We start from the raw sequence: 115,343 nt of genomic DNA, 5'->3' as shown, positions 1-115,343 counted from the left end.
GAGCGGGCATAGGCATTGAAGGAGAACCCTTCTTCCCCACTGGCCTGACGCTCGACGGCCGCCAGACGCTCTTCGAAGTCCTCGGTCTGCGCGGTTACGCGCGCGGGTTGATCAGCCTCACTCGACTGGCGCTGAACGGCCATCGCGCGCTCTGCCTCGGCGGCGCGACTCTCAGCCGCTCTGGCCCGTTGTTCGGCGTCATCGATACGCTGTTCCAGCTCTGCGAGCCGCGCCTCGATATCGCCTGTCCCGTCGGCATTGGCGAGTCCACTGGTACTCATGACCGCTATGGCAACGGCCATGACAAGTGGGGTCTTGAGCGGGTGCTGAGGGGGAGTTGTCATGCTGAAGAGAGCCTTTGTTGTTGTTGACGAATCACTCGCTTGGCGATGATCAGCGAAGCGGCGCCCGAATCATTGGCGTTGGCGTTGGAGGGATCACCACATTCACTTAATCGTTTAAGACCCTAGTGGCAATCCAGCGCTCCAGACACACGACTTATGTCGAAATTCGACCAAAGGGGAGCTATCACCGCGTAAAACTTCCATTTCTGGCGACATATCGGTGACAGCAAGACCAAAGTTCAGGTTGCGGATATCGACGCCAATCGCTTGACTGTGACCACGCCTTAATCGATTAAGAAGCCACTATCAGACGACGTTGTGACTCTCCCCCACCCAGCCGTCCGATGCGGGCCAAACAACAACAAGTGACGAGGATCCACCATGCAACGCAAGACGCTAATCGCCTCAAGCTTCGCCCTGCTGGGAGCGGCCACCACCGCCCCTGCCATGGGCGCGGACCTGACCATCTCCTGCGGTGCGGTCGGGGCCGAACTGGAACTCTGTGAACAGGGCGTCGCTGCCTGGGAAAACAAGACCGGCCATGAGGTCGATATCGTCTCCACGCCCAATTCCTCGACGGAACGCCTCTCGCTCTACCAGCAGATTCTGTCGGCCCAGTCCGGTGACATCGACGTCTTGCAGATCGATGTGGTCTGGCCGGGCCTACTCGGCAATCACCTGCTTGATCTGCACCAGACGCTCGGCGAAAAGGCAGCGCAGGGCCACTTCAAGACCATCATCGACAACAATACGGTCGATGGCCGCCTGGTGGCCATGCCCTGGTTCACGGATGCCGGGGTGCTCTACTACCGCAAGGACCTGCTGGAGAAGTACGGGTTCGCACCACCCGAGACATGGCAGGAGCTGACAGAGACCGCTACGCGGATCCAGACCAAGGAACGCGAAGCCGGCAGCGAGAAGATGTGGGGTTACGTCTTCCAGGGGCGTGCCTATGAGGGCCTGACCTGCAATGCGCTGGAATGGGTCGCCAGCAACAACGGTGGCGCCATTGTCGATGCCGATGGCGAGATCACCGTCGACAACCCCAATACGGCCTCCGCTCTCGACCTGGCCGCCAGCTGGATCGGCGAGATCACCCCGCAAGGGGCGCTCAATTATTCCGAGGAAGAAGCCCGCGGCATCTTCCAGTCCGGCAACGCCGTCTTCATGCGCAACTGGCCCTACGCCTGGTCGCTGACCCAGAGCGATGACAGCAAGGTGGCTGGCAAGGTCGGGGTGGTCAAGCTGCCCCACGGCGCCGAGGGAGAAAGCGCGGCGGCGCTGGGCGGCTGGAATCTGGCGGTCTCGAAGTACAGCGAGAACCCCGAGCTCGCCTCACAGCTGGTGGCCTTTCTCACCGGTGAGTCCGAGCAGAAACGCCGGGCCATCCAGGCCGCCTACAACCCGACCCTCACGGCGCTGTATCAGGACGAAGAGGTGCTCACCACCGTGCCCTTCTTCGGCACGCTCTACGACACCTTCACCAATGCCGTGGCACGTCCGTCTGCCGTCACCGGTGACAACTACGGCCAGGTCAGTAACGCCTTCTTCAATGCGACCCACAGTGTGCTGAGCGGCGAGCAGAGCGGCGCCCAGGCCGTGGCTCAGCTGAAGGGCGAGCTGGCTCGCATAAAACGTCGTCGCTGGTAACCCGGGAGGTTTCGCATGACAACCACGCTCAATGAGTCAGTGCCGACAGACACGCCCTCGGCCAGGACCCGCAAACGCGGCACCAAGGTCAGACGCCAGCGGGTACGTGCGGCCTGGACCTATCTCGCGCCGATGCTGGTCGCGCTGGCCCTGGTGGCCGGCTGGCCACTGCTGAGAACCTTCTACCTCAGCCTGACCGATGCCTCGCTCTCGGACACGACCGGCGCCGCCTTCATCGGCTTTGAAAACTATCTAGTGAAGGACGACGGCGTCTGGTACGGCCTGCTGACTGACCCGGTGTGGTGGAACTCCGTCTGGAACACCGTCTATTTCAGCGTCATTTCGGTGTCGCTGGAAGTCGTCTTCGGCATCATCGTGGCCCTGCTGCTCAACGCCGAATTCAAGGGGCGCATGCTGGTCCGCGCCGCGGTGCTCATCCCCTGGGCCATCCCGACCATCGTCTCCGCCAAGATGTGGGCCTGGATGCTCAATGACCAGTTCGGAATCATCAACCACCTGTTGATGGGGCTGGGGCTGATCGATGCGCCACTGGCCTGGACGGCGGATGCCGATCTCTCTATGTGGGCCGTGATCATGGTCGATGTGTGGAAGACCATCCCGTTCGTGGCACTGCTGGTACTCGCCGCGCTGCAGATGCTGCCCAAGGATTGCTATGAAGCCGCCGAGGTCGATGGCATCCACCCGGTGAAGGTGTTCTTCCGTGTCACCCTGCCATTGATCACCCCGGCCCTGCTGGTCGCCGTGATCTTCCGTCTTCTCGATGCACTGCGCGTCTTCGACGTCATCTATGTGCTGACCTCCAACTCGTCCAGCACCATGACCATGTCGATCTACGCCCGCCAGCAACTGGTGGAGTTCCAGGACGTGGGCTACGGCAGTGCCGCCTCCACGATGCTGTTCCTGATCATCGCGCTGGCCGTCGTGGTCTACCTCTACCTTGGCCGCCGCCAACTGGGAGTGGATAAATGAATCAGCCTCCGATGAATCGCTACCAGATGACCCGACTCGCCAAGCTGGTCGGCAAATGGGCCTTGATCGCCATCATCATCGTCTATGCCGTGTTCCCCTTCTATTACGCGGTCATCACCTCACTGAAACCGTCCAGTGAGCTGTTCGAGGTCAACTACTGGCTGACCTCACTGGACTTCAGCAATTACGCCCAAATCTTTGCGCAGAAGAGTTTCCTGCAGGCGATCGGCAACTCGATCCTGATCGCCTTGAGCGTCGTGTTGATCGCCTTGCTGCTGGGCATCACCGCCTCCTATGCGCTGGGACGCGTGCGCTTTCGCGGCCGCTCCACCGTGATGCTGATCATCCTCGGGGTCTCGATGTTCCCTCAGGTCGCGGTGCTGTCAGGGCTGTTCGAGGTGATTCGCAGCCTGAATCTCTACAACAACCCCGGTGGCCTGATCCTCAGTTACACCATCTTCACCCTGCCCTTCACTGTCTGGGTGCTGACGACCTTCATGCGTCAGCTGCCCATGGAACTGGAAGAGGCCGCGATCATGGACGGCGCCACGCCGTGGGAGACCATCACCAAGGTCTTCCTGCCCCTGATGTGGCCGGCCATGGCCACCACCGGGTTGCTCGCCTTCATCGCGGCCTGGAACGAGTTCCTGTTCGCCTTGACCTTCACGCTGACCGACAGCGAGCGCACCGTGCCGGTCGCCATCGCCCTGATCTCCGGCGGCAGCCAGCATGAGCTCCCCTGGGGCCCCATCATGGCCGCCTCCGTCACCGTCACCATACCGCTGGTCATCCTGGTGATGATCTTCCAACGCCGCATCGTATCCGGCCTGACCGCCGGCGCCGTCAAAGGATAATCTACATGTCATTGCTCGAAGCCCAAATGCAGACCTCCTCCAACTGGTGGCGTGGTGGCGTCATCTACCAGATCTACCCGCGCAGCTTCCTGGACAGCAACGGCGACGGGATCGGGGATCTGCCGGGCATCACCGCCAGACTCGATTACGTGGCCTCGCTGGGCGTGGATGGCATCTGGCTGTCACCCTTCTTCACCTCTCCGATGCTCGACTTCGGGTATGACATCAGCGATTACCGTGATGTCGACCCGATGTTCGGCACCCTGGAGGACTTCAAGGTACTGCTGGAGCGCGCTCACTCGCTCAATCTCAAGGTCATGATCGACCAGGTCATCAGCCACACCTCCGACCAGCATCCCTGGTTCCAGCAAAGCCGTCAGGACCGTACGAATGACAAGGCCGACTGGTTCGTGTGGGCAGACCCCAAGCCCGACGGCACGCCGCCCAACAACTGGCTGTCGATCTTCGGCGGCTCGGCCTGGACCTTCGATTCGCGCCGCCAGCAGTATTACCTGCATAACTTCCTGACCAGCCAGCCCGACGTGAACTTCCATCACCCGGAGGCCCGTCAGGCTCAGCTCGACAACATGCGCTTCTGGCTGGAGCTGGGCGTCGATGGCTTCCGTCTGGATACCGTCAACTTCTACTTCCATGATCAGGCCCTGCGCGACAATCCGCCGGTACCGGCGGGCGAGGCCAAGACACTGGGCGCGCCGGATTCCAACCCCTATACCTGGCAGCGACACGTCTATGACCTGAGCCGTCCGGAAAACCTCGACTTCCTGAAAGACCTGCGCGCCCTGATGGATGAATACCCGGGCACCACCACAGTGGGCGAAATCGGTGATGACAAGCCGCTGGAGCGCATGGCGGAGTACACCGCCGGGGGCGACAAGCTGCACATGGCCTACGGGTTTGATTTGCTCAATGCCCCGCACTCCGCAGGGTATCTGCGAGAAGTCATCGAGCGCTTCCTGCGCCTGGCCGGTGATGCCTGGCCATGCTGGGCTTTGTCGAACCACGACGTCGTGCGCAGCGCTACACGCTGGGGTGCCGACGAAGACCCGGTGGCCTATCCCAAGGTCGCCTTGGCCATGGTGTTGTCACTGCGCGGCAGCGTCTGCCTCTACCAGGGTGAGGAGCTGGGCCTGCCGGAAGCCGAGGTGCCCTTCGAGCGCATCCAGGACCCCTACGGCAAGGTGCTGTGGCCGGAATTCAAGGGCCGCGACGGTTGCCGGACTCCCATGCCCTGGCGTCAGACGGCCCGGGGGGATTTCTCGAGTGTCGAGCCCTGGCTGCCGGTCGATGAACGCCACCTGCCGCTGGCCGTGGCCAATCAGGAAGACGACGCCAACTCGGTATTGCATGCCACACGCACCCTGCTGAATTTCCGCCGCCAACACCCGGTCCTGCGCGAGGGGAACATTGAACTGGTGGACGTGGGTGACGAGCTGCTGGGCTTTCAGCGCGAACACGATGGCCAGCGCATGCTGTGTCTCTTCAACCTGACCGGCACCGAACGGACCACCGCACTCCCGCAAGCCTACGCAGGCGGCGCGCGCCTTCTCGAGGGCACGGGCTTCACTGCCGAACTGGACGAGGCTCAGCCCCAAGCAGCGCGCCTGGTACTGCCGGCCTATCAGGCTGCCTTCCTGGCACTCGACTAACCTTCTTTCGAAAGCCGGTGCCGAGCACCGGCTGGGAGTCGCAAGATGACAAGCGTAACCCTCTCCAAGATCAACAAGACCTTCGGCAGCACGCACATCATCAAGGACCTGGACCTGAAGATCGGCAGCGGAGAATTCGTGGTCTTCGTCGGGCCGTCAGGCTGTGGCAAGTCGACCTTGCTACGCCTGATCGCCGGGCTGGAATCGATCACCGAAGGTGAGATGCATATCGCCGGCGATCTGGTCAATGACCTCCCCCCGCGTGAGCGCGGCGTGGGCATGGTCTTCCAGTCCTATGCGCTCTACCCGCACATGACGGTGTACGAGAACATGGCCTTCGGCCTCAAGCTTGCCAAGACCGACAAGGAAAGCGTCGAACAACGCGTGATGGAAACAGCGCGCATTCTCCAGCTCGAGGAGTTGCTGAATCGCAAGCCCAAGGCGCTCTCCGGTGGCCAGCGCCAGCGCGTCGCCATGGGGCGCGCCATGGCGCGTGAGCCCAAGATTCTGTTGTTCGACGAGCCGCTCTCCAATCTGGATGCCTCGCTGCGCGTCCAGATGCGCAACGAGATTGCCCGCCTGCACCACCGCCTTGGCTCCACCATGGTCTACGTCACCCACGACCAGGTCGAAGCCATGACGCTGGCCGACAAGATCGTGGTGCTGCGTGATGGGCGTATCGAGCAGGTCGGCAGCCCCCAGACGCTCTATCAGGCGCCGGCGACCCGCTTCGTGGCCGGCTTCATCGGCTCCCCGACCATGAACTTCCTGCCGGCAGAGCTGCTGCGAAGCGAGAGCAATGGCTGTCGCATCTCGACGCCCGGGATCGGGGAACTGGATCTGCCTCGTGATGCCGGCGACGAACGCACCGGCAGCCGCCTGACGCTGGGGATTCGTCCCGAACACCTCTGCCTGGAAGAGGCCCGTGGCGACAACGCCTTCGAGATCGTCAACGTCGAGTACCTGGGCAACGAAGTCTATGTCTATCTGGATCCGAAAGACGGCGACAGCCTGCTGATCCACCGCAGTGAAGCCCCAAGTCAGTGGAAGATCGGCCAACGCGTCGCGCTGGTGCCGGACCTGGAGCACGTGCATCTCTTCGACAGCCAGGATCGCGCGCTGAGCCTGACCCAGCAACGCCAGGCAGCCTGACGCTCAGGACCTGTTCTGCAGGGCTTTTCCTCGAGGACCTGGCAGCCAGGACTGACTATCCAGCGCCTGCTCATAGCGCCTCAGGCCAACCGCTTCATTCTCCGCAAGGACCGCACGGGCGGGCGCCATGGCTCCCGCCCAGGAGACTCGCATGTCCACGATTCGAGATACCCAGGTGCCGGCCCACGATTGGTGGCGCGGCGCCGTCATCTATCAGATCTACCCGCGCAGCTTTCAGGACAGCAATGGCGATGGCATCGGTGATCTGCCGGGCATCCTCGAGCGCCTGGATTACATCGCCTCGCTGAATGTCGATGCGATCTGGCTATCTCCCTTCTTTACCTCGCCCATGAAGGACTTCGGCTATGACATCAGCGACTATCGCGATGTCGACCCGATGTTCGGCACCCTGGAGGACTTCGACCGTCTGGTCGAGGCAGCGCATGCGCGCGGCCTGAAAGTCATCATCGATCAGGTGCTATCACACACCTCCGACGAGCACCCGTGGTTCGAGGAAAGCCGCCAGAGCCGCGATAACCCGCGCGCGGACTGGTATGTCTGGGCAGACCCCAGACCCGATGGCGCACCGCCCACCAACTGGCAATCGATCTTCGGGGGCTCCGCGTGGCAATGGGACACTCGCCGCTGCCAATACTACCTGCACAACTTCCTGATCGAGCAGCCGGACCTCAACTTCCATCATCCCGAGGTCGTGACGGCCATTCTTGAAGAGGTGCGATTCTGGCTGGAGCGGGGGGTGGATGGTTTCCGCCTGGACGCCATCAACTTCTGCACACATGGTGAGCTAAAGGATAACCCGCCGCGGCGTGAGATCGCCGAGGGCTTCATTGGCGTGCGCCCGGACAACCCCTACGGCTATCAACAACATCTTCACGACAAGACCCAACCCGAGAACCTCGCCGTTCTCGAGCGGTTGCGGAGTCTGCTCGATGAGTCCCCCGGCACCACCAGCGTGGGCGAGGTCGGCGACGATGACTCCTTGCGCGTGATGGCCGAGTACACCCGGGGCGACCAGCGGCTGCACATGGCCTATTCCTTCGATCTACTGACCGAGAACGCCTCACCCGACCACCTCCAGACGACCCTACAGACGATGGAAGCGCAGATCGGGGACGGCTGGCCATGCTGGGCACTGGGGAACCACGATGTCACACGCCTGGCAACGCGCTGGGACGCCGAAGCCTCGCCGGCGCGCCTGCGCCTCTATCTCGCCTTCCTGCTGACCCAGCGCGGCAGCGTCTGCCTGTATCAGGGCGAAGAACTGGGGCTGAGTGAAGCCCAGCTACGCCATGACCAGCTAGTGGACCCCGCCGGCATCACCTTCTGGCCACGCTACAAGGGACGCGACGGCTGCCGGACGCCCATGCCGTGGCAGGCCGGTGAGTCACATGCGGGCTTCTCTCGCGTGTCTCCCTGGTTGCCGGTTCCCGACTTCCATCATGCCTTGGCCGTCGACCATCAGGAACACGACCCGGCATCACTGTTGAATGCCAGCCGGGAGCTGCTCGCCTTCCGCCGCCGTCACCCCGCTCTCAGCCGAGGGGAGATCCAATTCCACTCGCTGCATGAGGAAGTCATCTGCTTCACGCGTCTCTCAGACGGCGAGTCGTTGCTGGTCGCGCTCAACTTCTCTGCACAGGCCCTGACTCTGGAGACCGCCTGGCGAGCGGAAGCCCTCGAGGATGCCCCCGGCATGATCAATGGTCACTGGCAGGCAGGTCGCCTGACGCTGCCGCCCCACGGCGTTGCCATCGCGCGCTGTGTTGGCGAGGCGCACTGAATCTCCCGCTTGCCGATCACGCAACTCACAAGGAGGTCATGATGACCCTGTCTCAACTCGATCCTCACGCTCGCCTCGACTGGTGGCGTGGTGCCACGATCTATCAGATCTACCCCCGCAGTTTCATGGATGCCAACGGCGACGGCATCGGCGACCTGGCCGGCATCATCGAGCGCCTACCCCATGTGGCCAGTCTCGGCGTGGATGCCATCTGGCTGTCCCCCTTCTTCACCTCGCCGATGAAGGATTTCGGCTATGACGTCGCGGACTATCGGGATGTCGACCCGATGTTCGGCCACCTGGAGGATTTCAAGCACCTGGTCTCGCAAGCCCACCAGCTGGGGTTGCGCGTGATCATCGACCAGGTGCTGTCTCACAGCTCCGATCAACACGTCTGGTTCCAGCAAAGCCGTCAGGACCGCCACAATGCCAAGGCCGACTGGTATGTCTGGGCCGACCCGCTTCCGGATGGCAACCCGCCCAACAACTGGATGGCGGCCTTCAGTGGTCGCGCCTGGACCTTCGATGCCAAGCGCCGCCAGTACTATCTGCACAACTTCCTGGCCAGTCAGCCGGATCTGAATTTCCATCATCCCGAGGTGCGCCAGGCGCAGCTGGACAACCTGCGCTTCTGGCTGGATCTGGGGGTGGACGGCTTCCGCTTCGACGTCGTCAATTACTACTTCCATGACCGCGCCTTGACCGACAACCCGGCGATGGCGCGCGAAGGCGTCAACCCAGGCAACCCGCAGAGCTATCAGCGGATGCAGCACAATATCGAACAACCGGAGAATCTGGCGTATCTGGAGCGCATCCGCGACCTGCTCGATGAGTACCCGGGCACCACCAGTGTCGGCGAGATCGCCGGCAATGACCCTCTCCCGACCATGGCTGCCTACACCGCCGGCCAACGCCGCCTGCACATGGCCTACACCTTTGACCTGCTCAACAGTGATGGCGATGCCCGTGCGCTGTACGACGTGCTGACGCGCTTTGCCGAGCAAGGCGAAGACACCTGGCCTTGCTGGGCCCTGTCCAATCATGACGTGGAACGCAGTGCGACCAGCTGGGGAGAATCGCGCGCCCTGCTCGCCCTGACGGTGTTGTGTTCGCTGCGTGGCAGCCTGTGCCTCTATCAGGGAGAAGAACTGGGGCTTCCCGAAGCGGAGCTGGCCTTCGAGGACCTGCAGGACCCCTTCGGCATCAACCTGTGGCCCGAGATCAAGGGCCGCGATGGCTGTCGCACGCCGATGGTCTGGGATGACAGCCTGAACGGTGGGTTCAGCCGCTGCGCGTCGAAGTCCGGCGTTGAGGCCACGCCTTGGTTACCGGTCTCCCCACGCCAGTTGCCATTGTCGGTGGCGCAGCAGGAAAACCGTAATGACAGCTTCCTGTCGCGAGCACGTCGCCTGCTGCGCTATCGCGGCACCAGCCAGGTGCTGCGCGAGGGTGATCAGACCCTGATTGCCCCCGAGCGGCTCCCGGACGACGTCTTCGCCAGCCTGCGTCAACATGGAGCGCAACGCCTGCTGTGTCTGTCACACCTCGGGACAGGCGATACGCCGAGCGTGATCGACCCGAGTCAACTGGCGCCAAACATCACCACCTGGACCACCCTCGAGATCGCCGGTGTCACGGCGACACACGCCTCTCACCACCCCCTGTCGCTGATGCCAGGTAGCGCCATGTGGCTCGCCCTCAACTGACGTCTGGCAGATTCGATGCTTCATGGGATGCTCGGTGGATGACGGTCATCCCGGACGCCGCAACAACAATCACAATGATGGAGTCGCACGCCATGCCTTCTGTTATCAGCACCCCACGCCAACGGATGCTCACGACCCTCAAGGGTAGCGCCGGTGCCCTGTTGTTGAGCGGGGCCTCATTGACGGCCCCCCTCGCACTGGCCACCGAGGTCACGATTGCCTGTGGCCCCGGTGGAGATTCCGACATGTGTCCGGAGCTCGCCCAGCAATGGGCCGAGCAGTCCGGCAATCGTGTCAATGTGATCTCCACTCCCAACGACACCACCGAGAAGCTCTCGCTGTATCAGCAGCTGCTGAGCAGCGGTTCCAGTGATATCGACGTGCTGATCGTCGACATGGCGTGGCCAGGGCTGCTCGACGATCACCTGGTCGACCTTTCCCGTTATCTGCCCGACGACGCCACCGAGGGCTTCTTCCCCGCGCTGGTCGACAACGGCACCGTAGCGGGACGTCTGGTGGCCATGCCCTGGTACACCGACGCAGGCGTGCTCTATTACCGCAAGGACCTGCTGGAAAAATACGACCAGCAGGTGCCGGAGACCTGGCAGCAACTCACCGAGACGGCGCGCACGATCCAGGCGGCGGAACGCGACGCCGGCAATGCCGATTTCTGGGGATACAGCTTCCAGGGGCGCGCCTACGAGGGGCTGACCTGCAACGCACTGGAGTGGGTCGCAAGCCAGGACGGCGGCACCCTGGTGGATGATGCCGGTAAGGTCACCATCGACAATTCGCGCGCCGCCGAGGCACTCGACCTCGCCGCCTCCTGGATCGGCAGCATCGCCCCGGAAGGCGCGCTGAATCATACCGAGGAGGAGTCACGTGGGCTGTTCCAGTCGGGTAATGCGCTGTTCCTGCGTAACTGGCCCTATGTCTGGAAGCTCAGCCAGGCCGAGGGCAGTCCGGTGGCAGGCAAGGTCGGCATGGCGCCCCTCCCGCATGGCCCGCAGGGCGAGTCACGCGCGACCCTGGGCGGTTGGAATCTTGCGGTATCACGCTACTCGGAGCACCCCCAGGCCGCTGCGGAACTGGTCGCCTACATCACCGCTGCTCCGCAGCAGAAGGCCCACACCATGAAGATGGGGCGCAACCCCACCATCGAACACCTTTATCAGGATGACGAGGTGCTGGCGAGCAACCCCTCGATGGGCGAGCTCTATGAGGCGCTCAGAACCGGCGTCGCGCGCCCGGCCTCGGTGACAGGCGATGCCTACGCACGCGTCTCCAATGCCTTCTTCAACCGCACCCATCAGGTGCTGTCGGGCGAGGAAACCGGTGCTCAGGCGGTGGAAGCGCTCGGGAGAGAACTCACCCGCATCGGACGCCGCGGCTGGTAACGCCCACGACCTCACCCCGCCAGGCCTTGCGCCTGCAGGCTGATGACGTCCGGAAGGTCTCGCGCAAAGACGCGAGGCCTTTCCGGCGCTCTAGCATGCCCGTGCCCCCTGCCGCCTCGACAACAAGGATCGTGCAATGACATCTACCCAACTCCATCGCCATGTCGCACACGACTGGTGGCGCGGCGCAACGCTCTATCAGATCTATCCGCGCAGCTTCATGGACGCCAATGGCGATGGTGTCGGCGATATTGCCGGCATCATCCAACGTCTGGACTACCTCGCGACCCTGGGGGTGGACGCCATCTGGGTCTCCCCCATCTTCACCTCGCCCATGCAGGACTTCGGCTATGACGTCTCGGACTACCGTGACATCGATCCCCTGTTCGGCACTCTGGAGGACTTCTCGCGGCTCGTCGCCCGCGCACATGAGCTCGGGCTGGGCGTCATCATTGATCAGGTGCTGTCACACAGTTCCGATCAGCATGCGTGGTTCCGGGAAAGTCGCCAATCCCGGGACAATGCCAAGGCTGACTGGTATGTCTGGGCAGACCCACGCCCAGACGGCGGTGCGCCCAACAACTGGTTAGCCGCCTTCGGTGGCCCGGCCTGGACCTTCGATTCACGACGCTGCCAGTATTATCTGCACAACTTCCTCGCCAGCCAGCCGGACCTCAACTTCCATCATCCCGAGGTGCGTCAGGCACAGCTCGACAATCTGCGCTTCTGGCTGGAGCTGGGCGTCGACGGGTTCCGCTTCGACACCGCCAACTTCTACTTTCATGACCAAGCGCTGACGGACAATCCGCCGTCCTCGTACGACTACCGTAGCCGCGGGCATCCCCGCAGCTATCAGCTACTGAAACACAATGCGGATCAGCCAGAGAATCTCGACTATCTGGAAGAGATTCGTGCCCTGCTGGAGGAATACCCCGGCGCCACCAGCGTCGCCGAGGTCGGGGGCAGCGACCCGCTTCCCGCCATGGCAGCCTACACCGCGGGCCAGCACCGCCTGCATATGGCCTACACCTTCGACCTGCTCAACAGCACGGGCGATGCCGTGGACTTGCACGCCGTTCTGGCACGCTTTGCCGAGCATGGCGAAGACGCCTGGCCGTGCTGGGCATTGTCCAATCATGATGTTCCGCGCAGTGCCAGTCGCTGGGGGAGCGCACGCGCCTTGCTGGCACTGACGGTACTCTGCTCATTGCGGGGCAGCCTCTGCCTCTACCAGGGAGAAGAGCTTGGATTCGAGGAAGCCGAGCTGAGCTACGCCGAGTTGCAGGACCCCTTCGGAATCGCGCTCTGGCCCGAGGTCAAGGGGCGCGATGGATGCCGCACACCCATGGTGTGGGAGCCTCATCGCCATGGTGGCTTCTGCGCCGACTCCCTGTCGCCCTGGCTTCCCGTCCATGCACCTCATCAGTCACAGGCGGTCTCGCTGCAACAAGCGGCGCCCGAGAGCCTACTGAATCGCGTTCGCAAGCTGCTGGAACTGCGTCGCGAGAATGCGACGCTAAAGATGGGGCAACAGACGCTCATCTCCCCGTCCGTGCTGCCGAAGGGTGTCTTTGGTGTGATACGTCACACTCCTCACCAGCAGATGGTGTGCCTGGCCAATCTGGAACACGAGGCAGGTCACGCCCCGGAACACGACAACGCCCCCGTTATGCTCGATCTGCCTACCCTGATGGGCTCGCGAATGCCTCATGGCCAGCATCATGACCCGATAGGGGTCGTCTCGTTGCCCGGCATGGCCACGCCCTCGCTTGAAGCAGGCCAATTGAGCCTGGCGCCGGGGATGGCAGCCTGGCTGGTCGTGCCAGCCGATACCTCTCAAGTGCAGGACCGCTAGCAGGCATTGCCCGGCTGGACGCCTGGTGCCAGTTGGCCGCTCGGCCGGCCAACTCCGTCACTTTCTGGGCATTTCTGGTACGCGGCGATATGCTATCTCTGCGCTTAATCGTTCAAGCTTTTCATGTTCAGGAACCCGACGCCTGTGTCATCGCCTCGCCGCATCACTCTCAAGGAGCTAGCCGCAGAACTCGGCGTCTCCACCGCCAGCGTCTCCAACGCCTTCAACCGCCCCGACCAGCTCTCTCCAGCATTGCGCGAGCGGGTGCTCGAGGAGGCCAAACGCCTTGGCTACCGTGGCCCGGACGCCAAGGCGCGCAGTCTGCGCACGGGGCGTTCACGGATCATCGCCGTGGTACTCGCGGAAACGCTGACCTACAGCCTCAAGGACGCCGTCGCCAGCGAACTGCTGTCGGGCATCGCGGAAGTGCTGGATGCTCACGGCCATACCCTACTGCTGCTTTCAGGCCGCCAGAATGCCTCCCAGGCACCCGGATCTTCCAGCATTGCCGATGGCTTCATCGTCTACGGGCTGATGGCCAGCATGGCGCTGGTGGAAGAACTCCAAAGCGCGGGTCACAAGCCTATCGTGGCAGTCGACTTCGATCTGGGCGATCACCCCGCCATCCATGTGGATGATGAGCCCGCCTGCTACGCCATCGCGCAACATGCCTTGCAGACACCCGCCAGTCGTATCGGTATCGTCAACCTGCGCCTGACCGACACGCCCTGCAATGGCCCCATCACCGATGCCCATACGCTGCTTCCGGCCGGCCGTACCATTACTCGCTCGCGTCTAGCGGGGTTTCATCGCGCCCTGGCAGAGCGAGAGGTGTCTTTGCAAGACGTCGCGATGTGGAACATCGAGGAAAACACCTATGAGGTCTGCGCGCCGGTGCTGGCAGAGATACTCGACCTGCCGGCCAGCGAACGGCCAGACCTCCTGCTGTGCATGTCAGACCGTATTGCTCTGACCGCCGTGACCCTGGCCGAACAACGTGGCATCCGAATTCCCGAGGATCTGCGTATCACCGGCTTCGATGGCATCGAGGAAGGACAATATCGGTCACCGCGCCTGACCACCGTCCATCAGGACAGTACCGAAAAAGGCCGCCTTGCCGCGCGAATGATTCTGGGGCTGGAGCCCGCGTCATCACACCGGCTCTCGACACAGCTGATCCAGGGCGAGACCTGTCCGTAAACATTATTGAGTAGTTGCGGGGAGCCGAGCTTGAATTTTCTACGTAAATTGTAGTGGCGCAGTGAATCTGTAGTGGTCAAGTATTTTTGGCCACCGCGCTTTGAGCTTTCCAGTAGTTCTTTTCTGCCAGGTTCGGCGGTAACCCATCGTTATGCTTGTGCGGCCTGAGGCTACTAAAGTCACCGACCATATAATCACTGACAGATCGCTTCGCCACAGCAATATCGGGATAGCCGATCTCTGGTAATCATTCCGTTTTCAGGATTTTGAAGAAGCGCTCTGTTGGGGCATTGTCCCAGCAATTTCCGCGGCCACTGAGACTCAGCGTCATTCCATTCGGTAGCGCAAAAACATCAGATCTTGCCCAGCAACAGCGAACTTCCTTAATAGGATATCCACTGCCACTGGGCAAGATCAGGTGGCCAGATTCACTATCCCACTACACCACAGCTCTCCTCTCGCCTCGTGGTGCGCTCTCCACCCCGCCAATGCTCCTTACAAAGGGAGCTGTATCGTAATTGAAGAAAGATTTCATCACGCCATCGCCTCAGCGTGGTGAGAGCCGTTTACCTTCCCCTGGAACCACAGCGCCCCCAGCGCCAGCATCGCCAAGCCACTGCCGGCCAGCGGTGTCACCCCCAGCGCCTGCTGTGCGACCAGTGCACTCCCCACGGCGGAGCCGGCCGAGATGCCGATGTTGAACGACGAGATGTTGAGCGCCGAGGCGAAGGCCACCGCCCGCGGCCGATGCTGCTCGGCCGTGGCCAGCATGCCGGACTGAAAGACCGGCGACAGCCCGAAGGCCAAAGCGCCCCACACCGCCAGCCAAACCGGCATCAACCACCTAGCCTCGCCCCAGGCGTGGATGATCGCCAGGATCGCCGCCAGTCCAACCAGTAGCCAGGCGGCCGTGCGCCGCCAGCCGATGGCGCCGACCAGCCGCCCGCCCATCAGGTTGCCGACGAGCGTGGCGCCACCGAAGACCACCAGCAGGCCACTGGCGGCCGCCGTGGAGAAGCCCGTCTGATCGGTCAGCCAGGCGCTGATGTAGGTGAACAGCGGGAAGGTCGCCCCGAAACCCAACGCCGTTAGCGTCATGGTCAACACGATGACCGGATGCCCAAGGACCGACAGCTGCTCCCCCCAGCTCCCCGTCGGCTGAGCCGCCAGCGAGGTCGGGACCCAACGCCACAGCGCGATGAGCGCGATGGCCGCCAGGGCCAGAATCGCCACGAAAGGCATTCGCCACCCCATGCCGTTCCCCAGCAGGCTGCCGATTGGCACGCCCACGACCATGGCCAGCGTCAGCCCCGAGAACATCAGCGCAATGGCACTGCCGGATCGCCCCTCCGGCGCCAGCCGACTGGCCACGGTGGCCCCCAAGGCGAACAGGGCACCATGCGCCACGGCGGTGGTGACACGACCGAGCATCAGGCTGGTGAAGTCCTGGGCGACGACCGACAACAGGTTGCCAATCACGAAGAGCGTCATCAGCCCCGTCAGCACCCGACGCGGCGCAAAGCGGGACAGCGTCAGCATGAGCAGCGGCGTACCGATCGCCAGGGCCAGGGCGTAGCCACTCACCAGCGCACCGGCACGATCCTGAGTGACGCCCAGATCGGAGGCGATCGCGGGCAGCACCCCGACCACGATGAACTCCGCCATGCCGATGGCAAAGGCGGCGACCGCCAATGCCAGGACGGCAGGATGCTGGCCGCGCATCATGCCGCCTCCCGGGCCATCAGGCGCGGCCCCAGCTGGGCAAGGGTCTCATCCAGTTCGACGGTCGCGCCGGCCACACCGACCGCCCCGACCACGCTCTGTTGTGCATCGCGCAGTACCACGCCGCCCCCGAAGCTGATCAGGCCTCCGTTGGTGTTCTCCAGGGTATAGATCGCCTCCCCCGGGGCGGCGATCTGGCCCAGCTGGGCACTGTCAGTCTGGAACAGCGACGCCGTGCGCGCCTTCTTGATCGCGACGTCGATACTGCCGGGGACCGCGCCATCCATACGTTCGAAGGCGACCTGAAGGCCGCTGGCATCCACGATGGCCAGCGAGACGGCGAATCCCTCATCGGCGGCGGCTTGGCGGATACCGGCGATGATGTGGTGGGCATCGTCAAGATGCATGTCATTCTCCTCAAGAATCTGGTCAAGATCAGCGCCGTCGGCGACGACGCGATGAGGAGCATGCCGATGCCGCGCAGGCAGGCATAGGGGGAGCGGCGGATGCCGACCAACATTCGACAATGTCGAACGGCGGGACGGACAGGAGAATCAGCGCGCCAGTAGCTGCTTCGCCAATCGACTCAGCCGCGACTGCGACCAGCGCGAGGCCGGCCCTGCCATGCCCAGTGCCGCCACGCAGTCGCCCCGCTGCCGCAAGGGGATCGCCAGACAGCAAAGACCCGCCTCGACGTCCTCGAGATCCAGCGCGAAGCCGCGGGCGCTGACCTCCCGAAGCTGGGCCTCCTGCACATCGCTCAGGGGGCCATTGCGCCTGACCTGGCGCAGCAGGCCATCATCGTTGGCCAGGAAGACATGGCCTATCGCCGAATGACGCAGCGATTCCCGGCGCCCTCGAGGACTCTGGACACGACGCGGCTGCCGACCCTCCACGGCCTCAAGATACAGGTACTCCTGGCTACCGCAGGGAGTGGCCAGATAGACGGTCTCATCACTCAGCGCCGCAGCCTCGTCCAGCAGCGCGCGGTAGTGTTGACGGAGCTGCTCGCGCTCCTGTGCCAGAGGCTCGGCCAGCTCATCAAGTCGCAACCCGAGCCAGTAACCCTCGGACAGGCGACGCACGTAGCCCAGCGCCACCAGGGTATCCAGCAGCCCATGAACGGTAGTCTTGCTCAGGCCCGCCTCGGCACTGAGGCTCGCCAATGTCAGTGGCTTATCTGCGTGACGTAGCGCCTCCAGCAGCAGGAAGCTGCGTGATACCGACTGAATCATCCTGGTCACGAGCATGCCTCATCGTTTCGTTGGCGCCACTTCATAGGGTCTCCCAGAGGCCGCGGTATTCACCTCGTGATTCTGTACATGGTGCTTTCATGCCGTCACTCCTCCACGACATCGTCCGGTAAGGACTCGCTCCATTCGCGCAGCTCATCGAGCACCTTGATGGCCGTCTCCCCCAGCGGCGTGATCGCATATTCCACGATCACCGGGGACGTCTCGCGCACGTGGCGGGAGATCAATCCCTTCGCCTCGAGGAAGCGCAGTCGCTCGGTGATCATCTTCTTGCTGGCACCGCCCACCATCCGGGCCAGGTCGTTGAACCTTACCGGCCCGTCCTTGATGTGCCACAGCAAGGACCCCGTCCACTTGCCTCCGAGCACGCGCATGCCCTTCTCGATGGCGCAGGGTTCCATGCAGGGCGCCGCGACCCGGCGCCGGCCTTTCGGATCTTCCGTCACAAACGCCTCCAATCGCACATCTCCTGTCGTGTCTGCCTAGAGCCAAGGGGCTCTGGACTTGCAACCGCTCGTCGATTCCCGAGTTCCCCCGGGAGATGCCACCTCAGGGCAAGCATGGTCAGTCCCGCGAAGAATAAGGTTACTAAAAGTATACTAGTTGTTTTTGGTTACCCATCGCGTCATCTTAACGCCTGCAGAGCTTGTTGATCCACTACTCGTTGCCCGTCGTGGCGGAGGATTTCATGCGTAAGGTATTGATCATCAACGGACACCAGCCCTATCCGTTTGCCAAGGGCGCGCTCAACGACAGCCTCGTCGAACGCGCGCGCTCCTGGCTTGACGACCAGGGACACGAGGTGCGCGTCAGTCGCATCGCAGAAGGTTATGACGTCGAGGAAGCGATCGCCGATCACCAGTGGGCCGATGTCGTAATCATGCAGTTCCCGATCAACTGGATGATGGTGCCCTGGTCTTTCAAGAAGTATATGGATGAGGTCTATACCGCCGGCATGGATGGCCGCTTCTGCAACGGCGACGGCCGCACCGCCGAGAAGCCAAAGGAGAACTACGGCCTGGGCGGCACCCTCACCGGTACTGAGTACATGCTCAGCATCACGCTCAACGCACCGGCAGAAGCCTTTGATGATCCCGACGAACGCTTCTTTGCTGGCAAGTCACTGAATGATCTGGTCGCGCCCGTGCATCTGAACGCACGCTTCTTCGACATGAGCCCACTCCCCACTTTTGGGGCCTTCGACGTGATGAAGAACCCGGATATTGCCAGTGACCTAGAGCGCTTCGAGGCTCATCTTGAGGATGTTTTTGGTTGAGCTATCCGCCACTTTAAGGAAATCACCTGATGACAACATCTCAATGGCCTGGCGCTGGGCGCCCGGTGCCGCTGGCCGACCAAGCCTCTCCAGAGTTCTATCGCGAGCTCGTCAATACCGGTGAGACAAGGCTGGTACACATGACCATGGCCCCCGGGGCCGCCGATGCGCCTCATCGCCATCCGGAGGAGATCGTCTACTTCCTCTCCGCCGGGCGCCTGCGCATCGCACTGGAAAGCGGCGATGTCGTGGAGCGTGACGTGGTGGCAGGCGACGTCATGCACAACGAGGCCTGGGCGCACCAAGTGACCAACGTCGGCGCGACTTCCGTCGAGGCCATCATTTTCGAGCGCCTGGATCGCGACGATCTGGCGTAATCCCACTTATTTCGAGGAGAGAGACGATGAAGACCATTCTGATGACAGGGGCCGGCAGCGGCCTGGCGGAAGGGGCAGCACTGGCACTGGCGCAACAAGGACACCGAGTGATTGCCACGGTAGAAATCTGGCCTCAGGTATCGGCCTTGAAGGAAAAGGCGCAGCAGCAGGATGTTGACCTGGAAGTCGAGAAACTCGACATCACCGATGCCCAGAATCGCGAAAGCATCTTTTCGCGCTACGGCGCCGAGGTGGATGTTGTGGTGGCTAATGCGGCGATCGGCGAGACCGGCCCCATCGCCGAGATTCCCGTGGCGCGAGTGCGCAAGGTCTTCGAGACGAACGTCTTCTCGACGCTGGAGTTCGTGCAGCCTTACGCCAAGGCCTTCGCCGACCGCGGCCAGGGCAAGATCGTGCTGGTATCGTCCATCGCCGGCTTCACCACCTTCCCCTACCTCGCGCCCTATGTCGCGTCCAAGCATGCCTTGGAAGGCATTTCTCAGCTCCTGCATGAAGAGCTGGCACCGTTGGGCGTGAAGGTCGCCACCATCAACCCGGGCCCCTTCCGCACCGGCTTCAACGACCGCATGTACGACACCCTCGACCAGTGGTACGACCCAGAAACACACTTCACCCCCGAGGCGCCGATCCGCGAGACCCAGCAGCTGTTCGCCGGGGACGATCTGCAGCTCGACCCCTCCTCCATGATCGATGAGATGGTGCGCCTCATCCCGCTGGACGAGCATGCCTTCCGCAACGTGCATCCCGCACGATTCGAGGAAGACGTGAAGCGCTACCAGGAGAGCCTCTGGGACCGTCAGATGTGACCGTCCACAGGCAACCGGCCATGCGCGCCGGGCCCGATGCAAGAGGATACCGGGCCCGACGCGCACCGCCCTTCATCGCGTCACCCCCATGAGGATGTTCCCCATGTCACAGCCTGATATTCACCTGTACACCGCCGCCACCATGAACGGCTACAAGCCGGTCATCTTTCTCGAGGAAGCGGAGGTGCCCTACGAGCTGACCTTCATCGACTTCGGCAAGAAGGAGCAGAAGGCGCCCGACTATCTCAAGCTCAATCCCAACGGGCGCATTCCCACCATCGTCGACCGGGGCAACGACGACTTCGCCGTGTTCGAGAGCGGCGCCATCCTCTGGTACCTGGCCGAGAAGTACGACCGCTTCCTGCCCAGAGAGGCCAAGGCCCGCAGCGAAACGCTGCAGTGGCTGATGTTCCAGATGGGCGGCATCGGCCCGATGATGGGGCAGGCCATGTACTTCCAGCGCATCGCCGCCCCCAACGGCCAGCAGGAACCCTTCTCCATCACGCGTTACGTGGAAGAATCCCGTCGCCTGCTGGAGGTCCTGAACACCCGCCTGGAAGGCCGCGAGTGGCTGGCGGGGGATCAGTACACCATCGCCGACATGGCGACCTACCCCTGGGCCCGCGCCTACGTCTGGGCCAAGGTGTCGATCGAGGGTCTCGACCACCTGAAGGCCTGGTTCGAGCGGCTCGATGCGCGCCCCCAGACCCAGAAGGCCTTGACCATCCCGAAGGCACAGCCCGCCTTCTGGGGTGACGCGGACGACAGCGATTTTCTACGTGAGAACGCCGCTCGTTTTGCCAGCGACGTTGCAAAATGAGTGACACTGGGAGGCATAAATATCTGACCATCAAAGCGATCATGGCCGCCAAGTGACCTTAGAGGACGTGACAGGTATCATCCCCAGCCCGTTCATCGCAGCCGAGGGAGGTTTCCATGCCGATCCTGCACAGCATCATTCACCGTATCGACAAGGGCAATAGCGAGACGCCGGCCCAGCTGGTGCCTGCCGCCACCGCCCTGCCGGCATCCGATGCACTGGAGGATCTGGTATCCGGGCTCAATGATGCCTACCACGGCAAGGCCAAGAACTGGGGCCGTTTCAATGAAGACGCGCCTGCTGCCTTCCCCACGGAACTGGCGGCCTTCCTCGCAGGTGATAGCGATTTCGCGAGCCTGACCCAGACACTTGCCGGTCGACTCATACCGTTGATCGATGACAATCTCCCAACAGGCGGCCATCTGCTGGTGGTGGATCACCAGCAGGGCGAGACGCGCCACCTGTTCATGGCGTTGCTGCACCATCGTGATGGCTTCGCGATCGACGAGTCCCTCGCGGTGACGCCTGCCCGTCAGCTCAACCTGACCCAGATGTCATTGGCCGCGCGACTGGACATCAGTCAGTGGCAAGGCAGTTCGACCTCTCACCCCTATCTGTCCTGGGCGCGCGATCGTGGACGTACCAAGCTCGCCGAGGCCTTCGCCGAAACGCTGGGTGCACAGGAGCAGCGGGATGCCGGTCAGGAAACCCGCACCCTGCTGAAGGCCTTCAGCGACTATGTCGAGAAGGAAGACATGGCCGAGGAAGCCAGCCGGCAGAAGACCGACACCCTGGTCGATTACGCCACCGACCAGGCCAAGCTCGGCGAGCCAATCACGCTGGATCAGCTGTCTGAGCTGATCGATGAAGAGCACCCGCAGGCCTTCTACGACCACATTCGCAACAGTGACTACGGGCTGTCACCGGAAATCCCGCCGGACAAGAAGACGCTCAACCAGTTCAAGCGCTTCACCGGGCGCGCCGCGGGCGTCTCGATCAGCTTTGACTCGCACCTGCTGGGCGACTCGGTGGAATACGATGAAGCGAGTGACCGTCTGATCATCAAACAGGTTCCGACAGGGCTGCGCGATCAGCTCAAGCAACGCTGAAGCCTCTGATCAGACAACCTCGCCTGATGTATATTTATCAGACACACGAGGGCCAGGCAGATGCCTGGCCCTCGTGTGTCTGACAAGAAACTGAAGTGGTCCAATTGGAGCGGACACCCCGATAAGCCTCATAATAGAAGCGATGGAGGTGTTCATGACCAAGAAGACTCGACGTCGGTATTCCGATGAATTCAAAGCAGACGTCGGTATTCCGATGAATTCAAAGCAGACGTCGGTATTCCGATGAATTCAAGGCCGATGCGGTGAGCCTGGTGAGCGATCAGGGATATCCCGTATCCGAGGCAGCTCGGCGCCTGGGAGTGGACCGTAGCTTGTTGGACCGTTGGTGCCGCAAGCAACGTCAACAGACTTCAGGCGCCTCGAGCCAACACGCGGATGATCGCGACGACGAGATCAAGATGCTCCGCGAAGAGGTTCGTAAGCTTCAGATTGAAAAGGATATTTTAAAAAAGGCGGCGACCTTCTTCGCCAAAGAATCGAGCTGAGATTTCAGTTCATCGAACCGGAGAAGGCCGCCTATCCAGTGGCCTTGCTGTGTCGGGTCATGCAGGTCAGCCGGAGTGGTTTCTATGACTGGCGACGGCGTGGCCCAGATGATCATCGCCAGGCCCTTCACCGTGAGGTCAGAGAGATCCACCGCCGGAAGTGAGGCAGCTACGGCAGCCGCCGCATCGCCAAAGAGCAGTAACGTCGTGGCTACGAGGTTGGCCGTTACCAGGCCCGGAGTCTGATGCGGGAAGCCGGCGTAGAAGTAAAGCAGCGGCGCCGCTGGCGTCATACGACCGACAGTGAGCACAGTCTTCCGGTGGCGCCCAACCTGCTCAACCGTCAGTTTTTTGTGTCGGCGCCGAACCGGGCCTGGCACCCTCGCTACAACGACGACCCGCTGCATCAGTGGGTCGTGAGCCAGCTCATGAATGTGACTGGCTGATGTCCCGCCAAGCCAGGCGTGAGCCACGCAAAAAAGCGCCCGGCAATATTGCCGAGCGCCTTGTGGCTTCATAGAGAGAAATCAGTCAGCGTTGATCGGTCGATTTCGTTCCACCATGCTGACGGAAATTGCCAGGAAGAGAATGTCCTTCACCAGGAAGAAGTTGGCGATCAGTACGCCATCCGTGACCTTCCAGACATCAGGAGTCGTGAACAGGAAACTCAAAGTGGAGAGGAAGATGACGCTGCCGGCAATCCCTGCATAGTAGCCCACTTGGCGATACTTCAGACCGACGATCATGGCGATCGCCACCAGGATTTCTGACAGCCCGACCAGATTGGACACCATCTGAACTGACATCACGTCATACAGCCAACTCATGGCAAAGTGATTGGCCACCAACGGCTCGATCAATCCCGCCTCTGTGGGCGTGAACTTGTAGATCCCCAGCCACAGGAGCAGGAGCACCACCCCAAATACACCGATGTAATAACCATAACGCCCTTGAGTCACTGCCTGGGAACCCTGCTGCATGCTGATATCTCCGATTGCATCACTTCGTTGGGGAAGTCGATTGAGTATTCCGACAAGGCTGTCAGGTCAGCGTGTTGCATGTGCTGTTTTCATGACATCTTGCGTTCGATGCAGGGAGATACGGGCATGTCTTGCAGTCGGATGCAGCAATATTGGATTTTCGCCTTTTCTTTCTATCAGAGGCCATCGGGCACCTTCTAGGCACACCCGTGTGCTTGACCACAGAGCCATTCACGACGCCGGGATGGAAGGTATTCGGCAGCTGAGCCCGGCTTCTTCCAGCAACCATTCCCGGAATGCCTGTACCTTGGCGACATGAGTGACCTCGGGTCGGTGAATCACGTAATAGGCTAGAGAGGAGGCACACATCACCTCATCAAACAGTCTGACCAGACGCCCCGAGACAATGTCATCGTGCACCATGACTCCACGTGCCAGCGCAATGCCCTGACCATCGATCGCGGCCTGCAGCACTGCGGCAGAGTTGTTGATCTGCAGACCGCGCGATGAATCGGCATCCGTAAGACCCGCCTTCCTGAACCAGCCACCCCACGAAGGAAAGCCGTCATAGCCTTCCATGGACAAGTCGTGAATCAGTGTTTCCTCCAGCAGGGCTGCGGGTGTCTTCAAGCGCTCGGGGTCACGCAGCAGCTGGGGCGAGCAGACCGGATAGACCTCTTCGTGCATCAGCTCCTGAGCCACCACGCCCCTCCACTTGCCTGGCCCGTAGCGTACCCCGATATCCACCCGCTCCCGTGAGAAATCGACCGGCTTGTGGTTGGTATCCAGATGCACATCGATGTCCGGCCACGCCGCCTGAAACCGATGCAGGCGTGGCAACAGCCATTTGGCGGCAAAGGCGGGGCTGACCGTCACCGTCAGCACGCTACGCCGAGTGCCATCCTTGAGGCGCTCCACCCCGAGTGACAATTTCTCGAATCCGGCACGGATATCCGGCAGTGCCTGCTCTGCAAGCTCCGTCGGGACAAGGCGTGTCTTGCCGCTGTTGGCACGATGAAAGAGCGAGTCACCCAGCCACTCCTCCAATCCCCGCACAAGTTGGCCGACAGCGGCAGGGGTCACGTGCAGTTCCTCTGCCGCAGCGGCAAAGCTCTTGTGGCGGGCGCTCGCTTCGAAGGCACGCAAGGCATTCAGATGATTGGGCGATGTCATGGCGATAAAGTTTTTCTTTCCCTACTGCCTAGTTAATCTCGTTTGTTGAATGTTCAGTCAGCTTCCAGAATACGCCGCATAGACGGATCGTGACAGCTCATAGGTGTCTGTCCTGCCCTGCTCATGCCATGGCGCTCGAGTGTGATGACCGCCAGACATTGAAAAAGGTTTTCTTCCCTCTCTCGCCCTCGTGGAGATGCCCTACATGCGCCTCAATGCCGACTTTTCACAACGTGCCAGCATTACACCGGACCATTACCAGTGGGTGCCGTCTCCCCAGGGAGGGGTCGAGCGCATGATGCTGGACCGTATCGGGGAGGAGAAGGCACGGGCCACCAGCCTGGTCCGATATGCACCAGACTCCCACTTTTCAGCGCATGAGCATCCACAAGGCGAAGAGATTCTCGTGCTGTCCGGCACCTTCACCGAAGATGGCGTGCGGGATTTCCCTGCTGGCTGGTACCTGCGTAACCCGCCAGACTCGCGCCACACCCCCAGCAGCACCGACGGCTGCGTGATCTTCGTCAAGCTGCGACAGATGCCGCCCGAGGAGCATGAGGCGGTACGCATCAACACTCGAGACCCGGCCAACTGGCGTGAGCAGGATGGCCGCGAGATCTGCTCACTGTATACCAGTGCCACCGAGCAGGTGAGCCTGCAGCGCCTGACGCCACATGCCGAGCTTCCGCTGTTGGTCAATACTGGCGGTGCCGAACTGCTGGTGCTGGAGGGTTGCCTGCATCCAGGGCACGGGTCCTGCCCTGCCGGTAGTTGGCTGCGCTTGCCCGCCAGCGAACCGCTGGCGCTCTCCGCCGGCGCAGAGGGAGCGACCTTCTACCTCAAGACGGGGCATCTGATCGCTCTGGAGGATGAATGAACACACCTTCGCCGCCCGTTGCCATTATCGGGGCTGGTCTCTCAGGTCTCTATGCCGCATGGCAACTGGAGCAGCATGGCATTCATGACTATCGGGTGTTCGAAGCCCAGCACGTCATGGGAGGCCGTATCGCTTCCGCAGTGCCGTCCCTTGCCGAGACAGAGGCACAGCACCGCCTGGACCTGGGGCCTACCTGGTTCTGGCCGGAGCATCAGCGCGAAATGGCGCAACTGATGCAGACACTGGGCCTGGAATGCTTTGCACAACATGTGACGGGCGACAGCCTCCTCGAGCGCGCCACGGACAAGAGCCCACTGCGCACCGCTGGCATCAGGGATTCGCTGACCGCCATGCGTGTGGTGGGAGGAATGGAGGCGCTGATCGAGCGACTGCGACGCGATATCCCTGCGGACAAGATACTGACTGGGCAGGTTGTCCGTCATCTCGAGCGCTTGCCAGACGGGATTGCGCTGAGTGCCGAGGATGACAACGGGCAACGCATGAGCTGCGAAGTGGAGCAGGTCTTGTTGGCTATTCCGCCACGTCAGGCACTCCAGCTTATCCAGTTCACGCCGGCATTGCCGAGCGCACTGACGGCACAGTGGCAGCAGACCGCGACCTGGATGGCGCCCCACGCCAAGTATCTCGCGGTCTACGATCGTCCTTTCTGGCGCGAGGCCGGCTTGTCCGGCGCCGCACGCAGCGCACGTGGCCCGATGGTGGAGATTCACGATGCCAGTCCAATGGAAGGGTTGGGGGCACCCTTCGGGTTCGTGGGAGTCCCGGCAGATCACCGACGTCAGATCACGCCGGACGCATTACGCCAGCACTGCCGCGCACAGCTGGAGCGTCTGTTCGGCGCTGAGGCGGCACATCCGCGGCAGGAATACCTCAAGGACTGGGCAACCTCACCCTTCATCGCGAGCCCGGCAGACCTGGAAGACGTGGCATCCCATGTCTCGGTGCCGTTGCTGGAGGCCAATGAAGGCCCTTGGCAGCAACGTCTGTTCGGTATCGCCAGTGAATGGTCACCGCGATTCCCGGGTCACCTTGCGGGCGCCCTCGATGCCGCCACCCGAGGTGTCGAGCGGATGCTAAGCGCACGCTAGACAGAAGGCAGAGAGATAACCAGACACCCGCATCGACAGACATTGAGCACGACCCACTCACTTTTCCCACTCGTCACTTCGACGAAGACACACAAGGATCCCCATGACTACCGTATTTTCCCCCGAGACACTGAACGCTCTATGGACCTGCTTCGTGATGGCCCTGGCAGCCAGCAGCATCGCGATCTCGATCACCCAAGGTGAACTGTTCGCGCCCTTGCGTCAGTACGCACAACGCTTTGGCCACATGACCGGCCACCTCTTCCAATGCTTCTTCTGCATCAGCCACTGGGTGGTCTTCGCTGGCATGGTGTTCTATCACCCGACCCTGACGAATAGCGGCTTCGTGCTGGTGGACTGGATCCTGGCTGGTTTCTTCACCTTGACGCTCTCCACCCTGGTAAGCGGCCTGCTGTTCAAGGTGCTGCTGACCGGCATGGCGAAGAAAGTACGCGACAAGGAAGTAAAGGAAATCTTCGCGGCCAAATGACCTCAGCCATCTCGAGCCACGGGCTGTAACACCACCCTTCCAGCACGTCATCGCAGTCTTGAGTGTAGTGACAGCCCAGAAGCAGATGGCCGACCGCTCTTCCCTCTTCGCTGGCCCCCAGACAACGTTGCTTGCCGGGGGCCAGTGTCGTTGACCGACGCTCTCGCTCCAAGTCGTTTCCTGCTGGAGCACCAGGTATCGACACCGACGAAAACGAGACGACAGGGACCATATCGACGCTCATCGGGAATTACTTCATAATCGCAACGCAGATGATAATGAGATGCAACCTGTCCCGCATCGAACACAGCCGTGCGGGCGACAACGCGCCCGATGAATTTTCCTTACCCTCCCAGCGAGTCACACATGAAGCCTCTGCTTTCCATGACAGCCGGCGGCCTGCTATTGGCCTCCAGCTTCGGCGCTGTCGCCGATGAGATCACTCTGACAGATGTTGCCGGCCGGCAAGTTACCCTCGACGCCCCGGTCGAGCGCATGATCCTGGGCGAGGGTCGCCAGGTCTACCTGTTGGGCGCGCTGGAGCCCGAGTCTCCCTTCGACAAGGTGGTCGGCTGGCGTGAAGACTTCTCTCAAGCCGACCCGGACAACTACGCCCACTATGCCAAGCGCTTCCCCGAACTCGAGAAGATTCCGACCTTCGGTGGTTTCAAGGATGGCACCTTCGATGTCGAGCAGGCAGCAGCCCTGAAGCCAGATGTGGTGCTGATGAATCTGGAAGCCCGTCAGGCAACCGAGGACGCGGCCTATGACGACAAGCTGGCACAGCTGGACATCCCGATCGTCTACGTCGACTTCCGTGAGGATCCACTCGCGAACACCACGCCGTCGATGCGCCTGATGGGCCAGTTGCTGGGCAAGGAAGACAAAGCCGAAGCGTTCATCGCCTACACCGAAGCGCAGATGGCTCGCGTCACCGATGTCATCGCGAAGCAGGACCCACAGCGCCCTGACGTCTTCATCGATCGCGCCGGCGGTTACTCCGACGACTGCTGCATGAGCTTCGGGCCGGGCAACTTCGGCGAATACGTTGATCTGGCCGGCGGCCACAACATTGCCGAAGGCATCATTCCCTCTACCTTCGGCACCCTGAATCCCGAGCAGATCATCGCCGCCAACCCTGAGCATGTCGTCGTGACAGGGGGAAGCTGGGACGCCTATGTCCCGGGCGGCAAATGGGTCGGTGTCGGTCCGGGGGCTGATCAGGATCTCGCTCGCGAAAAGCTCCAGGCCCTGACTCAGCGCACCGCCATGACAGGCATTCAAGCCGTCGACGACGCCAACTTCCACGCCATCTGGCATCAGTTCTACAACAGCCCCTACTACTTCGTGGCGGTTCAGAAGATGGCCAAGTGGTTCCACCCGGAGCTGTTTGCCGATCTTGACCCGGAAGCCACCATGCAGGAACTGCACGAACGCTTCCTGCCCGTGGACTACGCACCTGGCTACTGGGTATCGCTGAAAGATGAATGATGTCACCTCTTCCGCTCCCCTCTCGCAAGGGGGGAGCCACTACCGCGCCTCGGTGGTCAAACGACAACTGATTCTGGTGTCACTGGGCGTGGCACTGTTCCTGAGTCTGTGTCTGGATCTGTCGCTCGGTCCGGCACGCTTCCCGCTCGATGAGGTCATCGCGGCATTGATCTCACCAGACTCCGTCAGTGATCAGGTGCGGGTCATCCTGTGGGAAATTCGCATGCCCGTCGCCCTGATGGCGCTGGTGGTCGGTGCCAGCCTGTCGGTGGCCGGTGCCCAGATGCAGACCATCCTGAGCAATCCCCTGGCCAGTCCCTTCACCCTGGGCATCTCGGCCGGGGCCAGCTTCGGTGCCGCGCTGGCACTGGCCTTTGGCGTCGCGATCATTCCCGCCGCCATCGATTATGTGGTCCCCATCAATGCCTTCGTCATGGCCATGATCACGGCCTTCTTCATCCACGCCTTGAGCATGAAGCGTGGCGTGACGATCGAGACCATCGTGCTGCTCGGCATTGCCATGGTCTTCATCTTCAATTCGTTGATGGCCCTGATCCAGTTCTTCGCCAGCCAACAGGCCGTGGCCGCCGTGGTCTTCTGGACCATGGGCAGCCTGACCAAGGCCACCTGGCCCAAGTTCTGGGTCTCGCTCGGCGTTCTGGCGATCGTGCTGCCGCTGCTGGCACGTCATGGCTGGGCACTGACGGCCATGCGTCTGGGAGATACCAAGGCGGAAAGCATGGGCGTCAAACCCAAGGCGCTGCGCCTGGAAGTGCTGGTATTGGTCTCGCTACTGGCTGCCATCGCCGTCGCCTTCGTCGGCACCATCGGCTTCATCGGTCTGGTCGGTCCGCATATCGCACGCCTGCTGCTGGGGGAAGATCAACGCTTCTTCGTGCCCGGCTCTGCCCTGTGCGGGGCGTTGATTCTCTCGATCGGCTCGGTGCTGTCGAAGATCATCCTGCCGGGCACGGTGATCCCGATCGGCATCATCACCTCACTGGTCGGCATTCCCTTCTTCCTGTTTCTCATCCTGCGACAGAAGTCATCCTCATGGTAACGCTCACGCTTGATCGCTTGTCCGCTCACTATGGTCGCCGCCAGATTCTGGCGGAGGTCACGACGCCCTGCTTCGAAGGGGGCCAGGTGGTGGCCTTGCTGGGGCCCAACGCCGCCGGCAAGTCGACCTTGTTCCGGCGCATCCTCGGGTTGATCGACGGCGGTGGAGAGGCACGCGTCGAGGGCGCGACTCGCCAGCGCCCCATCGGCTACATGCCACAGGACACCGGCGTCAATGCCGTGCTGACGGTCTATGAATCGGTACTTCTGGCGCGCATGCAGGGCCGCAGCCTGAAGGTTCAGCCTGAGGACATGGCAGAGGTAGAGCGTGCGCTGGACGATCTGGGAATCAGTGCGCTGGGCGAGCGGGACATCAGTGATCTGAGTGGAGGCCAGCGCCAATTGGTGGGGGCCGCCCAAGCGCTGGTGCAGTCACCCGAGATTCTGCTGCTGGATGAGCCAACCTCCGCACTGGATCTGCATCGCCAGCTGCAGCTGTTGACCATTCTGCGCCGCCTCGCCCGCGAGCGAGGCATGCTGATCATTGCCGCCTTGCACGACCTGGGCCAGGCATTGCGCTTCACGGACCAGGCCATGCTGCTTCAGAACGGCCGCCTCATCGCCAGCGGCCCGACCGCTGAGGTGGTCACCCCGGAGCGACTGCGTGAGGTCTATCGTGTGGCTGCCCGCATCGAGCCCTGCTCCCAGGGGCAGCCACAGCTCATCGTCGAAGAGGCCATCTGATCTGACGCCCTTCGAAGGCGGCCAGCCCTGCTCCTGCCAGCATCAGGGGCAGGGCAAACAGGAAGCCACTCGAGATGGGGGCATGGAAGATCAGCAGGTCCGCCAGAATCGGCCAGAGCAACGCGACATACTCGAAGGGTGCCAGGCGGGACGCCTCAGCGTAGCGCAATGCCAGTGTCATGCAGATATGCGCGGCACCCCCGAACAATCCCGACAGCACCAACAGCCCCAGCGCCTCCCGGGAAAGCGGCGCCCATCCCATCGGTAGCGTCGCCAGGCCTGCCAAGGCCGAGACCAGAATGAAATAGAAGGCGATCGCTCCGGCCGTCTCGGTACGCGAGATACGCCTCACCGTCAGCAACGCGCCAGTCGTCAGCAGTGCCGAGAGTACCCCCAGCACGTAGCCGGTCACATTGCCGGTACTGCTCTCGAGGTTCAGCGACGGCAGAATCAGCACCAATACTCCCGCCAAGGCCAGCCCCAGCGCCAACGCCCGTTGCCGACTGAACCGCTCCCCCAGCAAGACCACACCACCCACGGCCATCATGACCGGCGTCAGCTGTGCCAGCAGCGTCGCCTCCGAGATGGGCAGCAAGGCCACCGCCGCAAAGGAGGCAAACATCGCGGCCGCACCGAATCCGGAGCGCAGCAGATGCCCGCCCGGTCGACGGGTCGCCAGACCACGCGGGAACTCCTTGCGCCACATCATGAAGATCATGATCGGAATCAAGGCAAAGGCCGAACGAAAGAACACCGTCTGCCCCACTTCCACCGTCTCGCTGACCGCCTTCACACACACCATCATGCCGGTGAACAACACACCGGACAGCAATCTGAGAACAATTCCGGCCAAGGGCCGATCCACCAACTCCGTCATGACTATCGATTCGCTACGCGGCTGAAAGAAAGGCAGCATTCTCCCGATTCCCTCGACGGAATGCCATGGCAACGTGTCACGCCAGAGGCGAATTTTCACGATATTGAGGCCAACTTCGAATAGACCCCTCTTTTCCCGATGGGTGATATTTACGACCTCTCTTTCATCTGCTAGATTTGGTTTATCGAGGCAAAATCCTCGGTCGGGTTTGGCGACTCGAATAGCAAAAGGCGCACAAGCGCCCAGACCATGGTTGGCGCTTTTTTTGTGCCTGCCATGCGTTATGGCGGTCGTGCGTGGGAGACCTCCGGGTCTGCCGGTTTCCTTTTGCGCCGGTTCGCCAACCCGCGTACGGCCGCCCCCATCACTGTTTGGCGACAGCGGGAGCGGCTCCAATAGCAAAAGGAGCTTCAACCATGGTCATCCAGACTACGGCATCTCCGCGTAGCCCCGATCTACCCACCCCCTATGGCGGCTATCCCGATCCCCCTTCCCAAGACTGTCGCGCACGTATCGCTTGCGACTGCAGCGAGGTGCTGTCATGACCTCGAATTCTTCTCACACCACACCAACACCCTCATCTACTCCTCTTGCGCCCTCTGCTACGGGCAAGGCAATAGCCGAGTCTTCCCAGACGCCTGAGACTTCGGTGTCACACGACTCATCATCTACCATCACCTCAGAGAGCCAGCGTCGCTCTCCTCCCCCTCACACCTCGAGCACTCCCACATTCCAGGATTCCTCGACTGCCGCAGCTTATCGGCGAGGACAGTTGATCAAACAGCACTTCCAGCAGTGGCTGAAAGCCTTGAAGGATAAACCAACTCATTTCACGAAAGTCAGCTGCCGCAACGAGCTGATGAAACATCCAGAGTTGGCGGGCTATAAACCCATTATTGTCCTGCAGCGAGTCGGTGACCTGATCGATCGCCTGGTCATTGATGGTCACGTTGTGCAATCCGACACCATCGGCAAGCGTCGCCGCGTCTATCAACTCATCGATAGCACTTCGGAGCGCTCACCGGATATCCCACTGCCGAGCTATCGACAGGATCTTGCCACGTCGAAAACCGATAGCACATCGCATCTACCGCTCGATGCAGCACTGCAGGAACAACGTCGAGCCTTGAAAAAATCCATGCGGGCCGCGAGCGCGGAAGCCGAGCACCTCTATCAATTGGCAAAGGACTATCCGGAGGCGAAACCCGACATCGCTCCACTCCAGGAGGATGCAATTCAGCGCGCCTGCGAACTCCAGGGACAACTGGCTGCCGTGCTGGCGCTCTCTGCAAAACGCCATGCTGGAGGTGCCTCATGACGCCGCGTCAGATCAATCGATTACTGCCCTCTCTGACAAGCCCGACACTCAGAGCCTGGCAAGCGCGTTGTATTGAGACAGCGCTTCAACGGCTTTCGGATCAGCAGCCCCATTTCCTGTGCCAGGCCACCCCGGGTGCGGGCAAGATGCTGATGGCCGCCGTCCTGGCTGAGGAGCTGATTCTCAACGGGAGCATTGATCACGTCATCTATCTCGGCCCCACCTCTGCCGTGGTGGAGCGTGCACGCGAGACGTTTTCGCAAATTCTGGGGCGGCCCATGCAGGGCAGGCTGGGGGACATCGGTATCGCGCTGACCTATCAAGCGCTCAGCTTCCGCCTGGAGGACCTCAAGCAACTCTGTCGCCAAGGGCGTGTCCTGCTGGTCTGGGACGAAAGCCACCATGCCGCCGGCGCGACAGCATGCGCCGCAAAAAACGCCTACACCAGTTCGGCAGCCACCGGCGCCAATCAATGGGGGTTGGCACTCTTGGCATTGGAGCGCGATGTACGCTTTACGCTCGCCTTGTCAGGCACTCCTTGGCGCACTGATGGCAGCTGCCTTCCGATGCTGCGTTATATGGCACCGAGCCATGAAGCCGCCTCAGCGTCCGAGCCATCGGTGCCAACCCTGCCATCGGCCGACAATGACCGCCTCGCGCTGATCCCAGACTTCACTTATCCCCTGCGTGATGCCATCCAGGATGATGTCTGCCGTACTCCCCAGATCTATTTGATAGATAACAACGACATACGTCTGGTGGCAGAACAGCAGGCGCAGCGCGAGACACTGTATTACCAAAGTATCCCGGCCTTGCTGCGTCACCCAGCGGTGCATTACGCCGCCTTGCTGCGTCACCCCGGGCCTCAGCAGCATTTGCTGGACGTCAGCTGCCAACGCTTGCGACAGCTTCAGGAGAAAGACCCGAGCGCCGCAGGATTGGTGGTGGCATCCAACATTTCTCATGCAGAAGACATCGCTGATTGTCTGAAACAGATGGGACAGACGGTGTGCCTGGTAACCAGCCAGACAGAAGGAGCGCACGCACGACTTGAGGCGTTTCGCTACGGTCATACTTCGTGGATTGTCTCCGTCAACATGGTCAGTGAAGGGATCGACATTCCCCGCTTGCAGGTATGTTGCTATCTCAGCCACGTCAGGACCGAACAGTATTTTCGCCAAGTGCTAGGCCGGATCATACGGCGTCGACATGCACAGGATGATGCGTGCTATTTCTATGCCCTCAACGAAAGCACGTTACGACACTACGCCTATCGACTGTTTGACGACTTGCCCGACGAACATGCTGCGATCCAACTGGATTCCTTCTCCTCCCCGACACTACCCGCCCCGATCGTCTCTCCAGCCACTAATTCGATAGCCTCCAACGACCCCGGCACGAGCGGAGAACACCCCACGATTGACATGCATGGCGCGCCACATGCTCAGGCCCCCATGAGTGAGTGTGTGAGCTTCTCAGAGGGAGTACGAGAGATCACTCTTGATCTGGCAAATGATGTGGCGTTCTCCAACGCCTTCTTGGCGCGCCTGGTATCGCTCTGATTACGGGAGGCGGCTCGGCAGCCACGCCCGCGCGACTACCAGATGATTTCACTTTTTTATAGCCTAACCCTAAGCATAACATCTACAAATAGCATGCTTACCAGTGGGATTGCTCGAACAACCTTGCATATGCGTGACTCTCAACTCTCCATGCTTTCTAGGGCATGCATTTCGGGTTGGCTGATTTACGAAGGGTGATAGCGTGAAATTCGATGGCCACCTCACAGCGCATATCGGCCCTCATTCCAACTTTTCGACATCGATGGAGATCCCTTATGGTGTCCAGACCACCGACAGGCATCCACCCGCCTCAAAGACGGAGGCATCAGGCAATGCAAGTGATCCCCTATCAGGGAAACCAGGACTCTCTGCCGGGACTTTGCCTGACGGTCTCGGCACGAAAGCTGATCATGGCAAGCCTTGCACCGAGTACCATCCGAGCCTTCCAAAGCGACATACGGATGTTTCTCAGACGTGGCGGCACCCTCCCCAGCACCGACACGGAGATTGCCAACTACCTCACCCGGTGTTTCGAGGACGGTTATAAACCGAATACGCTCAAGCGACAGCTGTGCTCGTTACGGCGTTGGCACCTTGTCATGAATTGCCCCACCCTGGGCAATGAGCAAATGATCAAGGGGGTCATGCGCGGCTGTGCACGCCTCAATGAAGTGCCGGTGAAACGTGCACCAGCTTTGATGCGAGACGATCTGCATCAGCTGCTGAATAGCCTGGATTTGAGCGAGTTGCGAGATCTGCGCGACGCCGCCATGTTCTGCCTGACGTTCTATGGAGCATTTCGTTACAGCGAAGTCCTCAACCTTCGTGTCGAGCACCTCACATGGGATACACGAGGCGTGTTGGTCAGGCTCTCCCGCAGCAAGACCAATCAAGAAGGACGACATGAAGTCAAAGCCATTCACCATGCGGATACCTCGCTCCCCTACTGCCCCGTCAATCTCCTGTATCGCTGGCTGGAAGCCGCCCATATCCAGAGAGGTGCGGTATTTCGCAGCGTCTCGCTGGGCGGCAGGCCAGGAGGCTCGAAACTCTCTCGAACTGCTTTTCAGAATGCGTTGATCAGGGGGCTTGAGCGGTCAAACCTGGCTTCACGCGGATTCAGCACACATAGCATGCGTGCTGGCCTGATCACTGAAGCTCATCTGCGGGGGAAGAGCCTGGAGCAGATACAACGCGTGACAGGTCACAGACATCTCAGCACCTTGACGGAGTACATTCGGGTCGCAGACCCCTTCGAAAACAGCGCCAACGACTTTTGATAAACATGAGCAATGCATTACCGTTCAATAATCGATGAATTGACCAAAGCAATCGCTCAAGAACTCGTAATACAAAATATCTACCAAGTTTGACGTCAAAAAGCCCTAATGCTCTCGAAACGGTCGATTTTGACGGTTAAAAGATACCTTAGATTCTTGCCACTTGAGTTATGCTATTAGTACACACTGATTCAGCTTGGATATATCAGGAGGCGGCACTCCCAGAAATATCGTCCTACAGGTCGGGTGTATTGCTCGACTGATCATCACGACTCAAAGTTACTCGCGTTTGCTGGACATGAACTCGACGAATGATTCTCTCATACGTCTCGCCCCCCCTTTGCCTATCGTTGGAGTCATCAATATGCCAGATGCTACCTATACACCGTCACTAGTGAAAATCAGCGCTGACAAGACGCTTGTCATCCATCAGCGAGTACTCGAGGTGGACACCGCCGAGCTTATGAACGAGGAGCATCCTTTTCGACCAACGGTCGCGACAGAGAACCTGCCCCTAGCGCCTGTCCGCTTCCGCAGCAACGTTCAGTCGACTCACACTTCCGAGGAGTTCGTGAATTTTCATGTCATCAATGCCATCGTATCCACACATAAAGTGCCCGTCTCACAAAGTGTATTTTGCATCGAGATCGATATCGGCAGACTCAACGAAGATGAAGTCCAGGTGCTGAGATTCTATTACCAGGTGCTACAGCCTCTGCTCGAGCTTGGCTGGGAATGGATCAATATCCACAACCTACATACCACTGGCGATATCAGAATTAACGAAAAGAAGTTATGGAACACTATACTCAGAAACTTCATTAATGATGAAAGATTACAACACGCATGGAGCAATGTAGTCACTCAACAAAACTTGCCAATAACACGCAAGCAAATCTCATCAATTTTCAGGCATCGTTATTCTGATGACTCGATCAGGAAATTTATGAACGAAATAAATAAAAATACAAATACTCACCAAAGCGGTGTATCTGAAGATAGGAATACGGCACACGCTGCTACTGCTTCTGAAAAAAATAATAAAAACGCTTATAGTAAACGAAAAGATAATAGGAAGCAGCAACCAGATATCAATAAGAAAAGCAACGCTAAAGAAAAAAGCAAGCACTCGAATAACAAGGAGGAAACCGACTCGAATCCGCAAATGGGACTTGCACTTTAAAATTCGCTTGACTGATTAACAGGAGGCTCTCGCGTGAGTGAACACCAACTACCTGACCAAATATTGGCTAATTACGACCTCAATGCGATCGGGTCCCGCTGGCCCCTTATACCGGAGTGGCTCAAGGGAAGCCTCCCTCCCTTGATTGCCTCAGAATATCGCCTCAGCGCTCGACTCTTTGCCAACGATTACTCGATGCCAGACCTTGTGTCCCAAGTAGAGGAGTTCCTAGGAAGCGAATTTTTTATGGAGGACGAGACACATCGAAATCATAGAATGTCTCACTGCCTTCATTATACGGTAAATTACCGATTTAAGTCGCTCACTGATCCTCGCGTAAGCAGTATCCGAAAGCTGCTTAGACTGATTTTCGGTCAGCCTTATCATACTGTGACACGTGGCTCTGCCATAAAATACTACACCCAGATACTTGAACTTAGAAAGACGCTCAAACGGCTACTTGACTGGGGTGACCTGGATGATATTCACAACAGCTTTCCCAGACCCATTTCCCCTACCCTGGGAGAGCAGTTAGTTCCTCCTCCCGAACATTTTTCCGATGCTGATTTGAAGCTGCTCGAACAGTTTCTTCATGCCTATGATACAGCAACGGACCGCTCATCGGAGCATCCCAATCATCTGCGCAATAAGAAAGCGACAGGTGCTTTGCTTAACGAAATTTATCAGCCGAGCAAGCTCACTCGTAGCCCGATAAGAAAACAGCATAGAGCTCGCAACGAGAATCAAAAAAGACGCCAGCATGTCGATACCATTCTTCGTGATTCGCCACTTTGGGCCAGTGACAAATCTCACAAAATCCATGCTGAATATACCGACTATCGCTCCCTTGACAGGTCAATCCAAGCTCTTGACCATGCCTTAATAGAGGATGATGAAGAGCTCACGGATGGCAATGAACATCAGAATGAATCATCATCTAATGACCTAATCCAAAGCAGCATCTCACCCATCGACCCAGTGAAAGAGCTATTCCATAACACGCTGCTTTCACAAGGCGATCAGGCGCTTCACCTTGAACGCGTTCAGCTCTTGCAACAGGCCCGCAGTCTCAAGACATCTGCAGACATCAGCCTACGCCCACAAGAAGAGGTTCTAGCAGCTTTACGTACCTTCCAACCACCGAAAGATGAGGAATTTCTCATAGAATCTGAGAGTGTCATTGCAAACCGACAAGCCTTGGCATTTCTTAGCATTCTACTTTGCAGTGGAATAGCACCTGAGCGCTTGCTGCAGACGACGGTAATCTCCCGATCCCCCAAGCTGCCCCTCAATAGCGACAGCAATCGTGAGTGGATCATCTGCCAGACGCTGGATCAAATTCCCAGCTGGTCACCGGAGGAGGGGCTACTCCACTACTCTGTCAACAAGGCACCTACCGAAACCATCATCACGTTGCCATTGCCCAACGCTCTCAATCAGTCACTCATGGCCGAAAAGGTATGGCTCCCCGGCGCCCAGCCTTTCAAAGCACTGAAATCACTGATCGAGAAAAGACTCAATCGCTGGGGGGATAATCGCCCGGGAAGTACCCTGACGTTGAGGCGCATGTCCGCCAGTCATCATCATTGGGTGGTGCCTGCCTGTGAAGATGAAGTGATCGCGACCTGGTTGCGAGGCGAGCTCCCGCTCTCACTCTCTGCCCCGGCAACGTATCGAACGATACCTCTGCACAAGATTCAGAAGGCTTTTCTCGCGGCTCAAGCTGCGCTTGGCCTATTTCCCTTGTTAGAAGAAGACTGTCGTACACCTCGCGAAGATCACACCGTGGGATCCACAAAAGCCCAGGAGCCGAGCTATTTCAAACGTCCGCTTCATTTGCTGACGCAACTTACCAAGAACCACGCCATGCTGGTTACCTCATTGATTACCGCACAAGGGAATCGTAGTAGCGACTTACGGTCAGTCGGCGAAGCCATTGCCCGGCAAGGTCAGATACTGGGAGCGCTGACCTTACTTGCATGGCAGCTCTGCACCTTGGCTCGCCCAATTGGATCCAAAACCCAATGTGAGCAGCTGGAAAATACGCTCTGGCTACGCGACAAGGATTCGGCTCGGGCACAGGAAAGCCGCCAAATTCCACTTGTCCCCGCCCTTGGCGCATTGCTCCGGCTTCAGCATGAGTGGCGGGAGGAATGGCAACGATGGTGGAAACGCCAGGGTGGTAAGGGAGATTTTCTTGGGGATGAGCAAATCGCCTACCCCGTTCAATGGAAGTTCAATGCTTCGACAATGATGTTGTCGCAGCAATGCATGCAGCATGCTGACTGGCGGCAGTGGCTCAAGGATCTTCCAACATTCATGCCTTCGCCTCTGGCAACTGAATTGAGCCAGTGGGGCCGCCAGCCTTCCAATATCACGCGCCACAGTATGATCACCGCGCTCCAATCGCGACTTTCTCACGCTGAATTTAGCGCGCTCGCTGGACACACCACTCAGGGACATTCACTCCAATCCCCGTCCAGTGATCGGAACCTGATTCAATCGGCGACACGAAGCGCACTAACCGATATCGCCAGACTATGCGGCTTGACACCGGATCTGCTTCACAGAGACGACCTCCCATGGCCCATTCAGCACGCCGGACCAACCATTCAAGGAGATAGAGGATGAGCGCTGTTACCACCATTGATCTTCGGAAGAAAACCGATGTACCTGCCCAGGCCACGCACCAAGAGCTTACAACTCCGAAGCTGTCTCCGATCGAGCTTTCGAAAACACTGGGTAGGATATTCCGTCGCTGGGATGATCCAGATCATCGCCTTTTCTCCTCCTCTGAAGAGCTCAGACATTTCCGCAAGAATGTCGCGCGCTACGCCTGGCGACGGCATAAGAAAAAGGTAACCAGAGCACAGGCTAGAGCGCAAAGTGCGCCTTCCACCAAGCCGTCTCGCGCTCGTCACAATGCCACACGCTTGAACCAGCGAGATGTACAAGCCTTGATTCGCAACGCCATCCAGCTTGCCAAGGAAACTGGACTTGACTTCAGCTCCCGAAAGGTCACCAAGGAAGTCGCGCTTGTACTGACTCATCTCAACCGAGAGCCTGACTTCGAGGCTACGATTCCGACCAGTATCAAACGCCCGGTCAGACCTTCATCCGCGGCTACCTCATCACGAGATATCAAGGTTCAGCAACGGGTGCTGGATTCGGTACGCGCCCTGCAGCGCATTCCCGCCAACCAATGTACGCCAGAGCAGTCTCTTCTCTTCCTGGCCTTGAGCATGGGTACCCTGCTGGGGATGGAGGAAGAAGTGATTCGCCATACTCTGCTGAACTTGAGCTCAGAGCATCTGCCACGCCTGAACACCAAGCGCGGTCCCCACCATTGGTTCATCGGCTGCCTGCCAGGGTTACCTCGAACACATCCAGCCCATTACCGGCTAAAAATCCCGAATCATCTCAGGAGGCTACTCAGGGCTTGCCGTCAGTCCCCTGCCCCATCATCAGCCCCCTCCTCTCAGCGAGCAGATGTATGGTGGTTCTCCTCGGATGCTACGCTAGATCTGAACAGTCCATTGGAAGCGCGAGCTGCCCATCTGAATCAGCTCTTGGTCACCGGTCTGTCACAGCTGCTAGATAGCCAGGCACCACGCAGGACTGGTTCCTCCGCTTCGCTGAAGAATGTCCGATCATTGCTTCGTCATGCCTTCCGGTGCACGACATTGTTGGGCCCTGCGCCCCTCTGGTCACAGCTGCTTCGGCGCTACCCCCTACCAGTGTGTAGCTGGCGTTCTCCTTGGCAGCATGACGAAAGCCTCCTTTTATCGGCGGCCCCCCTCCCTACCTCCGGTACGTCGAGCGCTTCTGGAGCCATGGATGTCTCTGAACCGGAAGACATCGAGACCGATCTTCACACCCCTGAACTCCTTATGGGAGGAGGCGACAGGAGCAACGAATCGTCACCATCTACCTCTCCCCGATACCGGCAGGATCAACTATCAACGGACTGGTATGTGAAAGCAGGCAACCAACTATATGCGTATATCACCGAACTGGAGCATGAAGGTCTGATACCCCCCAGAGGGAAATCCGCGATTCAGCGGCATGACGCCATTACGTCTCGCTACGCGAAGAAGCTGATACACATGCTGGGCGAAGACAGCTACCCACTCTGGATACTGCTATGGCTGTCTTATCAATCGAGCACTCAAGGCAACAAAGCCAGCACGCTCAGGACTTACCTGAGTCGTCTGACGCCCACCTCCATGATGATGTTGCCCGATATCCCATGGTTGGCTCTCTGGGATGGAGAACTGATGGAGGCAATCAGCGAGCAGCTACCCATTCAGAAAGGCTGGGACACTTCGACGTCCCACAACTTCTTCCAGACGTTCAATCAGTTCATCAGCTTCTGCCAAGGCAACGATCGATTAACGGGTATTCCCCCCGTGCAGGGTGAGGGAGGTCGCTTCATCAGTACATTGCGTACACATCTGATCATGCCGCACGAGGCGGAACATCTGACCCGGGCACTCTCCCGAAGACGTAGTGGATTGCGGCGCAGCTGGCTGATCGCCTTCCTCCTTGGCTACTACGGGGGCCTGCGAGCTGGAGAAGTCATGGCATTGACACTGCATGACGTCATCATCAATCAGCCAGGAGATGACGGCCCCACCTACTGTTACGTAGAAATCCATGCTGGGAAGACCGCAAATGCTCGGCGCAGCGTTCCTCTTCATCTTCTGATATCCCCAGAGTTGATGACGCTGGTGAGAGAGTGGATTGATAGACGCCGAGAGTCCTTTGCTGGCCAGCAGCGTTTGAAGAACATTGCCTTGCTGGGGCCAGAAAGCTCTCCGCTGGGCTATTCAAGAGAGAGCCTGCTGACCCCGCTCATGGCATGGGCCCGGCAGTCTCTCCGCGGTGCTCTCACACCCGGATTGGAGCTGGAGGACATCCACTTCGACTTTCATCTCTTGAGGCACAATGCAATCTCGTGGCTCGTACTGCGCCTCTACAGCGACGACTACCCTCAGCTTCTGGATCGCCTTTCCTCCGCCTGCCGAGGACATTGGTCCTTCACTCCTGTAGCACTGGCGAACTGCCGCCGAGCGGTCTTCGACGTACTGGAAAAAGATGCCAAGGCACGAGGTCACCGTCTCGAGTTACTCGCCAAGTTGATCGGGCACCGCAACTCTCAAACACTGACACATCACTACACGCACGTGCTGGGTGAGATACATGGTGAGGTACTTCTGGAGCTGATGAAGCGACGCTGAAGGCGAAGGCCGCATACTCGCATACTGGCTGTCGCCTATCGAAGCCAAAGCGCAGGTGGTCGGCGGGCTAGAGATAGCCCAACCTCGATGCATCACCCTCCATCACTTGCGGTGTTGCACTCAGAGTCCGCCTGCGCCATCTCACGCCCGGCGGTCGGGATGAATCAGGAGGTGCAGTGGGCCGTCCGAGTCTGTACACACGGATGGAGCATAAGCAGTTCATGCGTGGTGCGATGATCTCCTCGATATTTTGACAGCCTGATCGCCCTCAATTGTCCTGAAAGGGAATAATCAAAGCGCTTACAGCCTATACTAACCATTATCCCTGCAGGGAAAATTTATGGATAACTTCGCTATGTCTGGCTAATTATCCCTATAGGGATAATTTCCTGAATTAATAGAATAATTGCCGCACTGGCTCCATAAATCCGTGGCATCACACCGCCTGGGTCGCTCGGCACTCCGGATAGGCCGAGCATCCCCAGAATTGCTGGCCCTCACGCACACCGGATTTGACAGTGCGCAGCACCATCCGGCTGCCGCATTTCGGGCATTCACGTCTGGTCTTTGGAGCATTGCGCTGCTTGAGGTGCTGTACATGGGTACGCTGCGTCGCCAGAGTCGGCGCCAGTCGTCCCGTCAGTAGCGCCTCATGCATGGCCTCGACCTGCGCCTCGCTGAAGACGGGGGTTTTGAACGACTGTACGAAGGAAACGAAGTCAGACCCGCGCGTCACGTTGGCTGGCATCTCACCCTTGAGCCTGGCGCTGCCTACGAAGACGATCACCGAATGCAGATGCTCGGGAGTCACGCCAAGCGTCGTCTCCAGTGCCTTGAGATGCTTGTAGTTCTGACGTAGCGGGTTCTGGAAGCTGAACGACTGGCGAGGAAACTGCTGGGTCCAGTTCGCCTCGTGCTCACTGCCGAAGATCCAGCCTTTCATGTTCTTGGTTTCCAACACGAAGCAGCCGAAACGCGACAGCAGCACATGATCGATCTGGGTGGTGCCGCTCTCGGTCTTGAGGGTGACATTGTGCAAGGCCCGATAGCCCTGCTTGCCGAGTCGGCGCGCCATCCAGCGCACTCGCCACTCGCCGATGCGGCCTTTCATGCGGGGGGACTTGAGGTAACGACTGATGCAGGAGGCCAGCACGAGGCATAGCAGTACACCCATCACTGGCGCAACGTTCGAAGGGACAACCACTGTCTTGACTCCTGGTGCAGCCTGTACGGAAAGGAATCAAGCGAGGTGATTCGTCCAACCGGAGTACTGAGTCTTGATAAGGGAAAGGAAATGCTGCACCGCGCCCGATGGAGAAGCGCGGTGCAGCAAGCTGCCGAATTCTAACTATCCGGCGAACGCCAAGCTACTGTTCTCTATCGGTTTATCTCTGAAGCAGAGCACGATGGGACCTTGTGCATCGACGAGAGAATCACGTTGGCCGCGAGTCATTCATCTGGATCACTTTACTTCCAATGTGACCTTGTCAGTATCGAACGCCAATCGCCCGGCGATCGCCTGCATCTCCTCGATGGGCTGGTCGTAACTCCAGGCGATATCAGGAAGATCGGGCAAGGAGTAATAGGTGCTATCGCCCTTGAAGGGACAATGGGTGACGGTGTGAGAGACCGAGAGCTTCGCCATCGCCACTTCGGCGCGAGGCAGGTAGAGCCTCGGTGGATAGCCCTTCTCGCGCAATTCCAGCGCGTTGCCGGTGTCAGCGATCACTGTCTCACCGACCAGGATTCGCACCCACGAGGATAGCGGGTGCAGCGTGATACGCGGTTCGAGGTGGTCGGCCATGAACACTCCTTTACGGGCTGAAAGATAGAAGCGGCAGAAGGATGTGCCTAAGGGCGCGTTCTGAAAGGGTCAGCCCATCAGGCCCCACCGTCCCTGGCGAGACGGAAGCCGGAGAACGCCCAGCGCGCCTCGGGCGGGAAGAAGTTGCGATAGGTCGCGCGGATGTGGTCGGCCGACGTGGCACAGCAGCCTCCGCGAAGCACCATCTGACCGGACATGAACTTGCCGTTGTACTCGCCCAGGCTGCCCGGCAACTTGCGAAACCCCGGATACGGACGATAGGCGCTGCCCGTCCACTCCCAGACATCGCCGAACATCTGACCCGGCGTGCCTTCGGCTCTCGCGGCCGCGACTGGCTGCAGATGATCCTGATCGACGAAGTTACCCGTGAGGGGAACATCCTGGGCCACCGTTTCCCACTCCGCCTCGGTCGGTAGGCGAGCCCCCGCCCACTGCGCATAGGCGTCGGCCTCGAAGAAGCTGACATGGCAGACCGGCGCGCTCAGATCCACTGGCACCAGGCCGCCCAGGGTGTAGTGATGCCAGACGCCATCGCGTTCGACCCAATAAAGCGGTGCCCGCCAACCCTCGGCCTTGACCGTCGCCCAGCCATCCGCCAGCCAGTGCTCGGGAGTGGCATATCCGCCGTCCTGCATAAAGGCGAGAAACTCGCCATTGGTCACCGGACGATCCGCCATCTGGAACGCTTCGACGAACTGACGGTGGCGGCCCATCTCATTGTCGTAGGCGAAGCCGCCTCTAGAGGCATCATGGCCGATCTCGCGAATCCCGGCTGGATAGTCCAGCCACCCCAGCGGCGGCACCTCCTGCGCAGGGGCTGGTGCCAAGCCTGGCGCCAGATCATCCCGATAGGCCGGACACAGCGGGTTCTGCGCCAGGATGTGCTTGATGTCCATCAACAACAGCTCCTGATGCTGCTGCTCATGCGGTAGGCCCAATTCCAGACGGCGTAGAATCTCCGGCAGATGTTCCTGGGGTGGATTCTCCAGCAAGGCCTGCATGGCCTGATCGACGTATGCCCGATAGCGATAGACGTCGTCGACGGTCGGGCGCGAAAGCGTGCCACGCTCAGCTCGCGGGAACGGGACGCCATGGGTCTCGTAGTAGGAATTGAAGAGGTGATCGTAGGCGGGATCGAGCGTCTGATAGCCGGACTGAAACGGCTTCAGAATGAAAGCTTCGAAGAACCAGGTGACATGGGCGATGTGCCACTTGGGGGGACTGACATCCGCCATGCTCTGCACCATGTAGTCTTCCTTGTGCAGCGGCGCACAGATCGCCTCGGTGGCGGCTCGTACCCGCTGGTAGGCGCGTAACCACTCCTTGGCATGCAGGCTATCGGGTCTTTCGATGACGGTGTCATGGGCAGATGACATGATGGCTTCCTTTGCGAGTCTGGTTCTCTCCATGAAACGTGATCGGACAGGGTCGGGTGGCCAGCATTACTGACGCGCCTGCCCTGTCCTGTCAGCGCTTGTCCGGAATGATGTTTCCACCCTATCACTCGTGCGGCTGATGCCAACTTTGCATGGAGCTCTGTCCTTTGATCTGAACAGTAAGCTGCACATAAAGCTGCCTCTTATGCTGCCCTTGGTCTGCACTCCGCCCTGAGGAATATGCAGCGCCGGATTGCTTGCCTGAGAGCGCCTACCTCAGTTCTGCATCGGGATGTTCTCTTCCCAGCGAAAGCCGATACCGCCACCCTGCCACACCCCATGCTCCAGCGGACTGGGGCCATGGATATCCACCTGCAGCGGTAGACCGAAACCTGGCGCCAGATCCTGGGTGCCGCGCACAGTACTGCGATGCATGATGCGCAGGCCTTGTTCTTCCGCGGGCAAGTGAGCACCGGGCGCAGCGCGATGAGCCACCGCCAGGTTATCGATGAAGACGCAGTCGTTTTCCTGATACTCGAAGTCGAGGGCGTAACCCTCGGTGAAGCCGGCATTCAGGATGGCGTTGTACTCACGGCAAAGCTGCGTCAGCTCCTCGGCGGTCAGCAGCCGAAAGGCTTCCTGGTCGGGTAGCTTCTCGATCACTGCCCCGGTCATGCCCAGATGAAGCCAGATGCACTTGCGCCCGGTGATGGGATGCTCGTGTACCACGGGATGTACGGCGCCGGTGGAGGAATTCACGGAAGCAAGACGGCCCCAGTAGGCCTGGCGCTCGGCAGACAAGGCGTCGTGAGCCGCGCCCTGATGGGCAAAGCAGGTGCCGCCACCTTTCTCAGCCGGGCGAATGATGTGATAGCCCGAGTGCGAAAACGTATCGGTATTGAAGCTGCCGTCGTTATGCCATTGCGGCCCGACACCGGGGATGCCGTGGCGGCGATCGTTCGACAGCCGAAAGATATGCCGATTGCCGTCGGGGGTAGCCGGATGCATCCCATGGGTACTGTGCAACTCCTTGCCGCCCCACCAGCAACTGGCGCGCAGAAAGTCAGCGGCCTCCAGAGGCGTATCGCGCTTGAAGACCAAGAAACCGCGCTCGGCCATGATCTGCTCCAGCGCCTCAAGCACTGGCGCGGGCGGCGCGTCCAGAGCAGATAGGTCGATCCCCCTCACCTCAGCGCCTACCGGCTCCAACGGGGTGATGCGGCCACCGAATTGCTCGATGACAGCCACCTGAGCCGGGTCGAACGGAACGCCCGGCGCTGACTCGGCTACCTCAGTGCGTGTTGGATTCGCCATGACACTGACCTCCTGTCGCGGCTCCCACGCTGGCGAGACGCTGATGTGTCATCAAGCAGCGCTATCGCGTTGTGACGACACCCGCGGCTCGCAGACTCGCAGCGTGAGATGAATGTATCAACATTCTCGCAAACACATTCCTGTGCGCCAAACCTCGGCCCATCTCATCCCGAACGCCGCGAGTGGCCCATCAGGATGACGCTGGTGGATCACGTCACTCGTATTTCTTCTGCCAACTCTTCACGGCGATCCGCTCCTTGAGCAGATCCAGCATGTCGATCAGCACCTGCTCGGTGATCTGCTCCGTCCTCGGGTCAGTGCGCGACCAGGCATCGAAACCACTCTCTGCCAGATGCCCCACCAATGCCGAGAACTCCTTGGAGCGCAGGCCGACCAGCGCTTCATCGACGAGATGGCAAGCCAGATCCGACAGCGAACTTTCGAGCCCTTTCGTCAACTGGGTGCCCATGGGCAGGCGCGAGACACGCTGGAGCTCCGGGCTCTCCGCAAGAGTGCGACTGACCAGCCCCCGCACATAGCGCAGGGTATCGTCGCGGTTCTGGGTATAGATATCCCCTGCCATGGTCTCGAGTCGTAGGCTGATCTCCTGGATCAAGGCATGCTTGCGAGGCTCCACGACACGCTCGATCACCGAGGACGAGAGGTCATCGCTGTCGCGCAACTGCTGCTGCACGTTGTCGAGCATGCGCAGGGAGATACGGTCCGTCAGCTCCTCCAGCAGGATGTCGAGATACTTGGCCGCCACGCCGTAGACGTACCAGCGGCGAACATCGATCAAGCCGAGACGTTGCAGACGGAACAGCAGCGAGATCACACGCAGCACACGCAACAGGCGGAAACCGCTTAGCGGGATACACCCCAGCACGTCATACCAGTGCACGAAGGGATAGAAGAACCAGCGGTGGTAGCGGCGCTCCGCGATGGCCACTGCCCACCCCGCCAGCACATCGAGCAGGAAGACGGCGACGAACGCCAGATCGATGGAGAGGAAGTTAGCGTGGATGTTCTGCTCATAGGCAGCGTGCAGCCCGGGTGTTACAGCCTCGAAGGCCGTGTTCAGCGGGGGAATCAGGAAGAGGCTATCGAACAGCAGCAATGCCAGATTGGCGATCACGAGCACGATGATGAACAGATCCCACCACAGATGTATCCGCTCCCTGGCGGACGAGGGCGTGCGGGTGGCTGGCATGACAACTCCTTGGCGATTGTTTCAGAATGCGTAACGCGTCTTCCTGATTCAGCCTACAACGCTTCAGATGACCACGCTGGCGATGTTGCTGTCTGCGAGAGACTCCAGCGCTCCTGGAGACCAGCCCCCGGAAAGCACAGACCGAAAAGCACAGCCCCGAAATCGACGTAGACAACCTATTAGTGAGGGAGACACCCGCATGAAACAAGCGCAAGTGATGACATGGGCCGCCGTGATGAGCGCAGCACTCACCTTGGGCGGCTGCGCGGGCGCTAAATCCTCTGACGACAATCACGCGGTCGATGAGCCGCTGGAGAACACCTATTGGAAGCTGGTGGCACTCGATGACCAGCCGACACCTGTGATGGAAGACAAGCGTGAAGCCCATATCGTCTTGCATACCCCTGACGCTTCGACACAGAGCTCGCGAGTGGCCGGCTCCACCGGCTGCAATCGCCTGATGGGAGAATATCACCATGATGAACAAGAGCTCGGCTTCGGCCGTCTGGCCACCACCCGCATGGCATGCCCCGGTGAAGTCGCAACGCTCGAACGCGATTTCCTCGCGACACTCAATGACGTGTCGGGCTGGCAGATAGACGGCAAGACACTGACGCTGACCGATGAGCAAGGTGTGTCGCGTGCCCGCCTGGAGGCCGTTCACCTCTACTGATCCCTATCGCTGGCCGCTCAGTGCAGGGTGAAGCTGGAGTGAATACTCTGCGCAACAGACCAGACACCACAACGCCGCCTCCCGTTGCCGGAAGGGGGCGTTGTGTCATGCGATCACCCCTTGCCGTCAGCCACTGAGCTCAACCTTGCTCTCTGTGCTGACTCAATGCTGGCTCATTGCTGACTCACAGCGTGAAGCCACCATCGACGGCGATGGCCTGCCCTGTCACGTGTTCGGCCTGGGCGAGGTAGACCACCAGCTGCCCCATGTCCTCAGGTGTCTGGGCGACTCCCTGGGGCAGCAGGCTCTTCTGCAGGCGCTCCCATGCAGCGGGCTCGCTTTCGCCTTCCTGACTCCAGCGTGCCGAGAGCCCGCTCTCGCCCCGCCACATGCCGGTACCCACCACGCCCGGGCAGATCGCATTGACGGTGATGCCTTCCGCTGCCACCCCCTTGGCGACGGCATTGGTAAAGCCGATGACCGCGAACTTCGATGCACAGTAGTGCGACAGATCAGGAAAGCCGACCATGCCGGCCATCGAGGCCACATTGATGATCCGCCCGACGCGGCGTGCGCGCATCACGGCGACCTCGGCTTGAGTGCAAAGGAAGGTCCCGCGGGCGTTGACGTTCATGACGCGGTCCCACTCCTCCACCGTCAGCGCATCGAGGGAATGGATGCCGATGATACCGGCATTGTTGACGGCGATATCGAGCGGGCCGAGTCCGGCTTCGGCCTCTTCAATCAAGCGCCGCACGGACGCCGCATCCGAGACATCGACCTGTAGCGCCAGACACCGTCTACCCAGTGCCTCCACTTTTGCCGCCGTCTCGCGGGCGATGGCGAGATCCAGATCCGCCACCACGACATCCGCGCCCGCCTTGGCCAACGCCAGCGCGATCCCCTGGCCAATACCGCGCCCCCCCCCCTGTTACCAGTGCAATCCTGTCGTTCAGTTGCATGAGTCGTCTCCTGAATCTCTCACTGAAATCTGCAAAAGCTGCGCTGCTGCCATGACGCTGGCACACTGCCCAGCGCCACTGGCCTCAGCTCAGGTGGTGGACTTCCTGAAGGCCGTAGACCGGCGTCGGGATACCCTCAAGCCGCGCCTTGAGCTGCAACGCCAGATACTGTGAATAGTGGCGGGACTGGTGCAGGTTGCCGCCGTGGAACCACAGCGCCTGCTGCTGGGTCGGCTTCCACATGTTGCGCAGCTCGCCCTCCCAGGGACCGGGGTCCTTGAGCGTATCGGAGCCCATGCCCCAGCATTTTCCGACCTTGTCGGCGACGTCCTGCGAAATGATTCGCGCCGCCCAGCCATTCATCGAGCCGTAGCCGGTGGCATAGACGATCAGATCGGCGGGCAATTCCGAGCCGTCGGTCAGAGTGACCGAGCGCGGATTGATGCGCTCGATGCCGACGCCACTGCGTAGCTTGATGTCACCATTGGCAACCAGATCACAGGCGCCCACATCGATGTAGTAGCCGGAGCCGCGGCGCAGGTATTTCAGGAACAGGCCCGAGTCGTCATCGCCGAAATCGAGCAGGAAGCCTGCCGCCTCCAGTCGACGGTAGTAGTCGGCGTCGCGCTTGCGGATCGCCTCGAAGATCGGGCGCTGGAAGTCGGGCAGTATCCGATAGGGAATCGAGGCAAAGATCAGGTCCGCCTTGTGGTGATCGATGCCGTTTTGCACCGCCTGCTCGGAATAGATCGGCCCCAGCGCCTCTTCCATCAGCGAGTTGGACTTCACCACATGCGTGGAGGAGCGCTGCAGCATGGTCACGTCTGCATCGTGCTCCCAAAGCGCGGCACAGATATCGTGAGCGGAATTGTTGGCACCCACCACGACCACCTTCTTGCCACGATAGGCATCCGGCCCCGGATGCTGGCTGGAGTGTTGCTGCTCACCTTCGAAGGTCTCGGCCCCCGGGAAGTGTGGCACATTGGGCATGCCTGACATGCCCGTGGCCAGCACCAGCTGCTTGGGACGCAGGGTCACGGGCTTGCCGTCGCGTACCACCTCGACCACCCACTCGCCGCTCGCCTCATCGAATTGCGCACTCTCACAGGCCGTGGAGTTCCAGTAATTGAGCTCCATGATCTTGGTGTACATCTCCAGCCAGTCCGCGACCTTGTCTTTGGGGGCGAACACCGGCCAGTTTGCCGGGAAGGGGATGTAGGGCATGTGGTCGTACCACACCGGATCATGCAGACACAGAGACTTGTAGCGATTGCGCCAGGCATCGCCCGCCCGCGGATTCTTGTCGATCACGATGGTCGGCACATCCATCTGTCTGAGCCGCGCGGCCAGCCCGATACCGCCCTGACCGCCACCGATGATCACTCAATACGGCTGGCGCTCGTAGCCCAGCTCAGCCTCTTCGCGCTGACGCGACTCAAGCCAGGTCTCACGCTGCTTGTTGGCACCATGCTCGGCGCCCTTGGGGCGCTGCATGCCCAGCGGCTCGGGGAATTCCTTGAGTTCGCGCATGGCGGTCAACAACGTCCAGCAGCGCCCTTCCTTCAGGCGCAACAAGCCCTTGCCGCGTGCATCGGCGGTCTCGAAGGTGAACCAGGCTTCGACGATGCCGCCGGCCTCACTGGCCTCACCATCCAGCTGCCAGCGAGAGGGAGCGACATGCTCGAGGGTCGCCGCGAGCATCGACTGGACCTCGTCCTTGCCCTCCGACGTCTTGAGATTCCAGGTGAAGGCGATCAAATCGCGCCAGTAGCATTCCTCGCCAAACAACGAGAGAACCCGGGCGATATCGCGCTGAGTCAGGGAGGACTCGAAATCATCGAGCCATTGCTGAGCGATCTGAGTTGGCGTGCGTGCGGTCATGGCGTCTCTCCGCGTGTTGTTGGATGTTGTAGTCACGCCTTCCACCCAAGGCATCAAGCATGCCAGCTTCGTCATGCACGACAGACAAAGCTCGTAAGCACTTGTCGTGAATGACAAAAATTCGCCACTACCGAATCAGCACCCTCCTCGCCTCGCCGGGCTCTCCCCCTTCCTCGTGACAACTGTACGCCGTACGCCTGACACGGGGCATTACACCTGTAACGCCCCGACCAGATCGGAATCGGATCTCATGTGCCGGCGTGATCAAGAAAGCCGAGCCCCGGGCCAGATCGGCCATGCCCGAAAGGGTCGACGAACAGCTCGGCGACACAGCCCATGAGGCCCCTTGAGGTCTCACGTCCAATACCCTATCCCCGATGGCGTGTCGCACGACAAAGGCGGGGACAATCGTCACCGCTAGAAAGGTCTGGGTAATGATCCGTAAGCGGGATGATCAGAGTGCCAAAGATGCCGAGAGTATGGACCAGAATTGCCATCCGCCAGCGGCCTACCGAGCCGACCAGCCCCCCCCTGATCAGCCCGGTAGGCTTTCCGCCAAATCAACGTGAAAGGCTCTCAAGTAAACATGTGAATGTCGCTTACTTCCCTCGCCGACAGGTGTTGACCCCGAGCAGGCGATAGGCGGGACAGGTGCCCAGTAGTCCACTGATCAGTGGCACCAGGCCGATGAAGCCCCAGACACCGATCTGTCCAAAGATGGCCAGGCCGATCAGCACAACACCGATGAGGATGCGGACAATCTTGTCGATATCGCCGACGTTACGGGTCATGGTGCTTCTCCTTGCGATGCGCGAACATTTCCCACCATGGGAGCATGTTCGATGACGGAATCTGACCCCGAATCGGATGAGCGTGAGACCTCGGTACCAGCGAGGCCGGCCCCGCCGCAGGCTGCTGGCAAGATGTCGACCTCACGTGCCTCGTGGAGCACCTGCCAGGCATCAAAGATGCTCAAGTAGACGCGACCGGTCAGCGTCCGGCAGAAGTCGGTGTGCGCCAGGCGATCCATCACCGGCCCCTTGACCTCGGCAAGATGCAGGGCGATGTCGGCGTCCCGGAGGCGGCCATTGATCGCCTCAAGGCTCTCCAGGGCCGAGGCGTCGATGACATTGACTGCCTGGCAGGCCAGTACGACATGACGCAGCCCGGGCTGACGAGCGGCCAGCGCCATCACGGTATCCTCGAGGTAGCGGGCATTGGCGAAGTAGAGGCTCTCATCGATGCGCAGGATCGCCAGACGCTCGTCGGTCTCAACCGCGTGGCGCTCGACATTACGAAAATGCTCACTGCCTGGCACCCGTCCCACCACGGCACTGTGGGGGCGGCTAGTGCGATAGAGATGCAGGCCCAGCGACAGCCCGACGCCGGCCAGAATGCCGATCTCCACGCCGTGGAACAGGGTCAGTATCAGGGTCGCCAGCATGGCGACGCCATCGGCCCGGGAGTAGTCCCAAGTGCGCTTGATCGCCGGCAGGTCAATCAGGGTCCCCACGGCAACAATGATAGCGGCAGCGAGCGTCGCCCTGGGGAGGAAGGCCAGGGGCGCAGTCAAGGTGAGGGTCGCCACGGCGATCCCCAGGGCCGTGAAGGCTCCGGCAAGCGGCGTGGCGGCACCGGCTTCGAAGTTGACGACTGAGCGCGAGAAACCGCCGGAGACCGGAGAACCGCCGCTACTGCCCGCCCCGAGATTGGCCAGCCCCAAAGCGATCAGCTCCTGGTTTGGGTCAATGCGCTGGCGACGCTTGGCAGCCAGGGTCTGAGCGACAGAGACCGACTCCACGAAGCCTACCAGACTGATCAGCACCGCCGCCGGCAAGAGGTTCGACCATAGCGTAAGATCGAGGCTCGGCAGCGCCAACGTCGGCAGGCCACTCGGCACCTCTCCGACGAGGGCTACGCCCCGCTCGCCGAACCCCAGTCCCCAGGCCAGCAAGGTGGTGACGATCACCGCCGAGACCGGCGCCGCCTTGGCCATCAGATCCGCGACAGTCGTCGACAGCCCCAAGCGACCCAGCCATCCCTTGAGCTTTCGCCGGCAGATCAACAGAAAGGCCCAGGCGCCCAGGCCGATCGCCAGGGTAATGGCGTGGGTGTCGCCCAGCGCCCCGATCAGCGCCGAGCCCAGCTCCACGAGATTATGGCCGGATGCTTCCACGCCCAGGATGTGACGCAGCTGACTGGCAGCAATCAGGATACCCGACGCGGTAACGAAGCCCGAGATCACCGGGTGACTCAGGAAGTTGGCCAGAAACCCCAGGCGCAGAAAGCCCATTGCCATCAGCACCACCCCGGAGAGCGCGGCTAGCACCAGGGCAGCAGCGACGTACTCGGCACTGCCCGGCGCCGCGATCCCGGAGAGCGCCGAGGCAGTCATCAGCGAGGCCACCGCCACCGGCCCCACCGCCAGAGTGGCGCTGGTGCCAAAAAGTGCATAGAACAGCAGCGGCAGCATACTGGCGTAGAGCCCCACCTCGGGGGGCAGCCCGGCCAACAGAGCGTAGGCGAGCGCCTGGGGTACCAGCATCATCGTCACGATGACTGCCGCCAACAGGTCGCTCGCGAGTGCATCGCGCCGATAGCCATGCAGCCAGCCGATCAGGGGTATCCAGCGGGAAAGCTTCATAAGCGCCTCATCATCGTTGGCATCGTTGGGATACCCGTCTTAATCGCGGCGAGCGGGACGCGCGAGCCACTCGTGCCCCTTGAGCATGGCGTTCCAGTAGAGCCAGGGCAGCTGTTTGGCCTTGAGCCACCAGGCCAGGCGGGACGCTCGGGTGCCATCGTTGACCCAGCGTGGGAAAGTCGGCTGCAGAGCGCCGCCGTAGCCGAACTCAGCGAGCACGATGCGCCCGCGCTCGACGGTCAACGGACAGGATCCGTAGCCCAGATAGGCGGCCGGTAGCGGCATCTCTCCCAAGGAAGCGAGCAGATTCTCAGCCACCACGGGCGCCTGTTTGCGCACCGCCGCCGCGGTCTTGGCATTGGCCGTGCCGCTGGCATCGCCCAGCCCGAACACCGCTGGGTAGCGAACGTGCTGAAGAGTCTCAGGATCTAGATCCAACCATCCGGCCTCATTGGCGAGCGACGACGTCGCGATGAAGGCCGGTGCCTTTTGCGGAGGCACCACATGCAGCATGTCGAAGGGCCGCTCCACCTCTTGCTCGCCATTCTCATCGCTTACCGCGAACCGCGCCGTGCGCGAGAGACCATCGACGGCCACCAGGCGCTGCCCGAAGGCCGTCTCGATTCCATATCGCTCGATATAGTCCTCCAGCGCCGGGACATAATCCGGCACGCCAAACAGCACCTGCCCGGCATTGCAGAAGCTCACGTCGATATCACCCAGGCGCCCCTGGCGACGCCAGTGGTCACATGAGAGATACATGGCCTTCTGCGGAGCCCCGGCACACTTGATCGGCATCGGCGGCTGGGTAAATACCGCCCTGCCCCGCTCCAACGACTGCACCAGCGACCAGGTATAAGGCGCGAGATCGAAACGATAATTGGAGGTCACGCCGTGCTGTCCCAGTGTCTGCTCCAGCCCCTCGATAGCACCCCAGTCGATCACCAGGCCCGGTGCCACTACAAGCCGGGTATATCCGAGACGACGGCCATCGCCCAGCACCACCTCGCCGGCGACGGGGTCGATGCTCTCGGCGCCGACCGCGTACCAGCTGGCCTTGTGGGGAATCACATCGGCCATGGGGCGTCGGGTAATGTCAGCCGGGAAGACACCGCCGCCCACCATGGTCCAGCCGGGCTGATAGCTATGCGTCTCGGCCGGATCGACGATGGCGATGTCCAGATCGCCGCGGCGCTTCAGCAGGCTCGCCGTGACGGCGATGCCCGCGGCCCCGGCGCCGATGACAACGACATCGTGGTGACGGGGAGACTGTGGGGAGGACGAAGGAGGCATGGCGTGGCTCCGAGAGCGTGATTGTTATCGTTGGCGAACGGGATACCTGTCAGGCATTGAGCAACTCGCGAACCGGCTGTGGGTCATGACCAGCGGCATGGGCCGCGTCCAGCAGCGCCGGAATGTCGCAGCCAGCTTCACGACATCGGGCCTGGGCCCAGAGGTTCGCGGCGCGCTTGCCGGTCCGGCAAAACGCCAGAATCGGTGTAGGCAGCGTGTCCAGGGCCTGACCAAAGGCTGCAATGTCGGCGTCGCCATAGTTGCCAGGCGTCACCGGAATACTGCACCACTCAAGGCCGAGACTGGCGGCTCGCTCGCGCAGGGAGGCCTCATCGGGGTGATCCTCTGCCTCGCCGGGGCGGCGGTTGCAAATCACCGAATGGAAGCCGCGACGGGCTATCTCATCAAGATCCTCGGGGGTCAAGGCGTCGGCGATGGCGAAGCCGCTTTCGAGCTGTCGAATCTGCATGGGAACTCCTGAAAAGAAAGATGGATACATGAAACCTCGGGCGGGAGCCCCAGGCCTCAGAACTTGTCGATCGGCACCTTCAGGTAGACTTGGCCGTTCTCCTCAGCAGGCGGCATCTGACCGGCGCGCATATTGACCTGAACGGAGGGCAGGATCAGGCGGGGCATGCCAAGAGTGGCGTCGCGCTCGGTGCGCATCTTGACGAACTCCTCCTCGCTGACCCCTTCATGGACATGCACGTTGTGAGCACGTTGTTCCGCGACGCTGGTCTCGTGCTGATACTCATCGCGATTCGGCGCCTTGTAGTCGTGACACAGGAACAGCCGAGTCTCGGACGGCAGGGCCAGCACCTTCTGGATGGAGCGGTAGAGTGCGCGTGCATCGCCGCCCGGAAAGTCACAACGAGCGGTGCCGTAGTCCGGCATGAAGAGCGTGTCGCCAACGAAAGCGGCATCGCCGATCACATAGGTCAGACAGGCTGGGGTATGGCCCGGGGTATGCAGCACACGCCCTTCCAGGTGACCGATGGCGAAGGTGTCGCCTTCCTCAAAAAGGTGATCGAACTGGCTACCGTCGCGGGCGAACTCGGTACCGGCGTTGAAGGCCTTTCCGAAGACCTCCTGAACCACGGTGATATTGGCACCGATGCCAGTCTTGCCACCCAGCGCCTCATGCAGATAGGGGGCGGCGGAGAGATGATCGGCATGGACGTGTGTCTCAAGGATCCACTCGACCTCGAGCCCATGATCTTTCACAAAAGCGATGATGTCGTCGGCGGAGCGTACGTTGGTGCGACCGGCGGCATAGTCGAAGTCGAGGACGGAATCGAGAATCGCGCAGGCATTGCTGTCAGGGTCCTGCACCACGTAGCTGAAGGTGTTGGTCGGTTCATCGAAGAAGTGAGTCACCACTGGCTGCTGGGACATGGAAAGAACCTCCGTAAAAGTCACTGCAGGGTCGCAGGACTCAGGCTAACTCAATTTTGGATCTAAGGTTATACCTTTATGGAATATAAGAGCCGTCTTCAACGCTTCCTGGTCGCTGACGGCCCATCGCTCATGCGATGAGCCTCGCGCGCTTCTCGCCTCATGCCGATATCAATCCCAGGCGGCCCCCTCCAGGGCATCCAGCGGAATCTTGAGATAACGCTTGCCGTTCGCTTCGGGCGTCGGTAGACAGCCGCCTCGAGTATTCACCTGCAGGGCGTGCAGAATCAGCTTGGGCATCGGCAGTTCGCTGTCGCGCCGGTCACGCATGGTGGCGTAGTCATCTTCGGCGACGCTGCCTGCCAGGTGCTTGTTGCACTCGCGCTGCTCGCGGACCGTGCTCTCCCACTGGGGCTCGCGACCATCCGGCATATAGTCATGACCGGTAAACAAGCGCGTTTCGTCAGGTAGAGCCAGAATTGCCTGGATGGAGCGCCACAACTGATGGGCGTCGCCGCCGGGAAAGTCGGCCCGGGCGGTCCCGAAGTCCGGCTGGAAGAGCGTGTCATGGACGAAGGCGGCATCACCGATCACGTAGGTGATCGAGGCCAGGGTATGCCCCGGTGAGAACATCACCCGGGCTTCAAGCTCGCCGACGCGGAAGGTATCTCCCTCGGCAAATAGCCGGTCCCACTGGGACCCGTCTGCCGGGAAATCGGGCCAGTGATAGAGCGCCTTCCAGAGGGCCTGGACCTCGACCACTTTTTCGCCGATGGCGGTAGGCGCGCCGGTCTTGTCCTTCAGGTACTGGGCGGCTGAGAAGTGGTCGGCATGGGGGTGAGTGTCGAGGATCCACTGCACCTCGAATCCCTGCTTCTCGATGTAGGCCAGTAGCTCATCGGCGTGGTGGGTGGCGGTGGCGCCAGATTTCTCGTCGAAGTCATGCACCGGGTCGATGATGGCGCACTTCCGGGTCGCCGGATCGCTGACCACGTACTGCACGGAAAAGGTGCGTGGATCAAAGAAACCGGCGACATCGGGCTGACCTGAAGCTCGGTGGTGAGAGAGTTCGAACGTCTTCATGTTGGCCTCCTGAAGCTGAAAAATGGGGAGAAAGGCCGGGGCCCCGACGCATGCCGTGGCCTGGTAAAAGGGCTAGAGATTCTTCTTGCAGAAGTACCAGTCGACGTAGTCATAACCCTGGCCCTGACGTGCCTCGGCTTCCGCATCAGTGGCAGGCGGCGGCACGATCACCGGCTCGCCCGGCTTCCAGGCCTCAGGGGTAGCCACCCCGTTGGCATCGCTGGTCTGCAGCGCCTCGACCAGACGCAGGATCTCGTCGACGGAACGTCCATTGGACATCGGGTAATAGACCATGGCGCGCAGGACCCCTTCCGGGTCGATCACGAAGGTGGCACGCACGGCAGCGGTGTCGCTGGCACCTGGCTGAATCATGCCGTAGGCGTTGGCCACCCGCATGCTCAGGTCAGCGATGATCGGGAAAGGAATTTCGATCCCGAAATTCTCCTTGATGCTGCGTGTCCAGGCGATATGGGCATGGATACTGTCGATGGAGAGACCGAGTAGCTCGGTATTGAGTGCCTTGAATCGATCAGCGCGGGTCGCGAAGGCGGAAAACTCGGTGGTGCAAACGGGCGTGAAGTCGGACGGGTGAGCAAAGAGCACCAACCACTTACCTTTGTAGTCTCCCAGCGACTTCTCGCCGTGAGTGGTCTTGGCGGTAAAGTCCGGAGCTGGACGGTTGAGCTGCGGCATGAGGGGTTGCTGTGTCTGAGGGTGCATGGTCGTTCTCCATTGCGTGCCAGGGTGAAAAGCCTCACCAATCTAACGGTTATAACTTTATATCCTTATTGAATATGCTGAAAATTGAGACTCTCTATGGAGGCAATAGCCTCGCCGGGCCGATGGCGCGCAATGGAAAGCGCCCGACTCATTGGAGAGCCGGGCGCATCGGGATTTTCAGGGAAGTCGATCTCACGGATGACAAGGCGGCTACTTCGCCTTGCAGGTGCTGAATCCGAACGGCAGATAGGCCGGACAGACACTGAGCAGCCCGGTGGCCAGGAGCAATACCCCGATCCACCCCCAAGCACCAATCGCTCCGGTCAGGGCCAGCAGGATCAGCGCGGCACCAGCAACGATACGGGCCGCACGGTCAATACCTCCTACATTACGTGTCATCACATCCTCCTTGGCTTGGCGGTACACATCAGAAGGTGTACACGGGAATGGCGGGATCGCGCATCATCTCAGCTATCGGCCCTGGGGCCGCCACACCGACTCCCTCGCGAAGATCTGCTTCAGAATGGTCGCTGTTGGGCAGATAGATGGCACAAACGTCCACGCTCGCGCCTTTTTCCATCAGCATGCCCAGAATGCTCTCCGGCTTGATCTGGCCCACCGGATTGGCAGCGGGCGTCTGGATCGCCTCGGCACTGGCGTAGCCCTGGACAGCGAGGTCGCCGGCCGCGTCGCAAAGCAAGATGTGCAGGTCGGTGCCCTGCTGCTGCATGGCATTGGCGAGGATCATCGCCATGCCCTGGGTCTGCAGCGAATTGCTGGTGAGAATTACCAGGGCCTGGTCCTGCGACGTCTCGCTGTCGTGGCTATCGGCCGCGGACATGCCGGAAACCCCGATCGTGGCCGCCGCGGCGGCCAGCGTCAGTCTTTTCTTGATCGCCATCTGCACACCTCACTTTGTCGTTCATGTTGGAAGCCACCCTCAACGACGGAGGATCTTCCAAAGTCATTCACTCGGCCGGATACCAGACGACATCAGGATCGACCTCATAGCTCCATGGCAGCCCTGAGTTGCGCCAGCCGTTCACCGCGCGCACCCCCTTTGATGCCCCTCCCTCAAGCTTGCTGCCTTCGAAGCCATCGGTGACCGAATAGACCTGGCGGAAGCCCATTTTAGTGATCACGTCGGCGCTGGGCGCGCTGCGGGTGGAGCCCGAGCGGCACATGACGATGATCGGATCATTTTCGGCTACCTCCAGGGACTTCAGTTCAGCACGTACCTGGGCCTCAAAGTCAGTGTTCTTGATCATCGGCCAGGTCTTGGCACCAGCATTGAAGTGATCGCGATCAGCCAACATCCAGGGCACATGAATGTCGGTCGGCGTCGCAAAACCGGTGAACTTGATCTCTACGGGATCGCGAACGTCGATCAGGATGGCGCGATCATTGTCCTGCATCAGCGCATAGGCCTCGCTGGCGGTAACGTAGAGGCCCAGCTGCGTCTCCCGATAGGCCACGGCGTCCTCGGCCAGGGCCGGACTGGCAACCAGCACTGCAGCAAGCAGACAGCCCGCAACACCATGCAATCCATTCATAACAAAATCACATAAGATAATAACCAGAGATACAGATAACTCTAGACCACGGTCTTTGCTGCCGCACGAGGCAAGACGCCGCACCTGGGGCGTACTTCGATAGCCCCCACTCACGACACTCAAAGCCCCCCTCCGCACTCCGACTTCCCCCTTCCTCGTGAAAATTGTAAGCCGTACGCATGACACGGGGCGTTACACCTGTAACGCCCCGACCAAGGGTGCAGGACAGGGTGATTGACGCTCCCGCCACACCGCATACGCTTGAAGGAGTACACGCCGCTATTGCTATGGCCACTGTTGTGACAACCGCGATTGCCACTTTCACAAGCGCCATCGCCACAATCAAAAGAGCCGTCTCGAGACGGCCAGCGCCGAGGCAGCCATGATCCGCCAACTCGACACGATGCAGCCCGACAAACGGCAACATATACAGACCCTGATGCAACTGGGCGAAGGCCGCGACGCCTTCCCCGAGACGCAGCGCGACGTCATCCGTCGCTCGTGGCAGCGCTGTCTGGAGGAATACCAGCTCGACCCCAGCCGCCCTCGCCCGGTCCGCGTCCTCACCCAGCAGGCACTGCGCGATCATCAGGAATCGGCGGATGAACTGCTGCACGTGGCGCGTGCCGGGGTGGAGCGGCTCTATAGTCAGATCGCACAACATGGCTATGCGCTGATCCTCACCGATCAACGCGGTATCGCGGTGGATTTTCGGGGGCAGCGTGATCAGTTGAGTGAGCTGCGGCGCGCGGGCCTCTATCTCGGCTCGGACTGGAACGAGCGCTATGCCGGCACCTCGGCGGCGGGCACCTGTCTGCACGATGGCACAGCCGTCACCTGCCATCAGCGTGAGCACTTCGATGCCACCCACATCGACCTGACCTGCACCGCGGCCCCCATCACCGATCCCCAGGGGCGTGTGATCGCTGCCCTCGACATCTCGGCGCTGAAATCACCCCGCCCGCAGGAGAGCCAGACCTTTGCGCTCTCCCTGGTCACCCTGCATGCCCGCATGATCGAGGACGCCTACTTCCTGCATCGCTATCGGGATTGCCTGATCCTGCGCTTCGACACGGCGCGGGAATTCGTGCACCTGAATGGTCGTGGCCTGTTTGCCATTCAGGAAGATGACAAGGTGATCGCCGCCAATCACGAAGGCCGACGCCTGATCGATACACATCTGGCGCGCTGGCCACCGTGGACGCTCTCCACCCTGCCCGCGGTCACGCAGCTGTTTGATGGGGAGCTCAATGAGCTGCTGAGCATTCCGCACGCCAACCGGGATCAGATTCGCGCCTTCCGCCTGCGGGCAGATGACGCCATCGTCTTCGTGACGCTGATCGAACCGCGCGGCTATCCGGTGAAGGCCCTCCCCACCGTCAGTCGGCAGGATGACCCGGTGCCCGAGCTGGACCAGCTCGCGGGAGACGACCCATCCATGCATCGGCTACTCAAGCTGGCGCGCCGCATGCGCCATGAGAATGTGAGCATCCTGATTCGTGGCGAGACGGGGACCGGCAAGGAAGTGTTGGCGCGAGCGCTGCATGACAGCGGGCCACGTGCCAAGGCGCCCTTCGTGGCGGTGAACTGCGCCGCCATCCCGGAATCGCTGATTGAAAGTGAACTCTTCGGCTATCTGCCGGGCGCTTTCACAGGAGGAAGGCCCAAGGGCATGCGCGGCCTGATCCAACAGGCCGACGGCGGCACGCTGTTTCTGGATGAGATCGGCGACATGCCGTTGCCGCTCCAATCACGCCTGTTGCGCGTACTCGCAGAGCGGGAGGTGTCACCTCTGGGGGCCGAGACGCCCATCAAGGTGGATATTCGCGTCATCACTGCCACCCATCGTGATGTCACGGAGCTGATCGCCAGCGGGCAATTCCGCGAAGACCTCTACTACCGACTCAACGGCGCCGAACTCCTGCTACCCGCGCTGCGTGAGCGTGCCGACCGCCACTACCTCATTCGCAAGCTGCATGCGGAACTACAGGCCGAACGTGATCAGTCACTCCATCTGCGCGCCGACGCCATCAGTGCACTGCTGAGTCATCACTGGCCGGGCAATATCCGCCAACTGCGCAATGCAATTGCCTTCGCGATGGCCACTGCAGAAGGCGATGAAATCACCCTGCATGACCTGCCGGAGGTCTGCCAGACCCACACCGGCAGCGCCCGCGGGGCTACCAGTCCGCTTGCCGCTGCCTCCCCCTATGCATCCGGCGCCTCCTCGGCTCCAGCCTCTCCAGCGCCCGCGTCTGCAGGGGCTGATGCAGGGACTGATGCGGACGCCAGCAAACTACTCGAGCTGCTGCGCCACACGGATTGGAACGTCAGCCAGGTCGCCCGCCAACTCGGCGTCTCGCGGCCCACCATCTACCGCCGCATGCGCCGCCATGGCCTGGTGGCACCCAATCATCAGCCGCTCGCCTCATGAACTCACTGCATCTTCATGGCCAAGAATGAAGGGCGTGGAGGATGCATCAGGATGTCATGCTCTGAAGCGTCATGTTGTTGCCACACCAGCTGGCCTGAGCGGAAGTTCGGGCCAGCTTGTGTTTTCCATTCTTTCCCCTCTTACCCCTCTTTCCCTTCTTACCCACTCCTCACGTCAACGTCTCTGCGGCTCACGTTACTCACGTGCTGAGCCCGCCTATCTCCGCTCGATTCGCCGGCTTTCACAACGCGCGAAATGACGCCCGCCCTCATCATGAATTTCACTCAACTTGAATATTAAAAAATCCAGTTTGTCTCATGAAGCCCTGGAATGGATACTCACCTGCATCAGAACGTTGATGAAGACTTCCCATGACGCTGCACTTCACAGCCAGCACATGGAACGTGATGGCGAGCAGCGTGCCTCTCCCGGCATGGATGCGTTCTCAGAGAGAGCAACCCGCTCACGAGACGCCTGAAAGATCACGGGAAGATGTCGACGACACAGTGAATTATCTCTCTCAGGATCAGGGTGAACGACCATGAGCAACGAATTCGGTTTCAGCATCAAGAGTCTGCGCTTCGACGAGAATTACACTCCGGCGGAAAACACCCGCCTGACCACCAACTTCGCCAACCTGGCGCGTGGTGAGAGCCGTCAGCAGAATCTGCGCAGCACGCTGAACATGATCAACAACCGATTCAATGCGCTGGCCAACTGGGACAATCCCAAGGGCGACCGTTACTCCGTCGAGCTGGACATCATCTCCGTCGAGCTGAACATCGATGCGGCGCGTTCCGACAATGCCCTGCCGATCATCGAGATCCTGCAGACCACCATCGTCGACCACCAGACGAATCAGCGCATTGACGGCGTGACCGGCAACAACTTCTCGTCCTACGTGCGCGATTATGACTTCAGCGTGCGTCTGCTGGAGCACAACAAGGGCAAGGAGTCCTTCAGCGTGCCGGAGCAGTTCGGCGTCCTGCATGGCAATCTTTTCCAGGCCTTCGTGGCTTCCCCCGCCTACAAGGAATGCTTCAAGAAGCCGCCGGTCATCTGCATCAGCGTCTCCACCACCAAGACCTATCAGCAGACCGAGAACGTGCACCCGATCCTCGGGGTGGAATATCGCCAGGATGATGACTCCCTGACCGATGCGTACTTCAGCAAGATGGGTCTGAAGGTGCGTTACTTCATGCCGCCGGGCAGCGTTGCGCCGCTGGCCTTCTATCACACCGGCGACCTGCTCAACGATTACAGCAATCTGGAACTGATCAGCACCATCAGCACCATGGACACCTTCCAGAAGATCTATCGTCCCGAGGTCTACAACGCCAATTCCGTAGCCGGCAAATCCTATCAGGCGAGCCTTAAGCAGCAGGACCATTCACTGACGCGCATCGTGTACGACCGCGAAGAGCGCAGCCAGCTCGCCATCGAGCAGGGCAAGTTCGTGGAAGAGAGCTTCATCAAGCCTTACCAGAGCCTGCTCGAGCAGTGGTCCGCCAACTGGTCCACCAACCAATAAATTCATCATTGGTCAGCTCACTGATCCGCAAACAGCGCGCGCTGATCGACGAACGACATTCGCTATCTGACCCATTCCAAGGACAAGGTTATTCATTATGACGAGATTACTCCCGACCTCCACCGCTGGCAGCCTGCCGAAACCGTCCTGGCTCGCCGAACCGGAGGTCCTCTGGTCCCCCTGGAAACTCGAAGGTGAGGCACTGATCGCGGGCAAGCAGGATGCCCTGCGCGTCTCCCTGCAGGAGCAGCAGCACGCCGGGATCGACATCGTCAGCGATGGCGAGCAATCGCGTCAGCACTTCGTCACCACCTTCATCGAGCACCTGAATGGTGTGGATTTCGAGAAGCGCGAAACCGTCAAGATCCGTGATCGCTACGAAGCCAGCGTGCCGTCCGTGGTCGGCCCGGTCTCCCGCCAGAAGCCGGTGTTCGTCGAGGATGCCAAGTTCCTGCGCTCGCAGACCGATCAACCGATCAAGTGGGCACTGCCGGGGCCGATGACCATGGTCGACACCCTTTTCGATGGCCATTACAAGAGCCGTGAGAAGCTGGCCTGGGAATTCGCCAAGATCCTCAACGAGGAAGCCAAGGAACTCGAAGCGGCAGGCGTCGACATCATCCAGTTCGATGAACCGGCCTTCAACGTGTTCTTCGATGAAGTGAATGAATGGGGCATCGCCACGCTGGAGCGTGCGATCGAAGGCCTCAAGTGCGAGACCGCCATCCACATCTGTTACGGCTACGGCATCAAGGCCAACACTGACTGGAAGAACACCCTGGGCTCCGAATGGCGTCAGTATGAAGAAGCCTTCCCCAAGCTCCAGCAATCCAACATCGATATCGTCTCGCTGGAATGCCACAACTCCCACGTGCCGATGGAGCTGATCGAGCTGATCCGTGGCAAGAAGGTCATGGTTGGCGCCATTGATGTCGCCAGCAACACCATCGAGACGCCGGAAGAAGTCGCCGAGACCCTGCGCAAGGCGCTGCAGTTCGTGGATGCCGACAAGCTCTACCCCTGCACCAACTGCGGCATGGCCCCGCTCTCCCGTGAAGTCGCCCGCGGCAAGCTGCAGGCACTCAGCGCCGGCGCCGCCATCGTACGCAAGGAACTCGAAGCACAGCGCTGATCGCTTGGCGAAACTCTGAACTGGCCAAAGTACAGCGCGGGCCAGGACACAGCACTGATCAGATAGCGCCAGGCGAGTTCCGAACCGAGTTGGCCCGACGAAAATGCTGAAGGGTAAAAGCAGACGCGGCTGATACCGCCGCAAACAAAAATGGCCATCGTGAAGGATTCACGACGGCCATTTTTTCATCACTCTCACCCCTGTCACTCAAGCGCCCAGTCTAGCGCTATCGCTGCAGCCCTTCCCCCACGGCTGATCATTACCACCTCCCCAATCTCCCAGGATTTGCCATGTCGCTCTCCAACACTAACCTAGCCCCCACCATCGACCCCGCCAGTTTCCGTGAAGCCCTCGGCCACTTCGCCTCCGGCATCACCATCATCACTACCCAGGTCGACGACGAACCGATCGGCTTCACCTGCCAGTCGTTCTACAGCGTCTCGATGAACCCGCCGCTGGTCTCCTTCAGCGTCAAGGCAAGCTCCTTCAGCTACCCGAAGATTCGCCAGGCAGAGCGCTTCGCCGTCAACATTCTCTCCAGCGAGCAAAGCCATGTCTCCAACCAGTTCGCCATGCGCGGTGCGGACAAATGGCAAGGTATCGACTGGCAGCTCTCCCCCCTCGGCAACCCGGTGATCAATGACAGCCTGCACTGGCTCGACTGCAAGATTCACGCAGAGCACCCCGCAGGTGATCACCTGATCGTGATCGGGGAAGTGAAGGGACTGAATCTGGATGTTGGTGCGACCGCGCGGCCGCTGCTGTATTTCAAGGGGAAGTATGGGGGCTTGGCTGGAGGAGAATAAGACTGGAGAATACTGGTCGGCTGAAATCTTTGGGATCAGACTAGGGGATTATGAGTGCAACCAAGTCGTTTCGAGGATCGCGCCTGCAACGCGATTGTACTTAAAAATCAACCAGTTGAGGCTTTCCACCACTTACACCCACCACACCGTTTACTCTTAATTAGCAACCAAACCGCAATCAAGCGGATCAATCGCTTCAGTCTCCTGATCATGTCGACCGTGCTAAACGATGCATGCACACTGATTTTTCATTCAGGACGCAGGAGTGTCGATACGTGCTAAAGCTATGTTAGCTTATAAGGAAAGCCGAAAAGCGAAGAGTTTGAGATATGCACCTTTCTAGAATTTTTATCAAAAATTTCAGGAACTTCCAGACTCTTGACGTGATACTCAACGGCAACGCGGTTATCCTGGGCGAGAATCGTACTGGAAAGAGCAACCTACTGTACGCGCTGCGGCTCATTTTTGACCACACTCTGCCGGACAGCGCGCGCCAGCTCGGCCCATCAGATTTCTGGGACGGTCTCGAAACGCTCAGCGCAGATGACAATATTGTGGTCAGCGTCGAAATCAAGGAATTCGAGCATGATCCGAATATTCTAGCCGTCCTTACAGACTTTCGGCTCGATGACGACCCCGAGACCGTGCGGCTTTCCTATGAGCTCAGAGCGAGAGCCGATCTCAACGGAGAAGACCCTATATCCGCAGAAGACTTCGAGTTCTTCTGCTATGGGGGAGAAAGTGATACAAAAATATTTGGGTACAAATTGCGCCGCCGAATCGCGATGGAAGTGCTTCCGGCCCTACGCGACGCCGAGGGCGATCTCGCCGTATGGAGGCACTCCCCCTTGCGTCCTCTTGTGGAAGAGGCATTCAGGACCATCAACCAAGATGACCTTGTGGACATCGGCACGGCTATCGAAAAGGCTACCGGAGAGATAACTCGGTTCGAAGAAGTCCGGGAACTGCAACAGCGCATTGCGGACGCGTTTTTGGAGTTAAGCGGGCCTCGACAAGATATTCGACCCAATATCGGATTCAGCCCGGCAGACCCGACGCGCCTGCATCGTTCAATCCGCCTGTTAATCGATAATGGCGCGCGAGGCATCGACGATGCCAGCCTCGGCTCCGCCAACCTGGTCTTCCTCAGCTTAAAAACATTGGAGATCCAGCAGCTGATCGGAGAGAACAGCCGCGATCATACATTCCTCGCTATAGAGGAACCGGAAGCGCACCTGCACCCGCATCTACAGCGCTCGGTTTACCGACAGATGTTCGAGTCGGTCGATGACGAAGAGACACCAGGGCCACTCTCGGTTATTCTGACGACCCACTCACCGCACATCGCAAGCGTTTCACCATTACGATCCATCGTACTACTCAAGGAAAACGGCGGAAACGGCACGGTCGGCTATTCGGCTCAAGGAATCAATCTCTGCGACGACGAAGCGGACGATATTGCACGGTATCTCGATGTCACGCGCGCGGAAATGCTGTTCGCACGCGGTGTTATTCTGGTTGAGGGTGATGCTGAGAAGTTCATTGTGCCTGCCTTTGCGGAGCGGATCGAAAAGCCGCTCGACAGATTTGGCATAACCGTCTGCTCGGTTTCTGGAACGAATTTTAAACCCTATGTGAAGTTTCTGACTGGACTTGGCATACCATTTTCCGTGATCACGGACCGGGACCCGCAACAAGGAAAAAAACCGCTTGCTTACAGAAGAAGCCGCAATCTTGTCGCGGTTATCGAGAAGCAACGCACTGGGGGAAGCCCGGACGACGTGCTCGCGGAACTTGCCGGGCTCGAGGATTATGAAGATTTTCGTGAGCAGTGCGAGGCGTTCGGTATCTTTTCCAATCAGCAGACTCTTGAAGTTGACCTATTTAAAGAGGGCTTCGCGGACGCAATCATAGGTGTGCTGCGTGAGTACAATCTGAGCGCAGCCCGCAGGGAGCAGGTTGATCGCTGGGCTAACGATCCCGACAACTTGGATGAGCGCCTTCTTCTTAAGATGATTGATAGTATTGGCAAGGGGCGGTTCGCCCAGAGACTACTCTCTCATTGCGAGGAGATCGACCCTCCCGGATATATCGACCGGGCCATCAGATACGTGGCCGACCGTGTCTAAGCGCGCAGCATATCTCAAGGCTGCCGAAGACCTACGGGGCAACCCGGGACAGTGGGCTGCCTACGAGTCGGGCGGCCATTGTGTCGTGTTGGCCGGTCCCGGCAGCGGCAAGACGAAGACGCTGACGATCAAGCTTGCGCGTATGCTCGCCGAAGATATTGAAGAGCCGCGTGGCCTTGCCTGTATTACCTATAATAACGAGTGCGCGCGTGAACTGAAGCAGAGGCTCGACGGCCTAGGTATTGAGCCTAGCGAACGGGTTTTTATCGGCACTGTCCATTCATTCTCGCTGACGCAGATCATCCTGCCATACGCAAAGGTGGCCAAGCTCGGCCTGCCAGACGATTTTGAGGTCGCAAACCTTCAGGAGCAACGCGGTGCGCTGGAGCGCGCTTATGACAGGGTGATCGGACGGGGTGAAGATCCGCACAGAATGTGGAAGGGGCTCATGGAACGTTATCGCCGATCTCATCTGGACCGGACGGTAGCAGCCTTCCATGACGACGACTCAACATGCGCGGAACTCATTCTTACCTACGAAGAGGAGCTGAGGGCACAGGGACTGATCGATTTCGATGACATGCCCTTGCTTGCCTTGCGGGCGCTTAGGGAAAACGAATGGCTCCAGCGCGCCATTCTTGCTAAATATCCCGTTTTGGTTGTAGATGAGTATCAGGATCTCGGCAGCGCATTGCACCAGATGGTACTGGGGCTCTGCTTCAGGACCGGCATCCGGCTTTTCGCGGTCGGAGATGTGGATCAATCGATATATGGCTTTACCGGTGCAAACCCGGAACTGCTGAGGCGACTTGCTCAGCGCGCAGACGTAGAAACGGTTCCGTTGCGCCTGAATTACCGCTGCGGATCAACCATCGTCACCGCCTCGCAGTACGCGCTCGGTGTGGAACGGGGCTACGAGGCTCCAGCGGGCGCTGCAGAGGGGACGATCTATTTTCAGCCCCTGCAGGGCAACTATGAGCAGCATGCGCGCCACATTTTCGAGACTCTCATTCCCAATGCCATAACAAGACTACCGGACCTAGAGCCCGGCGACATTGCTATCCTCTACCCCGCCGCCTGGATCGGTAACTTTATCGCCGATGCTGCCCAGGCGTACGGCTATGGCACAGCCCGGGCAGACGGTAATGCACCCTATCCCCGCTCAAGCCGCCTGATGCGCTGGCTAGAGCAATGCGCCACGTGGTGCTGCAGCGGGTGGCAGACGGGGACGCCTCGCTTCTCAAGGCTCGTCGCTAACGGCAAGCGCCTTTTCGCTGAAACGCTCGCCCCCGAAACAGAGCAAAACGGTTTCCAGCGGCAGCTGATTACCATCCTGTGGGAGCGGCGTGACAGTACGCTTGATCTTCACACTTGGCTGACGACCTTGCGCCACGAGTTACTGCACGATCACCTTGGCCGAAGCCGCACTCTGAGCGACGAGCGCAACACGCTCGATGCGTTTATCGACAGGACTGCGCCCGGCAATGCCTGTGACGACTTCACACTCGGTCTCTTCTGCGGCCATGGGCAAGGTAACAATCGCATCAACCTGACAACCCTGCACAGCTCCAAGGGCCGCGAGTTCCGTCTTATCGTTCTCTTCGGCATGGATGACGGCAGGCTACCGCGCAATAATGCAGGCGAGCGCGAGATTAAGGAGGCACGTCGCCTGTTCTATGTCGGCTTCACGCGCGCCGAAGAGGAAATTCATATCCTTTACAGTGCCCATAATCCTTCACAGTTCGTGACCGAACTGGCCGAGCGAGTTGAAGCAGAGGATGCAGATGACGCCTGATGCATGTTTCGCTTGTCTAGATAGCAAGTGCGCGAATGGCTGGATAGGCAAAAACTGCCTAAAAGCGCCTCACCTTCGTGAGCCTAGGGAAATGAGCCTTTGTCACCGCGCTATTTCTGAAACGGCAAAACATCCGCTCGTGTAGCTCGCCCCGACCTCACGCCATTTCGCTTTAGCTTTAGAGGCACCACGTTATCCCCAGCTTCCGGCTGCACGCTCAGGTAACCAGGGCGTAGGTTACAAAGCATCTCAATGGTGTCAGGCGGCAGCCCAATTTGGTGTACTAGCTCAGCACGTTCAAAAATTCCGTTATCAACCAATAAGTGAGCACCGCGCATCATCAGCTTAGGCTGCTCGAAGGCAAAAGCATCATCTCCTGGCTCACCTTTCGTCCATTTGCGCGCCGAACGCCCTTTCCATAGCCTTAATTCGAGCTGTTCAGTAAGAAGTGACAAATCTCGGCAGCGTACAATCATTGAAGCTACCGAGGCTTTCCAGCGCGGCTTAAGTGAAAGCAAATTATCTAGCGTCGGCCACACCACCTCTTGAGAAAAGCTTTCAGGCGGCATCAGAAAGGCACTAGCAAAACGGTGCGCCTGAGTTTCTAAAAGGTCATAAAGGTCTTTTTTCACATATTGGGCAGCCGGAATTTTGGAGTGAAGAACGACATGCCCCAGCTCATGCGCTGCATCGAAGCGGTTACGAATCGGATTCGCTTTGTCTTCAGCGATAAGCACATACGGACGACCATCCAAAACTGACACATGAGAAACACCGTCCATTTTGACGTGCCCCAGAGTTGCACGGGTGCAAATGATTCCAGCATTCTCCATCACCTGAATAACATTCGGGATAGGAGCCGTACCTAGCTTCCAAATCTCGCGGCACTCCCGCGCGATCTCCTCGATTTCCTCGTCGCTAATCAGCCGGCAATCGTCAGCATCTAGCATTGGCACATTGACCTCAGGCCACTCCATCGCATCCTGGAAGAAGTCAGAGATCTCTTGGAGCCAATTCAAGTATAACTGGGACCTTTCACGTGCCTGCTTGTGAGCAGTCGCTTGGGAACGAAAAAAATAAGGGCGATATTTCTCTTCGACGGCAGTGGGTACAGGCCTCAAAAACCACATGCGAGAAACACTAAAGACGCGACAAAGGCGATCAAATGACTCAGCCTCCGGCAGCTGGGAACCTTTCTCCCAAGCAGAAACGGTACTAGATGAGCGCCCAACCTGCTCTCCCAGCTCCGCCAGGGTCAAATTGTGGACCGTACGCAATTGACTCAATCGCTGGCCCTGGAAACCCTCAACCCCTGTTCTCATATCACTCGCTTCCACCTTCTTCGCTTTGATCCTCAGACTCGGTGTGGCGCATCCTATCACGCAGGGTCGGGTAGGCCACATCAGGCACCTCTCCTTCCTCATCATAGTACTGCCAAAGCTGACCTACATCTGCCCATAGGTGATAGCGTGACCGGTGGTCACTGTAAGGAACGGCGATCACAAAGCCCAACGGGCTGCTATGGTCTCCCTCAGTCCACTTAGCAGAATGTGGCAACAACAAAGCATGTAGCGAGTCATCGTTTGGACCGAAGGGAGGCACGAAGGGAGCAAACAAATCAGGATGTTGCTGCTGCAACCGTTCGTTTTCCACTCGAAGGTCACGCCGAAACTTGGCATCTCGGACTGGAGGAACCCTATCTACCGTTACGATGCTGGTTGTGATCTGTAGAGTACCGGCACGTATCAGCGCGTAGTGGCCACCAGCTGGGCGTGTGACTCGGTTTATCACCTCGAAGCCCTCACCCTCTGGCAACCCCAGCAGCGCCTCCTGAACCATATAGTGGTGGGATTGCGGACCAGGCCCTGCCAAAGGCACTTTCTGATAGGCAGCTTTGAGGTTACGATCGCTCTTGTTGAACGCCGCCTCGATGCTCTCAAGCACCCGTTGCAGGTGGTGGCGTGGCAGCTCCTGGCAGATGAAACGGCTGATTTCTTTTTGATTCACAATGGCTCCTCGGGTTGCAGGCAGCAATTTCTGCAATACGGATTATAGGCGCTTTTTTTCCTGTTATCCAGATCCATGGCGACAGTCCCAACCGTGTAGAGCTCGAAACCAGTAGCGAGCTAACGTTCTCCGTTCTCGAGCCACTGATCATCAGGCTCACAGCTTCGCCAAGCGCAACGCGATTGGCCTCAACCAGAAGCAGCTTGGCGATAAGGGCTGTGGGCAGCAGCTCCATGAGTTGCCAGGCCTTCATCAAGATCAGTTATGCCGCATATGGGAGTTGACGGCTACAAGGGGTATCATGCTGGTATGGGGCGTTGCCCAAGTAATGAGATGTTAAGGAATCCAAGAGCACATGCCAACACTGAGATGGTTGACCAGAGATGAAGATGTACGTGCTACCGAGAAGGTTCCCTACCGCTTGCTCGAAGCGGTATCGGAGCTCAGTTACGGAGACCAAGTCTCAGACAACATGCTCATCCAAGGGGACAACCTTGACGCTTTAAAAGCTTTACTTCCCTATTATGCTGGGCAAGTAAAATGCATCTACATTGACCCACCTTACAACACTGGATCGGCCTTTGAGCATTACGACGACAACTTGGAGCACTCCAAATGGCTAGCGATGATGTGGCCCCGCTTGGAGCTGCTGCGAGAGCTGCTAGCTGAGGATGGCTCGATTTGGGTCAGTATTGACGACCGCGAGGGACACTACCTAAAGGTTATCATGGATGAAATTTATGGACGTCGTTCTTTTGTCACAAGCTTTATTTGGCAAAAAGTAGATAGCCCAAATGATAACAAAGTACCGATTACCCCTGACCATGAACACATTTTATGCTATGCAAAAAATCCAGACATGGCTGTTTTTCGTCAAAAATCAGACCTCTCAATTATTGATGCATACGGTCAAATTGATGAAAAAACGGGGAAGCCTTGCCGTGACCGATTGATCAAAAAGAATGGAAAAGCAAGTCTTCGAACCGACCGCCCGTCAATGTGGTTTCCGATAACAGCTCCTGATGGTACTGAAGTGTATCCGATCCATGATGATGGGAGAGAAGCCCGTTGGTCATTTAGCAGAGCAGGCATAGAAAGACTTCGAGCAGAAGACCGTTTAATTTGGAAACGGAGAAAGCGCTTAGGCAAAGAAGTTTGGGTGCCTTACAGTCGAGAGTTTGCACCAGAGACTCCCTCTCGCCCAAATGAGACGATCCTTCTAGATGTAAAGACTTCTCGCCAAGCTAAAGCACATCAACGAAACGTCATTCCAGACCAAGTACCGTTTGACACTGTAAAGCCAGAGCATCTTATCGAGCGTTTTTTTCAAATTGCCACCAACCCCGGCGACCTTGTGCTTGATAGTTTCTTGGGTTCAGGTACTACCGCTACTGTTGCTCACAAAATGGGGCGCCAATACATCGGTATCGAGATGGGGGAACACGCATTCACACACTGCGTCCCCAGGCTTAAACAAGTCGTTGATGGCGAGCAAGGCGGTATATCAGAGGCTTACAACTGGCAGGGCGGCGGTGGCTTCCGCTTTTATCGACTTGGTCCCCCTGTATTTACGGAAGATGGCCAAATTCAGCCTGACATCAAATTCCTAGTATTGGCCGCTCATATCTGGTTTACCGAGACGAGTACCTCTTGGTCGAAGCAGAATGATCAAACGCCGTTTCTTGGTAGCCATAATGGGCATGGGTATGCCCTCCTATACAACGGCATTCTTGGAGACAAAGCTGCTGCCAATGGAAACGTACTAACTCGGAAGACATTAGCCGTGATTCGCGCTGCGCAGGGGGACTTTGAAGGCCCCATGACCATCTATGGAGAGCGCACCATGCTGTCAGAAACCACGCTCAAGGTTGAACAGATCGAATTCAAGCAAACCCCTTACGATGTTAAGGCACGCACATGAAGTTAAAGGATTACCAACACGCCTCGCTCGACACCCTAAAAGCCTACTTGGAAGAAGCGAGAATTATAGGCCCGGGAGAAGCGTACAAGAAAATCACTGAAAAACCTGAGGTGGCTGCTCGGTTACGTGGCTATCCAGCAAAGTATACGCCGGTCAAAACACTACCAAATACGCCTTATGTTTGCCTACGCCTACCAACTGGCGGCGGTAAGACGATTCTCGCCGCTCACTCGATAGCCGTGGCAACAGATGCTTGGGTAGAAAAGGACTTCCCCTTGGTGCTGTGGCTTGTTCCCACCAACACAATTCGTTCGCAGACGGCCGAAGCGTTAAAGAACCCTCGCCACCCCTACCGAAAAGCGCTGGACGAGGCGTTCGGTGGGCGTGTGCGCATCTTCGATATTGGTGATTTTACCCAGATCAAGCCGCATGACCTTCGCTCGAACCTATGTGTGGTGGTAGGCACCATTCAAACACTGCGCGTTACCAATACCGATGGGCGCAAAGTCTATGCTCACAACGAGGAGATGGAGCCACACTTTTCAGCGATTCCTCCCCAGGCGCCGGGACTAGAGCGCACCGAGAAGGCCAATATCAAATTCAGCTTCGCTAACCTGATGCACCTTCACCAACCGCTGGTCATCATGGATGAAGCCCATAAAGCCGGCTCCAAGCTCAGCCAAGAAGTTTATGAGCGAATCAATCCAACTGCACTCATCGAGTTTACCGCCACGCCCAAGGGCTTTAACAATCTACTTCATTCAGTGACGGCCCAGGAGCTAAAAGATGAAGAGATGATCAAAATGCCAGTGGTGTTGGATGAGGCTGAGACTTGGCAAGGTGCGGTTAACTCAGCCATTTTGAAGCGTGCCGAGCTGCAAGAGCATGCTGAACGCGACCGGGACGGATACATTCGCCCTATCGTGCTTTTTCAGGCACAAAAAAAAGGGGAAGAGGTTACCGTGGAGGTGCTAAAACAGCACCTAATCGATAACGAGAATATTGACTCGAATAAAATCGCCGTGGCAACGGGCGCGCAGCGTGAATTAGACGGTATCAACCTATTTAAGCCAGACTGCCCTATCGAGTATGTCATCACTATTGAGGCGCTTAAGGAAGGCTGGGACTGCTCGTTTGCCTATATTTTCTGCTCGGTAGCCAATATCCGTAGTTCCACCGATGCTGAGCAGCTTCTTGGCCGTGTGCTGCGCATGCCTTATGCCCAGAAACGTAAAGAAAAAGCACTCAATAAATCCTACGCCAAGCTGGTGTCAAAGCACTTTTCTGAGGCGGCCCATAGCCTACGCGATAAACTTGTTGATATGGGTTTTGAAGAGAACGAAGCAGAGGACAACATCGAAGCCGAACAACTCGGCCTTGATGATGGCTTGTTTGGACGCCAGCCTCGCCCACGCCCGACGATGAAAGTAGAAATCCAGGCCAGTCAGGAAGAAGCCAGCAAGATGAATGCCGCTGTGCCGTCAAAGGTACAAGTGACCTACGACGAGAACGGCAAGACCCATGTCGAAGTAAAGGGCTTCCTCAAGCCTCAGGAAGCCGACAAGTTAATCAGCTATACGCCTGAATCTCTGAAGCCGAAACTCCAGCAAAGCATCAACGAGCACCATGCTAAATACCAGCACGAGATTCCCCCCTCACAGAAAGGAGAAACCTTCACGCTGCCCCGATTGATGGCTTACGTACAGGGGGAACTGGTATTTGGTGACCCTGACATCCTCATGGAGCAACACGAGTGGTCACTTGCCGACCACCCTGCCCGTCTGGAGGCGTCAGAATTCAATATCGTGGATACCACGAACACATTTGAGATTGATTTGGACGGCAACCGCGTAACCATTGGTGCTGCCGATACTGCTGAACAGCTCACCATGAACGTAGAGGTTGATGACTGGACCCCGACAAGTCTAGTGCAGTGGCTAGATCGCAAGATACGAACACCATGGCTCAGCCAGGCTGAATTACTAGCGTGGCTAGGCGATGTCGTGACTTATCTGACACGCGACCGCGAGCTGAGTCTATCACAGCTTATGCGGTGTAAATTCATACTTGCTAGAAAGCTATCCGAGAAAATTCACGGCTTCCGCCAAGCCGAGCGTGAAAAAGTCTTCCAGGAAAGCTTATTCGGTTCCGAGGCTCGGGTTGAGGTCTCTTTTGACCACGGCTTTACCTTCTTTGATGAGATGTATGACGGTGTTCCTAAGTACCGGGGAAGTTATCGCTTTAAAAAACACTTCATGGGTCCTGACGATGTACCTGCTTTTGACTCAAAGAAAGTCAATGGCGAGGAAGAGCAGTGTGCTTTCATGATTGACTCCCACCCTAGGGTTAAATATTGGACAAGAAACGTTAGCAGGCACCCAAATTCCTTCTCCCTCCCGACATCGACAGACAGGTTTTACCCTGATTTTGTCGCAGTTCTAAATGACGACCGATTTCTGGTAGTTGAGTACAAAGGAAAAGACCGTACTCCAGAAGAGAGCCGGGACTCGAGGGAAAAAAACCTTATCGGCAAGCAATGGGAAAAGGCCTCCGATGGAAAAGCGGTTTTCGTAATGGCTACGATTGAGAAGGGCAACCCACAAGAGATACGCATAGTAATTGACTCAGCCTTAAGGTGATAATAGCCCTCTCCTCCGACTTAAAGTCGGAGGAGAGGAAGCAAACTAACATGTAACTTCCCGGAGAACCTATTGAAGTGGACCCCATCCTTTGGACCACCTGACGGGTCGTCTAAGCTCGGATCAGGTCATCATCGGCGTCAGGCCGCCTGGGTGTAAGCATTCGGGCATCACCGCTTGCGAGTGATCACGCAGTATGCTGCCAATGATGGGGCAGAAGTTCGTGCACTTGGCTAGCCTTTTGGGTCGGCAGCCTTTCCAACACATTCTTCAGGTAGGTATAGGGCTCATGGCCGTTCAGCTTGGCACACTGAATGAGGCTCATGATGGTGGCAGCACGCTGGCCACTGCGCAGAGATCCGGCGAACAGTCAGTTTGAACGCCCCAGCGCCCAGGGGCGAATCAGATTCTCCACCCGGTTGTTATCAATCGGCAACGCGCCGTCATCCAGGTAGCGCGTCAACGCCGCCCAGCGCTTCAGGCTGTAATCCAACGCTTTCGCCGTCGCCGAACCATTCGGGACCTTCTCGCGATGCGCCAGCATCCAGCGATGTAGCGCATCGGCGATGGGCTTTGCTTTCGTCTTCCGCAGCCGTTGACGCTCTTCCGCACTGAGTGACTGTACCTCACGCTCCACTTGGTAGAGCTGACCGATCAGTTCGATAGCCTGCCCGGCGATCTGGCTCTTGCCAGCGACGTGCAGATCGACAAATTTACGGCGGGCATGGGCCATGCAACCGATCTCGGTAACACCGTTGGCGAAGCTCTGCTTGTAGCCGCTGTAGTCGTCACAGACCAGCTTGCCCCGCCACTTCCCGAGGAAGTCGCGGGCATGTTGACCGCCACGTCCCTCGCTGAAGTCGTAGATTACGGCCTTCAACCCGGCATACGGGGTGGTGGCGTAGGCCCAGAGATAGGCGCGGTGCGTCTTCTTCTTGCCAAGGGCCAGCATCGGTACCGGCGTTTCGTCGGCATGCAGCACCGGCTCGTTGAGCAACACTTCACGCAGTGCATCGATCAGCGGCTGAAGTCGCACCCCGCAGGTGCCGACCCACTCTGCCAGGGTGGAGCGCGGAATCGCTACGCCGGCGCGGGCGAAGATCTGCTCCTGGCGATAGAGTGGCAGGTGATCAGCATATTTGGCGATCAGCACCTGGGCCAGCAAGCCGGCGGTGGGGATGCCCTTGTCAATGATCTGCGTCGGCATCGGTGCCTGGGTCAGTGTCTCGCATTGGTCGCAGACCCACTTGCCACGGATATGCCGCTCGACGTGGAACACGCCCGGCGTATAATCCAACTTCTCACTGATTTCCTCGCCGATCCGCCTCAGCTGACAACCACACCGGCAGTGATCATTCTCCGGATCATGATGAATCTCGGTGCGCGGTAGCTCGGGAGGTAAGGGCGTGCGTTTGGGCGTCTTCCTTGCCACTGGCGTGGCAGCAGTGAGGTGAAGCTCTTCCAGCTCGGTCTCGATAGCAGCAATGTCGGCGTCCACCCCTTCCTCCAGCAGGCTGATCTGCAGGACATTGAGCTGCTCGCTGCGCTTGCCGAAGGCGTGGCGCTTGAGCAATGCCATTTCATAGGTCAGCTTTTGATTGACCTGCTCGCTGTGGCGTAGCGCTTTCTCCTTTTCCTCCACCTGCGTCATCAGCGTTGCCGCCAAGTGGCGGAGCTGATCGGGAGAGAGTTGAGTCAGGTCAGGGGGCGTCGTCATTCCGCCAATATGCCAGCCCGCCGACGAGAACGGGATTTGCGCATCCGCGAATAGCGGGGCCGCCAAGTCTGTGCCGCTCATCACACGACCGAGATCACCCCGTCGGCGCCGAGGCGCTGCCAGGGCAGTCCTTTCACCAGTGCCGTGACCTGCTCGGGGCAAAGCTCGATACGATCGCCCTGCCAGTGACCGGCCCAGTGGAACTTGCCCTGGTTCAGACGCCGGGCGCACAGCCAGACGCCCAGGCCATCGTGAACTAGCACCTTCATACGGTTGCCGCGACGGTTGGCAAAGAGATAGGCACAGTGCGGGCGAGCCGCGCCGAACACCTTCACCACCCGGGCCAGGGCCGTATCCGGACCGGCCCGCATATCCAGCGGCTCGGTGGCCAGCCAGATTTCGTCGATGCGGATCATGCGAGCAGCTCTCGGATCAGAGATCGGCAGGCGTCGGCCTCCGAGGCAGGCCACTCGATGACCATCGGGCCGTTGGGGTGCGGGATCGTGAGGCGAATACGGTCCGTCACCTGATGCTGGCGAGTGATTGGTAATGAGGAACTGGCCATGGGCACCGGTACAAGTGCCGGTATTTCTGGCACAGCCGTTTGCTGACGGGTGGTACGGATCCAATTGTGGACCAGGTTAGCATTCAGGCTGTGCTCCAAAGCCACTCCGGCAACTGAGGCACCGGGTTGCTGACACGCTTCGACGATCCTGGCCTTGAAGGCGGCAGTGAAGCGGCGACGCTTGCGAGGAACTTCCAACACGCTTGATTCCGTCATGATAAGTGTCCACTTATTGATAGGTGGACATCTAACGTGGCGGAATTCAGGACTCTGCGGTAGATGGGATCACCGGTCGCTTACGCACGCCAGGGCTTTCTCCAAAGCATCGATACAGAAGTCCGTATCAAGGGTGTTGGAGACCCGCCAGGCCAACACGCGACGGCTGTGCCAGTCCATGATGGCCACCAGGTACATGAACCCGCGCGCCAAAGGAATATAGGTGATATCAGTCGCCCATACCTGATTGGGACGGTCGATGACTCGCCCTCGCAGCAAGTCAGGATAGATCCGATGTCCCGTGCCTGGCCGACCGGTGCATGGCTTCGGATAAATAGCCTGTAGCCCCATCCCGCGCATCAGTCGCTGAACGCACTTGCGGCTCACTGCGTGTCCCAGGCGATTGAGGTAGGCTGACATCCGTCGTGAGCCATAGACCGGTGTGCGCAGATGTTCCGCGTCGATCAGACGCATTAGCTCCAGATCATAGGCCCGTAGAGCCTTGCGCTGATAGTACATCGAGGAACGACTGACAACCGAGTAGCTGGCACTGACGCCGGAGGCTGATGTCGGGCGCCTGCGGCTCGACCAGTGCCACGCGCTGGGCCCGGCTCAACGACCGAGCCCGCGTGACAAAAAATCCCGTTCCATCGTCAGCTTGCCGATCTCGCGGTAAAGCGTATCGATCTCCTCCTGGGTCTTCTGGGCGGTTTTACCGGAACTCTTGCTCTCGAAGACGCCGGTGGCGTTGTCCAGCAGTTCGCGTTTCCACTGACTCACCATGGTGGGGTGGATCTCGAAGCGGGCCGCGATCTCCGACGTGGTCTGTTCTCCCTTTAGGGCGGCGAGGGCTACCTTGGCTTTGAACTCACCGCTGTACTGTCGACGTTTCCTGCTCATGATCAAGCTCTCCTAGTCGGTCTGATCAGAGCTTAGCGCCTGGTCCGAATTCCGGGGACCACTTCAAGTTAGTTCAGTGCGACACTCTGCGTCGCATTAACGAGACACCAGACTCGATAACCAGCGCACCTCGCTGCACCCTCCCCTCTATCGCGCCCAACTCCACGCCGGAAATTTCCGCGTCACTCGCCAACGCATACGTACTCTGTCTGACTGAACTGATACCCAGCCTCATAAAATTCATACGTCTATGTAAGACATTGCCAACAAATCCTGAAAATCCACTTTCCCTAACCCCACGGGAAATTTCCGTCCAGGCACGGAAAATCCCGGCTTCCCAAGCCATCACCTACCGCTAACTCATTGTTTTGTATGGAAAGTGGTGATAAGGGAGGCTCCGAATCGCCCGATCTCGTCCCACAGTCAAAACTCATATTGCACTGCAACAAAAACAGGCGTATCACTGTATTCATGTTCCTTACCTGGAGAGTACAATGGCTAAACAACCTGCCTGGTCAGAGTTGGTCCCGACGACGCCGGCTGCGATGTTCGATGTCTGGAAGCTGGGCACGACGTCGGTGGAGATGTGGTCGACAGCCATGTCGACCATCATGTCGCGCACTCAGTTGTGGGGAACCCAGTCGCCGCTGGACCCGAAGATGATCACCGAGAACCAGAAGATGGTGTCGGAGAAGATCGCAGCCAGCTGGGAGATGTGGTTCGTGATGCAGAAGGCGTGGATGAACGCGATGACGGGCGGCAAGGTGGCGCCGTGGTGGACGACGGGCACCCTCTTCATCAACGTTGCACAAGCGCACGACGGCCAATTCGCGTCGACTGTCGTGAGAGGCAATGCATGACTTGCCGTTGCGGCCGATGCAGTTGCAGTCGATAGAGCTGCGAGCTGAGATGCGATCAGATACGGTTGAATGCGCTCAGATGCGCTTAGATGCAGTAATGCAAGACGGGAGCCCCAGTGGCTCCCGTCTTGCGTCGTGCTCTGGCGATGATGTCAGGTCATTGTTCTGGGCTTTCTTTTCCATTTTCTCCAGCCCTACCCCCTGAGCTTTCTTCCTCTGACCTGGTACGCCGCCAGCGAATTATCATTCTGATTCGAGGGCCTCGTCTTCGTCGGTCAGACAGGCTTGCCAGATGCGTTCGGCCACGCGCTGGTCGTGCTCGGCGTGGCGGAAGAGGCAGATATCCAGCGGCGCGGTGTGGCTGTCATCGCTGATGATGACGAGGCGCCCGGCGGCCAGCTCGTCGCGCACGGCGCGCTCCGGCACCCAGGCGATGCCGCTACCGGCGAGTGCGCCACGCTTGAGCACGTCAGACATCGAGCATTCGTAGCGGAAGTTGAGACGCGCGGCGAGGTTCTGGCGTCCGATGATCAGTGCGGTCAGTCGGCCGAGATAGCTGTCACTGGAGTAGCAGAGGTAGGGTTGCGGCGTGTCGCTGTCGAGGGAGTAAAGTGCCTGGCCAGCGTCATCGACGGCACTGACGGGCACCAGCCGCTCGGAGCCGAGCACGATGGAGGGATAGCGCACGATGTCGGTGAGCGTAGGCAGTAGCGGGCTGTTGTAGGCCAGCATCAGATCACAATTGCCGCTGATCAGGGCATCGACACAGCCGGCGACGTGGTCGGGCACGATGCGTGCCTTGAGATTGCCCAGTCGGTTTTGCAGCTGTTCATGCCAGTCGACGAAGAAGCTGACCGCCAGCGTGTGCGAGGCGGAAATCGAGACGACTTCTTCTATCTTGGGCACGAAGCCGAGCGCCTCATCACGGCCGACGCGCAATACCGAGAGCGCATCCTGGGCGGTGCGCTGGAAGGATTCGCCTGCAGGGGTCAGGCCGACGGGGAACAGGCTGCGGTCGATCAGGGTGGCGCCGACCCAGTATTCCAGATTGCGAATACGACGGCTGAAGGCCGGTTGCGTCACGTTGCGCAGGGTGGCGGCGCGCGAGAAGTTACGCGTCACCGCCAGGGTGAGGAAGTCTTCCAGCCAGTTCATTTCCACGGCAAAGCACCTGAAGAGAGGCATGAATAAAGCAAAGGCACACAGCGAGCCTGCGTGAGCGCAGTATATCGCGTCGCTGGGTGTCTTTTCTTCAAGCTCTCTTCACTGGCTGATCGGATGGATGAAGCGCCAATCAGACCTCGGCTTGCGCCAGTGCCACACAGCGCTGCGCGAGAATTTCCGCGGGATCGAGCAGCGCCACCCGCTCACGCAGTGCCGCATCGAGCTCGATCAACGGAAGCTCGGTACAGCCCAGGATGATCACTTCTGCGCCCCGCGCCAGCAGGTGGGAAATGGCAACCTGCAGATGCTCACTGCACTCCCCTGTCGTATGCCCCGCCTTCACGCCCTGATGCCCGTAGATCGCCTCCATCACCTGGGTCTGACAGCGCGCATCGGGCACCAGTGTTTCCCGCCCCGAGGCCTCGATGATGTCGTGGTAGACCCGACTGGTCACGGTGCCGCTGGTCGCGAGCAACCCGACCCGCACCACCGGCGTCTCCATCGCCGCGATATGGTCAACCACCGCCGTCAGCATGTTGATGATCGGGATGCCGATATAGGGCTGGATACGCGCCACGAAGGCATGCGCGGTATTGCAGGGAATCGCGATGGCATTGGCGCCATCGGCCTCCAGCCGCTGACAGGTCGCGAGCATCGGAATGCTCGGGTCTTCACCCTTGCCGATCAGATTGGCGGTGCGGTCGGGAATCTGCGGATTCTGCTCCACTACCATCTTGAGGTGGTCCTGATCGCGCTCGGCACGCGTCAGGCTGACCACCTTGCGCATGAAGTCCACCGTGGCCGCCGGCCCCACCCCACCGAGCACGCCAAGCTTGAAGTTGCGATTCTCGCGCTCGCGGTCCACGCCCAGTGCGTATTCGGCGTAGATGAGGTTGGAGTCGAGCAAGGGCACCGGCACCAACGGCTGCAGCGACTCCATCAGCACCGGAATCTCGCTCAGGCCCGGCACGATGATCTCCGCGCCCTGACTGACCAGGTCATCACAGGCCTCGAGCAACAGTTGCAGACACTCGCCACCATGATGGCCGCTCTTGATGCCGCTTGGCCCATAGATGGCCTGCATCAGGGCATCACGCTGCACCGTGGCATCGGGGTAGATGACCTCGAGGCCGCCCGCTGCCGCGAGGCCATCACCTGCCACGAGGTTACCGTCTTGCGTGGCATCCGTGACAGCCATCGTGGCCTCCGGCTCCCCGAAGCGCTGCTCGAAGATACCGGAGGCGCGCACGTAGCTTGAGGTCAGCACGCCGATCTTGCGCACCTCGGGATAGTCGCGGCGAATACGCGCCAGCAGCGCATCGAAGATATCGACGACGTTGACGCTGATTTCCGGGGTGATCTCGGCCAGGAAGGTATGCGAGAGAAAGCATGGCACCATTGCGTTCTCGACCTTGCCCTGCATGTCCTTGAGCACGTTGTAGACGTAGAACTTGCGTCGCAGCGGGTCGTAGGCCTCCGCGGCGATTCCCGGCCCGTCATCGAAGTGACGTTGCTCGAAGGCGATATCCACCCCGCCCGGTGGCTTGCAGTACTGCGCCGCGCGCACCGTCTTGAGCAGGACATCCGCGCTGCCGATCGCCCCCAGGCCGCCCACGACGCCGTAGCGGACGACAGAGGGGCTGGCTTTATGTGAAGGTGCGTTGGGGCGTTCCATGACGATGTTCTCCTGATGTCCTTGACACGCTTATCACGCGGATGCCGACAAGCCGATGATGATGACGCGGTTGGTGTTCAGACAAGAGCGCTCAACTGAGCTCTGAGCGCATGACGTGGGGCGTATTGAAGACTTGCTCGTCCAGCTCGCCTTCGCTCTTGGCGACCAGGCAGCTGACGGCGCAGTCGCCCGCCACGTTGAGGCCGGTACGTGCCATGTCGAGCACACGATCGATGCCGGCGATGATGGCGACCCCTTCCAGCGGCAGGCCGACGGAGGTCAGCACCAGCGAGAGCATGATCAAGCCGGCTCCCGGCACACCGGCGGTACCGATGGAGCCCAGCGTCGCGGTCATGATGATGGTGACGTATTCGGTCATGCCCAGATCAACGCCATAGGCCTGGGCGATGAACAGCGCGCAGACGCCCTGGTACAGCGCGGTGCCATCCATGTTGATGGTCGCGCCCAGCGGCAGCACGAAGCTCGAGACACCCCGCTTGACGCCCAGATTCTGCTCGGCGGCCATCATGGTCACCGGCAAGGTGCCGGAACTGGAGGTGCTGGTGAAGGCGAGCATGATCGGCTCGACACTGCCCTGGAAATAGCGCAGCGGGTTCAAGCGCGCCAGAAAGCGCAGCATGCCGCCATAGACCACGATGGCATGCACGAAGCAGCCCAGATAGACGATGCCGATCACCTTGGCCAGCGGCGCGAGCATCGCCAGGCCATAGGTACCGGCCACCCAGGTCATCAGGGCGAAGACACCGTAGGGGGTGAAGGCGATGATGATGCTGGTCATGCGATAGATGATTTCCGCTGCGGACTCGAAGAACACGCGTACCGGACGGGCTTTCTCCCCCACCAGCGTGATGGAGAGGCCAAACAGGATCGCGAAGACGATGATCTGCAGTACATTGCCTTCGGCGAAGGCTTCGACGGCATTGGTCGGCACCAGCCCGAGCAGCGTATCGACGGCGGTCGGCGCTTCACGCACCTCGACATTGGCCGCGCTGCCCAGGTCGATCCCGACACCCGGCTGGAAGACGGTGGCCAGCCCCAGGCCGATGGTGATGGCGACCGCCGTCATGCCCAGATAGAGCACCAGCGTCTTGACGCTCAGGCGCCCGATCTTGGAGAGGTTGTTGAGCGAGGCCACGCCAGTGACCAGCGAGATGAAGACCAGCGGCACGATCAGCATCTTGATGCCGCGGATGAACAGGTCACCCAGCGGTTTGATATCGGCGGCGATATCGGCGCGCCCGGTCTGGTTGAGCACGATGCCCAGCCCCAGGCCCAGAATCAGTGCGATGAAGATCTGCTTCCACAGCGCCAGTCTTGTCCAGGGAGACAGAAAGCGCGCAATGGGCCCGGGAGAGCGGGGTATCGGGGCGGAGGAAGAACCTGAATCAGCCATGAGTGTTTCCTTCTTGTCATTGTTCTTGGCTGCGCGTGGAAGCAGCGCAGAGTGCAGACTGATGGTGATACAGGCCCCTATCTCGCGACCAATTCTTTATTTGGATTTTCCATGCAAGATTTGCATGACAGTGATTTCACCCCCTGGTGCGCGGCACACCCGAGGCTATTCCCGCCTCTGACGCTGTGCGCTTTCTTGACACGTTCGCTGCTGTAGAACGCACGAAGCCCGCTCAATGAGCGGGCTTCGTGTTCTTACCACTATATTCAAGGTGCTGCATCCGCAAAGATCAGCGGCACCTTTTCAAGCTGTCAATCATGCCTCCGGCAGGCCAAGTGCCTCCTTGACGGCCGGCCAGGCAGGTTCGCCATCACGGGTGGTCACGCCATCCAGCCAGGCCTTGACCTTGCCCGGATTGGCCTTCATCCATGTTCCCGCCACCTCTTCCTGCGGGCGCTCTTCCTTGCCATAGCCATAGATGAGTTCACTCTGCTCCTCGGAGGTAAAGGAGATCTGATCCAGGAAGACGGAGGCATTGGGATGCGCTTCAGACCATTTCTTGTTGGCCAGAGTTCTCACGTCACTCTTGCCGCCGCCCGGCCCCCACAGGTCTTCTGGATCATCGAGGAAGACCATGTCGTATTCGACGCCCATCCAGTGCGGAGTCCAGCCGACGAACATGACCCACTCATCACGCTTGATGGCATTGGCAACTGTTCCAAGCATGCCGGCAGTGGAAGACTCCTTGAGGTCCCAATCGCCGAGGCCATAGATATCCTCATCGACGGCACGGTTGGCGATTTCACTGGAACCCGAGCCGATCTCGATGGAATAGATGGTCTTTTCGAACTTGTCGGCAAATTCCGGCTTGTCGACATCATGCAGTGAAGTGACACCGGCTTCAGCCACATAACGCGGTACGGCGAAATTGGCCCGTGCACCGTTCACGTTATTGCCGAAGTCGACCATGGCGTCCTTTGCCATCGCTGCATCGTACATGGTGCTCTGCCCCGGCAACCAGGCGGCCAGGTAGACATCGACCTCACCGAGCGAGATGCCTTCGTAGGTGATCTGCGCGCCCAGTTGGCGGGTGGTGGGAGAATAGCCCAGCGCCTCGAAGATTTCGGAGGCAATCTCGGTCTTCATGGTCACGCCCGGCCACGGCGGCGCCGCGAACACGACACTGGCGTCTTCCGCGGCAGTCGCCGGCGCTGACAGCGTTGCCAGCAGCAGACCACTGCCCGCCAACGCCATGCGCAGCGGCAGGGGTTTCATCAGGGAGGATCTGGCAAAGGGAGACGACTTGGTGAAGGGGGACGACATAGTGGATTTTCCTCGTTGTTGTTATGGATACGCCATTGTCATGAAAATACCGGAAACAAGCGTTTGATTGAAGGCGACCTCTGTATAAACATCACTTCTGCAAAACGCGCTTCCCGCAAAGAAATCACAATGCGAGCAGACGAACAGCTACCTTAAGCGCGATCGTTGGATCGATACAAGACACGGCGGCCAACGACGCGCACGAAAAAGCCCCCGCCATTCGTGAAAATGACAGGGGCTTTTGATGATGCATGCGCTGATGCATCAGAAGCCAACGATCAGAAGCTGGCGATCTCTTCCGGACGCAGGAAGCGACACTCGCCCGGCTCCAGCTCCGGGTCCAGCTCGACATCGCCGATGGCTTCGCGATGCAGGGCTTCGACGTGATTGCCGATGGCCGCGAACATGCGCTTCACCTGGTGGTAACGGCCTTCGGTGATCCACAGCAGACCCACGGTGGCGGTTTCCATCTCGAGACGCGCCGGACGGGTCGGCTTCTCTTCGCCATCCAGCATCAGGCCGTGCTCGAAGTCCTCCACGGCGCGCGCCAGCTCATCGCCTTCCAGCGGGCGCGCCAGGGTGACGCGATAGCGCTTGGCACAGGCCTTCTTGGGCGAGGTGACACGATGGTTCCACTGGCCGTCATCCGTCATCAGCACCAGGCCGGTGGTGTCGACATCGAGACGCCCAACGATGCTCAGGCGCTCGACATTGGGCAGATCGATCAGGTCATGCGCGCGCTCATAGAGGCCCGGCTTGCTGGTGCATTCCACATTGGCCGGCTTGTACAGCATCAGATAGCGCAGCCCCATCAGCTCCAGGTGCTCGCCATTCCATTCGACGCGCATGCCGTCCTTGACGGCGCTCGCGGTGTTCTTGACTACCTCACCATCCACGGTGACATCGCCGCGGTGCACGACCTTCTTGGCATCGCTACGGCTGAGATCCGTGGTTTCGGTAAGGAATTTGTCCAGGCGCATCAGGCCTCCAGAGTGAAATGATCGGCGTCCATCCACGCCGGAAACTTGGTTCGAAACTCGTCGAGCGCGCCGCGTTCAAGCGTCACGGTCTCGATGAAGGGCTGGTCTGGCGCGGGGTCGAGGATGGGCTCGCCCTTGAAGTCGCAGACCATGGAGTCGCCGGTATAGTGCAGCCCGTTGGCGTCGTCACCCACACGGTTGACGCCCACCACATAGGCCAGATTCTCGATGGCGCGCGCCTGCAGCAGCGTGCGCCAGGGATGACGCCGTACGCCCGGCCAGTTGGCCACGCACAGCAGCAGGTCATATTCAAAGGCGCTGTCGGCGGCGGTCTCGGCAGCACTCACGCCACCGATGACGGGACGCTGACGCAGCCAGGTCGGGAAGCGCAGGTCATAGCAGACAGAGAGCTGGATCCGAAAGCCGTTGAGCTCGACCAGCACCCGCTCATAACCCATGCCATAACGCTCATGCTCACCGGCCATGCGGAACAGATGGCGCTTGTCGTAATGCGACACCTCACCGTCGGGCGTGGCCCACAGCATGCGGTTGTAACACTCGCCGTCATCCAGCACCGCGATGCTGCCGGTCATCACGCAACCACGGGTGATGGCCTGCGCCTTGAGCCAGTCGACGCTCTCGCTGGACTCCATCGGCTGCGCCATCTCACGCGAATTCATGGTGAAGCCGGTGGCGAACATCTCGGGCAGCACGATCAGATCGGTTGCGACATTGCGGCCATCGGCGCCCAAGACCAGGCCAGCGGCATCCAGCTGCTCGCCGAGCAGACGGCAGTTCTCCGCCGGGTCTTCCCAGCGCAGGTCCGTCTGCACCAGGCTGACACGCAATGTCGCCCCTCGCGAGGCATCGCCAGCACTCGCTTGTGGGGAAGTCGCCTGTGGCTGTGTCGTCATGGTCGTCGTGCCTCCCTGCTGACTGAATGGGCGCTTGAGTGGCGACCGGCGGATGCGCGTCGGCGTGAGCCTTGCCCACCCTGCCACTGGTCATGCCACGCCTTGAAAGCGCTCATTCTACCGTCTGTGGCGATCAGATGTGAGAGGCAAAGCATGATCTGTCATCGCCGTAGCGCTCATCACGCACACGAATCCCTGGCGGCGGGTGTGAGCATCAGAAGCCAGTGATATATTGGCGATGAACGCAAGGCCACCACACCAGGTTGCGGCGGCGTCAGTTCACCGCGAGCTTGCTCGCCCCCTCCCCATCCCGACTCACAGGAGAGCTTCATGCCTCAGCTTCGCTTCCACGGTGTCACGCCTGCCCGTCTTGCCCCTGTCTCGCGCGCACTGATCGATCAGCTGAGCGAAGCGACCGCCACCGCGCGCGACGAATTCACGCTGGAGTGCATCACCACCCAGTATGTGTTCGATGGTCAGCTCGTCGATGCCTTCCCCTTCGTCGAGGTGCTGTGGTTCGAACGTGGCAAACAGGTGCGCGATCTGTGCGCCCAGTCCATCGCGCAGGCCATGAACGAGGCCGGCTACCCAGAGGCCGAAAGCTTCTTCATCGCGCTTGAACCGTCGGGCTACTACATCGCAGGTAAACCGCTGGCGCAGATCGCAGGCAAACCGCTGGCGCAGGATGGTTCGAGCGACTCCGCATGAGGCGGGAGCAGACAAGCCCCTCTGTCGAGAGTCTGGCCAAGGCACGCCGCGAGAGCGCCAAGGGCGTCGGCTTCGGACTGGGCGCCTATGTGATGTGGGGCTGTTTTCCGCTCTACTTCGCGCTGTTCGAGGGCATTCCCGCCTGGGAAGTGCTGCTGCACCGCATCCTGTGGAGCTGCGTGTTCATGGTGCTGCTGATCAGCGTCATCCGGCGCTGGTCACCGGTGCGCGCTGCCTTCGCCGAACCCCGCAAGCTTGTGCCGGTGCTGGCCTGCTCGATCCTGATCGCGCTCAACTGGGGCATCTACATCCACGCGGTAGAGGTGCATGAGGTACTGCAGGCAAGCTTGGGTTACTTCATGACGCCGCTGGTCAATGTCGGGCTGGGCATGCTGTTCCTGAAGGAACGCCTGTCGCGCGTGCAGCTGTTCGCGCTGGGGCTGGCCATCCTCGGCCTGAGCCTGCAGCTGGTCGGCCTGACGGAACTGCCGTGGATCACGCTCTCGCTGGCTGTGACCTTCGGCACCTACGGGCTGCTCAGAAAGCGCATCGCGCTGGATGGCCTGTCGGGCCTGCTGGTCGAGACGATGATGCTCGCGCCACTCGCGCTACTGCTGATCGGCGGCCAGTGGTTCTCGGGCGAATCGCACTTCACGGCCAGCGATGTCGGCCCGCTTGAACTACCCGCCAGCGTGCTGATGATGTCCAGCGGCGTGCTCACCGCGCTGCCGCTGCTCGCCTTTGCCGGTGCGGCGCGTCGCCTGCGACTCGCCACGGTGGGCTTTCTGATGTACATCAACCCGACCATGCAGTTTCTGATCGCGCTGCTGATCTTCAAGGAAACCCTGCATCCGACGATGCTGATCACTTTCGTGCTGATCTGGAGCGGTCTGGCGCTCTATACCGCCTCGACGTTCTTCCAGCATCGCGCTCGGCAGCGCGGCTGATATCCCCCTTGAACCGACATCACGAACCAACGCGAGGATGCCCAGCCATGCCAGACCCTGCTGCAGACTCCGTGAGCAGCCGCCTGTTGCGCTTTCTGCCGCGCCTGCTGGCCTTCGCCCTGCGCGTCATCGGACAGTTCATCGCCAACCGTGGCGTGCTGCTGGCCGGGGGCGTCGGTTACAACATCCTGCTGTCCAGCGTGCCGCTGTTCGCCTTGCTCTGCGTGCTGCTGACGCACCTGGTGGATGAAACTCGCCTGATGAGCATCATCGCCATTCAGGTCCAGCATCTGGGGCCGGGCCAGGAAGATATCCTGCTGGACGCGGTGCGCAAGCTGCTGGCCAATCGCGAGGTGATCAGCTGGATCGGCATGGGCGGCTTGCTGTTCTTCGCCGGGTTGGCCTTTCGCATGCTGGAAGACGCCATTGCGCTGATCTTCCATCAGCATCCAGTGATTCGTAAGCGCAGCGCGTGGATTTCCGCCCTGCTGCCCTACGCCTTCGTGATGGTGCTGGGCGCGGGCCTGCTGGCGCTGACCCTGCTGGTGGCGCTGGCCTCGGCGATGAATGATGCCCTGACGCTGCTGACCGGCATCGAGCTGACCCTGGGCGATGCCGGCAGCGAGGTGATCTATCTGATCAGCATCGTCGGCATGTTCGGGCTGTTCAGCGCCATCTACAAGATACTGCCCCAGACCCGCGTCTCGACCCGCCGCGCGCTGGTCGGGGGTCTGGTCGCGGCCACCCTGTGGGAGCTGACACGCCTCGCCTTGAGCTGGTACTTCACCCACCTGTCCTTCGTCGGCGCCGTCTACGGCTCGCTGGCGACGCTGATCGTGCTGCTGCTGGGACTGGAGATCGGCGCCGTGATCCTGCTGCTCGGCGCCCAGGTGATCGCCGAGCTGGAGCAGTGCTCACGCGAGAACATTCGCTGGTATTGCACACCGGATCGCAAGCCACTGACGCGGCTGCAGTCGCGCCGCAATGCCATGCAGCATGCCGGCGAGATCAGCGAGGATGAGGCAATGGAAATGAGCCCAGACAGGAGGTCAGGCAAGGGGGCAGAAAGCGAGTCAGCAAACGGTTCTGAAAGCGGCTCAGACAAGCGCTAGTACACGCGCTGGGAAAGCTCACCGCGCGCACAACGAAAAAACCGCCCCGAGGGGCGGTTTTTCATGCTCGCATCGCAGAGATGATGCCTGCGGTCACGCGAGTCATTGTCGTCGTGATCAGCGCCTGAGGGCTGTTCATCTGCAACGGCTCGCCTGCAGGCGACGCCTCAGTTGACCAGCGAGGCTTCCAGCGAGATCTCGGCGGTGAACAGCTTGGAGATCGGGCAGCCGCCCTTGGCCTTCTCTGCGGTGGACTGGAAGTCTGCCTCGCTGATGCCCGGCACATCGGCCTTGGTCACCAGGGCTATCTTCGTCACGCTGAAGCCGCTGTCGTCCTTGTCCAGATGGACGGTGGCGGTGGTATCGATGGCCTTGGGCTCATGCCCCGCCTCGCCCAGCATCATCGAGAGTGCCATCGAGAAGCAGCTGGCGTGGGCCGCCCCGATCAGCTCTTCGGGGTTGGTGCCGGCGCCATCTTCAAAGCGCGTATTGAAGCCGTAAGGCTGATCCTTAAGCGCACCACTTTCACTGCTGACAGTGCCTTTACCCTGCTTGACGCTACCTTCCCAATGCGCGGAACCGGTTTTCTTGATCGTCATGCCTGTCTCCTTGACTGGGTGAACACTCAGGGCCGTTGCCCTGTCCCTCCCACATTGTCATGGCACGCCATGACTTCAAGGGGCGTCTGCCCTTTTGCCATCACAAGTGTCTGATCGATCGCGTGCTGGCTGCGCCTCACTCGAGTGAGCAAGACATGCCACCCACCCCGGCGAGTACGCCCGTCGCCAAGGCCAATTATTGAACAAGAGTTGAATTCCCTTGGTATGCCCCGATAACTGTTCCATCGATTACTCGGCACGCAACGCCGAGTTGCAGTCACTCACATCATCCTCTCATGTCTGGCAGCGCGCACTCGCAAGAGAGCGCAGCATTGCCGACACCTCATGCGTCGCCGGTGAATCCCTCACCCGCGCGGCTGCCGACACCGGCAGCCAGACCCGCAAGGAGTCCCCTCATCATGTTCTACAGAACCTCGACAGCCATCACTGACGACAATGCCTCTCTCCATCGCCTGCGCACTGATCTGCTCTTAGGCAAGCGACCTACCGCGAGCACCCGCCTGCGCCGTGGCATCGGCGCCGCCGCAGTGATGCTGGGCCTGCTGGGCCTCTCCCCGGCTCAGGCCTTCGACGAGATGAACACCGAGACAGGGACCAGCGGCGCGGCCTCTTCCCAGCATTCCTCGCAGGGCCAGCCAACGCCCAGCCACTCGAAGCGCACCGCAGACGGCGCAGCTGACAACGGCGCGCACTATCAACAGAACGAACAGCCCGAGGCACGGCAGCAAGCCAAGGACAACGCCACGCACCAGGTACAGAAAAGCCTCGATGGCGGCAAGATCGGCAGCCAGGGCGGCCGCCACGCCAACACGGGCCAGGCCAAGCCGACCGAGAACTGGTTCGGCTGCCCGCCCTCCGGTAGCAGCAAGCAGAACGCCCAGTGCGACGGCAAGTGATCATCAGCACGGAGCACTCGCCATAGGCACGATTGGCGCTCAAGACGCAGGCCCCGCAACCCACGGTAGCGGGGCCTGCGTCGTTGCGCGCATATGCTTATGTGCATGGAAAGCAGCACTGCGTTGCCACTTCATGCAGCAACCCTGAATTGTTTGAGAAAAAGTCTCGCAAATTCAGTCAATTACATGCACAGGTTGTCAAAACGACAACACTCTCCTTCCAGCGTTCCGGCTTGTGACCCCCAGGTGCGGCAGGCACGATATAGGGCATACAGATGATCCGTCGATCATTCATTCAGGCCACCGCACTGCGTCGATCTTCACCTCTTCGTGCACGCAGTTGCTCAGGGCCTACGACCGGATACGACAGCGGAATGCTTTCCGCGGGAGACGTACTAGATGACAGACACCACCGCACTGTTCACCCCCCATGCCTTCGCCAGGCTGGAGCTCGACAATCGCCTGGTGCTCGCCCCGATGACGCGCACCAGCGCGCAGGATGACGGCCAGGTGCACTTTGACATGGTCGATTACTATCGCGATTTTGCGCGGGGCAACTTCTCGCTGCTGATCACCGAAGGCATCTACACCGATGAAGCCTTCAGCCAGGGCTACGCCAACCAGCCGGGGCTGGCCAACCAGGCGCAGCAGGACAGCTGGCGTCCGGTGGTCGACGCCGTGCATCAACAAGGTGGGCGCCTCATCGCCCAGCTGATGCATGCCGGCGCCCAGACCCAGCACAACCGCTTCAAGGACGAGGTAGTCGCCCCCTCCGAGAGCCGCGCCAGTGGCGAGATGCTCAGCTTCTACGGTGGCTCCGGCCCCTTCCCGCTGGCCCGTGAGATCAGCGAAGCGGAAATTCATGACGCGATCGCCGGCTTTGCCACCAGCGCCCGTCGCGCCAAGGAAGCCGGCTTCGATGGTATCGAGCTGCATGGTGCCAACGGCTACCTGATCCACCAGTTCATCAGTGAGCGCTTCAATCAGCGTGACGATGCCTGGGGCGGCGACGCCATCGCACGTCTGGCCTTCCCGCTGGCGGTCATCCGCAGCGTGCGTGAGGCGGTCGGCGCCGACTTCGTCATCGGCATGCGCCTCTCCCAGGGCACCGTGACCGAGCCTGAGCTCACCTGGCAGGGCGGCCCTAACGAGGCCCGCGAGCGCCTCGCCAAGCTGATGGAAGCTGGGCTGGATTTCCTGCACCTGACCGGCAGTGATGTCGATGCCCCCGCCTTCCCCGAGGCAGACGACGAGCGTGAGCGCAGCCTCAGCCTGACGGCGCTTGCCGACCAATCACGCAAGGCACTGGAGTCAGACATCACGCTGATCACCAATGGCAATGTCGCCAGCGTCGCGAAGGCCCAGGCCGCCCTGCAGCACGCGGACCTGGTCGCCATCGGTCGCTCGGCGCTGGCCAATCATGACTGGCCCAAGCGCGTACAACGCGGTACCTGCCTCACCGAGTTCGACTTCTCGATGCTGTCGCCGCTGGCCACGCTGGCCAACGAGGAAGACTGGCGCATCGCCAACGACAAGCCTGCCAATTGCGAGGGTCGCTGCTGATAGCGGCTGACAGGCAAGATACAAGGAGCCCCGCCAGTTCACTGGCGGGGCTCCTTGCGTTGTAGGGCTGGACGCTTCTCGACCTGACCTCAGATATACAGCCGCTGAATCCCACTCAGGCCTTCAAGAGAGTTCCACTACTGAAGGCCAAGGCCGTCATGGCGGACATGCCGGTCTTTGTCATGCGTCCAGAATGTCCACCTGCAGCGACGCCTGCTTCATCAGGACATCTCACCCGGGGCGATTGCTCATCATCGGTTTCTCTCAGCAATGACGGATACTGTTGCGCCCACTCAGCCAACTCCTCAAGCCCTGTGGCAAGACTGACACTGGGGCGAAAGCCGGTCAGCGTCTCGAGTGTCGAGGTATCTGCCCAGGTACGCTCGACATCCCCTGGCTGCATCGGCAGCAGACGCTTGCGAGCCGGGACACCCAGCGCTGCCTCGAGGCCATTGATGAAGTTCCCCAATGCGATGGGCTCACCACGCCCGAGGTTCAGGACACGCGAGGGAGCGGCATTCACTTCCTGCGTCGGCGGCAGGTGCATAAGTCGGTAGATGCCCTCCACGATATCACTGACATGGGTGAAATCACGTGCCATCTGTCCATGGTTGTAGACATCGATCACCTCGTCGGCCAGCAGCTTGTGTGCGAAACGAAGTGGCGCCATGTCCGGGCGCCCGCGGGCACCATACACGGTAAAGAAGCGTAGCCCTGTCACCGGTAAACCATAGAGATGCGCGTAGCTGTAAGCCATCAATTCATTTGAGCGCTTCGTAGCAGCGTACAGCGAGAGCGGGCGTACACCCGCCTGGGATTCCTGCAGAGGCTGACGGGTATCATCCCCGTAAACGGAACTGCTGGAAGCATAGAGCAAATGGCTCGGGGCCGTGTCACGACAAGCCTCAAGAAGATTGACGAAGCCGACCAGGTTGCTGTCGACATAATCAAAAGGCTGAGCGATGGAGTGGCGCACCCCAGCCTGGGCCGCCAGATTGACGACGACATCAAACTCCTCCTCCTGCATCAATGTGCGAAGCGCCTCACGTTCGACAAGATCCAGCTTGACGAAGCGAAAGCTGCCCAACCGGCGTGCATTCCCGGGGGCAGCAACGCACTGCCCGGCAAGTGCTTCGAGACGTGTCAGGCGGTGCTGCTTCAGCGCCAACGGATAGTAGGGGTTGAGATTGTCGAGACCGACGACCTGCAGGCCTTCCTTCAAGAGTCGCTCACACAGAGCAGCACCAATGAAACCTGCAGCCCCAGTTACCAGTATCTTCATGCTCATCGTTTCTCCTGAACGGTCATGACCAACGCCGTTGGTGCTGATGAGGGGCCGCCCAATGCCGCTGCGGGTACCGTCAATAATCGGTGGCGTCCCTGATGAAAGACCGGCGTGGCATTGTCTCCATCGTCTACTGCCGCCTGACACCAATCACGCATGCCGGCCAGAGGGCCTGGCGTGTCGGGTAGACGCAGACATTTGTCAGCCTCGATTATCAACCAGCCATCGGGATGCGCTGCCTGCCAGGAATTCAGCTGACTCGAATCGCGCTTCAATTGCTTCAGCGGTTGGGTCAGTCGCCCCAGAAACTGCCAGGTTGCCTGATAGTCCCAGCCAACGACGGCCACCTCCTGGCCCTCCTGTTGATGGTGCTGAACCCATTGAGCCAGGGCAGTCTGATCCAGACGTGGCCATAACGGACGTAATGTCAGGGCCAGCAAGCAGGTCACCAGCAACACGCTGCCCAGCGCCAGTCGCCGCTGAGCATTCAGCGCGCTATTGCCCAGTGACTCAGCGGCAGGTGTTTGAGCCGTGATGGAGCGTCTCGCCTCATCCACGGAAGGCCATAGCCATACCATCAAGGCCAGCAAGCTAGCTCCCGCCATGAGACACGCAAGGCTTGCGTTGCCCGAAGCCACCAGCGCTGCATGGGTCGGCAGAAATGAGGCATCAGCCAGCCAGCCTGCGGGCATGACGATGACCGCCAACGCCAGGCTTGTCAGTCCCAGGCCACCGCTGATCATCGCCAGCAGTTTCAGCGATGTGCGAGCCGGAGGCTGGCGCAGAGCAGCCCAGGCCAGCAGCAGACTCACCGGTACCAGTAGCGGCATCAGATAATGCACTTGCTTGCCGGAGATAAGTGAAAAGACCAGCAGTCCGCCCAGTGCCCAGAAGCGTCCCAGCTTCAGCAAGGGTTGCTCTGACGTTGGCCGCCGAGCAACCGAGGCCAGAAACCCCTCGATCAGCAATCGCGGGCGCAAGCTGAGCGGGAAGATCAACACCGCCAGCCACGGTAGATACCACCATGGCGGTCGAGCATGATCCTGCGCGGAGATGACGCGGCTTGCCGTCTGGCCCCAAAGCAGATCCTCGACATAGTCGGGAGGACCAGTGATGACGGCGGGAAGCAACCAGATGCACAACACCGCGATGCCCAGCAGCAGGCTCAACACCCAACCGCGCCACTCACAGCCCCACACCTCGCGGGCTTGTGCTTGCGTCCACCAGGGGCGCGAGCCGACCACCAACAGAAACCACAAGAGTGCGACCGGCCCTTTGGCCAGCAAGGCCAACCCCAGCCACACACCACTCTCGAGCACGACGCTCAGACTGAACGGCTGCCCTCCCTGTGGTGTACACCAGGGCCGCAACGCGCCCAGTAGACACGTCGTCAACAGCACATCGAACATCAAGGCCTGGCTATAGAGCACCCACATCAGACAACCGGCGAGCATCAAACGCACCATGCGTACCCAAAGCTCATGTCTCTGCCGTTCGGCATCGGCCAGGCCAGTGGCCGGCCTCAGGGTGCGGGCGACACGCCCTATCTGCCAGATACCCAGCAGACTGACCAGCGGCATCACCAATCTTGGCCAGACATCATTGACTCCGAAGACCACCCATCCGGCGTGAACCAACCAGAACAACAGTACCGGCTTGTCAGCGTAGGCCGCCCCGTTCATGGTCGAGACGAACCCGCTGCCGGCATGCCACATCTCCCATGCCACCGAGACATAGCGAGTTTCATCGATGGACAGATAGGGTCGTGCCAGCGCTGCTGACATCAGCAACACTCCCCATAGCGTCCAACATATTCGCTCGCTGGCATTCAGGTTGATCAACGAATGGGACCCCCTACCCACCAGGGATATCGCACATGAAAGTTGCTTCTGACACTTCACGGCTGAACCTCCGGCATCAGAGTATGTCGCTGGGGAAGTCCGATCAGCTGTGCCGCTTCATTCGAGACCGAGGTCGGCGCCAGATACATCGGCGCAGCATCGGGATTGCCCTGACATTTCACGGCCGCGCTACCAGGTAGCAGTACCCATTGCTCATCCGGCTCATTCAATGTGATGGCCTGTGCACCATCCAGACAGGCATGCCGCTTGAGCTTGCGGGGTGTCAACAAGACCCAGCGGTTCTGCGGGGCCTCCTTCAGCCATGCATAGAGACGCGAGAATTGGTCTTCCTCCGGCGTCTTGTAACCGAAGTGCCACAATGGCTGGCGCGCCTGCAGGATGTATTGCTCACGAAAGTCGGGAATAGCCAATGCCTGGTAATCGCTCTTCTCGGCAACCTGCGCCATCAGTAGGGCAGGATTGCGAACCGGGTCCATCAATCGTGCCCCCCAGGTGCCCCACAGAATCCAGAACACCACGAGCCAAATCCCCAAGGCCAACAAGCCGTTCCGTGGTTTCAGCCAGGCACAGAGCGCGATACCACTGCCACCCAGCAGCCCCCACCACCCCCACGGCACAACCCCCTCCTTTTCGGCAAGCGTCACCAATGCCGGGTACCCGAAGACACCGAGCAGTGCCGCGATCAGGAAGATGCCTGCCAGTCCGGCGCAAAGTGCAAACCCCAGCCAGGAGACATGAGGCTTACGTGAGAACCCCGGCAACATGGGTGCCAGGCCGATCACCAACAGCGGCAGCGCCGGCAGGATATAGACTCCCCGCTTGCCTGGAGACAATGAGAAGAAGACCACCATCAATGCCGCACCCACCAGGGGCAGCCAGACTCGTAGATCGCGGCGCGAGAAGCTGCGAGCGAGTGCCTTCGGCCACGAGGGTAGCGTCAGCAGCAGCGGCATCCATGCCCAGGGAATCACACTGGTCAGGAAGTAATGCCAAGGCTTCAGATGATGCCAGCTGTCGGTATATCGCTCAGCGGTCTGCTTGAGCAGGATGTTGTCGCGATAGGCGGCAAGCTCCGAATCGCCGGACACGAAGGACATCACCAGCATCGGCCCTACCCAGAGCAGCGGAGCCGCCAGCATCCAGCAGAGTCCGATCAACAGCTCGCGTGATGTCAGCTGCCCTGCGCGACGACCACTGCTGCGCCAAGTCGATGCGTGACGCGCAGCCATCAGCCAGAAAGGCAACATCAGCAACGGCAGGAACCCGACCCCCTTGGTGAGGATGCCAAGCCCCATCGCAAAGCAGCCGAGATAGAAATAGCGCACGCCATCATTGAGCAATGCATGCCGCAACAATCCCCAGCTACCCAGCAGGATGAAAGCAGTAACCAGCATGTCGATCTGAGCCGTACGAGCCTGCAAGATGAACTGCACTGACGCGAGCAACCACAGCCCGGCAATGAAGGCTGTGTGCCGGCCATGCAGGCGGCGAATCAGGTCCACGCTCAGCCCCAGAGTCGCGGCCCCGGCCACCAGCGATGGCAGGGCAAAGCCGATGCGGATATCCCCCACCAAGCCAGTGGACAAGGAACTGAGCCACATGAAGATCGGCGGCTTGTCGGGATAAAGCTCTCCCGCGCGGTGTGGCAACCACCAGTCCCCCGTGATCCACATCTCGAGACCATTGAGCGCGAAGCGTGGCTCATCGGCAGGCCACGGCATACGCATGCCAAGCCCGATGGCAGAGACAGATAGATACAACGCCCCCAGGACCCACCAGGGATGGCGGGAAAGTCTTCGGTACACACCGCCAGCTGGCGTCATTGCCTTCATGCGCCTGTCCCTTGGTGCCGAACGGAATTGGCATGGAGGTGTGCCACTTCAGTCTTGAGTCGGGCGTTTTCTATCTCCAGCGACGCGAGCCTGGCCTTCAGGGAGTCGTCAGTGCCCAATGCGCATTCTTCCGTCTTGCCACAAGCGTGTTCGACGACAGTGGACTCCTGCGGTGCCTGGGACGACGCTTCGCTGCTAGGCGACGTGAGTGACCGGCGATCCCGCTTGATCAAGCTCAGATTACGCAGATAGATGAAAAGCCCTGCCCCCTGACCGGCAATGAATACCGGGTCCTCGCGATGGATGGCATACGCAAGCAGCGTCATGCCACCGGCAAGCGAGAACCACCAGAAGGCACGAGGAACGATGGAACGACGTGCCTTCTCACTGGCCAGCCACTGAATGATGAAACGCGCCGAGAACAGCGCCTGGCCTCCAAAACCGACAGCGACCCACCACGGACTGACATCCATCAGCAGGCACCCCGCGCCACGTCGGCCTGGTCCGGGTTGCTGTCACCTGCTGCTGCATCGTGACCGTCAGCCTGATATCTAGAGGGGGAGTCAAACAGGCTTGTTGGCGCGGATGCAGAGGGCGTCGACACGTGCGTCCCCACCAACGGCAGCGAACCATGGTCGATGGCCTCACTGGCAGCATGGCCAAAGATATTCTCGAGCGGTGACGGTAGACGCGAGCGACGCACAAGCCACATCACTCCGACAATATCGGCAATACCGACCCAGAGCCGATCGAAGAAGCCGTATTTGGATACTCCTGCCACTCGTTCGCGGTGCCGGACTGCCAATGACTGCACCTTGCCACCCTGGGCGCGAACCAGCGCCGGAAGAAAACGGTGCATGTGGTCGAAATACGGCAGCCGAAGGAAGACATCACGACGCATGACCTTGATTCCGCAGCCGGTATCTGGCGTGTCATCGTGCAGCAGCGCTTGTCGGATGGCATTGGCCAAGCGTGATGACACACGCTTGACGGCATCATCGCGGCGTTGCGTGCGATGACCAGCTACCAGGTCGAGCTTTTCGAGCGTTGCCAGTGACAACATGTCCGGCAAGTCCGCTGGATCATTCTGGCCATCGCCATCCAGGGTCGCCAACCATCGACCGCGCGCCAGCCGGGCAGCCTGCCACAGCGAAGTACTCTGTCCGAAACTGGTGCCATGGTGATAGGGACGCAATCGTGAATCTTCCTGCGCAGCCTGCTTGAGCCAACTCCAACTGCCATCACTGGAACCATCATCCACCACGATGATCTCGTAGCGCTGCCCCGCAAGCGCCTCATGCACCTCGGCAATAAGGCTCGGCAAGTTGTCACGCTCATCACGAGCCGGTATCAACACCGAAACTCCTCCGCACAAGGGCTCCTCGCCCTGCGCCAAGGGGTGGTCTGGACCAGGCGATGTCATGGTGATCGCGGACTTCATGGAATAACTCCTGAGCAATGACTGGGCGTCGAGCAAGCCGGATAGATGACAGATCCTGGAGCGATCGGAACCGGCAGGCTGCGCGTTTCTGGCAGAAAGTTTGCCCGCAAACTATTAAGGCAGGCTTAAGTGAAGCGCGGATGACAACCGCCAATGCAAGAAGCCCCCGTCGCGCTGGGCGACGGGGGCTTCAATGCAAAGACATCATTGAGTCGAAGACTCTCTTGATACGGCTATGACAGACGCTTCACTTCCCTTGCCAGTGATCCCGCCCCCACTGCCGACGCTGGTCGGGCGTGAGATACGACCAGGCCACGAAGCGGCTGACCTTCTGCCCCTGGGACATCTCGATCACTCGGACCTCGCTGGCGCCACTGCGCTTGAGGGCTTTCCTGATACCGGTCAGGCTCGCCGAATGCGCGACCAGCGAGGTGAACCACAGGCACTGCGAGGCGACGTTGCGGCTCTCCTGGATCATGCGGGTGACGAAGACTTCTTCCCCGCCCGGACACCATAGCTCGGCCGCCTGACCCGCGAAATTCAGCGCAGGCGCGTTACGTGACCCACTCTTGCGTGGGCCATTGCCGCGCTGCTGGCGCGACTTGTCGAGCCCGCGCCATTTGCGCTGCGATTCCCGCGCCATATCGGCTTCGCTGGCATGGAACGGCGGGTTGCACAGCACCAGATCGAAGCGCTCATCCGCGCCCCAGATACCAGCGAAGTGGCGCGTGCGATCAGTCTGCAGACGCACCTCGATCTGGCCCTTGAGGCGCAGATTGGCGCTCACGATCGCGCGAGCCGAGTCGATCGCCTGCACGCTGATATCACTGCCGACCATCTGCCAGCCAAAGCTGCGATTGCCCAGCAGGGGGTAGATGAGGTTGGCGCCAGTGCCGATATCCAGCGCGCGCACGTGCTCACCCGCCGGCAGCTGACCGCCATTCGCTTCACTGATCAGGTCCGCCAGGTAATGCAGATAATCGGCGCGCCCGGGGATGGGCGGACAAAGATAGCCGGCAGGAATGTCCCAGTGGGCGATGCCGTAATGGCGACTCAACAGTGCCCGATTGAGCGCCTTGACCGCCACGGGATCAGCGAAGTCAATGGACTCGCTGCCAGCGGGTGTCTTGATCACGAAGGCCGCCAGTGCCGGGCTCGCCTTGACCAGCGCAGCCATGTCATAGCGCCCACGATGCGGGTTGCGGGGATGCAGCTGACCCTTGCGAGCCGGGATCACCTTGATGGAAGGCGACTTGTTGGAAGGCGCCTTGGCCGCGCTGGACTTCTCGCGGGCCGCAGGATCTCGACGGCCAGCCGCGGTGCCCTGCTGACGTCTGTCAGCCGAGTCGTGTCGGGAGGATGCGCCGGACTTGGCGAAGGAGGCACCGCGTGGGCGGCGCGAAGACGAGGACATGACGACATACCGAACAATGACAGGGGGCGCCATCTTACCAGAGGGCACCGAACAACACAGGACGCTGCCCCTCAGCTGCCACTCAGGACGCTATCTATCAGGACAGGTCGCTACCGATCAGCGCCGCGCGCGAGTTGGCACGCTGATCGACCCGACGCGTCTGGGCGCGGCGGGCCGGTGCACGCTCGATGCTCAGCGGGCAATTGCTGCAATAGCCCAGACACTCGATGCGATAACGCACGCAGCACACCTTGCGCGGCGTATGCCGTTCGCCATGGCGGTCCATCACGTCGCTGACCGGCTGATAGAGCGGATTGCGCCGCCCGTCGGCCAGAATTCTGGTCGCCATCAGCTGACGTGCCGGCGCCGCCTGCGCGACCCAGCCCTGCTCTTCCAGCATGCCGACGATATAGACGAAGTAATGCGCCGCGTTGCTCCAGAAGACCTTGGGCCCCAGCGCAGTGTGCAGCACGAGGCGCTCGATGACGGCCTCAAGATGTGCCAGGTAGCCCTGGAAGCGAGCCTGGAGACGCGTCGCCTCATCGGCCGACTCGATCTCCGCCGGGAGGCTTGCGCCCTGCCCCGCCGCATCATCAAGTATCAGCTGAGTGACTACGCCATGCTCGCCAAGGCGCAGCGAAAGGTGCCGAAGCTCCAGCGGCAGTTGATGGTCCAGCAGCAGATTGGCCGCCAGCGGCAGCGATACCATCGAGGACAACAGGTACTTGGACCACTGGGAAAGCAGCGCCTGCTCATCGGGGCCGCTGTGGTGAGAAGCGGCGTCTGCCGAGCTGGTCTCGTATTGCATGCCATGCGCGGCGATGCACGCCGCCAGCCAACCGGGGCTGAGCACATCGCGCGCCGGCACGACACGCTGGAGCGACGCCTCATCGCCTTCCTGCACCTGAATGTAGGTAGTGATCAGGTCCCGATAGGCAACCATCGGACCGGCAAAGAGCGGGGAAAGCGCGTCGATCATCGGGAAGCTCGCAGACGTGAAGAAACAGACAGTGCCTCACATACTAACGAAAACTATTAGCATTTGCATATCAAAAGAGCATGATAAATCAGCAGGGCTTCCCATGGGGGGGTCAGCTCGCTGCATCAGGCTCGTCGGCACTTACAGCCTGCCATCCCGACACAGTCGACGCCGCACCCAGGCGTCGTAGACTCGCGTCAGCGCCGGCTCGATCAGCGGCCGCGTGATCAGCCACCCCAGCCAGGCAAGGCCGGGGATGCGCGCAAGCAGCAGGCGGTACGCCGGCATGCCCTCACGGATCTGCCCTTGCGCTGTCTCGACATGCAACGACAGCAATGCCTGCTCAAGGCCGATGCCGCGAGCGGCGAGATGCTCGGCGTTATCCGTCGCATCCCACCACTCCACGTTGGCGTCTTGGCGCGACAGCCGCTCGTAGCGGGCGCGTTCACGACGACACACCGGGCAGCGCGCGTCGTAGTAGATCTTGATGAGTGGCAAACCGTCACGCTGAGGTCGCTGGCTGGCGGCATCCGGCATGCTGGCCCCCCTCTTGTGATGAAAATGCGCGGTACGCGTTCCTCAATGAGCGTTCAGCGCGACATGAGATCAGGACGCCGCGCCGATGCGGTCGGAATATTCCTTGTCTTCATAGCGATGCAGCGGCGCGTCTTCGGCACAGTCCGGGCTGGTCTGGAAGGTCTTGCGCACATCGAGCACACCCAGGCTCTGAATGGTGCGACGCCCCAGCAGCACGGGATAATTCATGCCGTCACGATCGCGCAGACTGAACTGCTCCTCGTAGCGCTCGCCGCCCATGCACAGCGTCATCAGCACCACCGGGCGCGTATCACGTCCGCCTGCACCGGACACCGTCAGGTCACGATACAGGGGGCGTTCGAAGGTATTCTCGACCTTTTCACCCTTGGTCTCATCCTCGACCTCGACATCGAAACGCACCCATTCCTCGTCATCACGCTCGAAGGTCTCGATATTCTCGGCATGCATCGAGGAGGTCAGCGCGCCGCTATCCAGCTTGGCCTTCACCATCACGCCCCACGGCTCGATGGTCGCCTTTTCCACCCAACCGAAGACTTCATCGTCTGCCGCCTGGGCCACGGCTGGCGCGGCAAGCGAGGCAATCAAACCGATACCGGCGAATTGACGTGCGGCGCGTGCGAGGGATGTAGCAGCGTGTCTCGACATGATGGCTCCAGGAAAAAGTGGCGACGTTGCAAGGACAATACCCGACATCCTTCACCATGGAGGCTTGCGGCAAGGTTAACAAGGCGTGAGAGCACACCCTCGCCTGTTCTTCTGCCCCCTGTCCCCCTGTCAGGCGAAAGCAACTGGCGGTTGCGAGCAGGCGATGACAAGCCACCCTTGATATGGCGCGCTGCCCCCACCAGCTATCAAGGAGGGCCGCGCCATCAGCGGGCTGCCACCTGCAACATCCACTCGACGGAGGTCATCATGCAAGACCTGTTACGTGAGTCACTTTCCCACTGGAGCCTGCTGCTGTGCTGGCTGTTGCTGATGGTACCGGCGCTGATCTGGGTCGTGCGCGATCTGACCACGAAGAATGCCCACCTGGCCCCGATGATGAAGTGGGTGTGGGGACTGACCACGCTCTACTCCGGTGTCGTTGGCCTGCTGGTCTATCGTTTCGCCGGGCGCCGCCAGATCGCCGCCAACGGTGATGCCCGCAAGGGGCTGAGAAGCGTCGCGCACTGCTACTCGGGCTGCGGACTGGGGGAATTCGTCGGCGTCAGCCTGGCGGTGGGCCTGTTGGCCATGGGCAATATCTCCACCGCCATCATCACCTTCCTCTTCGCTTACCTGTTCGGTTTTCTGCTGACGGTCGGCCCGATGCTGCAGGGTGGCAGTGACGACAAGCTGCAGGTGATTCGTGATGCCTTCAAGAGCGAGACGGCCTCCATCGTGGTGATGGAAGTGGTGGCGATTTCCGTGGACCTCTGGCTTGCGGGCGGCGCCGGCATGCATCAGCCGCTGTTCTGGAACTCGCTGATCATTTCCTTGAGCCTGGGTCTGCTCGCCGCCTGGCCCGTCAACGTCTGGCTGGTGAAGCATGGCGTCAAGGGTGGCATGGCGGACCCACGCGAGACGGCCCCGCAAGCGCAGCACCATGCACATTGCTGAAGCGCGTGCACTGCTGAGACACGCCGAGCGTTGAGTATTGAGTGTCGAGACATGAAAAAGCCCCGTCGGCATGCCGACGGGGCTTTTCTCTGACTGACCTCCCACACTGACATTCACATTTCTGTCAGCGTGAAGCCGCCAGTCGCATCACGTTCAAGATGCTGCCTCAGACGAACTCGCCATTGTGATAGACCTGCTGCACGTCTTCACAATCATCCAGCAGCTCGAGCATCTTGTTGAGCAGCTCGGCGTCATCGCCGCCGACTTCGGTATGGATCTGCGGAATGAAGCTGATCTCATCGACTTCGAAGTCGAGATCTTCACCGTAGATATCGGTCAGTGCCCCCTTGGCCTTGAAGTACTCGGTCGTCGGCGCGAGAACCGTGATGATGCCGTCGTCGAGCTCGATATCACTGACATCGACGTCGGCTTCCATCAGCGCTTCCAGGACCTTTTCCTCATCCTCTTCCGCACCCTTGAAGGCCAGGATGGCGCGGTGGTCGAACATGTGCGACACCGAACCCTGCGCGCCCAGCTTGCCCTTGCCCTTGTTGAAGCAGGTGCGGACTTCGCCGAAGGTGCGGTTGTTGTTGTCGGTCAGACAATCAACGATGACCATGACATTGCCCGGACCAAAGCCTTCATAGCGCGCCAGAGCGAAGTCTTCTCCGCCGGTGCCCTTGGCCTTGTCGATCGCCTTGTCGATGACGTGAGTCGGCACCTGGTCCTTCTTGGCCTTCTCGATGAGACGACGCAGGCTCAGGTTGCCGTTGGGGTCGAGGCCACCGTTCTTGGCCGAGACGTAAATCTCGCGCCCGTAACGTGAATACACGCGTGCCTTGTTGAGAGAGGTACGCGCCATTGATTCTTTACGGTTCTGGAATGCTCTTCCCATGCAAGTCGACTCTTGTCCGCCTGAATTCAAATGCCCTTGCGACCATGTCGCGGGACCTGAAGCAGTGTCGGCCTCCTGGCCGACACTGCAACGCTGTGACGAATAGTAACGCAGACAACGCCGTACGTCGCCATCCCTGCCGGGTCTTGCGCGTTGAGCGCAGCGCACCACGACGGGCAAGGCGACTCAGGCATGCTGCTGACCGTCACAGACAGTTGGTCGGCTTGGGCAGCCCGGCGATGCGCGCGCCCACCTTGGGCGGGCTGTCCGGGAACAGGCGCATCAGATGCAGCGAGCGGCCCTTGTCGGAGCCAAACCGCTGGGTCATCGCCTTGCTCAGCGGGCGCATGGCCGGCGAGAGCGAGAAGCGCTGATAGAAGTCACGCAATACCTCGATCACCTCCCAGTGCTCCGGCGTCAGTTCACGCCCCTCCTCGGCGGCCAGCATTTCCGCCAGCGCCGGGCTCCAGTCATCCAGATCGACCAGATAGCCTTCCGCATCCAGTCTGATATCACGTCCATCAAGCGTCAGTGTGCGCACCGTTTCACTACTGGCCATACAGATCCTGATTCACTGTCTTGCATGAAAATTGAAAGGGAGAAGCGCCTGACGCCTCAGAACCAGCTGACGGTCTTGTCGGCGGCCTCGGTCAGGGCGACGAAACCGTCGACGTCGACCACGATGACGTTCTCCGCGCAGCGTCCCAGCAGGCCGCGGGACTCAAGGTCTTCGCGCAACGCGAACAGCCGCCCCTCAAGCCCGGCAAGGTGCTGCTCGGCGTTGTCGAGGGCGCCATTGACGCCATCCTCGATCAGCAGCAGCTGGTCTTCCGGGCCCATGGCATTGAGCACATCATCATGGATGCGGCTGGAGAATGGCGAACGATTGAGTAGATGTAGATTCATGCAATTATCCAGGCAAGGAAAGCTGGGGCTGACGCTGGCCATCAATCAAGAGATATCAACGACATGGCATCAGGAAACTGATGCGAGCATATCAGTCGCCAGCGTTGGCGGCAGTGACGTGTCAGAAGCTCAGCACGCGCGAGAACGCGACTGTCAGCGCGACCACCTCGTCGTGCTCGAGCAGCGTGACCGGCAACAGCGTGACATCCTGCGCTGTCAGGCCCCGTGCGCGCAGCGCCGCCGCATCGACATAGCAGCGCTCGACGTCATACATCTCAAGCGCCGCCAGCAGGTTGTCACTGCCCTTCTGCCCCAGCGGCCCGACCTGCTGCCCTTCCAGCAGCGCCATCACACCATCACCGGTGAACAGCAGCCCGACCTCGCGTCCGAAGGCCGCCGCGACCATCGCCGCCTCCAGCCCTTCGCGCAGCCAGCTGCTGCCATGCGGGCCATGGCGCAGCATGACCAGCAGATCACCGGCGGCCATCCCGGCGTCTTCACCTGCCAAGGGTGCCGTCATCACATCGCTCATGGTCTGCTCCTCACTTGATAAGTGGCGTCATCATCAGTGATGACAAGAAATGACGTCATGCAAAGGTGATCAAGTGTTCATTGTCCAACGTCGCCTCGACCAGCTGGCCCAGCCCCGTCAGCTCGAACGGCGCCTCGAGGGTGTGCCCCTGCTTGCCATGCCGCGCCGCTTCGCGCTCATCGAGCATGCCGCGCCTCAGGCCCGCAGCGACACACACCTGCAGGCGGGTAGCGTGGTTCTCGGCAAGCGACAGCCAGCGATCACGCAGATGCGGCTCGTCCTGAGGCGGCGCCATCATGTTGGCGGCGTTGTAGACGCCATCGTGATAGAAGAACACCGTGGTCAGCTGATGGCCGCGCGCTAGCAGGGCATCGGCAAAGCGCAGCGCCGAATGGCTGGCCTGCTGGCTGTAGGGGCCGCCGTAGACGGCCAGAGCATAACGCATGCGAACCTCGTGTGACTGCTCATGAATGGCCGCCATTCTAGCGCGAGTCACGCCACCTGACACCCGAACGCAAACGACCCCGCCGAGGCGGGGTCGTTTGCAGGTCTCATGTTCCTTCGCTTGACGATCAATCGTCGGAAGCGAAGCCCAGCAGGGCCAGCAGGCTGACGAACATGTTGTAGATGGAGACGTACAGGCTCACCGTCGCCAGCAGGTAGTTGGTCTGCCCGCCGTGGATGATCTGGCTGGTCTCGAACAGGATCGCCGCGGAGGCGAACAGCACGAAGCCGGCGGAGACAGCCAGTGCCAGGCCGCTGATGTTGAAGATCATCGCTGCCAGCATCGCCAGAATCAGCACGATGGCGCCGGCGAACAGGAAGTTGCCCAGGAACGAGAAGTCCTTGCGCGTCACCAGTGCCACCGCGGACAGGCCGGCGAAGGTGATGCCGGTCATGCCGAGCGCGGTCATCACCAGCTGGCCGCCGTTGGGCAGGCTCAGGTAGGCATTCAGTACCGGACCGAGCGTGAAGCCCATGAAGCCGGTGAAGGCGAAGGTCGCGAAGATGCCGGCGGTGGAGTTCGCGGTCTTGTGGACCAGGAACATCAGGCCGTAGGCACCGATCAGCAGCACGAAGATGTTCATGCGGCCGACGCCCATGCTCATCGCCACGCCAGCGGTCAGCGCGGAGAACAGCAGCGTCATTGCCAGCATCATGTAAGTGTTGCGCAGTACCTTGTGAGTACTGAGCGAGCGGCTCGCGGTATCCTGCGAGACCTGCCAGGAGCTGTTAGCCATGGTGTCTATCCTCAGGTTGCTACGATGGATTCATCGAATTGACCCCAGCATGCCCTCAGGGGTTTGCCTAATCAAGAGACAGAACGATGAAAAGCCCCATTGAGGCAACCATCCGGCGCGCGCAAGGCAACGACATCGTCAGTCTCCGCGGCCATTGTGGCATGTGCGACCTTTCAAGCATCTGAACGACAAGGAAATTTACGCCAAGTCCTTGACGCTGACTGAAAAATCCGTAGTATTTCATCCCGTGAGTCGGAGGGATGGCAGAGCGGTTGAATGCACCGGTCTTGAAAACCGGCGTAGGTTAATAGCCTACCCAGGGTTCGAATCCCTGTCCCTCCACCACCTTGATTCCGAAAGCCCCGTCTACCTTAGGTAGGCGGGGCTTTTTCGTGGTCATGACTCATGATCCGAGTCATGAGCTGAATCATGGCCTGGTACCAGCAGGCGGCTTCCGGCGGCCTCACCCCAGCGCCATCCTGCTGCAAGTGTTTGTCCGCGATGGCTTTTCCGAATATTTTTCTTCGCCTACCTCTTGCTATTCTCATCAGATTCGGTAGTATTTCGCTCCGTGAGTCGGAGGGATGGCAGAGCGGTTGAATGCACCGGTCTTGAAAACCGGCGTAGGTTAATAGCCTACCCAGGGTTCGAATCCCTGTCCCTCCACCACCTTGAATTCCGAAAGCCCCGTCTACTTCAGGTAGGCGGGGCTTTTTCATTGTTGCCGCGCAGCGCCCATCGCCGCCACTTCGCTACCCTGCCTGAGCGATGCCCAATGATGCGCCGGGCCGTCAGCGGACTTTCGGCTACAGTGAGCATCACTGCGCCAGACATTCCTTGCCGCAGAATGTGCGCTTGCCCCTCCCCCTTTAGACAAGTCGAGACACCATGCCATTTTCTGCCCTTGGTTTGAGCGATCCCATCGTCAAGGCCGTCACCGAGCAAGGCTACCAGACCCCGACTCCCATCCAGGAGAAGGCGATCCCCGTCGTGCTGGCCGGTGACAACCTGATCGCCGCCGCCCAAACGGGTACCGGCAAGACGGCAAGCTTCGTGCTGCCCATCCTGCAGACCCTGCAACAGGCGCCCAAGGTGCGCGCCAAGCGCGTACATGCCGTCATCCTGCCCCCGACGCGGGAGCTGGCGATTCAGGTCGAAGACAACATCCAGCACTACGCCCGGCATCTGGAAGTCAGCTCCATGGCGATGTATGGCGGCGTGGAGATCGAGCCCCAGCAGCAGCGTCTGATCGAAGGTGTGGACATCCTGGTGGCGACGCCCGGCCGCCTGCTGGACATGCTGACCCGCCGCGCGATCCATCTCGACGAGACACGCACTCTCGTCATCGACGAAGCGGACCGCATGCTCGACATGGGCTTCATCGCCGACATCAACAAGATCATCGAGAAGCTGCCAAGGGAGCGCCAGAACCTGCTGTTCTCGGCAACGCTCTCGGCCCAGGTGCGTGTGCTCGCCAAGACCGCAGTGACGGACGCCGTCGAGATCATGATCGCACCGGAGAACGTCACCGCGCCCGACATCAGCCAGTATCTGATCACGGTCGACAAGGAGTTCAAGTCCGCCCTTCTGAGCCACCTGATTCACGAGAAGCAGTGGCAGCAGGCGCTGATCTTCATCGAGACCAAGCGCGGCGCCGCCAAGCTGGTGAGTCAGCTGGAGAAACGTGACATCGCCGCCGAGTCCTTCCACAGCGGTCGCAGCCAGGCCATGCGCGAGCAGCTGCTGGCCGACTTCAAGGCCGGCACCATCAAGTATCTCGTGGCCACCGGCGTTGCCGCGCGGGGCATCGACATCGATGATCTGCAGCGCGTGGTCAACTACGACCTGCCGGACGCCGCCGAGGATTATGTCCACCGCATCGGGCGCACCGGCCGTGCCGGGGCCAGCGGTGAAGCCATCTCGCTGGTCTCGCGTGATGACTTCCGCAACCTGTGCGCCATCGAGCAGCACCTGGGCTATTTCGTGACGCGCGAGGTCGTGGAAGGCTTTGCACCCAAGCTCGCGGTACCGGCCTCGAACAGCGACTACGCCCCCAAGCCCGCAAGCAAGAGTCGCCGGCGCCAGTCCAACCGCCGCTGACTTATCTCAGGGCAAGCCTGGTGACGCCCTGACACAAGCACGCCCCCGGAGACATGAACGTCATTCTGCGGGGGCGCGCCGGGTTGTATACCAGGCTTTGTGCACGAAGCTCTGCGCGCAGTGCTCCATGGACAGAGCTACGCACAGTGCATTGCGCTCAATTGATGGCGGCGATGCCCGGCCCGCCCACGGGCCCCAGCTGGGTGTCACTGACGAAGCCATTGCCGCCATCCTGCTTGGCGCGGAACAGATTGACGTCAGCCTTGGCGATCAGGCCTTCCAGGTCCTTGTCGCCGGACTGACGCTGGGCGACACCGATCGACAGATTGACATCCAGACTGTTGAGGCCGTCATTGATGACGAATGGCAACGCCGAAGCGCCCTTGCACAGACGCTCTGCCACCTGGTCGACGCGCTCGCCATGCAGCCCCGGGCATAACAGCACGAACTCCTCGCCGCCATAGCGCCCGACCAGATCCTCCCCGCGCAGGATGCTGCGCATGCGCCGCACCAGCTCCTTGAGCACCTGATCACCGGCCTGGCGACCCCAGGTCTCGTTGATCAGCGCCAAGTGGTCGACATCGACCATCATCAGGCTCAGCGGCCCGTTGTTGATCAACATGCCGCGTCCGCTGTCGACCAGCTCCGCGCGACTCAGGGCACCGGTCAACGCATCGAAGCGCCCTCCCGTCTCGAAACGCTGCTGCAGGCGCTCCACCGACCAGCCCATCTGTACCAGCACCAGCGTGAAGAAGATGGTCAATACACCCAGATTGATGATGCGAAATGCCAGCATCCAGCCAGCGGGCAGCAGATGGGTCGGCCCTTCCAGCATCAGGATGATATAGGCCAGCAGCGGCATGCTCAGGCAGGCGGCACACAGAAGTACGCGCCGCATGAACGACATGCGGATCGAGTAGATGCACAGCAAGGCACCGAAGTAGAAGTAGTCGAATCCGGCCTCCGAGCCGAAATAGCTTAGCGAGAAGCTGATCTGCGCACAGGTGCCCAGCGCCATCAACGTGGCCGCCAGGGCTTCACGGCGAGCACGGTGCAGCTGCAGGCAGACCAGATCGACGATCAGCATCGCCAGATTCAGCGCCAGAATGCCCATCTCACCCAGCCACAACAGCAGGATGGCGTAGATCAGATGGCAGCTGACCGCCAGCACGTAGACCATGTTGAAGGTGGCATGAAAGGTCTTCTCATCCGCCGTGAGCCCGGGCGGGAATTGCTCGAATCGTCGCAGAAAGCCCGCGAGATGAGGATGTGGGCTGGCCATGTAGTCACCTCCTTGTCGCTGGCCACAAAGGATGGCCAGGCGCTGTCACGGACAAATTGGCCTGACATCAACAGAGTACGATATTGATGAGTCCAAACACGACGCCCCCATTACACGCAGTGCAATGGGGGCGTCGTAGTGCGTGAAGTTCAGACAGAGGCTCAGGCTCAGACACGGAGTCAGGCTCAGTGCAGTCGCAGCCCGACCTTGGTGATGCGATTGCCTTCCACCTCGTTCACCACCCAGTGGATGCCATGCCAGTCCACATCGTCGCCGACCACCGGCACCCCACCGACTCGACGAGTGATGAACTCGGCGATGGTCAGATGCTGCTCGCCCTGGGAGAGTGTCAACCCGTAGACATCGGCGATATCCTGCATGTTGGCATCGCCTTCCAGCGTGAAGGTCCCGAAGAAGGCGCGCTGCTCATGCTGCAGGCTCTCGCCATTGAACATGCGGTTGAGGCTTGGCACATCACACGAGCGCCCTACCACGCACAGCACATCCTGCTGATGCAGACAGGTGCTGCCCTTGGGGTGGATCAACACCTTGTTGCGGAACAGCGCCCCGACCTTGGCCCCCGACGGGAAGCGCAGCATGCGCAGCGCCACGCCTTCCAGCGCCGTGTTGTCGACGCGATAGACCAGCATCTCGTAGTCGTTGACCGGCATGATGCCGAGCAGGTTGCGGCGACTGGGCTGTGCGCCCGGCGGCACCACCACCCTCAACTTGCGCGCCATCGGCGCCAGCGATGAGCCCTGTACCAGCAGCGAGATGATGACCACGAAAAAGGCGACATTGAAGTAGAGACCGGCATTCTCGACCCCGGTGATCACCGGGAAGATCGCCAGCACGATCGGCACCGCCCCTCGCAATCCCACCCAGCTGATGAACCACAGCTCGCGCCAGCGGAAGCGGAAGAACGGCTTGAGACACAGGATGACCGCCAGCGGGCGCACCACCAGAATCAGCGCCACGCTGAGGATGGCGGCCGGCAGCGCGAACTGCAGCATGGTCGACGGCGAGACCAGCAGGCCCAGCATCAGGAACAGCACGATCTGCGAGAGGTGTGCCATGCCATCATGCACCGGCAGGATGTGCTCCAGATGACGACCGGGGTGATTCCCGATCATCAGGCCGCACAGATAGATGGCGAGGAAACCGCTGCCGCCCATCTCGTTGGTGGTGGCGAACAGGCTCAAGCCAAGTGCCAGCGCCAGCAGCGAATAAAGACCGGGGGCGAGGTCCAGATAACGCATCAGGCGTGCGATCAACCAGCCGCCGGCGATCCCCATGGCGGCGCCGACACCGAACTGCAGCAGGAAGCTCATGATGCCCGACGCGACGCCGGAGAGCTGACCGGTCAGGATCTCGGCCAGCGTGATGGTCAGGAAGATCGCCATCGGGTCGTTGGTGCCGGACTCGATTTCCAGCGTCGCACCGACACGCTCATTGAGGTGAACGCCCTGGCCTCCCAGCAGCGAGAAGACCGCCGCGGCATCGGTGGAACCGACGATGGCCCCGACCAGCAGGCCTTCGATCAGGGTGAGATCAAACAGCCACATGGCCAGAAGGCCCACCAGGCCACTGGTCATGAAGACCCCGACGGTGGCCAGCACCAGCGCCGGTTTCAGGCCGGCACGAAACGTGGACAGCCGCGTACGCAGGCCGCCATCGAGCAGGATGAGCGCCAGCGCCAGATTGCCGATCATGTAAGCGGATGAGGCGTCGTCGAACTGGATGCCCAGGACGCCATCTTCACCCGCCAGCATGCCAAGACCGAGGAACAGCAGTAGCAGCGGCATGCCAAGACGCGCCGAGACGCGGCTGGCCAACACGCTCAAGGCGATCAGCGTGCCTGCCAGCAAGAAATAATAATTCAGGTTCTCTACCACGAGTGCTCCCCCGCCAAGCCCTACATCAGATCTCGAGTGACGTCCATGACGACTCACCCACAGTATTCCATGTCAGCGAAGGGGCTGCAGAGAAATTTCACACCTTTCATGTACTTGCAGTGTACAGCACGCGAATTTCACGCCAGGCTGCGCGGCGAGACCCAGGCAGGGGCTGCCGCAAGCTCAGCATAGGACCGCGGGCCGAATGCCTCCATCGCCCACAACAGCGCACGGCACAGCTCACGCTGGCCATCGAGATCGACCATGCGCCCATGGCGCGAATAGCCCTTCATGAAGGCCTGACGCTGCTCCGGCGTTTCCAGCAGCAACTCCACCAGCGCCCAGTCGAACTCGATCGGCGCCCACACCAGCGCTTCCCAATCGCTCCATACCCAGCCGGTGGCGGCGCACAGATACTGATCGGCGCGCATGTCCGGCAGACACCACACCGCGCGAGTCGGCGCCGGGAAGGTGCGCTTGAGCAGCGTGCCGAGTTCCGCGCGACGCGGGTGATGGGCCAGAAAGCGCGTGACGCGGGCATTCCAGTGCAACAGCGGCATCGGCTGCGCCAGCGGCTGACCGAAGCCCGACACCGTATCCTGATGCAGGCGACCGAGCTGGTCGCCCAGCAGCTCACAGAAGGTGATGCTGAGATTGCTCGGCTGACCGCTGGACCACGGCAGGTGCCAGATGGGCGCGCCATCGAGACGCCCCAGGAAGGTCAGGGGCAGCGGCGGAATCGGCAGGCGCGCGGGCAAGGCGCCCGCCAGTCGCGTCAAACCCTCCGGCGTCGCCCAGCGATCGGCACCGAAGACCCCGCGCATGGCGTGCCAGAAGGGGTCGTGGTCTGGCCCGGTTCGCGCCAGCTTGATCAGCCCCGGCGTGCCGCCACGCTGGCGCCACAGCCAGTTGGCGCTATCCGGCCAGGCGAGTGCCAGCGGTTCGAGCGGTTGCCCCAGATAGGTCGAGAGCCGTCGAGTCAGTGACTCCTCGGGCCAGCCCCTGGGCACGGGGTGCGGCTCCCCCGTGGCGTCAGCTGCGCTCGGCCGTCGCGGGGGGACGGGATAGCTGGAACAGGTCGAGAGATCCGGTGTGTCGGGCATGATGATCTCCTTGGGCAACACGTCTTGTTACAGTCATGTTCAGCATACCCAAGGCGTGCCACATCGGCATAGTCCGTTTCGCCCCACTCAGGAAAGCCAATCAGGAAAGCCACTCAAGAAAGTCGCCGTCTCCCCTGCCCCGACTTGCGTCGGACAAGACACCGGCAAGACAGTGACGTTACACTGTCGGCCTGGATGGGGGTGCCCGAGAATGGGCTGAGAGTCGCAGCGATACGTCGCGCGACAACCCCTGGAACCTGATCCGGTTGATACCGGCGGAGGGAATCCCCGACGCGTGCCCTGCACGGCGCGTCACCTGCTTCCTCCTGCCGGCACGCCGCCTGACCACGGAATTGCCTGTGTCGCTGGGACTCACCCTCAACAACGCACGAATCGATTACGCCGGCCACACGCTGTTCCGCGATATTTCCGCGCGTCTGGAGGCTGGTAGCTGGACGGCACTGCTGGGGCGCTCCGGCTGCGGCAAGAGCTCGCTGCTGCGCCTGCTGGCTGGCCTGGAAATGTCAGATCTCCACCAGCTCGACCTCGCCACCGATGACGGTCAGCCGCTGACCGACCGCGTGGCCTGGATGGCGCAGCAGGACCTGCTGCTGCCGTGGCGGCGCGTCATCG

99 protein-coding genes, 2 tRNA genes, 4 pseudogenes and 1 riboswitch (2 of these 106 running past the window's edge) are annotated in these 115,343 nt (G+C 60.2%); of the genes and pseudogenes, 48 read left to right on the top strand and 57 right to left on the bottom strand.

What is annotated here, in order from left to right; translation table 11 throughout:
- Window positions 1-344, bottom strand: partial view of a carbohydrate porin gene (locus QQF40_RS03255; RefSeq protein WP_285460367.1) — the 5' end (the start) only. The gene continues 1,198 nt to the left of window position 1, outside the view; the window shows 344 of its 1,542 coding nt (coding positions 1-344); the start codon lies at window positions 342-344; its stop codon lies beyond the left edge, outside the window.
- A gap of 381 nt (window positions 345-725) precedes the next feature.
- Between QQF40_RS03255 and QQF40_RS03250 the strand changes: the two genes are divergently transcribed.
- The 10 genes from QQF40_RS03250 to QQF40_RS03205 all read left to right on the top strand — a co-directional run bounded on the left by QQF40_RS03250 (window position 726) and on the right by QQF40_RS03205 (window position 14,616).
- Window positions 726-1,994, top strand: coding sequence for an ABC transporter substrate-binding protein (locus QQF40_RS03250; RefSeq protein ID WP_285460366.1), 1,269 nt, complete (start codon window positions 726-728; stop codon window positions 1,992-1,994).
- Between the two features lie 15 nt (window positions 1,995-2,009).
- Complete coding sequence (locus QQF40_RS03245; RefSeq protein ID WP_253061927.1) at window positions 2,010-2,984, top strand: carbohydrate ABC transporter permease; 975 nt, start codon at window positions 2,010-2,012, stop codon at window positions 2,982-2,984.
- Window positions 2,981-3,838 (top strand): carbohydrate ABC transporter permease, encoded by an 858-nt coding sequence (locus QQF40_RS03240; protein ID WP_373456552.1) that lies wholly within the window; start codon window positions 2,981-2,983, stop codon window positions 3,836-3,838. Before QQF40_RS03245 ends, QQF40_RS03240 begins: the two co-directional genes overlap by 4 nt.
- Before the next feature lie 26 nt (window positions 3,839-3,864).
- The gene (locus QQF40_RS03235; RefSeq protein ID WP_285460427.1) at window positions 3,865-5,505 is read left to right on the top strand and encodes an alpha-glucosidase; all 1,641 of its coding nucleotides are present in this window, start codon (window positions 3,865-3,867) and stop codon (window positions 5,503-5,505) included.
- 45 nt (window positions 5,506-5,550) lie between these two features.
- Window positions 5,551-6,657 carry an ABC transporter ATP-binding protein gene (locus tag QQF40_RS03230; protein ID WP_285460364.1) on the top strand — a complete coding sequence of 369 codons (1,107 nt, stop codon included), beginning with the start codon at window positions 5,551-5,553 and terminating at the stop codon, window positions 6,655-6,657.
- Between the two features lie 151 nt (window positions 6,658-6,808).
- The gene (locus tag QQF40_RS03225; protein ID WP_285460362.1) at window positions 6,809-8,458 is read left to right on the top strand and encodes an alpha-amylase family glycosyl hydrolase; all 1,650 of its coding nucleotides are present in this window, start codon (window positions 6,809-6,811) and stop codon (window positions 8,456-8,458) included.
- Window positions 8,459-8,496: 38 nt separating this feature from the next.
- Window positions 8,497-10,164: an alpha-amylase family glycosyl hydrolase gene (locus QQF40_RS03220; protein ID WP_502871411.1), complete on the top strand. Its 1,668-nt coding sequence runs from the start codon at window positions 8,497-8,499 to the stop codon at window positions 10,162-10,164.
- A gap of 125 nt (window positions 10,165-10,289) precedes the next feature.
- Window positions 10,290-11,561, top strand: coding sequence for an ABC transporter substrate-binding protein (locus QQF40_RS03215; RefSeq protein ID WP_502871412.1), 1,272 nt, complete (start codon window positions 10,290-10,292; stop codon window positions 11,559-11,561).
- Between the two features lie 136 nt (window positions 11,562-11,697).
- The gene (locus QQF40_RS03210; protein WP_285460359.1) at window positions 11,698-13,416 is read left to right on the top strand and encodes an alpha-amylase family glycosyl hydrolase; all 1,719 of its coding nucleotides are present in this window, start codon (window positions 11,698-11,700) and stop codon (window positions 13,414-13,416) included.
- Between the two features lie 144 nt (window positions 13,417-13,560).
- The gene (locus tag QQF40_RS03205) at window positions 13,561-14,616 is read left to right on the top strand and encodes a LacI family DNA-binding transcriptional regulator (RefSeq protein ID WP_285460358.1); all 1,056 of its coding nucleotides are present in this window, start codon (window positions 13,561-13,563) and stop codon (window positions 14,614-14,616) included.
- Between the two features lie 534 nt (window positions 14,617-15,150).
- On the opposite strand, the gene QQF40_RS03200 is transcribed toward QQF40_RS03205, so the two are convergent.
- The 4 genes from QQF40_RS03200 to QQF40_RS03185 all read right to left on the bottom strand — a co-directional run bounded on the left by QQF40_RS03200 (window position 15,151) and on the right by QQF40_RS03185 (window position 17,992).
- A complete protein-coding gene (locus tag QQF40_RS03200) occupies window positions 15,151-16,341 on the bottom strand; it encodes an MFS transporter (protein WP_285460355.1) in 1,191 nt (396 codons plus the stop codon).
- The gene (locus tag QQF40_RS03195; protein WP_176676797.1) at window positions 16,338-16,745 is read right to left on the bottom strand and encodes a GlcG/HbpS family heme-binding protein; all 408 of its coding nucleotides are present in this window, start codon (window positions 16,743-16,745) and stop codon (window positions 16,338-16,340) included. The genes QQF40_RS03200 and QQF40_RS03195 overlap by 4 nt, the downstream gene beginning before the upstream one ends.
- 147 nt (window positions 16,746-16,892) lie before the next feature.
- Window positions 16,893-17,573 carry an IclR family transcriptional regulator gene (locus QQF40_RS03190; RefSeq protein WP_285460426.1) on the bottom strand — a complete coding sequence of 227 codons (681 nt, stop codon included), beginning with the start codon at window positions 17,571-17,573 and terminating at the stop codon, window positions 16,893-16,895.
- Between the two features lie 104 nt (window positions 17,574-17,677).
- Window positions 17,678-17,992 carry a winged helix-turn-helix transcriptional regulator gene (locus tag QQF40_RS03185; protein ID WP_285460354.1) on the bottom strand — a complete coding sequence of 105 codons (315 nt, stop codon included), beginning with the start codon at window positions 17,990-17,992 and terminating at the stop codon, window positions 17,678-17,680.
- Between the two features lie 287 nt (window positions 17,993-18,279).
- Between QQF40_RS03185 and QQF40_RS03180 the strand changes: the two genes are divergently transcribed.
- The 6 genes and pseudogenes from QQF40_RS03180 to QQF40_RS03155 all read left to right on the top strand — a co-directional run.
- Window positions 18,280-18,867: an NAD(P)H-dependent oxidoreductase gene (locus QQF40_RS03180; protein ID WP_285460353.1), complete on the top strand. Its 588-nt coding sequence runs from the start codon at window positions 18,280-18,282 to the stop codon at window positions 18,865-18,867.
- A 29-nt stretch (window positions 18,868-18,896) separates the two neighbouring features.
- Entirely contained in the window at window positions 18,897-19,244 is a 348-nt protein-coding gene (locus QQF40_RS03175) for a cupin domain-containing protein (RefSeq protein ID WP_285460352.1), read from the top strand.
- 26 nt (window positions 19,245-19,270) lie between these two features.
- Window positions 19,271-20,071, top strand: coding sequence for an SDR family oxidoreductase (locus tag QQF40_RS03170; protein WP_285460351.1), 801 nt, complete (start codon window positions 19,271-19,273; stop codon window positions 20,069-20,071).
- Between the two features lie 103 nt (window positions 20,072-20,174).
- Window positions 20,175-20,891 (top strand): glutathione S-transferase family protein, encoded by a 717-nt coding sequence (locus QQF40_RS03165; RefSeq protein ID WP_285460350.1) that lies wholly within the window; start codon window positions 20,175-20,177, stop codon window positions 20,889-20,891.
- Between the two features lie 116 nt (window positions 20,892-21,007).
- Window positions 21,008-22,000, top strand: a complete 993-nt coding sequence (locus QQF40_RS03160) for a nucleoid-associated protein (protein ID WP_285460348.1) — start codon at window positions 21,008-21,010, stop codon at window positions 21,998-22,000.
- Window positions 22,001-22,218: 218 nt separating this feature from the next.
- Window positions 22,219-22,883, top strand: a pseudogene (locus QQF40_RS03155) (IS3 family transposase); the annotation flags it as partial.
- Between the two features lie 150 nt (window positions 22,884-23,033).
- Here the strand turns inward: QQF40_RS03155 and QQF40_RS03150 are convergent.
- Both QQF40_RS03150 and gcvA read right to left on the bottom strand, forming a co-directional pair.
- A complete protein-coding gene (locus QQF40_RS03150) occupies window positions 23,034-23,486 on the bottom strand; it encodes a DUF417 family protein (protein WP_285460347.1) in 453 nt (150 codons plus the stop codon).
- A gap of 231 nt (window positions 23,487-23,717) precedes the next feature.
- Window positions 23,718-24,659, bottom strand: coding sequence for a transcriptional regulator GcvA (gcvA, locus tag QQF40_RS03145; RefSeq protein ID WP_285460346.1), 942 nt, complete (start codon window positions 24,657-24,659; stop codon window positions 23,718-23,720).
- A gap of 205 nt (window positions 24,660-24,864) precedes the next feature.
- Between gcvA and QQF40_RS03140 the strand changes: the two genes are divergently transcribed.
- The 6 genes from QQF40_RS03140 to QQF40_RS03115 all read left to right on the top strand — a co-directional run bounded on the left by QQF40_RS03140 (window position 24,865) and on the right by QQF40_RS03115 (window position 30,429).
- Window positions 24,865-25,536 (top strand): cupin domain-containing protein, encoded by a 672-nt coding sequence (locus QQF40_RS03140; protein WP_285460345.1) that lies wholly within the window; start codon window positions 24,865-24,867, stop codon window positions 25,534-25,536.
- Window positions 25,533-26,645 carry a flavin monoamine oxidase family protein gene (locus QQF40_RS03135; RefSeq protein ID WP_285460344.1) on the top strand — a complete coding sequence of 371 codons (1,113 nt, stop codon included), beginning with the start codon at window positions 25,533-25,535 and terminating at the stop codon, window positions 26,643-26,645. The genes QQF40_RS03140 and QQF40_RS03135 overlap by 4 nt, the downstream gene beginning before the upstream one ends.
- Window positions 26,646-26,748: 103 nt before the next feature.
- On the top strand, window positions 26,749-27,135 hold the full coding sequence (locus QQF40_RS03130) for a DUF1360 domain-containing protein (RefSeq protein ID WP_176676773.1): 387 nt from the start codon (window positions 26,749-26,751) through the stop codon (window positions 27,133-27,135).
- Between the two features lie 366 nt (window positions 27,136-27,501).
- Window positions 27,502-28,626 (top strand): ABC transporter substrate-binding protein, encoded by a 1,125-nt coding sequence (locus QQF40_RS03125; protein WP_285460342.1) that lies wholly within the window; start codon window positions 27,502-27,504, stop codon window positions 28,624-28,626.
- Entirely contained in the window at window positions 28,619-29,686 is a 1,068-nt protein-coding gene (locus QQF40_RS03120; RefSeq protein WP_176676771.1) for a FecCD family ABC transporter permease, read from the top strand. Before QQF40_RS03125 ends, QQF40_RS03120 begins: the two co-directional genes overlap by 8 nt.
- Window positions 29,680-30,429 (top strand): ABC transporter ATP-binding protein, encoded by a 750-nt coding sequence (locus tag QQF40_RS03115; RefSeq protein ID WP_176676770.1) that lies wholly within the window; start codon window positions 29,680-29,682, stop codon window positions 30,427-30,429. The genes QQF40_RS03120 and QQF40_RS03115 overlap by 7 nt, the downstream gene beginning before the upstream one ends.
- Here QQF40_RS03115 and QQF40_RS03110 read toward each other — a convergent pair.
- Window positions 30,407-31,306, bottom strand: coding sequence for a DMT family transporter (locus QQF40_RS03110; protein ID WP_285460339.1), 900 nt, complete (start codon window positions 31,304-31,306; stop codon window positions 30,407-30,409). The genes QQF40_RS03115 and QQF40_RS03110 overlap by 23 nt on opposite strands.
- 772 nt (window positions 31,307-32,078) lie before the next feature.
- On the opposite strand from QQF40_RS03110, the gene QQF40_RS03105 reads away from it, so the two are divergent.
- The 6 genes from QQF40_RS03105 (at window position 32,079) to QQF40_RS03080 (ending at window position 41,889) form a co-directional block, all read left to right on the top strand.
- Complete coding sequence (locus QQF40_RS03105; protein WP_285460338.1) at window positions 32,079-32,624, top strand: VspR family transcription factor; 546 nt, start codon at window positions 32,079-32,081, stop codon at window positions 32,622-32,624.
- The gene (locus tag QQF40_RS03100) at window positions 32,621-34,186 is read left to right on the top strand and encodes a DEAD/DEAH box helicase (RefSeq protein ID WP_285460337.1); all 1,566 of its coding nucleotides are present in this window, start codon (window positions 32,621-32,623) and stop codon (window positions 34,184-34,186) included. The genes QQF40_RS03105 and QQF40_RS03100 overlap by 4 nt, the downstream gene beginning before the upstream one ends.
- Before the next feature lie 332 nt (window positions 34,187-34,518).
- The gene (locus QQF40_RS03095; RefSeq protein WP_024952250.1) at window positions 34,519-35,466 is read left to right on the top strand and encodes a site-specific integrase; all 948 of its coding nucleotides are present in this window, start codon (window positions 34,519-34,521) and stop codon (window positions 35,464-35,466) included.
- Between the two features lie 364 nt (window positions 35,467-35,830).
- Window positions 35,831-36,649, top strand: coding sequence for a hypothetical protein (locus QQF40_RS03090; protein WP_285460335.1), 819 nt, complete (start codon window positions 35,831-35,833; stop codon window positions 36,647-36,649).
- A 33-nt stretch (window positions 36,650-36,682) separates the two neighbouring features.
- Window positions 36,683-39,280 carry a hypothetical protein gene (locus QQF40_RS03085; protein WP_285460334.1) on the top strand — a complete coding sequence of 866 codons (2,598 nt, stop codon included), beginning with the start codon at window positions 36,683-36,685 and terminating at the stop codon, window positions 39,278-39,280.
- Complete coding sequence (locus tag QQF40_RS03080; protein WP_285460333.1) at window positions 39,277-41,889, top strand: hypothetical protein; 2,613 nt, start codon at window positions 39,277-39,279, stop codon at window positions 41,887-41,889. Before QQF40_RS03085 ends, QQF40_RS03080 begins: the two co-directional genes overlap by 4 nt.
- Before the next feature lie 436 nt (window positions 41,890-42,325).
- On the opposite strand, the gene QQF40_RS03075 is transcribed toward QQF40_RS03080, so the two are convergent.
- The 5 genes from QQF40_RS03075 to QQF40_RS03055 form a co-directional block, all read right to left on the bottom strand.
- Window positions 42,326-43,093, bottom strand: a complete 768-nt coding sequence (locus QQF40_RS03075; RefSeq protein ID WP_285460332.1) for a nuclease-related domain-containing protein — start codon at window positions 43,091-43,093, stop codon at window positions 42,326-42,328.
- A gap of 258 nt (window positions 43,094-43,351) precedes the next feature.
- Entirely contained in the window at window positions 43,352-43,693 is a 342-nt protein-coding gene (locus QQF40_RS03070; protein WP_285460331.1) for a DUF427 domain-containing protein, read from the bottom strand.
- Between the two features lie 77 nt (window positions 43,694-43,770).
- Complete coding sequence (gene egtB, locus QQF40_RS03065; RefSeq protein WP_285460330.1) at window positions 43,771-45,090, bottom strand: ergothioneine biosynthesis protein EgtB; 1,320 nt, start codon at window positions 45,088-45,090, stop codon at window positions 43,771-43,773.
- A 276-nt stretch (window positions 45,091-45,366) separates the two neighbouring features.
- Window positions 45,367-46,404, bottom strand: a complete 1,038-nt coding sequence (locus QQF40_RS03060) for a TauD/TfdA dioxygenase family protein (RefSeq protein WP_285460329.1) — start codon at window positions 46,402-46,404, stop codon at window positions 45,367-45,369.
- Window positions 46,405-46,618: 214 nt separating this feature from the next.
- A complete protein-coding gene (locus QQF40_RS03055; protein ID WP_285460328.1) occupies window positions 46,619-47,614 on the bottom strand; it encodes an ion transporter in 996 nt (331 codons plus the stop codon).
- A gap of 199 nt (window positions 47,615-47,813) precedes the next feature.
- Between QQF40_RS03055 and QQF40_RS03050 the strand changes: the two genes are divergently transcribed.
- Complete coding sequence (locus tag QQF40_RS03050; RefSeq protein ID WP_285460327.1) at window positions 47,814-48,287, top strand: META domain-containing protein; 474 nt, start codon at window positions 47,814-47,816, stop codon at window positions 48,285-48,287.
- Between the two features lie 184 nt (window positions 48,288-48,471).
- Here QQF40_RS03050 and QQF40_RS03045 read toward each other — a convergent pair whose 3' ends face one another.
- From QQF40_RS03045 to QQF40_RS02990, 12 genes and pseudogenes are all read right to left on the bottom strand, one after another.
- Window positions 48,472-49,176, bottom strand: a complete 705-nt coding sequence (locus QQF40_RS03045) for an SDR family NAD(P)-dependent oxidoreductase (RefSeq protein ID WP_285460326.1) — start codon at window positions 49,174-49,176, stop codon at window positions 48,472-48,474.
- Window positions 49,177-49,333: 157 nt separating this feature from the next.
- Window positions 49,334-51,130 (bottom strand): annotated as a pseudogene (locus tag QQF40_RS03040) (NAD(P)-binding domain-containing protein).
- A 599-nt stretch (window positions 51,131-51,729) separates the two neighbouring features.
- The gene (locus QQF40_RS03035) at window positions 51,730-51,921 is read right to left on the bottom strand and encodes a YgaP family membrane protein (protein ID WP_285460324.1); all 192 of its coding nucleotides are present in this window, start codon (window positions 51,919-51,921) and stop codon (window positions 51,730-51,732) included.
- Window positions 51,918-53,774 carry a SulP family inorganic anion transporter gene (locus QQF40_RS03030; RefSeq protein ID WP_285460322.1) on the bottom strand — a complete coding sequence of 619 codons (1,857 nt, stop codon included), beginning with the start codon at window positions 53,772-53,774 and terminating at the stop codon, window positions 51,918-51,920. Before QQF40_RS03030 ends, QQF40_RS03035 begins: the two co-directional genes overlap by 4 nt.
- A gap of 39 nt (window positions 53,775-53,813) precedes the next feature.
- The gene (locus QQF40_RS03025) at window positions 53,814-55,067 is read right to left on the bottom strand and encodes an NAD(P)/FAD-dependent oxidoreductase (RefSeq protein WP_285460321.1); all 1,254 of its coding nucleotides are present in this window, start codon (window positions 55,065-55,067) and stop codon (window positions 53,814-53,816) included.
- Window positions 55,068-55,116: 49 nt separating this feature from the next.
- Window positions 55,117-55,536 carry a protein tyrosine phosphatase family protein gene (locus tag QQF40_RS03020; protein WP_285460319.1) on the bottom strand — a complete coding sequence of 140 codons (420 nt, stop codon included), beginning with the start codon at window positions 55,534-55,536 and terminating at the stop codon, window positions 55,117-55,119.
- A 56-nt stretch (window positions 55,537-55,592) separates the two neighbouring features.
- Window positions 55,593-56,462 carry an MBL fold metallo-hydrolase gene (locus tag QQF40_RS03015; RefSeq protein ID WP_285460318.1) on the bottom strand — a complete coding sequence of 290 codons (870 nt, stop codon included), beginning with the start codon at window positions 56,460-56,462 and terminating at the stop codon, window positions 55,593-55,595.
- Between the two features lie 171 nt (window positions 56,463-56,633).
- Window positions 56,634-57,545, bottom strand: a complete 912-nt coding sequence (locus QQF40_RS03010; RefSeq protein WP_285460316.1) for an MBL fold metallo-hydrolase — start codon at window positions 57,543-57,545, stop codon at window positions 56,634-56,636.
- A 72-nt stretch (window positions 57,546-57,617) separates the two neighbouring features.
- Entirely contained in the window at window positions 57,618-58,265 is a 648-nt protein-coding gene (locus tag QQF40_RS03005; protein ID WP_285460315.1) for a peroxiredoxin, read from the bottom strand.
- A 210-nt stretch (window positions 58,266-58,475) separates the two neighbouring features.
- Window positions 58,476-58,664: a YgaP family membrane protein gene (locus QQF40_RS03000; RefSeq protein WP_285460314.1), complete on the bottom strand. Its 189-nt coding sequence runs from the start codon at window positions 58,662-58,664 to the stop codon at window positions 58,476-58,478.
- Between the two features lie 28 nt (window positions 58,665-58,692).
- Window positions 58,693-59,166, bottom strand: a complete 474-nt coding sequence (locus tag QQF40_RS02995) for a DsrE family protein (protein WP_285460313.1) — start codon at window positions 59,164-59,166, stop codon at window positions 58,693-58,695.
- Between the two features lie 67 nt (window positions 59,167-59,233).
- The gene (locus tag QQF40_RS02990; protein WP_285460312.1) at window positions 59,234-59,818 is read right to left on the bottom strand and encodes a rhodanese-like domain-containing protein; all 585 of its coding nucleotides are present in this window, start codon (window positions 59,816-59,818) and stop codon (window positions 59,234-59,236) included.
- A gap of 382 nt (window positions 59,819-60,200) precedes the next feature.
- Between QQF40_RS02990 and QQF40_RS02985 the strand changes: the two genes are divergently transcribed.
- The 6 genes from QQF40_RS02985 to QQF40_RS02960 all read left to right on the top strand — a co-directional run bounded on the left by QQF40_RS02985 (window position 60,201) and on the right by QQF40_RS02960 (window position 69,645).
- Window positions 60,201-62,252 carry a sigma-54-dependent Fis family transcriptional regulator gene (locus QQF40_RS02985; protein ID WP_285460311.1) on the top strand — a complete coding sequence of 684 codons (2,052 nt, stop codon included), beginning with the start codon at window positions 60,201-60,203 and terminating at the stop codon, window positions 62,250-62,252.
- Window positions 62,253-62,793: 541 nt separating this feature from the next.
- Window positions 62,794-63,783: a DUF1852 domain-containing protein gene (locus QQF40_RS02980; RefSeq protein ID WP_285460310.1), complete on the top strand. Its 990-nt coding sequence runs from the start codon at window positions 62,794-62,796 to the stop codon at window positions 63,781-63,783.
- 97 nt (window positions 63,784-63,880) lie between these two features.
- Window positions 63,881-64,915 (top strand): methionine synthase, encoded by a 1,035-nt coding sequence (locus QQF40_RS02975; protein WP_043336834.1) that lies wholly within the window; start codon window positions 63,881-63,883, stop codon window positions 64,913-64,915.
- A gap of 290 nt (window positions 64,916-65,205) precedes the next feature.
- Window positions 65,206-65,721, top strand: coding sequence for a flavin reductase family protein (locus QQF40_RS02970; protein WP_285460307.1), 516 nt, complete (start codon window positions 65,206-65,208; stop codon window positions 65,719-65,721).
- 329 nt (window positions 65,722-66,050) lie between these two features.
- The gene (locus tag QQF40_RS02965; protein ID WP_285460306.1) at window positions 66,051-67,850 is read left to right on the top strand and encodes an ATP-dependent nuclease; all 1,800 of its coding nucleotides are present in this window, start codon (window positions 66,051-66,053) and stop codon (window positions 67,848-67,850) included.
- Window positions 67,843-69,645, top strand: a complete 1,803-nt coding sequence (locus QQF40_RS02960; protein WP_285460305.1) for an ATP-dependent helicase — start codon at window positions 67,843-67,845, stop codon at window positions 69,643-69,645. The genes QQF40_RS02965 and QQF40_RS02960 overlap by 8 nt, the downstream gene beginning before the upstream one ends.
- Window positions 69,646-69,755: 110 nt before the next feature.
- On the opposite strand, the gene QQF40_RS02955 is transcribed toward QQF40_RS02960, so the two are convergent.
- Window positions 69,756-70,982, bottom strand: coding sequence for a helix-turn-helix domain-containing protein (locus tag QQF40_RS02955; RefSeq protein ID WP_285460304.1), 1,227 nt, complete (start codon window positions 70,980-70,982; stop codon window positions 69,756-69,758).
- Window positions 70,969-71,652, bottom strand: a complete 684-nt coding sequence (locus tag QQF40_RS02950; RefSeq protein ID WP_285460303.1) for a hypothetical protein — start codon at window positions 71,650-71,652, stop codon at window positions 70,969-70,971. The genes QQF40_RS02955 and QQF40_RS02950 overlap by 14 nt, the downstream gene beginning before the upstream one ends.
- Before the next feature lie 355 nt (window positions 71,653-72,007).
- On the opposite strand from QQF40_RS02950, the gene QQF40_RS02945 reads away from it, so the two are divergent.
- Both QQF40_RS02945 and QQF40_RS02940 read left to right on the top strand, forming a co-directional pair.
- Entirely contained in the window at window positions 72,008-73,573 is a 1,566-nt protein-coding gene (locus QQF40_RS02945; protein WP_285460302.1) for a site-specific DNA-methyltransferase, read from the top strand.
- Window positions 73,570-76,212 (top strand): DEAD/DEAH box helicase, encoded by a 2,643-nt coding sequence (locus QQF40_RS02940; RefSeq protein WP_285460301.1) that lies wholly within the window; start codon window positions 73,570-73,572, stop codon window positions 76,210-76,212. The genes QQF40_RS02945 and QQF40_RS02940 overlap by 4 nt, the downstream gene beginning before the upstream one ends.
- Before the next feature lie 187 nt (window positions 76,213-76,399).
- Here QQF40_RS02940 and tnpC read toward each other — a convergent pair.
- From tnpC to QQF40_RS02915, 5 genes and pseudogenes are all read right to left on the bottom strand, one after another.
- Window positions 76,400-77,929, bottom strand: a pseudogene (gene tnpC, locus QQF40_RS02935) (IS66 family transposase).
- Between the two features lie 80 nt (window positions 77,930-78,009).
- The gene (tnpB, locus tag QQF40_RS02930) at window positions 78,010-78,345 is read right to left on the bottom strand and encodes an IS66 family insertion sequence element accessory protein TnpB (RefSeq protein WP_285460300.1); all 336 of its coding nucleotides are present in this window, start codon (window positions 78,343-78,345) and stop codon (window positions 78,010-78,012) included.
- On the bottom strand, window positions 78,342-78,710 hold the full coding sequence (tnpA, locus tag QQF40_RS02925) for an IS66-like element accessory protein TnpA (RefSeq protein WP_285460299.1): 369 nt from the start codon (window positions 78,708-78,710) through the stop codon (window positions 78,342-78,344). The genes tnpB and tnpA overlap by 4 nt, the downstream gene beginning before the upstream one ends.
- A 90-nt stretch (window positions 78,711-78,800) precedes the next feature.
- Window positions 78,801-79,229, bottom strand: a pseudogene (locus QQF40_RS02920) (IS3 family transposase); the annotation flags it as partial.
- 93 nt (window positions 79,230-79,322) lie between these two features.
- Window positions 79,323-79,610, bottom strand: a complete 288-nt coding sequence (locus tag QQF40_RS02915) for a transposase (RefSeq protein WP_285460297.1) — start codon at window positions 79,608-79,610, stop codon at window positions 79,323-79,325.
- Window positions 79,611-80,104: 494 nt separating this feature from the next.
- Between QQF40_RS02915 and QQF40_RS02910 the strand changes: the two genes are divergently transcribed.
- Window positions 80,105-80,470 carry a hypothetical protein gene (locus QQF40_RS02910; protein ID WP_352230711.1) on the top strand — a complete coding sequence of 122 codons (366 nt, stop codon included), beginning with the start codon at window positions 80,105-80,107 and terminating at the stop codon, window positions 80,468-80,470.
- A gap of 243 nt (window positions 80,471-80,713) precedes the next feature.
- On the opposite strand, the gene QQF40_RS02905 is transcribed toward QQF40_RS02910, so the two are convergent.
- From QQF40_RS02905 to QQF40_RS02880, 6 genes are all read right to left on the bottom strand, one after another.
- Window positions 80,714-81,625: a LysR substrate-binding domain-containing protein gene (locus tag QQF40_RS02905; protein WP_253062196.1), complete on the bottom strand. Its 912-nt coding sequence runs from the start codon at window positions 81,623-81,625 to the stop codon at window positions 80,714-80,716.
- Between the two features lie 139 nt (window positions 81,626-81,764).
- Window positions 81,765-83,309 (bottom strand): cysteate racemase, encoded by a 1,545-nt coding sequence (cuyB, locus tag QQF40_RS02900; protein WP_285460296.1) that lies wholly within the window; start codon window positions 83,307-83,309, stop codon window positions 81,765-81,767.
- A gap of 91 nt (window positions 83,310-83,400) precedes the next feature.
- The gene (locus QQF40_RS02895) at window positions 83,401-84,723 is read right to left on the bottom strand and encodes a dicarboxylate/amino acid:cation symporter (protein WP_176676730.1); all 1,323 of its coding nucleotides are present in this window, start codon (window positions 84,721-84,723) and stop codon (window positions 83,401-83,403) included.
- 315 nt (window positions 84,724-85,038) lie between these two features.
- Window positions 85,039-86,046, bottom strand: a complete 1,008-nt coding sequence (locus tag QQF40_RS02890; RefSeq protein ID WP_285460295.1) for an ABC transporter substrate-binding protein — start codon at window positions 86,044-86,046, stop codon at window positions 85,039-85,041.
- 278 nt (window positions 86,047-86,324) lie between these two features.
- Entirely contained in the window at window positions 86,325-87,026 is a 702-nt protein-coding gene (locus tag QQF40_RS02885; protein WP_285460294.1) for a pseudouridine synthase, read from the bottom strand.
- The gene (locus QQF40_RS02880) at window positions 87,026-87,940 is read right to left on the bottom strand and encodes a nitrilase family protein (RefSeq protein WP_176676728.1); all 915 of its coding nucleotides are present in this window, start codon (window positions 87,938-87,940) and stop codon (window positions 87,026-87,028) included. Before QQF40_RS02880 ends, QQF40_RS02885 begins: the two co-directional genes overlap by 1 nt.
- Window positions 87,941-88,270: 330 nt before the next feature.
- Here QQF40_RS02880 and QQF40_RS02875 point away from each other — a divergent pair, with 330 nt between their 5' ends.
- Genes QQF40_RS02875 through QQF40_RS02865 form a run of 3 tightly spaced genes read left to right on the top strand, consistent with a single transcriptional unit; the run spans window position 88,271 to window position 90,707 of the window.
- Window positions 88,271-88,648 (top strand): DUF1904 family protein, encoded by a 378-nt coding sequence (locus QQF40_RS02875; protein ID WP_176676727.1) that lies wholly within the window; start codon window positions 88,271-88,273, stop codon window positions 88,646-88,648.
- The gene (gene rarD, locus QQF40_RS02870) at window positions 88,645-89,595 is read left to right on the top strand and encodes an EamA family transporter RarD (protein WP_176676726.1); all 951 of its coding nucleotides are present in this window, start codon (window positions 88,645-88,647) and stop codon (window positions 89,593-89,595) included. The genes QQF40_RS02875 and rarD overlap by 4 nt, the downstream gene beginning before the upstream one ends.
- A gap of 47 nt (window positions 89,596-89,642) precedes the next feature.
- On the top strand, window positions 89,643-90,707 hold the full coding sequence (locus tag QQF40_RS02865; protein ID WP_176676725.1) for a YihY/virulence factor BrkB family protein: 1,065 nt from the start codon (window positions 89,643-89,645) through the stop codon (window positions 90,705-90,707).
- Between the two features lie 167 nt (window positions 90,708-90,874).
- Here the strand turns inward: QQF40_RS02865 and QQF40_RS02860 are convergent, their stop codons facing one another.
- Window positions 90,875-91,306, bottom strand: a complete 432-nt coding sequence (locus QQF40_RS02860; RefSeq protein WP_175089859.1) for an OsmC family protein — start codon at window positions 91,304-91,306, stop codon at window positions 90,875-90,877.
- A 419-nt stretch (window positions 91,307-91,725) separates the two neighbouring features.
- On the opposite strand from QQF40_RS02860, the gene QQF40_RS02855 reads away from it, so the two are divergent.
- Together QQF40_RS02855 and QQF40_RS02850 are read left to right on the top strand one after the other, a co-directional pair.
- On the top strand, window positions 91,726-92,223 hold the full coding sequence (locus QQF40_RS02855; RefSeq protein WP_176676723.1) for a hypothetical protein: 498 nt from the start codon (window positions 91,726-91,728) through the stop codon (window positions 92,221-92,223).
- 399 nt (window positions 92,224-92,622) lie between these two features.
- The gene (locus QQF40_RS02850; RefSeq protein WP_285460293.1) at window positions 92,623-93,786 is read left to right on the top strand and encodes an oxidoreductase; all 1,164 of its coding nucleotides are present in this window, start codon (window positions 92,623-92,625) and stop codon (window positions 93,784-93,786) included.
- 115 nt (window positions 93,787-93,901) lie between these two features.
- Here the strand turns inward: QQF40_RS02850 and QQF40_RS02845 are convergent, their stop codons facing one another.
- From QQF40_RS02845 to rloA3, 9 genes are all read right to left on the bottom strand, one after another.
- A complete protein-coding gene (locus QQF40_RS02845) occupies window positions 93,902-95,068 on the bottom strand; it encodes an NAD-dependent epimerase/dehydratase family protein (protein ID WP_285460292.1) in 1,167 nt (388 codons plus the stop codon).
- A gap of 2 nt (window positions 95,069-95,070) precedes the next feature.
- Window positions 95,071-96,855 (bottom strand): ArnT family glycosyltransferase, encoded by a 1,785-nt coding sequence (locus QQF40_RS02840; RefSeq protein WP_285460291.1) that lies wholly within the window; start codon window positions 96,853-96,855, stop codon window positions 95,071-95,073.
- Window positions 96,856-96,968: 113 nt separating this feature from the next.
- Window positions 96,969-98,660 carry an ArnT family glycosyltransferase gene (locus QQF40_RS02835; protein WP_253062097.1) on the bottom strand — a complete coding sequence of 564 codons (1,692 nt, stop codon included), beginning with the start codon at window positions 98,658-98,660 and terminating at the stop codon, window positions 96,969-96,971.
- A gap of 101 nt (window positions 98,661-98,761) precedes the next feature.
- Entirely contained in the window at window positions 98,762-99,238 is a 477-nt protein-coding gene (locus tag QQF40_RS02830) for a lipid-A-disaccharide synthase N-terminal domain-containing protein (RefSeq protein WP_253062099.1), read from the bottom strand.
- Window positions 99,238-100,122 (bottom strand): glycosyltransferase family 2 protein, encoded by an 885-nt coding sequence (locus QQF40_RS02825; RefSeq protein WP_253062101.1) that lies wholly within the window; start codon window positions 100,120-100,122, stop codon window positions 99,238-99,240. The genes QQF40_RS02830 and QQF40_RS02825 overlap by 1 nt, the downstream gene beginning before the upstream one ends.
- Before the next feature lie 331 nt (window positions 100,123-100,453).
- Window positions 100,454-101,620 carry a 23S rRNA (adenine(1618)-N(6))-methyltransferase RlmF gene (gene rlmF, locus QQF40_RS02820; protein ID WP_176676719.1) on the bottom strand — a complete coding sequence of 389 codons (1,167 nt, stop codon included), beginning with the start codon at window positions 101,618-101,620 and terminating at the stop codon, window positions 100,454-100,456.
- Window positions 101,621-101,717: 97 nt separating this feature from the next.
- Window positions 101,718-102,599, bottom strand: a complete 882-nt coding sequence (gene fhuF / locus QQF40_RS02815) for a siderophore-iron reductase FhuF (RefSeq protein ID WP_285460290.1) — start codon at window positions 102,597-102,599, stop codon at window positions 101,718-101,720.
- Between the two features lie 141 nt (window positions 102,600-102,740).
- Window positions 102,741-103,136 carry a thiol-disulfide oxidoreductase DCC family protein gene (locus QQF40_RS02810; protein WP_176676717.1) on the bottom strand — a complete coding sequence of 132 codons (396 nt, stop codon included), beginning with the start codon at window positions 103,134-103,136 and terminating at the stop codon, window positions 102,741-102,743.
- 69 nt (window positions 103,137-103,205) lie between these two features.
- Window positions 103,206-103,802 (bottom strand): retropepsin-like aspartic peptidase RloA3, encoded by a 597-nt coding sequence (gene rloA3, locus QQF40_RS02805; protein ID WP_176676716.1) that lies wholly within the window; start codon window positions 103,800-103,802, stop codon window positions 103,206-103,208.
- A gap of 267 nt (window positions 103,803-104,069) precedes the next feature.
- On the opposite strand from rloA3, the gene QQF40_RS02800 reads away from it, so the two are divergent.
- Entirely contained in the window at window positions 104,070-104,756 is a 687-nt protein-coding gene (locus QQF40_RS02800; protein ID WP_285460289.1) for a DUF4396 domain-containing protein, read from the top strand.
- 166 nt (window positions 104,757-104,922) lie between these two features.
- Here QQF40_RS02800 and QQF40_RS02795 read toward each other — a convergent pair whose 3' ends face one another.
- The 6 genes from QQF40_RS02795 to QQF40_RS02770 form a co-directional block, all read right to left on the bottom strand.
- A complete protein-coding gene (locus QQF40_RS02795; protein ID WP_176676714.1) occupies window positions 104,923-105,651 on the bottom strand; it encodes a YebC/PmpR family DNA-binding transcriptional regulator in 729 nt (242 codons plus the stop codon).
- Between the two features lie 205 nt (window positions 105,652-105,856).
- The gene (locus tag QQF40_RS02790; RefSeq protein WP_176676713.1) at window positions 105,857-106,210 is read right to left on the bottom strand and encodes a TusE/DsrC/DsvC family sulfur relay protein; all 354 of its coding nucleotides are present in this window, start codon (window positions 106,208-106,210) and stop codon (window positions 105,857-105,859) included.
- 56 nt (window positions 106,211-106,266) lie between these two features.
- Window positions 106,267-106,557 carry a sulfurtransferase complex subunit TusB gene (gene tusB, locus QQF40_RS02785; RefSeq protein ID WP_043335056.1) on the bottom strand — a complete coding sequence of 97 codons (291 nt, stop codon included), beginning with the start codon at window positions 106,555-106,557 and terminating at the stop codon, window positions 106,267-106,269.
- 121 nt (window positions 106,558-106,678) lie between these two features.
- Entirely contained in the window at window positions 106,679-107,089 is a 411-nt protein-coding gene (gene tusC, locus QQF40_RS02780) for a sulfurtransferase complex subunit TusC (RefSeq protein ID WP_253062103.1), read from the bottom strand.
- A gap of 55 nt (window positions 107,090-107,144) precedes the next feature.
- A complete protein-coding gene (gene tusD / locus QQF40_RS02775) occupies window positions 107,145-107,534 on the bottom strand; it encodes a sulfurtransferase complex subunit TusD (protein ID WP_176676712.1) in 390 nt (129 codons plus the stop codon).
- 127 nt (window positions 107,535-107,661) lie between these two features.
- On the bottom strand, window positions 107,662-108,330 hold the full coding sequence (locus tag QQF40_RS02770) for a Bax inhibitor-1/YccA family protein (protein WP_054557334.1): 669 nt from the start codon (window positions 108,328-108,330) through the stop codon (window positions 107,662-107,664).
- A gap of 254 nt (window positions 108,331-108,584) precedes the next feature.
- Between QQF40_RS02770 and QQF40_RS02765 the strand changes: the two genes are divergently transcribed.
- From QQF40_RS02765 to QQF40_RS02755, 3 genes are all read left to right on the top strand, one after another.
- Window positions 108,585-108,675, top strand: a tRNA-Ser gene (locus tag QQF40_RS02765).
- Window positions 108,676-108,908: 233 nt separating this feature from the next.
- A tRNA-Ser gene (locus QQF40_RS02760) sits at window positions 108,909-108,999 on the top strand.
- A 219-nt stretch (window positions 109,000-109,218) separates the two neighbouring features.
- Window positions 109,219-110,430: a DEAD/DEAH box helicase gene (locus QQF40_RS02755; RefSeq protein ID WP_285460288.1), complete on the top strand. Its 1,212-nt coding sequence runs from the start codon at window positions 109,219-109,221 to the stop codon at window positions 110,428-110,430.
- A 157-nt stretch (window positions 110,431-110,587) separates the two neighbouring features.
- Here QQF40_RS02755 and QQF40_RS02750 read toward each other — a convergent pair whose 3' ends face one another.
- The 3 genes from QQF40_RS02750 to QQF40_RS02740 all read right to left on the bottom strand — a co-directional run bounded on the left by QQF40_RS02750 (window position 110,588) and on the right by QQF40_RS02740 (window position 114,710).
- On the bottom strand, window positions 110,588-111,712 hold the full coding sequence (locus tag QQF40_RS02750) for a GGDEF domain-containing protein (protein ID WP_176676710.1): 1,125 nt from the start codon (window positions 111,710-111,712) through the stop codon (window positions 110,588-110,590).
- 185 nt (window positions 111,713-111,897) lie between these two features.
- Entirely contained in the window at window positions 111,898-113,607 is a 1,710-nt protein-coding gene (locus QQF40_RS02745) for a potassium/proton antiporter (protein WP_175089843.1), read from the bottom strand.
- 137 nt (window positions 113,608-113,744) lie between these two features.
- Complete coding sequence (locus tag QQF40_RS02740) at window positions 113,745-114,710, bottom strand: phosphotransferase family protein (protein ID WP_176676709.1); 966 nt, start codon at window positions 114,708-114,710, stop codon at window positions 113,745-113,747.
- Window positions 114,711-114,897: 187 nt separating this feature from the next.
- Window positions 114,898-115,011: riboswitch (TPP riboswitch) on the top strand.
- Window positions 115,012-115,069: 58 nt separating this feature from the next.
- Here QQF40_RS02740 and QQF40_RS02735 point away from each other — a divergent pair.
- Window positions 115,070-115,343: the 5' portion of an ABC transporter ATP-binding protein gene (locus QQF40_RS02735; RefSeq protein WP_253062105.1), read on the top strand. Its footprint extends 479 nt past the window's final position; only the first 274 of its 753 coding nucleotides appear in the window; it begins with the start codon at window positions 115,070-115,072; the stop codon falls past the right edge of the window.

The sequence above is a fragment of the Cobetia sp. LC6 genome, from assembly GCF_030264805.1.
Lineage (GTDB): Bacteria > Pseudomonadota > Gammaproteobacteria > Pseudomonadales > Halomonadaceae > Cobetia.
This window is presented reverse-complemented; position numbering and strand designations above follow the sequence as displayed.

Bases quoted from the DNA above. Each gene is read 5' to 3' on its own strand.
- QQF40_RS03250 (WP_285460366.1), top strand. From the start codon at position 726: ATGCAACGCAAGACGCTAATCGCCTCAAGCTTCGCCCTGCTGGGAGCG.
- QQF40_RS03245 (WP_253061927.1), top strand. From the start codon at position 2,010: ATGACAACCACGCTCAATGAGTCAGTGCCGACAGACACGCCCTCGGCC.
- QQF40_RS03240 (WP_373456552.1), top strand. From the start codon at position 2,981: ATGAATCAGCCTCCGATGAATCGCTACCAGATGACCCGACTCGCCAAG.
- QQF40_RS03235 (WP_285460427.1), top strand. From the start codon at position 3,865: ATGCAGACCTCCTCCAACTGGTGGCGTGGTGGCGTCATCTACCAGATC.
- QQF40_RS03230 (WP_285460364.1), top strand. From the start codon at position 5,551: ATGACAAGCGTAACCCTCTCCAAGATCAACAAGACCTTCGGCAGCACG.
- QQF40_RS03225 (WP_285460362.1), top strand. From the start codon at position 6,809: ATGTCCACGATTCGAGATACCCAGGTGCCGGCCCACGATTGGTGGCGC.
- QQF40_RS03220 (WP_502871411.1), top strand. From the start codon at position 8,497: ATGATGACCCTGTCTCAACTCGATCCTCACGCTCGCCTCGACTGGTGG.
- QQF40_RS03215 (WP_502871412.1), top strand. From the start codon at position 10,290: ATGCTCACGACCCTCAAGGGTAGCGCCGGTGCCCTGTTGTTGAGCGGG.
- QQF40_RS03210 (WP_285460359.1), top strand. From the start codon at position 11,698: ATGACATCTACCCAACTCCATCGCCATGTCGCACACGACTGGTGGCGC.
- QQF40_RS03200 (WP_285460355.1), bottom strand. From the start codon at position 16,341: ATGATGCGCGGCCAGCATCCTGCCGTCCTGGCATTGGCGGTCGCCGCC.
- QQF40_RS03195 (WP_176676797.1), bottom strand. From the start codon at position 16,745: ATGCATCTTGACGATGCCCACCACATCATCGCCGGTATCCGCCAAGCC.
- QQF40_RS03190 (WP_285460426.1), bottom strand. From the start codon at position 17,573: ATGATTCAGTCGGTATCACGCAGCTTCCTGCTGCTGGAGGCGCTACGT.
- QQF40_RS03185 (WP_285460354.1), bottom strand. From the start codon at position 17,992: ATGGAACCCTGCGCCATCGAGAAGGGCATGCGCGTGCTCGGAGGCAAG.
- QQF40_RS03180 (WP_285460353.1), top strand. From the start codon at position 18,280: ATGCGTAAGGTATTGATCATCAACGGACACCAGCCCTATCCGTTTGCC.
- QQF40_RS03175 (WP_285460352.1), top strand. From the start codon at position 18,897: ATGACAACATCTCAATGGCCTGGCGCTGGGCGCCCGGTGCCGCTGGCC.
- QQF40_RS03170 (WP_285460351.1), top strand. From the start codon at position 19,271: ATGAAGACCATTCTGATGACAGGGGCCGGCAGCGGCCTGGCGGAAGGG.
- QQF40_RS03165 (WP_285460350.1), top strand. From the start codon at position 20,175: ATGTCACAGCCTGATATTCACCTGTACACCGCCGCCACCATGAACGGC.
- QQF40_RS03160 (WP_285460348.1), top strand. From the start codon at position 21,008: ATGCCGATCCTGCACAGCATCATTCACCGTATCGACAAGGGCAATAGC.
- QQF40_RS03150 (WP_285460347.1), bottom strand. From the start codon at position 23,486: ATGCAGCAGGGTTCCCAGGCAGTGACTCAAGGGCGTTATGGTTATTAC.
- gcvA (WP_285460346.1), bottom strand. From the start codon at position 24,659: ATGACATCGCCCAATCATCTGAATGCCTTGCGTGCCTTCGAAGCGAGC.
- QQF40_RS03140 (WP_285460345.1), top strand. From the start codon at position 24,865: ATGCGCCTCAATGCCGACTTTTCACAACGTGCCAGCATTACACCGGAC.
- QQF40_RS03135 (WP_285460344.1), top strand. From the start codon at position 25,533: ATGAACACACCTTCGCCGCCCGTTGCCATTATCGGGGCTGGTCTCTCA.
- QQF40_RS03130 (WP_176676773.1), top strand. From the start codon at position 26,749: ATGACTACCGTATTTTCCCCCGAGACACTGAACGCTCTATGGACCTGC.
- QQF40_RS03125 (WP_285460342.1), top strand. From the start codon at position 27,502: ATGAAGCCTCTGCTTTCCATGACAGCCGGCGGCCTGCTATTGGCCTCC.
- QQF40_RS03120 (WP_176676771.1), top strand. From the start codon at position 28,619: ATGAATGATGTCACCTCTTCCGCTCCCCTCTCGCAAGGGGGGAGCCAC.
- QQF40_RS03115 (WP_176676770.1), top strand. From the start codon at position 29,680: ATGGTAACGCTCACGCTTGATCGCTTGTCCGCTCACTATGGTCGCCGC.
- QQF40_RS03110 (WP_285460339.1), bottom strand. From the start codon at position 31,306: ATGACGGAGTTGGTGGATCGGCCCTTGGCCGGAATTGTTCTCAGATTG.
- QQF40_RS03100 (WP_285460337.1), top strand. From the start codon at position 32,621: ATGACGCCGCGTCAGATCAATCGATTACTGCCCTCTCTGACAAGCCCG.
- QQF40_RS03095 (WP_024952250.1), top strand. From the start codon at position 34,519: ATGCAAGTGATCCCCTATCAGGGAAACCAGGACTCTCTGCCGGGACTT.
- QQF40_RS03090 (WP_285460335.1), top strand. From the start codon at position 35,831: ATGCCAGATGCTACCTATACACCGTCACTAGTGAAAATCAGCGCTGAC.
- QQF40_RS03080 (WP_285460333.1), top strand. From the start codon at position 39,277: ATGAGCGCTGTTACCACCATTGATCTTCGGAAGAAAACCGATGTACCT.
- QQF40_RS03070 (WP_285460331.1), bottom strand. From the start codon at position 43,693: ATGGCCGACCACCTCGAACCGCGTATCACGCTGCACCCGCTATCCTCG.
- egtB (WP_285460330.1), bottom strand. From the start codon at position 45,090: ATGTCATCTGCCCATGACACCGTCATCGAAAGACCCGATAGCCTGCAT.
- QQF40_RS03060 (WP_285460329.1), bottom strand. From the start codon at position 46,404: ATGGCGAATCCAACACGCACTGAGGTAGCCGAGTCAGCGCCGGGCGTT.
- QQF40_RS03055 (WP_285460328.1), bottom strand. From the start codon at position 47,614: ATGCCAGCCACCCGCACGCCCTCGTCCGCCAGGGAGCGGATACATCTG.
- QQF40_RS03050 (WP_285460327.1), top strand. From the start codon at position 47,814: ATGAAACAAGCGCAAGTGATGACATGGGCCGCCGTGATGAGCGCAGCA.
- QQF40_RS03035 (WP_285460324.1), bottom strand. From the start codon at position 51,921: ATGACCCGTAACGTCGGCGATATCGACAAGATTGTCCGCATCCTCATC.
- QQF40_RS03030 (WP_285460322.1), bottom strand. From the start codon at position 53,774: ATGAAGCTTTCCCGCTGGATACCCCTGATCGGCTGGCTGCATGGCTAT.
- QQF40_RS03025 (WP_285460321.1), bottom strand. From the start codon at position 55,067: ATGCCTCCTTCGTCCTCCCCACAGTCTCCCCGTCACCACGATGTCGTT.
- QQF40_RS03020 (WP_285460319.1), bottom strand. From the start codon at position 55,536: ATGCAGATTCGACAGCTCGAAAGCGGCTTCGCCATCGCCGACGCCTTG.
- QQF40_RS03015 (WP_285460318.1), bottom strand. From the start codon at position 56,462: ATGTCCCAGCAGCCAGTGGTGACTCACTTCTTCGATGAACCGACCAAC.
- QQF40_RS03010 (WP_285460316.1), bottom strand. From the start codon at position 57,545: ATGAAGACGTTCGAACTCTCTCACCACCGAGCTTCAGGTCAGCCCGAT.
- QQF40_RS03005 (WP_285460315.1), bottom strand. From the start codon at position 58,265: ATGCACCCTCAGACACAGCAACCCCTCATGCCGCAGCTCAACCGTCCA.
- QQF40_RS03000 (WP_285460314.1), bottom strand. From the start codon at position 58,664: ATGACACGTAATGTAGGAGGTATTGACCGTGCGGCCCGTATCGTTGCT.
- QQF40_RS02995 (WP_285460313.1), bottom strand. From the start codon at position 59,166: ATGGCGATCAAGAAAAGACTGACGCTGGCCGCCGCGGCGGCCACGATC.
- QQF40_RS02990 (WP_285460312.1), bottom strand. From the start codon at position 59,818: ATGAATGGATTGCATGGTGTTGCGGGCTGTCTGCTTGCTGCAGTGCTG.
- QQF40_RS02985 (WP_285460311.1), top strand. From the start codon at position 60,201: ATGATCCGCCAACTCGACACGATGCAGCCCGACAAACGGCAACATATA.
- QQF40_RS02980 (WP_285460310.1), top strand. From the start codon at position 62,794: ATGAGCAACGAATTCGGTTTCAGCATCAAGAGTCTGCGCTTCGACGAG.
- QQF40_RS02975 (WP_043336834.1), top strand. From the start codon at position 63,881: ATGACGAGATTACTCCCGACCTCCACCGCTGGCAGCCTGCCGAAACCG.
- QQF40_RS02970 (WP_285460307.1), top strand. From the start codon at position 65,206: ATGTCGCTCTCCAACACTAACCTAGCCCCCACCATCGACCCCGCCAGT.
- QQF40_RS02965 (WP_285460306.1), top strand. From the start codon at position 66,051: ATGCACCTTTCTAGAATTTTTATCAAAAATTTCAGGAACTTCCAGACT.
- QQF40_RS02945 (WP_285460302.1), top strand. From the start codon at position 72,008: ATGCCAACACTGAGATGGTTGACCAGAGATGAAGATGTACGTGCTACC.
- QQF40_RS02940 (WP_285460301.1), top strand. From the start codon at position 73,570: ATGAAGTTAAAGGATTACCAACACGCCTCGCTCGACACCCTAAAAGCC.
- tnpB (WP_285460300.1), bottom strand. From the start codon at position 78,345: ATGATCCGCATCGACGAAATCTGGCTGGCCACCGAGCCGCTGGATATG.
- tnpA (WP_285460299.1), bottom strand. From the start codon at position 78,710: ATGACGGAATCAAGCGTGTTGGAAGTTCCTCGCAAGCGTCGCCGCTTC.
- QQF40_RS02915 (WP_285460297.1), bottom strand. From the start codon at position 79,610: ATGAGCAGGAAACGTCGACAGTACAGCGGTGAGTTCAAAGCCAAGGTA.
- QQF40_RS02910 (WP_352230711.1), top strand. From the start codon at position 80,105: ATGGCTAAACAACCTGCCTGGTCAGAGTTGGTCCCGACGACGCCGGCT.
- QQF40_RS02905 (WP_253062196.1), bottom strand. From the start codon at position 81,625: ATGAACTGGCTGGAAGACTTCCTCACCCTGGCGGTGACGCGTAACTTC.
- cuyB (WP_285460296.1), bottom strand. From the start codon at position 83,309: ATGGAACGCCCCAACGCACCTTCACATAAAGCCAGCCCCTCTGTCGTC.
- QQF40_RS02895 (WP_176676730.1), bottom strand. From the start codon at position 84,723: ATGGCTGATTCAGGTTCTTCCTCCGCCCCGATACCCCGCTCTCCCGGG.
- QQF40_RS02890 (WP_285460295.1), bottom strand. From the start codon at position 86,046: ATGTCGTCCCCCTTCACCAAGTCGTCTCCCTTTGCCAGATCCTCCCTG.
- QQF40_RS02885 (WP_285460294.1), bottom strand. From the start codon at position 87,026: ATGCGCCTGGACAAATTCCTTACCGAAACCACGGATCTCAGCCGTAGC.
- QQF40_RS02880 (WP_176676728.1), bottom strand. From the start codon at position 87,940: ATGACGACACAGCCACAGGCGACTTCCCCACAAGCGAGTGCTGGCGAT.
- QQF40_RS02875 (WP_176676727.1), top strand. From the start codon at position 88,271: ATGCCTCAGCTTCGCTTCCACGGTGTCACGCCTGCCCGTCTTGCCCCT.
- rarD (WP_176676726.1), top strand. From the start codon at position 88,645: ATGAGGCGGGAGCAGACAAGCCCCTCTGTCGAGAGTCTGGCCAAGGCA.
- QQF40_RS02865 (WP_176676725.1), top strand. From the start codon at position 89,643: ATGCCAGACCCTGCTGCAGACTCCGTGAGCAGCCGCCTGTTGCGCTTT.
- QQF40_RS02860 (WP_175089859.1), bottom strand. From the start codon at position 91,306: ATGACGATCAAGAAAACCGGTTCCGCGCATTGGGAAGGTAGCGTCAAG.
- QQF40_RS02855 (WP_176676723.1), top strand. From the start codon at position 91,726: ATGTTCTACAGAACCTCGACAGCCATCACTGACGACAATGCCTCTCTC.
- QQF40_RS02850 (WP_285460293.1), top strand. From the start codon at position 92,623: ATGACAGACACCACCGCACTGTTCACCCCCCATGCCTTCGCCAGGCTG.
- QQF40_RS02845 (WP_285460292.1), bottom strand. From the start codon at position 95,068: ATGAAGATACTGGTAACTGGGGCTGCAGGTTTCATTGGTGCTGCTCTG.
- QQF40_RS02840 (WP_285460291.1), bottom strand. From the start codon at position 96,855: ATGTCAGCAGCGCTGGCACGACCCTATCTGTCCATCGATGAAACTCGC.
- QQF40_RS02835 (WP_253062097.1), bottom strand. From the start codon at position 98,660: ATGCGTATGCCGTGGCCTGCCGATGAGCCACGCTTCGCGCTCAATGGT.
- QQF40_RS02830 (WP_253062099.1), bottom strand. From the start codon at position 99,238: ATGGATGTCAGTCCGTGGTGGGTCGCTGTCGGTTTTGGAGGCCAGGCG.
- rlmF (WP_176676719.1), bottom strand. From the start codon at position 101,620: ATGTCCTCGTCTTCGCGCCGCCCACGCGGTGCCTCCTTCGCCAAGTCC.
- fhuF (WP_285460290.1), bottom strand. From the start codon at position 102,599: ATGATCGACGCGCTTTCCCCGCTCTTTGCCGGTCCGATGGTTGCCTAT.
- QQF40_RS02810 (WP_176676717.1), bottom strand. From the start codon at position 103,136: ATGCCGGATGCCGCCAGCCAGCGACCTCAGCGTGACGGTTTGCCACTC.
- rloA3 (WP_176676716.1), bottom strand. From the start codon at position 103,802: ATGTCGAGACACGCTGCTACATCCCTCGCACGCGCCGCACGTCAATTC.
- QQF40_RS02800 (WP_285460289.1), top strand. From the start codon at position 104,070: ATGCAAGACCTGTTACGTGAGTCACTTTCCCACTGGAGCCTGCTGCTG.
- QQF40_RS02795 (WP_176676714.1), bottom strand. From the start codon at position 105,651: ATGGGAAGAGCATTCCAGAACCGTAAAGAATCAATGGCGCGTACCTCT.
- QQF40_RS02790 (WP_176676713.1), bottom strand. From the start codon at position 106,210: ATGGCCAGTAGTGAAACGGTGCGCACACTGACGCTTGATGGACGTGAT.
- tusB (WP_043335056.1), bottom strand. From the start codon at position 106,557: ATGAATCTACATCTACTCAATCGTTCGCCATTCTCCAGCCGCATCCAT.
- tusC (WP_253062103.1), bottom strand. From the start codon at position 107,089: ATGAGCGATGTGATGACGGCACCCTTGGCAGGTGAAGACGCCGGGATG.
- tusD (WP_176676712.1), bottom strand. From the start codon at position 107,534: ATGCGTTATGCTCTGGCCGTCTACGGCGGCCCCTACAGCCAGCAGGCC.
- QQF40_RS02770 (WP_054557334.1), bottom strand. From the start codon at position 108,330: ATGGCTAACAGCTCCTGGCAGGTCTCGCAGGATACCGCGAGCCGCTCG.
- QQF40_RS02755 (WP_285460288.1), top strand. From the start codon at position 109,219: ATGCCATTTTCTGCCCTTGGTTTGAGCGATCCCATCGTCAAGGCCGTC.
- QQF40_RS02750 (WP_176676710.1), bottom strand. From the start codon at position 111,712: ATGGCCAGCCCACATCCTCATCTCGCGGGCTTTCTGCGACGATTCGAG.
- QQF40_RS02740 (WP_176676709.1), bottom strand. From the start codon at position 114,710: ATGCCCGACACACCGGATCTCTCGACCTGTTCCAGCTATCCCGTCCCC.